Origin of the sequence: Kribbella sp. NPDC023972 (assembly GCF_040639075.1) — a bacterium.
GTDB lineage: Bacteria > Actinomycetota > Actinomycetes > Propionibacteriales > Kribbellaceae > Kribbella.
The window spans coordinates 53,784-166,403 of record NZ_JBEZZH010000012.1 but is presented as its reverse complement, the minus strand read 5'-3'; the positions used below and the strand labels follow the sequence as shown (position 1 = coordinate 166,403).

Here is a 112,620-nt window from a genome sequence, read left to right as displayed (position 1 = left end):
GGGCGGTTCCACGGCGAGGACGACGACGAGGACCACCCGTGGGTCGTCGTACTCCAGGACGTGGATCGTCGCGTGCTGGACGAAGTGCTGACCGAGTACGACGGATGGGTGGAGACGACCCCGGACGAGCAGGCGGTGGCGCCGGCGCCATTGCCGACCGCGCCCAAGCGGTTCAAGAAGTCCTGAGCACACGCCCGGGCCGACGACCGGTCGGTACGCCGTCCGCCAGCACCGGCTCGCCCGCGACGAAAACATGCTCGATCCCGGCCGACAGCTGCCACGGATCGTCGTACGTCGACCGATCGGCAACCTGCCCGGGGTCGAGTACGACCAGGTCGGCGAGCGCACCGGGCTTGACCACACCCCGATCGTCGAAGCCCAGCCGGGACGCGGGCAACGAGGTCATCCGGCGGATCGCCTCGGGCACCGTGAGGACGGCTTGGTCCCGGGCGTACCGGCCGAGGACCCGCGGGAAGGTGCCGAAGTTGCGTGGATGCGGGTGGCCGGATCCACGACCACTGAGGATCCAGCCGTCGCTGGCGACGCTCGTGCAGGGATGCCGCAGGACGGTCACGACATCGTCCTCGCTCATCGCGTGGTTGACCACGCTGACCGCGGCGTCGTGGTGCTCGAGGACGCGAAGCACGGCCTCGGCCGCATCCACGTCGTCGCGGCGGGCGATTTCAGCGAGGCTCAGGCCGCGGCAGTCCTCGTACCGCCCAAGAGGAAGCGACGCGATCACGACGGCGTGCGGGTCGAACAGCTCGGCGGTCCGTAGCTCGGCCGCGATCCGCTCCCGCTCGGCCGGATCCGCGAGCCTTTGGAGCAAGGCTGCTGTGCCCCCGCCGAGAGCCCAGGTCGGAAGTCGGGCCGTGAGGGTCGTGCTGGACGCGGTGTACGGGTAGACATCCCAACCGACGTCCAGGCCGTCGGCCCGGGCCTGGTCGAGACGTTCGAGAGCGGCGGTGACGAGGCCGTGGTTGGGTTCACCGACGGCCTTCAGGTGGGAGACCTCCAGCTTCGCGCCGCCTGCGCGAGCGGCAGCGATGGCTTCGTCCAGTGCTTCGAGGAGCTTGGCACCTTCGTCACGGATGTGAGTCGAGTAGAGCAGCCCGCACTCCCCCGCGGTCGCCACCAAGGCCGCGACCTCGGAAGGCTCGGCGTAGGCACCTGGGGCATAGATCAGCCCGGTGGAGAACCCGACCGCGCCCTGCTCGGCCGCTTCTCGCAGCAGGTCTTGCATCTGCCGCAGCTCGGCCGGCGAGGGCGCTCGTTCAGCCCCGCCCATGACCGCGAGCCGGAGCGACGAGTGGCCCACCTGCAGCGCGACATTCACCGCCGGCTCCACCAAAGCGGCGAACCCAGCAGTGTTGTGCCAGGACCAGTCGTGGTCCGGGTCGAGGAACGCCGTACCGGCCTTCAGGGACTCCAGCTCGGTGATCGGGAACGGCGACCAGCCGCAGTTCCCGGTGACGAGCGTCGTGACGCCCTGATACAGCTGAGTGGTCGCATCCGGCGCCGCGAGCACGGTGAAGTCCGCGTGCGAATGCAGATCGATGAACCCCGGCGCCACTATGTTGCCTGCGGCATCGATCACCTCGACGTCGACCACCGGGGCATCCGGAGGTACGACGTCGACGATCCGCTCGCCGTCGACCAGCACAGTCGCAGGCACGGCGTCCGCTCCGGTGCCGTCCAGGACCAACCCGCCCGTGATGGCGATCACGCCGTGACCTCGACCGTGGCCACGGTGTGCGCGGCGATGAGGTCGGTATCGACGTCGTGACCGAGACCAGTTGCCGTCGGCACCTGTACGACGCCTTGCCGGGCGATGACGGGCGGGGAGATCACGTCCTGGGCGTAGTACTTCTCCGAGGCGGACACGTCCGACGGGAGGCTGAAGCCGGGCAGGCTGGACAGCGCGACGTTGGCGGCGCGCCCGATGCCGAACTCGTGCATACCGCCGCACCAGACCGGGATCCCGGCCTGCTGGGCGCGGTCGTGCGCGGCGCGGGCAGCGGTCAGACCGCCCATCCGTGACACCTTGATGTTCAGCACCCGCAGGGAATCCAACGCCACGGCTGTCTCCAGATCGGCGAGCGTCTCCACGCTCTCGTCCAGGCAGATGGGCGTCACCAGATGCCGTTGCAGGCGAGCGTGGGCGAGGAGGTCCCGGGGCGCGAACGGCTGCTCGATCATGGTCAGCTCGAACTCGTCGAGGGCACGCAGGGCGGTCACGTGCTCGACCGACTCGGTATAGATGCCATTGGCATCGACATGCAGATCCAGGTCGGGGTAGTCGGCCCGGACGGCCCGGACCGGCTCGACGTCCCACCCCGGTGCGATCTTCAGCTTCACCCGTGGATAGCCCGCCGTGACCTGGCGACGTACCTCGGTGAGCAGGTCGTCGATCGTCGGCTCGATCCCCAGTGACACACCGGCGATGACCTCGGACCGCGTCCCGCCGAGTGCTTGCGCGAGCGGGACTCCCCGCGCTGAGGACCACAGCACCCAGGCGGCGACATCCACGCCCGCCTTGGCGAACTGGTTGCCGCGGACCTTGGCCCACAGCTGCGCAACCTGTTCGGGCCGGTCCCAGGACTGACCGGTCACGGCAGGCAGGAGGTAGCGCTCGGCCGTATGCCAGCAGGTCTCGACGGTCTCCGGTGCGTAGTACGGGTGGGACGGCGACGCGATCTCGCCCCAACCGACCGCACCCGACGCGTCCACGAGCTCGACCAGGATGTGGTCCAGCATCGTCTTGCGGTGCGAGCTGGTGCGGAACGCATGCACCAGCGGCAACCGCACTCGGTGCAGCCGGGCCGCGATGACTTTCAGCTCAGTTGACATACAGTCCCAACTCCGTGTTCAACCGGTCGCGTTCACCGAGTCGCCGGCGGGCACCCTTCGCGCTGGCGGTGGTCAGGGTCGCCAGCACGTGCAGCACGGACGCCACCACCGTCGGCGAGTCGACGTACGACGCGCTGCCGGTCGCGACGTAGATGCACTGGTCCGCGATCTTCGCCAGCGGCGCGTCCTCGAAGTCGGTCACCGCCACCAGTTCACCACCGGCCTCGGCGAATCGGCGGGCGAGCTCGACCGTGTCGCGGCGGTAGCGGCGCAGCGAGAAGGCGACCATCAGGTCGCTCGACCGGACGTCGGACAGTACGTCGATGCCGCGCACCACCGTCCCGTCGATCAGCGTGACCTGGGACAGGCCGGCGCTGAGGTCGAAGGCGAGCAACGACGCGTACGAGAACGATTTCGCCGAGCCGACGATGAAGCGCCGGCGGGCCGCGACGATCCGGGCCGCGGCCCGGGCGATCGAGTCGTCGGCCAGGATCTGGTCGAGGGCCGCCTCGATCGAGGCCCGCTCCTGCTCGACCACGCGGCGCTGCAAGAGCGTCGACGACCGGCGCTGCAGGCGGGCGTCGTACCGCTCGTGCGGGCTGGCCAGCTCGCGGTTGCGCACCTCTTCAGCCTCAGACATCGTCGACCGCCCCGAAGAGGTAGACCGCCGTCCCGTTCGGCAGCAGGCGGCACGACTCGGCCGCCAGCCCTTTGTCGAGCAGGTCCATGAAGCCCTGGCGGACCCGCTCGGCGACGTCGGCCGTGACCGCGGCGGGATCGGACGGAAGGGCGAGCCACGGCCGGTCCCCTGCCCCGCCCGGCACTCCCCAGTCCGCCTCGCTCAGCACCAGGTCGACGTCTTCGTGCTCAGACGGATCCTGGCGCAGGTCCCACTCGACGATCACGCGGTCGCCGCCCGGACCGTACATGTCCGGGGCGTACCACCGGCCGCGCGCGCCGAGCACGTCGAGGTTGAAGTGCCCGTTGCGGATCTGGAACGGATCGTAGGTCCAGCGCATCCGGGTCAAGCCGTGGCTGAGGGCCACCTCACGCTGAGTGTGTTTGAGCAGCCGTCCCAGGCCCTGACCTTGGTGATCGGCGGCGACCACGGCAGACTGCGAGTAATGGTAGAAACCGCGCCGATCGGTACCGCAGAAACCGTACGCGAAGGCGACGAGCCGGTCGTCCTCGTCCAGCACGCCGACGACCGAGCCCCCGTTGCTCACCAGTGCGCCGAGCAGCCGCGGGTTCAGCGCGTACTCCGGGTCCTGGTAGCCGAAGACCGCGCGGTACAGCACGGCCGCCTCCGCGAACCGCTCCGGAGTGGTGAGCGTGACGGGCCGGAACCCCACAGCGATCTCCTCAAAGATACGTAACAGATCCTGATGTTGCGTTGAGTAAATCCCTTGTGGATAGAGCCAGTCAATCGATGACCGAATGATGATACGTTGACTATCCATGAGGATGATCGATCGGCTGCGTGAGTACGTCGAGCACGAGACACCCACCGGGGCGACGGACGCGCTCAATTCCTTCGCCGACCGCCTCCTGCTGCGGTACGACGAACTCGGCGGCAGCGCCCGGCGGGTAGCGGCGCCGACCGGCGACCACGTCGTCGCGGACTTCCCCGGCCGAGGTCCGCGCGCCGATGACGCGCCACTGCTCTTCCTCGGGCACCACGACACGGTCTGGCCGATCGGCCAGCTGGAGCAGATGCCGTGGCGCGAGCAGGACGGCGTGATCCACGGCCCCGGCGTCTTCGACATGAAGGGCGGTCTCGTCGTCCTGGAGAACGCTCTCGAGCAGGTGGCCGATCGCGACCATCGACCCGTGCGGGTGATCGTGACGGCCGACGAGGAAGTCGGTTCGCCGTCCGCCCGCGACCTCGTCACCGCCGAGTCGGCCGGTGTGGTCGCCGCGCTCGGCCTCGAACCGCCACATCCGAACGGCGACCTGAAGACCTCCCGCCGCGGCAGCAGCCGGGTCCGGATCGAGGTCACCGGCCGGGAGGCGCACGCGGCGCTCGACCCGGGCCGGGGTGTCTCCGCGATCGACGAGCTCGTCGACCAGCTGATCGCGGTCCGTGCACTCGTCTCGGAGTACGGCGAGGTGCTGTGCAACGTCGGCACGATCACGGGTGGCGGCCGGACGAACGTCGTACCAGGGCAGGCGTCGGCCGAGCTCGGGTTCCGGTTCGTCGATCCGGAGACGGAGCGGGCCGTGCTCGACGCGGTGACCGGACTTCAGCCGGTACGACGAGACGCCGTACTCGAGGTGTCCGTGCTGTCGAACCGGCCGGCCTGGCAGCCGTCTGAGTCCGTCGACGAGTTGCTGGCCAAGGTCGCGGACGCCGGGCGGTCTGTGGGGCAGGACGTCGGGGGTGCGGCGGCGTCAGGCGCCGCGGACACCAATCTGACCGGCTGGCTCGGTGTGCCGACGCTTGATGGGTTGGGTCCGCGTGGAAAGGGTGCGCACGCCGTTCACGAGCAGGTGATCGCGGCGACCCTGGCTGAGCGGGCAGCCCTGGTCGCCGCGATCATCACCACCATCTAGCGCGGGTAGATCTGTTTGACCGTGCCGGCCGATCCGCCACCACGACGGGTCGGCTCGGCGGCCGCCAGGATCGCGCCACCGGGCAGGAACTCCAGCGCCGCGACCGCGCCGATCTCGGCGGCCGAGGTGAAGGCGTCCCCGGACGGCACGAGCACGTGACCGTAGGGCTTGAGGGCGTTCTCGTAGGCGGTGATGAACGGCGGCTCAGCCGTGACGCTGGCGGTGTTGCGCTGGGAAGCGCGCGGTGCGGCGACCGCCTCCGGCAGCGTCATACCGCGGTCGAGCCGGTTCGTCAGCGTCTGCAGGACCGTGGTGATGATGGTCGACCCACCCGGCGAACCGAGCGCCAGGAACGGTTTGCCGCCGCGCAGCACGATCGTCGGCGACATCGACGACCGCGGCCGCTTACCCGCCTCGATCCGGTTCGGGTCGTTCGGGTTGGGTACGGCGGAGAAGTCGGTCAGCTCGTTGTTCAGCAGGAACCCACGACCGGGGACGGTGATACCGCTACCGCCGGTCTGCTCGATCGTCAACGTGTACGAGACGACGTTGCCCCACTTGTCCGCGGCGACCAGGTGCGTCGTCGACATCCCCTCGGTGTCCGGCCGGTCCGCGGTCGTGACTCCGGCTGCGCAGCGTTCGTAGTCGCCATCAGGCGATCCAGCCGCGACCGGCTTCATGGCTGCCTTGTCCGGGTCGATCAGGCAGGACCGCTCGGCGCCGAAGCCGCGCGACAACAGCTCCTTGGTCGGCACGTCGACGTACGCCGGATCACCGACGTACGCGCCGCGATCCGCGAAGGCCAGGGCCGACGCCTCGAGGTAGGTGTGCAGGGCCTGCGGAGTCGACATCTGGCGGAGGTGCTGTGGGGTGAGGATGTTCAGCGCCTCACCGACCGTGGTCCCACCGGATGACGACGGCGCCATCCCGTAGACGTCCAGACCGTCGTACCGGACCTTGGTCGGCGCCTGGTCGAGCACCTTGTACGCCGCCAGATCCTTGGTGGTCAGGTGACCGGGGAAGACCGGCAGCACCGCGTTCGCCGTCTTCGGCGGGTTCTTCACCGTCGCCGCCATCTCGGCCGCGAGCGGGCCGCGGTAGAAGGCGGACGGGCCCTCCTTCGCGATCAGGTCGTAGGTGTCGGCGAGGTCCGGGTTCTTGAACACCGAACCCACCTGCGGCGCGTCACCGTTGGGCAGGAACAGCTCGGCGGTCGGCACGATCTGCGCGAACCGGGCCTTGTTGTCGAGCGTTTGGCCGCGGAACGTCTGGTCCACCACGAATCCGCGATCAGCCAGGTCGGCGGCCGGCTTCAACGCCTTGCCCAAAGACAGCGAACCCCACTGCCGCAGTGCCGAGTCCCACGTCGCCAGCGTCCCCGGTACGCCGACCGACAGGCCGGACGTCACCAGTTGCGCGAACGGGTACGGCTGGCCGGTCTGCGGGTTTACGAACGAGTCGATCTTCATCCCGGCGGGCGCGGTCTCGCGACCGTCGATCGTGAACACCTTGCGCTTCTGCGCGCTGTAGTAGACGAAGTACCCGCCACCGCCGATACCGGCGGAGTACGGCTCGGTCACGCCCAGCGCGGCGGCGGTGGCCACCGCGGCGTCGACCGCGTTGCCGCCACGCCGCAGCACCCCCAACCCGACCTTCGTCGCCTCCGGGTCGACCGAGGAGACGGCTCCGCCGAACCCGATCGACGTCGGCGTCTTGACCGGCGGCTGAGGCGTGTGGGCTTCCGCACCGCTCGCGGTGAGGACGGACAGGACAAGCGCACCAGCAGACAGGGATGCGACCAGCTTCTTCGGTGTCACCGGATACTCCCGCATGCGTCGACGGACAAAGGACAAGGTCGGATCGCACAGGAAGCTGAGCGATACGGCCTAGGCCTTGCCTATCCTGAAGTCGGCGGTAATGCCAGTTCTGGCGCGGCTAGGTCGTGTCTGGTAATTCAGCGCCGTGCCGAGTGCCGCGCAGTAGGCGGGGAATTGCCACACGGCCTACTTGACCGTGCAGGAGGCCATGAAGCGCTGCAGGGTCTGGTCGTTCCAGTCCGCGTTGCCCGCCGGCAGCTCGACCAGCAGCCACCGGTCGGTCAGCTTCACCTGACCGGTGAGGCGACCGTTCAGCGTGCCGATGTGGAAGGTCTTGCCGCCCGATCCGGTGACCCGGACCGCCGTCAGGCTGCGCGCCTGCGGCGCCGCCTGCAGCACCACCTTGGTGGCGACGTCCGCGGTCCGCACCGTCGGCCCGGACAACACCACGCGGTCTGCGGCGATCGGGGTCTCCGGGGTCCAGCCCTTCGGGGCGAGTGAGCAGCCGATCGTGTTCCACGGCTGCCGGTTCGCGACCAGCTCGACCATCGAATCGGCGTACGTCGAGATCGCCTCGCTGCCCTCGGCGAGCATCGGCGTCGGTTTCGCCGTCTCCGAAGCGGTCGCCGCCACGGTCGTATCACTGTCTCCGGTGGCGACCTGGGAGCTGCCGTTGTTCCACCACTTCACCTGGTCGCCGATCGCGAGTACGGCGGCCGACACCGCCGCGGCGCACAGGACGCCGGTCACGCGGCGGCGTCGCTTGATCCGGCGCAGCGCGCGCCGGCCGCGGGCGACATCCGCCTCGATGTCGGCCGATGGGAGTCCGTCGGCCGCACGATCGGCGAACCCCTCCAGCAACTTCTTTACCTCGTCCACTCAGGTACTCCCCGTCGCAGGATCTGCTTCTTCCTCGCTCATCAGATCCTTCAGTCGTTTCAACGCCTTGGCCGTCTGGCTCTTCACCGTGCCCTCGGTGCAGTCCAGGATCCGCGCGCAACTGGCCACGTCGAGATCCTGGAAGTACCGCAGTACCAGGACGGCGCGCTGCCGCGGCGCGAGCTCCAGCAGCGCCCGGCGGACCGCGAGGGTGTCCACCGGGTCCACCTCGTCGGTGAGCCTCGGCTCGAACGTCTCCGCGGTCACCACCTCCGGGTGGCGGCCGGCCCGGCGGCGCTCGTCCAGGAACGCGTTGACCAGGATGCGGTGCGCATACGGCCCCGCGCCCTCGTGCCGGATCCGGTGCCAGTGCACATACACGCGAGTACAGGCGGTCTGGACCAGGTCCTCCGCGGTGTGCACGTCGCCCGCGGTGAGCAGCAGTGCCGTCCTCATCAGTCGGCTCCGGTCCGCGAGCAGGTACTCGCGGAACTCCGCCTCACGGTCACCCCCTCGCATCAACGGCCCCCAGGCCTTCGCCTTCTTCCACCTCGACTACGCCGTCGGTCCCCGGTCGGTTGCCTGTGGCTATCACTTCGAGTGCCTTCTCCAGCAGATCGGGGTCGTCGTACGGCAGCCACGTGATGCGTTGGTCCTTACGGAACCACGAGTCCTGCCGCCGCGCGAACCGGCGGGTGGCCTGCGCGGTTCGCTCCCGCGCCTCCTGCTCACTGATCTCACCGTCGAGCAACGCGATCACCTGCGAGTAGCCGAGCGCGCGATTGGCCGTCTTCCCGTCAAGCAAACCCTTGGTCAGCAGATCTCGCACCTCGGCCACGAACCCCGCGTCGAACATCCGGTCCACCCGGACGCCGATCCGCTCGTCCAGCTCCGGCCGCGGTACGTCGAGACCGATCTGCACCGCACCCGGATAGACGTAGTGGTGCTCGGGCAGCGTCGCGACGTACGGCCCGCCGGTGATCTCGATGACTTCCAGCGCCCGCACGATCCGCCGCCCGTTGCTCGGCAGGATCTGCGCCGCCGCGGCCGGATCCTGCTGAGCGAGCTTGTGGTGCATCGCACCGGAGCCGACCGCCTCGAGCTCGGACTCCAGCCGGCGGCGTACCTCTGCGTCGGTGCCCGGGAAGACGAAGTCGTCGAGGATCGCCCGGACATAGAGAGCCGAACCGCCGGCCAGGACCGGCACCACCTGGCGACTGATGCAGTCGTCGATTGCCTTTCTCGCCAGCTGCTGGAACTCGGCCACGGTGGCGGTCTCGGTCACATCGAGGATGTCCAGCAGATGATGCGGTACGCCGTCGCGCTCCGCCGTACTGATCTTCGCCGTACCGATGTCCATACCGCGGTAAACCTGCATCGCGTCGGCGTTGACCACCTCACCGCGCAGGCGTTTGCACAGGGCAACGGACAGGTCGGACTTGCCGGCCGCGGTGGGACCGACGACCGCGACGACGAGTGGTTCGGCCATCACTCCAGTGTGTCAGTCACTCCTTCTTCCCCGCCCCACCGCCCCGGTCAGAGGCCGCCCCCTTGTGGATGACCCGGGATCTTGGATAGGAACGCTGCAGATCGCAACACTTCATACGGGAGGAAGAACACGTGACGAATCCGATCGAGGAAGGCTCCGAGAAGGCCAAGGAAGCCGTGGACCTTGGGAATGACGAGGATCTCGCGAAGCTCAGTGGGGGCGACGTGGAGTCCGGTGGGGATGTCGAGTCCGGCGGCGACGTGGAGTCCGGCGGCGATGTCGAATCCGGCGGCGACGTCGAGTCCGGCGGCGTTTGATTCAAGACAGCGGAGATCCCACAGTTCCGGCGTACAGGGTGCGAAGATCACCGTTAGCTGTCTGTAAGCATTCAACTACGCAGGAATGGGAGCCCCGGAGATGGGCATCTTCGACAAGTTCAAGGGCAAGGCCGAGGACCTGAAGGGCAAGGCCGGCGACCTGGTCGACCAGCACGGCGACAAGGTGGGCCAAGGTCTGGACAAGGCCGGCGACTTCGTCGATGACAAGACGGGCGGCAAGTACGGGGACAAGATCGACCAGGGCGTCGACAAGGCCAAAGAAGGCCTCGACAACCTCGACGGCCAGAACGACGACATCCCCGACACGAACCGCCCCGCCTGAGCACCACACCCGGAGGGCCGCAAGGACAACCCCTTGCGGCCCTCCGTCGTTCTCCCGCGAAAGCGGCGACCCGCGTTCGCCAGCCCGCGGACACAGCACACCCGCCCACCACGTCAGCCCGCCGCACCAGCACCCGCCGCGCCAAAGGCGCCGATAGAACCGCCGCCGCGAAGCGATGTCCGCTCCCGCCGAAGGCGAAGGCCTCCGCCCGCTGGCACAGCGCAACCGCCGCCCGCTACACCAGCACACGGCACGCCGAAGGCGCTGATAGATCGGCCGGCGCGGAGTGGTGTCCTTTGGCGGTGCCGGGGTGGTCGGTGGGGGTGGTTAGGGTCGGGGCATGGATCGGTTTTGGGTGGTGCCGGCGGCTTATGTGGTGTTGCGGCGGGGGGATGAGGTGTTGATGTTGCTGCGGGCCAACACCGGCTATATGGATGGGTACTGGGCGGTGCCGGCGGGGCATGTGGAGAAGGGTGAATCGGTCTTCGAGGCGGCGATTCGGGAGGCGCGGGAGGAGGTCGGGGTGGAGATCGATCCGGCCGATCTGGTTCCGGTCACCGCGATGCATCGGACTGGCGGGAACGGGGATCCGATCGACGAGCGGGTTGATTTCTTCTTCACGGTGTCGAAGTGGGATGGGGAGCCTCGGCTGATGGAGCCGGGGAAGGCGGATGCGCTGGACTGGTTCGCGCTCGACAAGCTGCCTGACCCAGTCGTGCCGCACGAGGCCCGGGTCCTGGCTGGGCTGTACGGCGGCGGCGTACCGGCTGTCATCGACCACGGCTTCTGATCCGGGCAACCGAAGCCACCACCCATCCCGTCCGGCTCACGTGTCGGGGTCTGAAACACCGACAACGTGATCGAGCAGGCGTTCGCCGGCCACATCGGCGAACTCCGCATCGTCAGCCATGTCCTGAAGCCGTCGCAGTTCCTGAACGCCTGACAGGGTGCCGAACCTCAGAGATAGGAGCGGATCAGCTCTTCCTGAGCGGGCAGGAGGGCCAGCTCCTCCGGTGTGAGGGTGACGTTGCGGCCGCGTACGGCGAGGGCCTCGGCGAGGCCGGGCGTGGGGTCGATGGAGTTGCCGAGGTAGGCGCCGAGGGCTTCGTGCAGGAGCGGAGTCAGAGCTTCGAAGGATGGGTCGAGTGCGACCTGGGCGAAGATGATCGCGGTCATCGCGACGTCGAAGGCAGCGGTGCCTTCGGTCGCGTTGCGCCAGTCGATGACGACCGGGCCGTCGGTGGTCGCGATCACGTTCATCGGGTGCAGATCGCCGTGTACGACGACCAGGCCCGGCGTGCCACTGGGTGGTGGGATCGCCTGCAGGCGACGGTGCAGGTCCGCGTGGATCTCGCCGACCTCGGTCGCGGTCAGGTCGCCGGCGATCGCGGCGTTGGCGAGGGTCGGCCCGTCGAGACGCTGGATGACCATGTCCGGTCCGTCGACCTCGCGGACCGTCGGCACCGGGTAGTCGTACCGAGCGACGTGCCGCATGAAGTCGGCCTCGTCCCGCACCGGGTGTCCGTTGCGGTAGCGCCGCAGCACCCAGGAGTCGTCGAGCGCATAGACGTCGGCGTCCCGCCCAGCCGCGAACGGCTCGGCGTCGGCTGGCAGGAGTGGCTGACCAGACGAGTGGGCCTCGCTGGCGGCGTTGGACTCGTCCGTCACCCGACCTGGCAGCCGCCGACCGCGGGCTCCAACGGCTTCGCACCGATCGTGGGCATGCCGAGCATCACGCCAGGCGACGACGCCGGATGGCCTTGTGCCGCTTCCCACGCGTCGCCGGCGCGGGTGCGTCGTACTGAGCCGAAGACGTCCGCGACCAGGTGGTGTGGAGCGGCGTACGTGACCTCGACCGTTGCCAGGTCGCCCGGTCGTGGGGGCTCGACGCCCTCGGGGAGCGCGAAGTGGACCAGGCGGTTGTCGCGAGCGCGCCCGCTCAGCCGGTGGGTGGCGGCGTCCTTGCGCCCCTCCCCCTCGGCGACCAGCACCTCGAGCGAGCGCCCGACGATCAGCTTGTTCTCGGCCCAGGCCATCTCGTCCTGCAGCGCGACGAGACGCTCGTACCGATCCTGTACGACGTCGCGCGGGACCTGCTCCTCCATCGACTCCGCCGGCGTACCAGGTCGCTTGGAGTACTGGAAGGTGAAGGCCCCCGAGAAGCGTGCCTGCCGGACGACGTCGAGCGTGCCCTGGAAGTCCTCCTCGGTCTCGCCCGGGAAGCCGACGATGATGTCGGTGGTGATCGCCGCGTCCGGCATCGCCGTACGCACGTCCTCAATGATCTTGAGGTAGCGGTCGCGCCGGTACGAGCGGCGCATCGACTTCAGGACCCGGTCGGAGCCGGACTGCAGCGGCATGTGCAGCGAGGGCATCACGTTCGGCGTCTCGGCCATCGCCTCGATCACGTCCGCGGTGAAGTCGCGCGGGTGCGGCGAGGTGAACCGGACCCGCTCCAGCCCGTCGATCGTGCCGCAGGCGCGCAGCAGTTTCCCGAAGGCGTAGCGGTCGCCGAACTCGACGCCGTACGAGTTCACGTTCTGACCCAGCAACGTCACTTCAAGCACGCCTTCGGCAACCAGGGCCTCGACCTCGGCCAGTACGTCACCCGGACGGCGGTCCTTCTCCCGGCCGCGCAGCGACGGGACGATGCAGAACGTGCAGGTGTTGTTGCAGCCGACGCTGATCGACACCCAGGCCGAGTACGGCGACTCGCGCCGGGTCGGCAGCGTGGACGGGAACACCTCGAGCGACTCGAGGATCTCGACCTGCGACTCCTGCTGCACCCGGGCCCGCTCCAGCAGCACCGGCAGCGAGCCGATGTTGTGGGTGCCGAAGACGACGTCCACCCAGGGTGCCTTCTTGGTGATGCTCGCCTTGTCCTTCTGCGCCAGGCAGCCGCCGACGGCGATCTGCATACCGGGCGTCTTGGCCTTTACCGGCGCCAGGTGGCCGAGGTTGCCGTACAGCTTGTTGTCGGCGTTCTCCCGGACCGCGCAGGTGTTGAAGACGACCACATCGGCCTGGTCACCCTCGGGCGCACGGACATAGCCCGCGTCCTCCAGCAGCCCGCGCAGCCGCTCGGAGTCGTGGACGTTCATCTGGCACCCGTAGGTGCGAACCTCATAAGTACGCATGACAGCCACCAAGAGTACGTGCCGCGGTAGACAAAGGTGGAGGCAACGGTGAAAGAGCCGCCCACGGCGGCCACGATCCGTGTGGGTGGTTGCCGCTGAAACCGCACTTCGAGCAGGCTGTGACCAGATGATCACAGGCTGCGTCGCTATATTGCAGATCGTTACCACCGTGGAACCGACCAGCGCTGCGACGGCACCCCAGGCTCCGCTAGGTTCTGGCCATGAGCGATTCCGGGACCTTGACGCCAGCGATCGAAGGAGCGGCCGGCCTGGTCGCCCTCACCGGCGTCAACAAACATTTCGGCGACCTGCACGTCCTGAAGGACATCAACCTGTCCATCGCCAAGGGTGAGGTCGTCGTGGTGATCGGCCCGTCCGGGTCCGGCAAGTCGACGCTCTGCCGCGCGATCAACCGGCTGGAACCGATCGACGAGGGCACCATCACGCTGGACGGACAGCCGCTGCCGAGCGAGGGCCGGGCCCTGGCGCGGCTGCGCGCCGACGTCGGCATGGTGTTCCAGTCGTTCAACCTGTTCGCGCACAAGACGATCCTGCAGAACGTCACACTCGGTCCCTGCAAGGTCCGCAAGACCGACCCGAAGGCGGCCGAGAAGCGGGCGATGGAGCTGCTGGAGCGGGTGGGGGTGGCCAACCAGGCCTCGAAGTACCCGGCTCAGCTGTCCGGCGGCCAGCAACAGCGCGTCGCCATCGCGCGGGCGCTGGCGATGGATCCGAAGGTCATCCTCTTCGACGAGCCCACCTCGGCGCTCGACCCGGAGATGATCCAGGAGGTCCTGGAGGTGATGATCGACCTGGCCAAGCAGGGAATGACGATGGTCGTGGTCACGCACGAGATGGGATTCGCCCGGACCGCGGCGAACCGGGTGGTGTTCATGGCCGACGGCGAGATCGTCGAGGAGGCCACCCCGGAGCAGTTCTTCACCAACCCGACTTCGCGGCGTGCCCAGGACTTCCTCGGCAAGATCCTGAAGCACTGACGTCCGCCCGCGGCCGTACCAGCAATCACACGAAGGGGAACCAGACCATGAGAATGCGCAACCTCGTCGCCAGCATCGGCGTCGCGGCGCTCGCGCTGACCGCTGTCGCCTGCGGCAAGGACGAGCCCACGACCGGTGGTGGCGACACCGGCGCCGCCGCGTCCGACTCCTGCGGCGAACTGCACAAGTTCGATGTCGCGTCCGGCGTGGACGTGGCCGGCAGCGCGACCTTCACCAAGATCAAGTCCCGCGGCAACCCGGTCGTCGGTGTGAAGGCCGACCAGCCGAACCTCGGGTACAAGGACGCGGACGGCAAGCGCTGCGGTTTCGACATCGAGGTCGCCCGGATGGTGGCGGCCAACCTGGGCTTCGACCCGGACAAGATCGAGTACAAGGAGATCCCGTCGGCGAACCGGGAGACCGCGATCGCCGGTGGGGAGATCGACTACTACGTCGGCACCTACTCGATCACCGACAAGCGCAAGAAGCAGGTCGGCTTCGCCGGTCCGTACTTCATCGCCGGCCAGGACCTGCTGGTGCGCAAGGACGACTCCTCGATGGACGCCGGCAAGACCGCGCTGAAGGGCAAGAAGGTGTGCTCGGCGACCGGCTCGACCCCGATCCAGCGGGTCAAGGACGAGCAGCTCACCGAGGCGAGCAACATCTCCGAGTTCAAGACCTACTCCGAGTGCGTCTCGCAGCTGCTGGACAACAAGGTCGACGCCGTCACCACCGACGACGCGATCCTCAAGGGCTACGCGGCGACCGCGCCGGACGAGCTGAAGGTGGTGGGCAAGCCGTTCAGCGAGGAGAAGTACGGCATCGGCGTGCCGCTGGCCGACAAGGCGCTGCGGGAGAAGGTGAACTCCATCCTGGAGACCTCCGCCTCCGACGGCACCTGGAAGAAAATCTACGACGAGACGCTCGGCAAGTCGGGTTCGGACTCGACGCCGCCGCCGCTCGAGAAGTACTGATCTGATCCCGGCCGCGGCGTCTCCATCGGCGCCGCGGCCGGATCGTGTTCCCCCTGGGTTTGCCCTGACTTTGGAAGGTCGCGATGCTCTCGGTCCTCACCGACAACTGGGAACTGTTCCAAGACGGTTTCTGGCTGACGATCAGGCTGTTCCTGGTCGCTGGTGTGCTCAGCCTGGCGCTCGGCACCATCCTGGCCGCGTTCCGCGTCTCGCCGGTACCGGCCCTGCGTGGCACCGGCACCGGCTATGTGAACACCCTGCGGAACACTCCGCTGACGCTGGTGTTCGCGTTCCTGTTCTTCGGCGCCGCCAAGATGGATCTGGCCCTGCCGACCCCGTTCTGGACCGCGGTGGGCGCGCTGACGGTCTACACGTCGGCCTTCGTCTGTGAAGTGGTCCGCTCCGGTATCAACACGATCCCGGCAGGGCAGGCCGAGGCCGCCCGGTCGGTCGGTATGACGTTCCTGCAGGTGCTGACCATCGTCGTACTCCCGCAGGCCTTCCGGGCGATCGTGCCGCCGCTGACCAGCGTGTTCATCGCCCTGCTGAAGAACACCACGATCGCGGCCGGATTCTCGGTGGTGGAGGCCGGCTCGATCCCCGCGGCGATGGCCGAGCGCGGTGAGAACCAGATCCTCACCCTGGTGTGGATCACCATCGGCTTCCTGATCCTGATCATCCCCCTGGTCTTCCTGCAGCGGTGGGCCGAACGACGGACGGCGGTGGCCTGATGAGTGCGGTCCTGTACGACGTTCCCGGCCCGCGGGCGAAGAGGCGCAACCGGATCTCCAACCTCGTCGTCGTGCTGTTGCTGCTGGGTGGCATTGCCTGGCTGATCAACCGGCTGTACGACCATGGCCAGTTCGAGGGACGGCTGTGGCGGCAGTTCCAGTACACGGCGATCCAGAACCAGTTGCTGGAGGGCTTGCTCAACACCCTCCGCGCCGCCGGACTGGCCGCCGTACTCGCTTTGCTGTTCGGAGCGGTGTTCGCGGCGGCGCGGATCAGCGACCACCAGTGGGTCCGGGTCCCTGCCACGCTGGTCGTGGAGCTGTTCCGGGCGATCCCGCTGCTGATCCTGATGTTCTTCTTCTACTACGGCAACATCCAGTTCCAGCTCGGGCTGGATCCGTTCTGGGCGGTCGTCTTCGGCCTCACCCTCTACAACGGCTCAGTGCTGGCGGAGGTCTTCCGGGCCGGTATCACCGCCGTACCCAAGGGCCAGCGTGAGGCGGCGTACGCGACCGGGTTGCGGAAGAACCAGGTGGTCCGGCTGATTCTGTTGCCGCAGGCCATCACGTCGATGCTGCCGGCCATCGTCAGCCAGCTCGTCGTCCTCCTGAAGGACACCGCACTCGGCTTCATCATCACCTACGGCGAGCTGCTGTACGTGGCGCGGCAGATGGGCGGCCGGCTCCAGTACGGCTTCCCGTACATCCCGACGTACATCGTCGTCGCGGTGATCTACATCGGCCTGTGCTCGTTGCTCTCGATGCTGGCCCGCTGGCTGGAGGGCCGCTCGCGCCGCCAGCGCAAGACCAAGGGCACGCCTCCCCCAAGCGCTGCCGAAGCAGCCACCTCCGTGGAAGCTCCGCTCTGACCCCAGTGCCCCCGGTACGCCGTACCGGGGGCACCGTCATGTTCGGGCACCGGCGCGGGTCAGCGCAGAGTGTTGAAAGAGTCCCGGATGATCTCCAGTGCTTCGGTGGTCTCGGCTTCGGTCAGGGTCATCGGCGGGGCCATCCGCAGGACGTTGCCGTACAGGCCGCCCTTGCCGATGAGGAGGCCGCGGTTCTTGGTCTCCTGCTGGAGTTTGGCGGTGGTCGCCGGGTCGGGACTGTTGTCGTCCGGCTTGACGATCTCGGCGGCCAGCATCAGGCCCTTGCCGCGAACATCCCCGAGCTCGGGGAACTCCTCCGAGATCCCGCGTAACCCGTCGGCAAGCTGGGCGCCACGCTTGGCCGCGTTCGCCTGGAGGTCGTGGTCGAGCAGGTAGTCGATAGTCGCCTTCGCCGCGCTGGTGGAGATCGGGTTGCCGCCGAAGGTGGACAGCGAGTTGGCGCTCAGGCTGTCCATCAGGCCGGGCTTGGCCACCACGCCACCGATCGCGAACCCGTTGCCCAGGCCCTTCGCGAACGTCATCGCGTCCGGCACCACGCCGTGCGCCTGGATCCCCCAGAAGTGCTCACCGGTCCGGCCCCACCCGGTCTGCACCTCGTCGGAGATGAGAAGGATCCCGTACTCGTCGAGCACCTCCTTGAAGGCGCCGTACAACCCGTCCGGTGGCGAGGAGAACCCGCCGACGCCCTGGATCGGCTCGGCGATCAGGCAGGCGACGTCGCCGGAGGTGGTGGTCTCGATGACGTTGCGCAGGTCGTCGACGCAGACCTTGATGTAGTCGGCGTCGGGCAGGTCGCGGAACGGGCTGCGGTACCGGTACGCACCCTGCAGGTACTGGACGTTGACCGGCGACAGGCTGCTCGCGGACCAGCCGCGGTTGCCCGTGATCGCGACCGTGCCGAACGCCCGGCCGTGATACGAGTTGCGCATCGCCAGGACCTGGTTGGAGCGGCGGTTCTGGGTGGCGAGCAGGAGGGCCGCCTCGTTCGCCTCGGTGCCGGAGTTGGCGAAGAACACCTTGGCGTCCGGGATACCCGACAGCTCCGCGATCCGCTCGGCCAGCTCGATCTGCTTGCGGATCAGGTACACCGTCGAGGTGTGCGCGATACCGGTGGCCAGCTGCTCGCGCACCGCGTCGGAAATCTCCGCGATGTCGTAGCCGATCGCGTTGGTCAGGATGCCGGCGAAGAAGTCGAGGTAGGTGTTGCCCTCGCCGTCGGTGACCCGGCGGCCGGATCCCTCGACGATCTCGATCGGCTCCTCGTAGTACAACGCGAGCCAGTCCGGCATGACGGCCTTGTGACGCTCCCACAGCTCCGCATGTGTCATGCCCCAAGGATTACCTCATCGCACCGCCTCGTCATAGGGAAGGTCTATGAAAGTGCGTGAAGAATGCAGGCTCGGTTCGGGGTGCGTTCCGGTTCGTTAGGGTGCTGCTCGTGACATTGCCGAGCATTCCGCACGTCGACATCGAGTCGCTGGCGCATTTCGACCGGATCCTGGCCGCCGGGGCCGTGTCGATGGAGGGCTGGCGGGTGCAGTCCGTCGACCTGTCCGGCCGGACTGCCGAGCTCCTCGGCCTCAACCCGATGGGCTCACTGTTCCTCGGCTGCGCCCTGGAGGACAAGGCCGAGGCCTGGATCCGCGACGGAGGCGGCCTCGTCTTCCCGACGATCCCGTCGCTGCCCTTCGACGCCTACCGCGGCACCCTGTACGACGCCGAGGAGCTCTACGCCGGCCTCGAGAACGGGTACGACGCCACTCCGGACGCGCGGATCTACGCCTGGTCCCGGCAGCACGACGAGAAGGGTGACACCAGCCGTACCCTGGCCGCCGCCCTCCACGACCACGCCATCGCCGACGCCCTCACCGAGCTGCCCGACGACCGCCCGTGGATCGGCGTGATGGGCGGCCACGGGGTCGCTCGCGCCAGTACGGCGTACCGCTCGGCCGTGCTCCTGGGCCGGACCCTCGCCCGCGCCGGCCACACCGTCGTCACCGGCGGCGGTCCGGGCGCCATGGAGGCCGCCAACCTCGGTGCCTCACTGTCCGGGTACGACGATTCCGTCGTCGACACGGCTCTCCCGACGCTGGCCGCCGTACCGTCGTTCCAACCCTCGGTGGCGGCGTGGGCCGCGGCGGGTCTCGGCGTACGACGTGAGTTCCCTGGCGATGGTGGAGTGTCCATTCCGACGTGGTTCTACGGGCACGAGCCGCCGAATGTGTTCGCGTCGTCGATCGCGAAGTACTTCTCCAACGCCCAGCGCGAGGACGTCCTGCTCAACCGCGCCCGCGGCGGCATCCTGTACCTCCCCGGCGCCGCCGGCACCGTCCAGGAGATCTTCCAGGCCGTCACGCCCAACTACTACGGCGACCCGGCCACCCAAGTCCCCCTCATCCTGATCGGCATCGAGCACTGGACCATCACCCTCCCGGTCTGGCCCCTACTACAAGCCCTGGCCTCAAAGAGCCCAATGCCCATCCACCTCGTCGACACCATCGAAGAAGCCGCCGCCCTGGTCAGTTGAGAAGCTTGCTGAGCTTCGCCGGTGTATGCCCTCCGAAAAGCCGGGAGAGTTTTGTCGGTGGAGTGTTCTACGGTGCGGGCCATGACGAACTTCGTGTTGGTTCCTGGGGCGTGGCTTGGTGCGTGGGCGTGGGACGAGGTGGCCGGGCTGCTGCGCGCGGAAGGGCATGAGGTGTACGCCGTGACGCTGTCCGGGCTTGCGGAGCGGCATGGGCCGGACTCCGCCCAGGTCGGCCAGTCGCAGCACGTCGAGGACATCGTCTCGGTGGTCGAGGGCAACGACCTGCGCGATGTCGTGCTCGCCGGGCACAGCTACGCCGGCATCCCGGTAGGCCAGGCTGCGACGCGGATCGGCGACCGTCTGCGGCGAGTGGTGTACGTCGACTCGAACATCCCGACCGACGGCAAGTCGTTCATCGACGGCTGGTCTGACGAGGGACGTGCCTGGGTCGAGGACCAGATGGCGGAGTCGGGTGGTTTCTGGCCACCGCTGACCGCCGAGGACTACGTCGACCAGGACCTGTCGGACCAGGCGATCGCTGTGATCGTCAGCCGCAGTACGCCGCACCCCGGGCGGGCCATCTCCGAGCCGGCTCAACTGGTCCGCCCAATCGGCCAGCTGCAGACCACCTACATCAAGTGCCTGATGGACGGCGCCGACCCGTCGCGCGACGTGGCCGAGCAGCTCAGGTCACCCGACTGGGAGCTGGCCGAGCTGCCAACCGGCCACTGGCCGATGTTCTCGCAACCGGCCGCACTGGCGAAGATCTTCAGCGGACTGGCCTGATGGAGGTTGCCCGCGAGCCCAACGATCTGGCCTCGCGCGCCGCCAACCCGACGGCAGCTGGCGCTGGATCCTCGACCGGCCGAACGTGCTGTCCTGACCGTCCCGCTCGCCGGGTTTAGCGTCCCGTGAGCCACTCCTCAGCGCGCTCCAGGAACATGTCGACCTCGGCGACGTCGTAGCCTTCGCGCATCCGCACCGGGGAGAACTGCGCGTTCCGGATCTCGCGCGCTGTGACCGGGCGCTCGACCGGCTGCCCGTTGACGGTCGCCAGCACGCGGTCGACGAATTCATCGACCTCCATCATGTCGTATCCCTCCCGCAGCCGGACCGGCGTGAACCTGGGCGACGGCCACTGCGGGCCGGTAGGCCCTTGTCCGGCGACCGGGCCGGCAGGTGCCTGTCCGGCGACCGGGCGGTCAGGCATCCACTGCTCGGCGGCCGAGAGGAAGTCGTCGACTTCCTCGGCGGAGTAGCCGGCGCCCAGCAGCGGCGTGCGGAACGCGACGGTCCGCAGGTCCGCCGTCGTCAGGGCCGGCGACGACGTCCGGCCCACGGTGGCGAGGATGCGCTCGACGAAGGCGTCCACCTCGGCACGGTCGTAGCGGTCCCCGATCCGGCGGACGGTGAACTCGGGCTTCAGCACGTCACGCCTTGTTCGCCGCGGCGAGCTGCCCGCAGGCGCCGTCGATCTCCTGACCGCGGGTGTCGCGGACAGTCGTCGGAATGCCGCCGGCCTGAAGGCGGCGGACGAACTCGCGCTCGTCAGCCGGGTCCGACGCGGTCCACTTGGAGCCGGGCGTCGGGTTCAGCGGGATCAGGTTGACGTGCACCCAGCCCCAGTCGCCCCGCGCGGCCAGCTTCTCCGCCAGCAGATCCGCACGCCAGGCGTGGTCGTTGATGTCGCGGATCATCGCGTACTCGATCGACACCCGGCGCTTGGTCTGCTGCGCGTACGCCCAGGCCGCGTCGAGCACCTCGTCGACCTTCCAGCGGTTGTTGATCGGCACCAGCTCGTCGCGCAGCTCGTCGTCCGGCGCGTGCAGCGACAGCGCGAGCGTGACCGGTATGCCCTCGGTGGCGAGCTGGTTGATCCGCGGGACCAGGCCGACGGTCGACACCGTGACACCACGGGCGGAGATGCCGAGTCCCTCCGGCGACGGGTCGGTGAATCGCCGTACGGCGCCGATCACGGCCTTGTAGTTGGCCATCGGCTCACCCATGCCCATGAACACGATGTTGCTGACCCGGCCGGGGCCGCCCGCGATCTCGCCGCGGGACAGCGCGCGGGCACCGTCGACGACCTGCTCGACGATCTCCGCCGTGGTCATGTTGCGGGTCAGGCCCGCCTGGCCGGTCGCGCAGAACGGGCATGCCATCCCACAGCCCGCCTGCGAGGACACGCACATCGTGACGCGGTCCGGATACCGCATCAGGACCGACTCGACCAGCGAGCCGTCGAGCAGCTTCCACAGGGTCTTCCGGGTCTGCCCGTTGTCACACTCCAGGTCGCGTACCCGGGTGAGCAGCGGCGGCATCAGCTCCGCGACCAGCTTGTCCCGGGTGGCGGCCGGCAGATCGGTCATCTCGGCCGGGTCGGAGACCAGCCGGGAGAAGTAGTGGTTCGACAACTGCTTGGCCCGGAACGCGGGCTCACCCAGCGCGGCGACCGCCGTACGCCGCTCCTCCCCGGACAGGTCGGCCAGATGCCGCGGCGGCTTCTTGGCACGGCGCGGCTCATCGAAAACAAGCGGAAGGGAGGTAGTCATAACCGACCCATTGTCGCCCGCGGCCGACGTGCTTCACAAATTCACATCCCCCGCGTGCCCAGGATCACACCTGGTCCAGGACCGGGTGGATGATCTCGTCGCGCAGCCAGTGCGCGGCTTTGGCGGGGTACGGGCGGGGCAGCGACAAGACGATGTGGTCGAAGCCGAGGGCGACCGCACGGCGGACCACGGACCGGGTGGCGGCGGTATCGTCGTACGAGACGATCTGCTGGAGTGAGCGGCTGATGTCGAGCGGATCCCGGCCTATCCGGGCGCACTCCGCGTCCAGGCGCCGAATCCGATCGGCGAGGAAGTCGAAGTCGTTGTGTGGCGGGCCGCTGATGTTCCAACTGTCGGCGGTCTCGGCGATCAGGCGCATCATCCGGTTGCCCCAGCCACCGATCAGCAATGGCGGGCCGGCGGGCTGGATCGGTTTCGGCTCGTTCCGGTTCGCCTCGAGGGTGTAGTAGCGGCCGTGGAAGTCGAAGACGTCCTGGGTCCACATGCCGCGCAGGATCTCGACGGCCTCGCGCAGCCGATCCACACCTTCGCGCGGCGGGACCAGGGTCAGCCCGTACGCCGCGTACTCCGCGACGGCGGGGTTGTCGCCTGGAATGCCGCCGGCGCCGGGCGGCTGATGGGTGCCGCCGGCACCGAGACCCATGACCAGGCGACCTCCGGAGATGACGTCGAGCGTGCTGGCGATCTTGCCGAGCACGGCCGGCGGACGGATCCGGTTGCTCGTCACGAGCAGGCCGAGGCGGAGGCGGGTGGTCTGAGCAGCCAGCGCGGCGAGCAGCGTCCACCCCTCCAGGACCGGGCCGTCCTTCGGGCCGGCGAGCGGGAGGAAGTGGTCCCACAGCCAAGCGTCGCGGAACTCGGGGAGCTCGTCCGCCTCCAGCCAGACACGCTGGATGTCGGCGTACGAGACGTGCATCGGGGTGGTCTTCAGTCCGAAGGTCGGTGGCATAATCATCAGTCTAGCTGACGATCAGCTCTCCTGAAGATCAGGTTACCGGTAGATTTGTCCCATGCTGTCCGACCGGCTGGGGTATCTGCTCAAGCACGTGCAGGCGCGGCTGACCGAGGAGCAGGCCAAGGCGCTGGAGCCGTTCGGTATCAATGGCCGCGATCTCGCGGTGCTGTCGACGGTCGCGTCGGAGGAGCCGCTCTCCCAGCTGGAGGTCGCGGCCCGGCTGGGTGTCGACCGGACCTCCATCGGGGACCTGCTCGATGCCCTGGAGGACCGCGGCCTGATCGAACGCCGCCGCAGCCCGGCGGACCGCCGCCGCAACATCGTCGCCCTCACGCCGCACGGCGAGGACACCTTGGAGAAGGCCGAGGAGGTCCGCATCAAGGTCGAGCAGGCCTTCCTCGCCCCACTGACGTCCAGCCGCCGCTTTCGCGAGGACCTTCGCAAACTCCTCGACGCCGACTAGCTGGGCGAGCCTTCGACGAACGCAGCGCCGATTTCTGCCAGCCTCTCAACCACGTAGGCGGGGTCGAGGATCGCCTCGGGTGTGTGGATGCCGGGCGGGACAGGCTCACCACGGAGACCGAGCAGCCGTTCGACGCCGAGGGCGATGCCAAGCGCGGTCAACGGCCGCTGCCCCTCCGGATGGACCAGATAGTGGCTCCGGCTGAGCGGCGTACCCGCTGTGTCTGTTCCGTCGAGATCGATCCGGACCTCGAGCGACGCGCCTTCACCGCGACGCCGGCCGGCCGACTCCCCGACCGCGAAATCGAAGCTCACGTTCGCCGCACGCGTGGCCAGCGCGATGCTCGGTACGTCGAGAATGCCGATGCGCTGCCCGGACATGACAGTGCCGTCGAGCGTCGTCACGGCGGCCTCCGCGTCAGCGCCGTTGACCCAGTGGAAGACGCCGTCGCGGCGTACCAATCCCGCCGGAGTGGCCGCAGACCACCGCTCCAGATCGGCGAGCCCCGCCGGCCCACCGATGTCGGACTCGTCCAGCACCGCGCCGATCCGGATGGTGTCGACGCGGCCGAGGTCCCGGACTAGATCCATGACCGCGAGGACGAGCACACCGGCGCAGAAGTGGCTGGCCACCAAGGTCGGGGCGGGGCTCGAACTCTGAGCGCTCGCCACCACCTCCGGCGCGATCTCCACCAGGCCGCTGGAGATGCTGAAGTACGGCAATCCCCGGTCCTGTGCGTACCGCAGCGCGTGCAGGTGGTCGTCCCAGAGCGTCGCGATCACCGCAGAGTAGCCGTGATCATCCGGGAGACCGAGGTCTTGGCGGCGCAGATCGATGGTCGTCGCTGTGGCCCCTCCCAGTGCGTCGGCCACCCGTCGCGCTCGGTCGATGTCGCGGCCCGCGATGGTCAGTGGCAGCGCCGGATACCAACGGCGCAGCAACGCCGCGGTCCCTGAACCCGCCTGCCCCGAGCCACCCAGCATCAGTACAGATTTCACCGTGAACCCTCCTCGAGTGCTTGGCTACATTTTGTAACCTACACTTTGTAGCTTAGACTGGGTCGCGACGCAAGGAGGCCCATGACGCCAGCACCGATCCGCCTGTCAAAGCAGGCCAGACGGGAACAGTTGCTCGACGCCGCCGTCGGGATCGTGCGCACCCGCGGCTCCGACGGACTGACGCTGGTCACCCTTGCGGAGGCCGCCGGGGTGAGCAGACCGATCGTCTACGACCACTTCGGCACCCGCACCGGCCTCCTGCTCGAGGTCTACAGGCGACTCGACGAGCGGCACCGGGCGGCGTTGATCGAGGCGCTGGAAGCTGCCGAACCAACCGCCGACGCGATCGCTCACGTCATGAGCACCGCGTACTTCGCCTGTGCCACCGACATGCCGGAGTTCGCGGCCGTCTCCGCCGCGCTGAAAGGAAATCCGGAAGCCGAGGCCATGCAGCACGAACTGCTCGAGGAATACGTCAAAGTGATGGCCGCCGCCCTGGCGCCGCACTCCCGCCTGCCGAGGGAGGCGCTTCAGCTGCGCTGCATCGGCGTACTGGGTGCGGCCGAAGCGATCGCGACCGAGCTGAATCTGCAGCGGGCGACCGCCGCCGACGCCATCGCCGCGCTGACCGACCTGATCGTCGGCAACGTCGCGCGGGAATGAGGCTGTGGGGTGCAGCGGTTGGACCGGATATGCCATCGCTGACCGGGGTGCCGCTGTCCGTGCTCGACCGGTCGCGGACACGGCTTGGGGAGTCTGAAGCGGAGACGCTGCGACAGACGGTGGCGTTGGCCCAGCAGGTGGAGGCGCTTGGTTTCAAGCGGTTCTGGGTCTCTGAGCACCACAGCGTTCCCGGAGTGGTCGGCTCCGCGCCGACTGTGCTGGCTGCGGCCGTCGCGGCCGGCACGAGCCGAATCCGAGTGGGCACTGGCGGTGTGATGCTGCCGAACCACCGACCGCTGGTTGTGGCTGAGCAGTTCGGCGTGCTGGAGTCGCTCTTCCCCGGACGCATCGACATGGGTCTGGGCCGCTCAGTAGGCTTCACCAACGGCATCCGGCGCGCACTCGGCGTGGAGAAGGATGCGGCCGAGGACTTCGCCGTACAGGTCCGAGAGCTCCTCGGGTACTTCGACGGCACGCAGCAAAGCCATCCACAGGTCCATGCCCGCCCCGGCGAAGGACTGCGCGTCCCACCCTTCATCCTCGCGGTAGGAGAAGGCGCACTCCTTGCAGCGTCCCTGGGCCTCCCGCTGGTCATTGCCGGCGTCAGAGCCGAGTCAGACCTGCTGCAGCTCCTGGAGCGCTACCGCACCGAGTTCCAGCCGTCCACGTGGGCTCCGAGGCCGTACGTCGTACTGGCAACGACTGCTGTGGTTGCCAGTACGACTGAGGAGGCCAGGCAGCTCTTACTGCCTGAAGCGTGGGCCAGCGCCTACTCGCGCACGCGTGGAGTCTTCCCACCGCTGGAGCCGGTGCAGCAACGGCACATGACCGAGAAGGAGCGCGGGTTCTTCGAGCAGTCTCTCCGCGGTCAGATCTACGGCACTCCGGAGGAGGTCGACGCCGCACTGGGCGGTCTCGTACGCCGTACCGCGGCAGACGAGGTGTTGCTGACGACAAGCACCTACGACCGGGCGGACCTGCTCAACTCGTACGCCGCCCTCGCCGAGCTGGCCGGCACTCGCAGTTCCGTCAGCTGAGCCGGTCCTCGAGCCGCTTGCGGACCTCCGGCCACTCGTCGGCCAGGATCGAGAACACCACGGTGTCGCGGAACGAGCCGTCCGCCATCCGCTTGTGCCGACGCAGTACGCCCTCCCGGGTCGCACCCAGCTTCGCGATCGCCGCTTGCGAGCGGGTGTTCGCCGTACCCGTCTGAATCTTCACCCGGCCGAAGCCACAGTCCTCGAACGCGTGGCGCAGCAGGAGCAACTTGCACTCCGGGTTGACCGCGGTCGCCCACACCGACGGTGCGTAGGCAGTCCAGCCGAGGTGGACCGACTCGTTCGGAAGGTCCACGTCGCCGAGGCTGGTCGTACCGACCACGGTGCCGTCGGCAACCAGCCGGACGACATACGCCACCCGCTGAGCGGACGACTCGACCCACTGCTCGGCCATGTGCGCGGCGTCGGCGGGCATCCCGGCGACACCGCCGGCGAACCCGGACGCATACACCTGCTCGTGCGCGATCGCGTCGTACAACGGTTCGATGTCAGCGGCAACGAGCCGGTCCAGCCGTACGACGTTGCCGACCAGCGGCCGGCCGTCAGGAGCGATGGTCATCGATGTCCCCCAGTCAGACGAGTAGGTGCAACAGGAGCCAGACCGCGGGCGCCGTTGCCAACAGCGAGTCCAGCCGGTCCATCACGCCGCCATGACCGGGCAGCAGGTTGGACATGTCTTTGATACCGAGGTCCCGCTTGATCATCGACTCGCCGAGATCGCCCACGGTCGCCGTGCAGACGGCGACCGCGCCGATGATCGCACCGGCCCACCACTGCCCGTCCAGCAACCAGACGACCGCGCCGATGCCGGCACCGATACAGCCGAGCGCCGAACCCGCGAAACCCTCCCAGGACTTCTTCGGGCTGATCGCCGGCGCCATCGGGTGCTTGCCGAACAGGACACCGGCCGCGTAGCCGCCGACGTCGCTGGCGACCACGACCAGGAAAAACGTCACCACCCGCTGTGGCCCGTCTGCCTCCGGCTGGACCAGCAGGATCGCGAACCCGGCCAGCAGCGGGACATAGCCGATCAGGAACACCCCGGCACTGGCGTCGCGGACGAACCCGACCGAACCTCCCGGCATCCGCCAGAAGATCGTCGCCAGCACCGTGATCGCCAGCGCGACCAGCAGCGCCATCGGCCCACCGAAGTACGCCGCCACCAGCATCGCCGTCGTACCGATGAACAGCGGAATCCGCGGGATCACCGCGCCACCGGTGCGCAGCGCCTTGATCATCTCGTCCACGGCCACCACGACGACAGCCAGCACCAGGACGGTGAACAGGACCTTCTGCCAGAACAGCGATCCGAGGATCAGCGCGCCGAGGCCGACCCCGACCGCGATGGCCGCGGGCAGGTTCCGCCCGGCGCGGCTCGGGCTCGGACTCGGCACGGGCGTGCTCTCGACGCCCATCACACCTCGAGCAGTTCGGCTTCCTTGTGCTTGAGCAGCTCGTCGATCGAGTCGACGTACTTCTTCGTCAACCCGTCGAGCCGCTTCTCAGCACTCTTGCCCTCGTCCTCGCCCGCCTCGCCGCCCTTGACGGTCTTGTGCACCTGGTCCATGGCGTGCCGGCGGATGTTGCGGACCGAGACCCGGGCCTCCTCGGCCTTGGACTTGGCCACCTTGATGTACTCCCTGCGCCGCTCCTCGGTCAGCTGCGGCATCACCACCCGGATCACCGAACCGTCGTTGCCCGGGTTCACGCCCAGGTCGGAGTCACGGATCGCCTTCTCGATCGCCGCCATCGCCCCCTTGTCGTACGGCGAGATCAGCACCGTCCGGGGCTCCGGCACCTGGAAACCGGCCAGCTGCTGCAGCGGCGTCGGGCTACCGTAGTAGTCGGCCAGGATGCCCGCGAACATCTGCGGGTGGGCCCGGCCGGTGCGGATCGCGGCGAAGTCGTCCTTCGCGACCTCCACGGCCTTCGCCATCTTCTGCTCGGCTTCGCGGAGAGCTTCGTCGATCACGACATTCCTCGCTTCCTCAGGGCCGCCTCGGCGCGGCCACTCCAAACCAACGAACACAGGAACCCTACGAACGCAGGTCTACCAGACCACGGACGTCACCGCCCGTGTCGAACGATCCTAGTGCTTGTCCCCCGCCGGGCCGATCCCGGTCCTCCGGTACGGCGTACGCCGTACGCGTCGGCCTAGTGACCGGCCGAGACGACGGTGCCGATCTTCTCGCCCCGGACCACCCGGGCGATGTTGCCCTCCTCGAGGCCGAAGATGACGATCGGCAGCGCGTTGTCCCGGGCCAGGCTGATCGCGGTGGCGTCGGCCACCCGCAGGCCGCGGGCCAGGAAGTCGTCGTACGAGAGCTGGTCGAACTTCACCGCGTCCGGGTTCTGCTTCGGGTCGGAGTCGTACACCCCGTCCACGCCCTGCTTGCCCATCAGCAGCGCCTCGGCGCCGATCTCCAGCGCCCGCTGGGCGGCGACCGTGTCGGTGGAGAAGTACGGCATGCCGGAGCCGGCGCCGAAGATCACCACGCGGCCCTTCTCCAGGTGCCGCTCGGCCTTGCGCGGGATGTACGGCTCGGCGACCTGGCCCATCGTGATCGCGGTCTGCACCCGGGTCTCGATGCCGAGCTTCTCCAGGAAGTCCTGCAGGGCCAGGCAGTTCATCACGGTGCCAAGCATGCCCATGTAGTCGGCCCGGTTCCGCTCCATCCCGCGCTGCTGCAGCTCGGCGCCGCGGAAGAAGTTGCCGCCGCCGACCACCACGGCGACCTGGACACCGGTCCGGGCCACCTCGGCGATCTGCTTGGCGATCGAGTTCACCACGTCGGGGTCGACGCCGAGCTTGCCGCCGCCGAACACCTCACCCGACAGCTTGAGCAGCACCCGGTGGTAGGCCGGATCGAACGGCGAAGAGGCCGGTCTCGTCTCGGTACCCAGGGCTTCCGTCACGATTCCGGCCTCCTCGATCGTTGCTGTCCTGCTGATTCCTTCGGAGCTCAGGCGCCGACCTCGAAGCGGGCGAACCGCTTCACGGTCACGCCGGCCTCGTCGAGAACGGCCTTTACGGTCTTCTTGCTCTCCTGGACCGACGGCTGCTCGAGCAGCACGACCTCCTTGAAGAAGCCGTTCACCCGGCCCTCGACGATCTTCGGCAGGGCCTGCTCCGGCTTGCCCTCCTCGCGGGCGGTCGCCTCGGCGATCCGCTTCTCGTTCTCGACCGTCTCGGCCGGGACCTCGTCGCGCGTGGTGTAGAGCGGGCGCATCGCGGCGGCCTGCATGGCGGCGCCACGGGCGGCCTCCACGTTGTCGCCCTCGAACTCGACCAGCACGCCGACCTGGGCCGGCAGGTCCGCGGCACGCTTGTGCATGTACGCCGCCACCTGGCCGTCGAACACGGCCACCTTGCCGAGCTCGAGCTTCTCGCCGATGACCGCGGCCAGCGCCTCGATGTTCTCGGCGACGCTCTTGCCGTCGGCCAGCTTCTCGTTCAGCAGGCCCTCGACGTCGCCCACCTTGCTCGCGGCGGCGTGCGCGACGATGTCGGCGGCCAGCTGCTGGAACTGCTCGTTCTTGGCGACGAAGTCGGTCTCGCAGTTGAGCTGGACCAGGGCGTTCTCCGCCGCGGCCACCAGGCCGTTGGTGGCGGAGCGCTCGGCGCCCCGCTTGGCGGCCTTGGCCGCGCCCTTGATGCGCAGCTCCTCGATCGCCTTCTCGAAGTCGCCGTCGGTCGCCTCGAGCGCCTTCTTGGCGTCCATCATGCCCGCGCCGGTGGCGTCGCGGAGCTTCTTCACGTCAGCGGCGGTGTAGTTCGCCATTCCTCGTTCTCTCGTCTTGTCGGTGCGGCTGGGTGGGCGGCCTGCTGGTTGATCCCCGCCGGGCTCTCTTCGGTCCGGCCGGGTGGACTCGGCGGGCGTTCCCGCGGCTGCTACTTGGGTGGGTGCCGCCCGGCGTGAGCCGGGCGGCACTCAGGGCTGTCAGGCCTCGTCGGACTTCTCGGACGCCTCGGCCGGGTCGACCGGCACGACCGGGGTGTCGTCGGCCTTGGCGACCGTCTCCGCCACCGCACCGGACTCGGCGACCGGCGGCTGCTCGGCGACCGCGTCGGTCGTGGCGACCGGCGGCTGCTCGGCCACCGCGTCGGTCTTGGCGGTGCCGTTCTGGCTCTCCAGCAGCTCCCGCTCCCAGGCGGCCATCGGCTCCTCGGCGCCCAGCTCCTCACCGGCCGCGGCGGCGCCCTGACCCGAGCGGGCCATCAGGCCGTCGGCGACGGCGTCGGCGACCACGCGGGTCAGCAGGCCGACCGAGCGGATCGCGTCGTCGTTCCCCGGGATCGGGAAGTCGACCTCGTCGGGGTCGCAGTTGGTGTCCAGGATGCCGATGATCGGCAGCTTCAGCTTGCGCGCCTCGTCGACCGCGAGGTGCTCCTTCTTGGTGTCCACGATCCACACGGCGGCCGGAACCCGGGCCATGTCGCGGATACCGCCGAGGGTCTTCAGCAGCTTGTCGTGCTCGCGCCGCTTCTGCAGCAGCTCCTTCTTCGTGACGCCGGAAGCGGCCACGTCGTCGAAGTCGATGAGCTCGAGCTCCTTGAGCCGCTGGAGCCGCTTGTTCACGGTCTGGAAGTTGGTGAGCATGCCGCCCAGCCAGCGCTGGTTCACGTACGGCATGCCGACGCGGGTGGCCTGCTCGGCGATCGCTTCCTGGGCCTGCTTCTTGGTGCCGACGAACAGGATCGCGCCACCGGAGGCGACAGTGCTCCGGACGAACTCGTAGGCGCGGTCGATGTACGACAGCGACTGCTGCAGGTCGATGATGTAGATGCCGTTGCGCTCGGTGAGGATGTAGCGCTTCATCTTCGGGTTCCAGCGCCGGGTCTGGTGCCCGAAGTGCACGCCGCTCTCAAGGAGCTGCTTCATGGTCACGACGGCCATGAGGGTGTTTCCTCCTGTCGACCCGGGTGCTCTTCCGGGTCATGCTCGGTTATCCGCGCCGGACCGGGTGGTCCGCCACTCCTGATGCCCGTCGCGCGGACTCATCCCGGGGTCAGCCGGGACCGAGGAGAACGCGCTCTTGTGCGGGCATGCGTAGTCGTCCCATTCACAGGGGACGCCACCGGAAGTGTACGGGACCAGTGGGGGTGGAGGCGAACCGGGCTGCGGTTGTCCACAGGCCCCGAACTCACCGTCCGTGAGCAGCTCCTGTCACGGCATGTTCCAGGCATGAAGCGAATCCAATTCCTGCTGCCCACCCTGGCCCTCGCCGCCCTGGTCCTCACGACTGCGGCGTCACCACCGACAGCCGCGGCGGCAAGCGCGCCACCGTTCACCCAGCCGCAGGCGGCCACCTGGCCGCTGCAACCTCGACCGCAGGTCGTCCGCGGCTTCGACCTACCCGTCAAGCCCTGGCTGCCCGGCCACCGTGGCGTCGACCTGTCCGGCTCTCCCGGTCAGGGCGTGCTCGCGGCCACCCCCGGCACGATCACGTACGCCGGCCAACTCGCGGGCCGGGGTGTCGTCGTGCTGTCCTCAGGCTCCCGTCGTACCACCTATGAACCGGTCGTCCCATCAGTCACGGTCGGCACCGTGGTCAGCCCAGGCACAGTCATCGGCCGCCTGTCGGCCGCCGGTTCCCACTGTGCACCCGCGACCTGCCTCCACTGGGGCCTGGTCCAGGGCAAGCAGTACCTCAACCCTCTGACCCTGCTTCCCGACCGTCCGGTTCGCCTGCTCCCACTGACCCCGACTCCCGCCAGAGTCGCGCTCGCCCCACCCGATGCGGCACCTACTGCGCACCGTCCTCAACCCAAACCGCTCGCCGGGCCGTCACCTCCGCCCCGAGGCGAACGCACCGCAGCGGCCGTCGTCGCGACCACAGCGGCCCTGACACTCGCCGCCGGCCTGATGATCAGACGGCACTAGGCGGCTGGGTTCAGCTGCCGGGGACGCGGGCTTGCCAGGCGTCTTCGTCGCGGGAACGACGCTCGACGCCGGCCGGGAGTTTGTTCTTGGCCAGGTCGATCAGCGTGGTGTGCTCGAGCACCTCACGCAGGCTCGCGCGGGCGGCGATCCAGACGCGCTGCAGTACGACGGCACGCTCGTTGTACGCGACGCTCTCGGGGCGCACGCCGGAGATGCTCACGATCGGCCCGTCCACCGCGCGCATCACGTCGGCGACGGAGATCTCGTTCGGGTCCACCGCCAGCTTCCAGCCGCCGGACTGCCCGCGCTGACTCGCCAGGATCCCCGCGCGCCGGAGATCGGCCAGGATCCCTTGCAGGAAGCCATGCGGAATCCCCTGTGCGCGACTGAGCTCCTCGGCCGAGACCACCGAGGGGTCGTTGGCCACCCAGCGCTGAGTGATCTCGATCAGCGCCCGCAACGCATAGTCAGACTTCGCCGAAACCCGCATGCCCCGCAGTCTGCCGCATTCCCCCACCGCCGCGCCGTACCCCACCCACGGACACACCTTCGAACGGGCCAGCGGCTGTCAGGCGTCAGGCTCGCGGATGGGCCTGTTCATAGGCCCGACGGAGGCGGTCGGTGGAGATGTGGGTGTAGATCTGCGTGGTCGCCAGCGACGCGTGACCGAGGAGTTCCTGGACGCTGCGCAGGTCCGCGCCACCTTCCAGCAGGTGGGTCGCGGCTGTGTGCCGGAGCCCGTGCGGTGACAGGTCCGGTGCATCGACGACACCGATCCGCTCGTGCACGAGGCGTCGTACCGCACGTTGATCGATCCGGCCGCCGCGTGCCCCGAGGAAGACCGCGGGACCACTCCCGGGCCGGACCAACTGGGGCCGCGCCTCGTCCAGCCAGCGGCGTAGTGCGTCGGAGGCCGGCACGCCGTACGGGACCGAGCGTTCCTTCCGGCCCTTGCCGAACACGCGAACCACCCGCCGCGACGGGTCGATGTCGTCGATGTCGAGTGCGCAGAGCTCGCCGACCCGAACACCGGTCGCGTACAGCAGTTCCATGATCGCCAGGTCGCGCAGCCCGATCGGACTGCCGTCGTCGGCTGCGACGGCCGCAGCATCCAGGACAGCCCGCGTGTCCGCCTGTCCCAGTACGCCGGGCAGGCTCTTGTGCGGCCGTGGACTGGCGAGCAGAGCGCCGGGATCCGTGCTGATCCGCCCGGTCCGCTGCGCCCACGCGGTGAAGACACGTGCGGCGGTCGCCCGGCGCGACATCGTGCTGCGCGACTTCCCGAGACTCTGCTGCTTGGCCAGCCACGACCGCAGCCCGTGAATGTCCAAACCCTCGAGATCATCGTGACCAAGCCGAATCAAATGTTCGAGTAAATCCGCGACGTCTCCGATGTACGCTCTGACCGAATGTTGGCTGAGGTCTCTTTCCGCCGTCAGATGCCGTTCGTAGTCGGTCAGTAACACTCTGAAACCCTCCGGCCAGGAAGGGTTCGTACCGACATCGTCCGGCGTCATGCCTCGACCTTGCGGGAGCGGACCCGGCATCGCAAGCCACCGCGCGGGCGGCGAGGAAAGGAGGTCTGGTCGATATCCCCACGGTCGACTACTGTTCGGCCCGATTGCCCTAGTAGCAACGGAGGCACCCCTGACCATGGCCCCCTCAGCGAACGGACAGACCGTAGGCCGGCGCCTGCCGGTCGAGTCGGCGTTCACTCGAGTCGAGGACGCGCGGCACCGTCTGCCGCGCATGTTCGGTCGTCGCGACCTGGTCGTACTCGGCCTGGGCGTGATGATCGGGTCCGGCATCTTCAGCATCAGCGGCAACCAGGCGGCCAAGGTCGCCGGTCCGGCCGTGATCCTGTCGTTCGTGATCGCGGCGATCGTGTGCGTGCTGGCCGCCGCCTGTTACGCCGAGCTGTCGTCCACGATCCCGGTCTCCGGTAGCGCCTACACGTTCAGTTACGTGACCTTCGGCGAGATGTGGGCCTGGCTGGTCGGCTGGGCACTCGTCCTGGAACTGGTCACCGCCGCCGCGATCGTCGCCCGAGTCTGGTCGGCGTACTTCCTGGCCACCTTGGACGGATTCGGGGTCACCCTGCCCACCGGTGTGGCGCAGTTCTTCGGGCCCGACGCCAAGGTCAACCTGGTCGCACCACTGCTGCTGCTGATCCTGACGGCGATGGTCGTCACCGGGACGAAGCTGTCGGCCCGCGTGCTCACGGTCGTGGTGATCGCGAAGGTCGCCGTCATCCTGCTGGTCGTGGTGGTCGGCGCGATGCACATCAACACCGACAACTACCAGCCGTTCGTGCCGATGGCCCGGGCCGCGCCCGCGACCGCCAGTCCGACGTTGCTCGGCTGGATCCTCGACTCGTCGTTCGGCTCGTTCGGCATGATGGGCATCTTCACGGCGGCCGGCTCGATCGTGTTCGCCTACATCGGCTTCGACCTGATCGCGACCGCGTCGGAGGACGCGCGGAGCCCGCGCAAGACGGTCCCGCAGGGCATGCTGCTCGGCGTCGGCGCCGTCACGATCCTGTACATCGCGATGGCCGTCGTACTGGTCGGCATGCGCCCGTACGGCGACCTGGGCGGCAGCGCACCGGTCTCGGAAGCGCTGGCCGCGGTCGGAGTCGGCTGGGCCGCGAAGGTGGTCAACCTGGGCGCGCTGCTCGCGCTGATGACGGTGATCATGGTCGTGCTCATCGCGCAGAGCCGGGTGCTGTTCAACATGGGCCGCGATGGTCTGCTGCCGAAGAGCCTGGGCCGCGTCAGCCGGGTCTACTCCTCCCCGGCGCGTGCCGCCGCCGCGGCCGGGTTCGCCGCGCTGGCCTTGACGCTGTACCCGCAAGTCCTCGAGCTCGAGGAGCTGCTGGTCATCGGTGCGTTGTTCTGCTTCGCCTTCTGTGCGATCGGCGTGCTCACGCTGCGCCGGTCGGAGCCGAACCTCGAGCGTGGGTTCCGGGTGCCGATGGTGCCGTTGATTCCGCTGCTGTCGCTGGGGTCGACGCTGTGGCTCATGCTCAACCTGAAGACGAGCACCTGGACCAAGTTCGGCATCTGGATGGCCGTCGGGCTGCTGATCTACGGGCTGTACGGGCGCTGGCACAGCCGCCTGGCCAACGAGGACAGCTGGGACTTCGACATCGGCGACACCGACCCCGGTACCGGCGGCATGCAGACGATCCGGCCAGAGGGCGAGCTTCGCGCCGTCCGTACGCCGCCGCAGAAGCCGACCCGCGGTAAGCACATGCGCAGCTGACCTGCCCTCCGCGTTGTCCACAGGCCGAAAGTCGGCCCCGAAATCGGTACCTGATCCCGGCATGTTCTTAGCCGGAGGTGGTCATCGATGCGGACCAGGAAGGCAGTCGGGCAGTACGGCGAAGATCTCGCCGCGAGGTATCTCACGACCGAAGGTTTCGTCATCCTCGAGCGCAACTGGCGCTGCGAGCTGGGCGAGATCGACATCGTCGCGCGGGAGGGCGACGCCCTCGTCGTCTGCGAGGTGAAGACGCGCCGCGGGCTCAACTACGGCAGCCCGTTGGAGTCGATCACCTACCGGAAGCTGACGACACTGCGAAAGCTGGCAGGTCGCTGGCTGCAGACCCACCAGCTCAATCCGGGGACGATCCGGATCGACATCATCGCCGTGCTCTTCGACCACAACATGCCGCCGCGGGTGGATCACGTGAGGGGCGCGGCCTGATGCCTCTCGCACAGACCTGGTCCGTCGCGCTGGTCGGGCTTGAAGGCCACTTGGTCGAGGTCGAGGCCGACATCGCCCAAGGCTTGCCGAAGACGACCCTGATCGGCCTGCCCGACGCGTCGCTGTCCGAGGCGCGCGACCGAGTCCGAGCCGCGGTGGTGAACAGCGGCGAGCGATTCCCCGATCGCAAGGTCACCATCGGGCTCTCACCGGCGACGCTGCCCAAGACCGGTTCGCATTACGACATCGCTATCGCGTGTGCACTCCTGGCTGCCGCCGGGGTCATCGAGGTCGAGTCGCTGCGGACCTGCGCGATGATCGGTGAGCTCGGGCTCGACGGCAGGGTCCGCGAGGTCCGCGGCGCGCTGGCGATGACCCTGGCCGCGTCCCGCTCCGGCTTCGCGCGCATCGTCGTACCCGAGCTGAACGCGGGCGAAGCGCGCCTGGTGCCCGGCATCGACGTGTACGGCGTTCGTTCGCTGCGACAGGTGCTGGCGATGCTGCGCGGGGCTGAGATCCCGGATGAGGAGCCGCCACGCGCCGAGCCGCGACTGTTGTCCGAGTCGCTGACCCGGGTGCCGGAGGTGGACCTGGACGACGTGATCGGCCAACGCGAAGGGAGGCGAGCGATCGAGGCCGCCGCGGCCGGCGGGCATCATCTACTCCTGCACGGCCCGCCTGGATCGGGCAAGACGATGCTGGCCGAGCGGCTCGCGGGGCTGATGCCGGACCTGAGTACGGACGATTCGCTAGAGGTCTCCGCGGTGCATTCGCTGGCTGGATTGCTGACCAGCGACGCCGAGCTGGTCGTCCGTCCGCCGTTCATCGCGCCACACCACACCGCCTCGCTGTCGAGTCTGGTCGGCGGTGGTTCGGGGATGCCACGACCGGGTGCGATCAGCTGCGCGCATCGCGGGATCCTCTTCATCGACGAGGCGCCGGAGATGCATCCGCTGACGCTGGACACATTGCGCCAGCCACTGGAGTCCGGCTACATCGAGGTGCATCGGTCGGCGGCCGTCGCGAAGTTTCCGGCGCGGTTCATGCTGGTGCTCGCCGCAAATCCCTGTCCTTGCGGCCTTTCCGGCACCACGCGCGGGATCTGCACGTGTACGCCGCAGGTGCTCGCGCGTTACCGACAACGGATCAGCGGACCGATCAAGGACCGGCTCGACATCCAGCGCCAGATCCTGCCGGCGGCGCGCACGATCACCGACGGGGAGAAGCCCGAGTCGACAGCGGTCGTGGCCGAGCGGGTGAAGGCGGCGCGCGACCGGCAAGCGTTCCGCTATCGCGAGACCGGCTGGATCCTGAACAGCGAGATCCCCGGGCCAGTCCTTCGCCGCGAGTTCCCGTTGGAAGCCGCCAGCCACAAGATGCTCGAGGACTTGTACGCCGCCGGCCGACTCACCGCCCGCGGTTTCGATCGCGTCGTCCGGCTGGCGTGGACGTTGGCCGACCTCCAGGGCCTCCACAAACCCACGGTCGAGCTCACCCACCAAGCGTTCCAGCTCCGCACTGGCGAACCCCTCACCGACCTGACCGACGCCCGTCCTCTCAAAGGATCCGCCGCATGACCACCAACTGCTCTCACACCGACCTCGGCAACCACACTGCTGCCGCCCGTCCAGCCTCGTCGGAGGCCGCCCAGCCGGCACCGGCTCAGACACTCCCAACCCAGTCCGTCTCGGCCGAGACCGTCTCGGGCCAGGCTGTCCGAGGCCAGATCGTCCCGTCCCAGTCCGTCCCAGCCCAGGCCGTCTCAGCCCAGGCCGTCTCGGCCCGGGTGGACGAAGCCGGGGTCGGAGGCACAGGCGGACCGACGGGTAAGGCGACGGCCGCGGCGGATGACGGGGAGCGGCTGGCTCGGGCGGGGTTGTCTCGGGTAGTCGAACCCGGCGATCTCGCGGCGTTGAAGGCGTTCGAGGGGCTGGAGGCGCGAGAGATCTGGGAGCTGTTGCAGCAAAGGGCTCCTGGCACTGAGCGATGGATCACCCGGCTGGCCGAGGCGGAGCCGGAGCGCGATCTGGAGCGGGCTGCTGCCGCGGGGGCCAGGTTCGTGATCCCAGGAGACGACGAGTGGCCCGAGCAGGTGGAGGTCCTCGCGGAGGCCGGGCAGTTGACGCGCCGGGCCGGGGTGCCGTTCGGGTTGTGGGTGCGAGGGCCGGCGAACCTCCGGCAGGTTCTCACCAAGTCTGTGGCGATGGTCGGTGCGCGCGCGTGTTCGTCGTACGGCGAGCATGTCGCGGCTGAACTCTCGTCCGGCCTGTCCGACAACGGGATCACCGTGGTTTCCGGTGGCGCGTTCGGCATCGACGCTGCGGCTCACCGGGGTGCGCTGGCCGGTGCGGGTGTGACAGTGGCGGTCCTGGCGTGCGGGGTTGATGTCAGCTATCCGAAGACCAACTCCGCGTTGTTCAGCCGGATCGTCGAGGAAGGGCTGGTCATGAGCGAACTGCCGCCGGGATGTTCGCCGACGAGGTTGCGGTTTCTGAGCCGCAACCGGCTGATCGCGGCGGCAACCCTCGGCACCGTTGTGATCGAGGCGGCCGTGCGGAGTGGTGCCCTCAACAGCGCCGGCTGGGCGGAGCAGTGCGGCCGCGCGGTGCTCGCCGTACCAGGTCCGATCACCTCACGGATGTCCGAAGGCGCCCACCTCCTGGTCCGTGAACGCAACGCCGTACTCGTCACCAACGTCGCCGACATCGTCGAGGCCATCTCCCCCTTGGGCACACGCCTCACGCAGTACCCCCACGCCCCCAAGAACTCAACCGACGACCTCCACCACGACCTCCGCCGAACCCTCGACGCAGTCCCGCTCCGCAACCCCGCCCCCGCCACCCGCATAGCCACCACCGCCGGCCTGGACCTGGAAACCACCCACCAATGCCTCGAAACCCTCGCCGACCTAACCCTCATCCACAAAGAAGACTCCGGCTGGCGCCTGACCCCGACAACCCCACCGCCTGCACCCCCAAGCCCTTGAACACACCTGCATCCAGGTACAGGCCGGCCGCCGAGACTCGTGGTCGGCGCCGGCAGGTTCAGGTGGTGAGGGCGTTGGCTTGCAGGAACTGGCGGACGTGGGGGCGCATGAGCTGGGAACCCCAACTGCCCCAGGCGCCGGTGAAGTTGTGTTCGGCCCACGGGATGGTGACGGCGGTGGCCTGGACACCAACGGCCCGCAGTTCCGCGGCCAGGTGCGCGGCTTGGGTGGCAGGGATCATGTGGTCGCGGTCGCCTTGGATGAGCAGGGTTGGCGGGAGGCCCGACCGGACGTGCGTGACCGGGGAGGCTGCCTCGTAGCGGCCGCGGTGAGTCCCGATGTCGCCGCCGAGATAGTCGCCCACGGCGTCGGCTGCCACACCCGGCAGGCTGGTGTCGGCGAGCAGGCGAGGCAGGTCGGTCGGGGCGAACCATCCCATCACGGACTTCACCGGCGCCTCCGGCACTTCGCACGACGGCAGAAAACGCTCGTCGCCAGTCGTGTAGGCGGCGATCAAGGCGAGCTGACCGCCGGCGGAGTCACCGGCGATGGACACGTTCGAGGGCGCGACGCCGTACTCATCGGCTTTGGCACGGATCCAGCCGAGTGCGCACTTGACGTCGCCTACCGCGTCCTGCCAGCGCGGCGGCGGAGCCAACCGGTACTCGATGGAGAAGACGGTGATGCCTCGATCGGACATCCACCGCAGCCAGGGCGCGCTGTCGGCACGGGTCCCGGAGTTCCACGAGCCGCCGTGAACGTAGAGCAGCGCGGGCTTGCTCGGGGCGAGCGTGCCCGGCCGGTACACGTCGACTCTGAGATCCTGGCCCTCGACGACGGCATAGGTCTCGGTCGAGTTCGGAGCCGCAGCGGATGGCGAAGCGAAGTAGTCAGACCAGGAGACCTCGCCCGTCCGGTCGGCCGCGGCCCACGGTATGACGACCATGAGGACGGCGAGCACGCCCGCCAGCGCGGAGGCGACGGAACGGGCGCGGCGACGAGAGCGCCAAGCCATGACCAGGGTCGCTGCGGCGCCGACGATGCAGACCAGCAGGAACCCAGTCAGCCATGGCACGAACAAGGCGATCAGGCCGAGCGCGTCCTGCACTGGGCCGATGGGGAGGCGTGGCGCGAAGAACGCCACACCGAGAACGACAACGAGCACACACATCGCCCACGCCAGCACGGCACCGATCCGCCGGATCAGGCTTCCCTTCGGGGCCTTGTCCGGTGTAAGTGGGCGGGCGGGCGGAGGGCTGGTTGTCACAGTCATGGTGGTTCCTTCGAGTCTTTCGGATAGGGACACGGCGTCCGCCGAGTTCGACGGGCGCACGACGTCGGTTGAGATAGGACCCACGCCGGTTGGACGTCGGCCAGGGGGCTCGCTCGGGCCCCCGCGTCCGGGGCGGTTCAGGCGCCGGCCGGCGCCCGCCACTGCGCAAGGCGGACCACGATTCCGCTGGGATCGGTCAGCTCGAACAGCCGCTCTGCCCACGGCTCCTCTCGCAGCGGTGTGCTGACCGGAGCACCGTCGCGCACGAGGCGCTCGTACTCGGAGGCGACGTCGGTGACGGTGAAGGTCACCACGACGCCGGTCGCCGGCCTTTCGCCGGCGCCGCGCAGTTCGAGCACGATGTCGCTGCCGGCGTCCGGGCGGACGAGACAGGCGAAACCATCGGTCACCAGCGACTCCTGGAAGCCCAGGTGTGTGGTGAAGAAACTGCTGGACGCCGCCACGTCGTCGACGTTCAGCGTCACCGCGGAAGCGATGATGTTCACGCTCTCAGCCTGCCCGGGCGCCGCCGGGGCCGACAACGCCGGATCCGGTACCGTGCCTTAACCTCTCGCTTAACAACGATCGGGACCACGTGGAACTTCGCGATATCGAGATCTTCCTGACCCTCGCCGAGGAACTGCACTTCGGCCGCACCGCGGAGCGCCTGCACGTGACCCCGGCTCGGGTGAGCCAGGCGATCAAGAAGCAGGAGCGCCGCATCGGCACCGCCTTGTTCGAACGCGACAACCGTCGCGTCGCGCTGACCCCGATCGGCCGCCAGCTCTTCGACGACCTCCAGCCGATGTACGACGGACTCCGGGCCGGGATCGAACGCGCCGTGCTGGCTGCGCGCGGGACGACGAACGTACTGCGGCTGGGCCTGGTCAACGAGAACCCGCAGGACCTGCGCCCGCTGTTCGACATGTTCAGGGCCGGCCACGCAGGGTGCGAGCTCCAACTGCGCTATGCCGGCTTCGCCGATCCCTTTCGGCTGCTGCGATCCGGAGAGATCGACCTGCTGATCGCCTGGCTACCGGTCAGAGAGACCGACCTCACCGTGGGGCCGGTCGTGTTCACCGAGCCTCTCGTGCTCGCGGTCGGCTCCGAGCACCCGCTGGCCGGGCGGGACTCGGTGTCACTCGAGGATCTCGGCGACGAGGTCGTGTTCGGCGGCGCGAAGCCGGACTACTGGCGCAACTGGCTAGTGCCCACCCACACGCCGTCCGGACGCCCGGTTCGCATCGGCCCGACCGTCAGCACCTCGGCCGAGATGATCCCACTGCTCGCGAACGGCGAGGCGGTCTCACCCGCGTTCGCGCATTCGATTCGCTACTTCGCCCGGCCAGACCTCGCCTACGTGCCGATCCACGACGCTCCTCTCGGCCGCTGGGCCTTGGTCTGGCGGACCGCCACTGAGACCGAACTGATCCGCACCTTCGCCGAAACCGCCCGCACCCTGGGCCCCCTCAGCCTCTGACCTCACCGCGATCGGTTCGGAGGGGCGTACGTCACGATCGGTGCGTGCCGGCGTGTGGGCGCAGGCGGCGACTGCGTCGGACGAAAGCGGCTCTCGGGTGGTGTGGGTTCAGCGGCCGAAGTCGGAGTCCTTGGGGACTTCGAGGTCGGACTTGGCGAGTTCTTCGATGTTGACGTCGCGGAAGGTGACGACCTTGGCGTTCTTGACGAACCGGGCCGAACGGTAGACGTCCCAGACCCACGCGTCGGCCATCGTCACCTCGAAGTACACGTCGCCACCTTCGGTGCGGACCTTCAGGTCGACCGCGTTGCACAGGTAGAAGCGCCGTTCGGTCTCCACGACGTACTTGAAGATTCCGACGACGTCCTTGTACTCCCGATAGAGCTGCAGCTCCATATCGGTCTCGTACTTCTCGAGGTCGTCAGCGCTCACGCCTTCACCTCGCTAGCGCTCGGTTCCGGCCTGAGCGCCAAGGCGGCTGTGTTGTGTGTTCGCTCGCTGCGCACGCTCATCGGCTCTCCACTCCGGTGGGACTGGTCACATTCTGTCCCATATCGGGCCGCAGACTGCGGCGGACATTCTCGAACCGCCGTCTGTGTTGCGGGCACGGGCCGTACTCGTCCAATGCCGCCTGGTGTTCAGGCGTGCAGTAGCCCTTGTGAATCCCGAAACCGTACTGCGGGTACACCTGGTCCCAGTGCTCCATCACCCGATCGCGGGTGACCTTCGCGATCACAGATGCCGCGGCGATACAAGCCGCCACGCGGTCACCCTTCCAGATCGCCAGGCCTGGTACGCCGAGTCCGTCGACGCCGAAGCCGTCCGTCAGCACGTACGACGGGCGTACGTCGAGCCGGAACAGGGCGCGGCGGAGCGCTTCCACGTTGGCGACGTGCATGCCGAGACGGTCGCATTCGGTCGCCTCGATGGAGACCACCGACCAGGCGAGGGCGCGCTTGCGGATCTCGTCGTAGCAGCGTTCGCGGGCTTTCGCGGTCAGGAGCTTGGAGTCGGCAAGCTCCGGGATCTGGCCGCGCTTGCCGTCAGGCAGGATCACCGCGGCGGCGACCAGCGGTCCGGCGCAGGGTCCACGGCCGGCCTCGTCGACACCGGCGATCGGGTCCAGGCCGACGCGGCGCAGCGCCCGCTCGTACCCGTACAACCCGGCATCCCGCCGCACCGTGCTCCCCCGAGGCAACACACTCATGCAGCCCTCCACGTTCCACCCACAAATCCCACCCTAGGCACCACGACGGACACCTGTTGCAGCCGGGGTGAGCCGCCCACGACGGACGCCACCAACGCACGCTCAACAGACCCCTCAGGAGCCTCTACACCTTCGGACAGCAGACCGAGGCCCAAGAGCCGCGCTGCCGGGGCGACAGCGCTGGGCCGCGTTGCTGAGGCGAGGGCGGTGAGGTCGGGGCGTGGCGTCGGGGTGGGCGGGGTTGCCGGGGTGGGCGGGGTTGCCGGGCCCGGGGGGTGGGGAGGGGGTGGGGGCACCGGGGGCTGCCTCACTTGGGGGGTGGGGTGAGGGAGATCGAGGGTTTGGCGGGGGGTGGTTCGGCGGCGGCGGGGACGGATTTGAACGTGTCGGGGACGCCGAGTTTGCTCCAGCGGCCGGCCGGCCAGACGACCACGACGGCGCGGCCGGTGATCTTGTCCATCGGGACGAAGGCGGCGTCACCGGTGCTGCCGCCGTCGGCGCTGGTGTCGCCCAGGTGGACGCGGGAGTCGCCGGAGGCGGACCGGTGGTCACCCAGTACGAAGACCCGTCCGGCCGGGACGGTCACCTGGAACTCCATCTGTGACGGCGCGTCGCCCGGGTACAGGTAGCTGGTCTCGTCGAGCGGCTGGCCGTTGACCAGCAGGCGCCCCTTCGCGTCGCAGCAGGCGACCTTGTCGCCCGGCATGCCGACGAGCCGCTTGATCAGGTGACCGTGGCTGGAGTCCGGCAGCAGGCCGACCACCTCGAAGAACCGGCCGACCGAGCCGCGCTTCTGGCCGCTCTCCTCCGGGCCGAGCCAGCCGCCCGGGTCCTCGAACACGACCACGTCGCCGCGTTCGACGTCGGTGAGCTTCTCCACCACGACCCGGTCGCCGACCAGCAGGGTGTTCTCCATCGACTCGCTCGGGATGATAAACATCTGCCCGACGAACGCGCGCAGGATCGACGAGACGATGAGTGCCCCGACCACGATCAGGATGAACTCACGGGCGGCCGCGGCGAACCCCGAGCGGTGAGCGGGTTTTTCCGGCGTCTTCGTCGGTGTATCGGTCACTTCTTCAGCCCCGGCTTCTTGAAGGTTTCCGGAGGACGCAGCATGGTCATCCGGTCAGACGGCCAGATTACGCAACAGGCCCGGCCAACCACGTTCTCGACCGGCACGAACCCGCCGCCGGGGCCGCCCATGTGGGCACGGGAGTCGGCGGATTCGGCGCGGTTGTCTCCCATCACCCACAGGTGGCCGGTCGGCACCTGCACGTTGAAGGTTTGTAATGATGGCCTGGCGTCCTGGAGCAGGTACTCCTGCTCGTCCAGCGGGATGCCGTTCACGGTGATCCGACCGGCCCGGTCACAGCAGATGACCCGGTCGCCGCCGATGCCGATGACGCGCTTGACCAGGTGGCCCTCACCGCTGCGCGGCAGGATGCCGACGAACTCCCCCAGCCGCCGGAACGGGCCTGGCTCGGCCTGCTCCTCGTGCAGCCAGTCGCCGGGGTCCTTGAAGACGATGATGTCGCCGCGATCCACGTCGCGGTGCATGTAGCTGATCTTCTCAGCCAGGATCCGGTCGTTCGTGGTCAGCGTGTCGTACATCGACTCCGACGGCACGTAGAACGCCTCGGCGACGAACAGCCGCAGCACGACCGTGATGACGAGCGCGAGCACCGTCACGGTGCTCATCTCGGTGAGCAGGCTGAGCAGCGGATTCCGCTGCTTCAGCCTGCGGTGACGTCCCTTACTGCGACGTGCCCTCCTGGCAACCGGGCGAGGGCGAGCGCGAGTCGCGGTGCTCGGCGCCATAGGTGACCGTCGTCGTTAGACGCTCAGGAGGCCGGGACGTCCCGCTTCTCCTTGATCTTGGCTGCCTTGCCGCGCAGCTCGCGCAGGTAGTAGAGCTTGGCCCGGCGGACGTCGCCGCGGGTCACGACCTCAACCTTGTCGACGATCGGGGTGTGCAGCGGGAAGGTCCGCTCCACGCCGACGCCGAAGCTGACCTTGCGGACCGTGAAGGTCTCCTGCAGGCCACCACCCTGGCGCCGGATCACGACACCCTGGAACACCTGGACGCGGGACCGGTTGCCCTCGACGACCTTGACGTGCACCTTGACGGTGTCACCGGGACGGAAGGCGGGGATGTCGTCGCGCTTGCTCGCGTTGTCGAGCTCGTTCAGGACGTTGCTCATCAGGTGTCTCTTCCTCGCGCGTGCCACAGGTCACCCACGATTCTCGGTGGTGATGAAGTCATCGAAAGGCTGCCGGTCGGTGGTCACCCCCTGTGGCAGGAGCACCGAAGGGCAGCAGCGAACAATCTTGCCACACCGCCCTAGCCGGGACGAAATCAGCGCCGCTTGCGACGCTTGGTGAGCACCACCAGCTCCACCTTGTCGGTTTGCCGCTCCCGCCGTACCTCTCGGTAACCGGCTTTCTGATACAGACCAAGGTTGCGGTCACTCTCCGCACCGGTGAAGAGCTCGTACGACGTGACGCCGGCGGGCGCGAGCTGTTCGGCCACCCGCAGCAGCCGGCTGCCCAGGCCGCGGCCCTGCCAGTCGGGCGCGACGATGAGCCGCCCGATGCGGGCGACGGAGCCGTCCGCGGTCACCTGCACCGAGCCGACAATCCTGGTGCCCGCGACGGCCTTCAGTACGCCGCCCTGCTTCAACCGCTGGACACTCGCCTCCACGTCCTCCACGAGCGGCGGGATGGACAGGTCGCCGTATGCCCGTCCCTCGGACAGGAAAGCCGCCAACTGCAGTGTGTGGATCTCCCCCGCGTCAGCCTCGGTGGCGGGCAGTACACGGACCTGTGAGGTCGCGTCGTCCTTCCCCGCCACCGCATCGCCCCACGCTGCGAGCAGATCCGGCCGGCGCTCCGCAGTACGACGTACCGACTCCTCGTGCCGCCAGGTCGCGATCAGGCCGTGGTTACCGGAAAGCAGCACCTCCGGTACGTCGTAGCCGCGCCAGCTCGGCGGTTTCGTGTAGACCGGGTACTCCAGCAGGCCGTCACCCGAGTGCGACTCCTCGGACAGCGACTCCGGGTTGCCGATGACACCGGGCAGCAGGCGGGCGATCGCCTCGACCATGACCAGTACAGCGACCTCACCGCCGTTCAGCACGTAGTCGCCGATGGAGACCTCGTCGACCCGCATCCGCTCCCCTGCGTACGACGAGACGCGTGCGTCGATGCCCTCGTAGCGGCCGCACGCGAAGGCGAGCCATCGCTCGGCTGCAAGCTCGTACGCGAGCTCCTGCGTGAAGAGGCGGCCAGCCGGGGTCGGAACGATCAGTCTGGGCTGTTCAGGGCCGTCTGGGGGTGCGATGGCGTCGAGAGCCTCACCCCAGGGCTCTGGCTTCATCACCATGCCCGCGCCGCCGCCGTACGGGGTGTCGTCGACAGTCCGGTGGCGGTCATGCGTCCACTCGCGCAGGTCGTGCAGGTGGATGTCCAGCAGGCCGCTCTGCGCTGCCTTGCCGACCAGAGACACGTCCAGCGCGGCGAGGTACTCCGGGAAGATCGTGACGACGTCCAGCCTCATCAGTCCGCGCCTGGCTCGGTCGGAACCACCTCGGCGCCCTCCGGGTCGAGCAGGCCGGGCCGGTCCGCGACGACGACGTACCCCTTGTCGACGTTGAGCTCCGGGACCAGCTCCTCGACCAGTGGCACCAGTACGGCGTTGCCGGCCGGGCGACGGATCTCCAGCAGGTCCTGGGACGGAAGGTGGACCACATCGATCACCTCGCCGGCGTCCACGCCGTCGGTGGTCCGGACCGCCAGGCCGATCAGTTCGCGGTCGTAGAACTCGTCCGGGTCCTCGGGGCGCTCGTCTTCGTCCACCTCGGACTGCACGACCAGGTTGCGCAGCTGCTCGGCCGCGGTCCGGTCCGGCACTTCGGCGAACTTCACCAGCAGCCGCCCGCTGTGCCAGCGGCTGGACTCGACGGTCAGGGCGCGGGGCACCTTGGACGACGTGACGACTGTCGCGCCGTCGGCGAACCGCCGGTCCGGCTCGTCCGTCCGGACGTCCACGCCGACTTCGCCCTTGATTCCATGCGCCCGGCCGATTTGCCCGACTGTCACCAGCACCTGCACAAACCTCTCTGCTCGAACACCTGCTGGACTGAGGATATGGCGAAGGGCCGCACCCGCGACGGGTGCGGCCCTCCAGGAAGTACTACGACTTAGCGGCGTCCGCGGCGGTTGACCTCGTCGACGAAGTCGATCCGCAGCGACGACTCGGAGCTGAGCGCGCCGACGACGGTCCGGAGCGCGGTCGCGGTCCGGCCGTTGCGGCCGATCACCTTGCCGATGTCGTCCGGGTGCACGTGCACCTCCAGCGTGCGACCACGCCGCAGGTTGCGGGCCCGGACGCTGACATCGTCAGGGTTGTCCACGATGCCTCGGACCAGGTGCTCGAGCGCCTCGGTCTCCATCATGGTCAGGCCTTGGCGTCGTCGGCCGGAGCAGCCTCGGCGGCGGCCTCGGCCGGGGCCTCAGCAGCCTCGGCCTTGGGCTCCTCGGCAGCCTTCGGCGCGTCGTCCTTCGCGGTGTCGTCGGACTTCGGGGCGGTCTTCTTGGCCGCGGTCTTCTTCGCGGTGACGGCCTCGGTCTTCAGCGTGCCGTGCGCCTCGGCCAGGGCCTCGTTGAAGATCTCCTGCTTGTCCCGCTTCGGCTCCTTGACCCGCAGCGGCGCCGGAGCGGCCTCACCCTTGAACTTCTGCCAGTCGCCGGAGGCCTTGAAGATCGCCTCGACGGCCTCGGTCGGCTGCGCGCCGACGCTCAGCCAGTACTGCGCCCGGTCCGACTCGACGTGGATGAACGACGGCTCGGCCTTCGGGTTGTACTTGCCGATCTCCTCGATGGCCCGGCCGTCCCGCTTGGTCCGGGCGTCCATCACGACGATGCGGTAGTGCGGCGCACGCTTCTTGCCGATGCGCTTCAAACGGATCTTGACTGCCACGTTTGTGGAGACTCCCTTGGATACATGTCTGGGTGAGCAGCACAGCGTCGTGGGGACAACGGGTGACCACTCGAATGGGCCGGCCAGGCAGTGGAGTTAGAGGGCTGCACGAACCTGGACGGACTCAGCAGGCCATTGTGCCAGATGGTGGGCACCGCGACCAACCCGGCGTCAGCCGAAGTCAACCGCGGAACCGCGCCAGCTCCGGCAACCGCAGAGCATAGGCCTCGAGCAGCTTCCCGGCGGCCGTGACCGAGTCGATCAACGGATGCCAGGCGAAGGCTCGCAGAGCGGTGTCGCGGGAACCGGAGGCGGCGGCCTCGATGGTGGCGCGTTCGACCGCCTTGACCGAGCAGACCAGGCCGGCCTGGTGGTCGGTGAGCTGCGACACACTCACCGGTACGGCGCCGTTCGCGTCGACCGTGCAGGGGATCTCGACCACCGCGTCGTCGTCCAGGTGGCGCAGTACGCCGCGGTTGCGCACGTTCAGGATCAGCGACGCCCGCTCGTTGTGGGCGATCGCCCGCATCAGCGACAGCGCGACCTGCTCGTACCCACCGGCCGCCATGTCCCGCTCGTCCCGCTCCCCCGCGTCGGCGACCTCACGGCTCTCCACCATGTACGTCGACTCACGCTCGGCGCGGGTCTTCTGCCACAGCTCCAGCGCCTGCTCCGGGTGCCGAGCTGTCTCCGCGTAGAAGGCGGACTGCTGCTCCAGCAGGAACGTCCCCCGCGTCTGCCGCACAGCCTGTACGGCGGCCAGCGTCTCGCGCGCGAAGTAGTAGTAATGCAGGTACTCGTTGGGGATCGACCCCAGCGACCGCAGCCAGTCCGCGCCGAACAGCCGCCCCTCCTCGAACGAGGCCAGCGCATCACCGGATGCCAGCAACGACGGCAGGTGATCGACCCCACCCGACCGCAGCCCGCGCAGCCACCCCAGGTGATTGAGCCCTGCGTAGTCATAGAACGCCGTCGCCGGATCAACCCCGAGCGCCAGCGCCGCTCGCCGCCCCAGCCCCGAGGGCGAGTCGCAGATCCCGATCACCCGGTCGCCCAGGTACGGGATCATCGCCTCGGTCACCATCCCGGCCGGGTTGGTGAAGTTGATGACCCACGCCTCCGGCGCCAGGGCCGCGATCCGCTGCGCGATCCGCACGGCGACAGGCAGCGTCCGCAGCCCGTAAGCGATCCCGCCGGCGCCGACCGTCTCCTGCCCGAGTACGCCGAGGTCCAACGCGACCCGCTCGTCGACAGTCCGCCCTTCCAGTCCACCCACTCGGATGGCCGAGAACACGAAGTCCGCACCCCGCAGCGCCTCGTCCAAGTCGGTCGTCTCGGTCACGACCGGAGCATCCACGACCGCAGCCGCCTGCTGCCGCAGTACCGCACCGATCGAGGCCAGCCGGCCACGGTCGGTGTCGAACAGCACCACCGAAGTGATCCGCCCGTCGCCACGGTCGCCGAGCAACGCCTGATACACCAGCGGCACCCGAAACCCACCACCACCGAGGATCGTCAGTCTCACGTAGATTGTCGCGGGGAATCTCCGCCCGTGAGAACGAAGCGGACCCGCGACTCCCTCCCTTCGGGAATCAGGGACTGTCGGTCCCGACTGATTGAGTAGGCCGCATGTCGCGATACCGGCTTTACCCGACTCCCGCGCAACATGTTGCGTTGCTGGAACAGTGCAGGCATGCCCGGTACATGTGGAATCTGGCGCTTGAGCAGTGGTCGATGTGGACCCGCGAGAAAGGCCCGGTTCCGGGCTTTGCCGACCAATGCCGGCAGTTGACCCAGGCACGGGCAGCGTTCAGATGGTTGCGGGCCGGGTCGCAAACCGTGCAGCAGCAGGCCCTGCGCGATTTCGCCCAAGCCGTGAAGAACTTCTACGCAGGTACCCACCGGCGGCCGACCTGGCGCAAAGCCGGACTGCACGAGGGAGTCCGGATCGTCGGTGGCCAAGCTTCCCGCGTGGTCAAGCTGAACCGGAGATGGGCCAAGGTCAATGTGCCCAAGGTCGGCTGGGTGCGGCTCCGGCTCTCCCGCGCCATCCCCGCGGCGAAGTCGTACCGCATCACCCGTGACCGGGCGGGTCGCTGGCACCTCGCGTTCGCCGCGATACCGCCGCCGATCCCCGCACCGAACACAGGCGAAGTCGTCGGCATGGACCGCGGCGTCACCGTCTCGGCCGCACTGTCCACCGGGGAGCTTCTGACCTGCCCCGGCCTGTCGGTGTGTGAGCAGGCACGCCTGAAGCAGCTGCAGCGCCGCCTGGCCCGGTGCCGTCCCGGCTCCAACCGGCGTCAGCAGACCAAGGCTGCGATCGCCAAGCTGCTGGCCCGTGCCGCCGATCGCCGCAAGGACTGGATCGAGAAGACCAGCACCGACGTCGCACGCCGGTTTGACCTTGTCCGGGTGGAAGACCTGCGAATCCTCCAGATGACCCGGCGAGCCAAGGCCAAACCCGACCCCGAACGCCCAGGCGCTTATCTGCCGAACCGTCGCCGCGCCAAAGCCGGTCTCAACCGCGGCATCCTGGCCAACGGCTGGGGACTGCTCGTCCAACGGCTGGAGCACAAGGCGCCGGGACGCGTCGAGAAAGTCAGCTCCATGTACACGTCGCAGACCTGCGGCGTCTGCGGGCACTGCGCACCGGAGAACCGTGAGAGCCAAGCGGTCTTCCGGTGCACAGCCCGCGGACACCAGGCCAACGCGGACGTGAACGCGGCAGTCAACATCGCGGCCGGACGGGCCGTCAGCGCACGCCGAGAGACGCCACCGCGGGTCTCGTCGAAGCGTGAACCTCAACTCGCTACCTCCGCGTAGTAGTTGGAATCCCCAGCCCTCCGGGCAGGGGAGGACGTCAAGCCAGCACCACCTCTACGCCTGCCTCCGCTAGTTGGGCCCGGGTTGCCTCGTCGGCGGCGGGCTCGGTGACGACCATGGTCAGCTCGGCGGGCTCGCACACCCGTGCGACGCCGTGGCCGGGGAACTTCGTCGCGTCCGCCAGCAGCACCACCCGGTCGGCGGACTGGATCATCGCGCGCTTCACCGGTACTTCGATCATCGTGCTGTCCATCACCCGTCCGTCCGGGCGGACTCCGCTGGTGCCGAGGAACAGCCAGTCGACGTGGATCTGCCGCAGGCTCTCCTCGGTCAGATACCCCACCAGCGACCGGTAACTGCGCCGCACGAACCCGCCGAGCACGATCAGCTCGATCTGCTCGTCGTGCTGCAGCTCCTCGAGTACGGCGAGGTTGCTCGTGACAACCGTCAACGACCGACCGTGCAGGTGCTGCGCGACCCGCAGCGCGGTGGTGCCGATGTCGAGCAGCACCGACTCGCCGTCTTCCACCAGCTCCGCGGCTCGGCGCGCGATCCGGTCCTTCTCCTCGGCGTGTACGGCGTTCACGTCGGCGAAGGGCTCGTCACCACCATCGACCGCGAGGGCACCGCCGTACACCCGGGTGAGCCGGCCCTCGGCGTGCAGGGCCTCGAGATCGCGGCGAATCGTCGCCTCACTCACGCCCAGCCGGGCGGCCAGCACTTTCACGCCCCCGGCACCGTCGGCCCGGAGCGCGCGAACGATCTGGTCCTGTCGCTGCTTTGGCAACACAGAGAGACCGTATCACGCAAACTCCGTCATTTTCACTCAAATTTCTGATTAGGTATTGCGGATGCTGGAGCACCGGCACACAATCCCTGCAACAGTTTGATCGAGGGTGCAGGAGTGTGGGAGCAAGTGAAGGAGCGGAGCGAGTTCACCATCCAATACGGCGTGACTCGTGCCTCATCCGCGCCCGGAGCGAAGCGAGGACGTGGATGAGTCAGGCCATGGACGTGGTTGTGTCCGGCCTGGTCTTCCAGGACCTGGTGCTCGGCCTTCCCTCCGCCCCGCGCCCCGGCACCGAGGTCTGGGCCACCGACTCGGTCGAGAGCCCGGGCGGTATCGCCAACTTCGCCGTCGCGCTGGCTCGGCTGGGGCTGCGCACCGCGCTGGCCGCCTGCTTCGGCGCGGACGACCTCGGCGACCGCCTCTGGGACCGGCTCACCGACGGTGAAGGCATCGATCTGACCCTCTCCCGCAAGCTCGCCGGCTGGCAGACCCCGCTGACCGTGGCCCTTGCCTACGACAACGACAGGGCACTGGTCACCCGGGGCACCCCTCCCCTGCTGTCGGCCGACGAGCTGATCACCGCGCCGCCGGCTGCCCGAGCAGTCGCCGCCCACGTCGGCCCCTGGCCGAACGAATGGCTGGCGAAAGCGAGGGCGGCCGGCTGCGTGGTGTTCGCCGACGTCGGCTGGGACCCGTCGCACCAGTGGGACCCGCAGGTGCTCGACCAGCTGGAACACTGCGACGTGTTCCTGCCGAATGCCGGTGAGGCGATGAGCTACACCCGGACGGACACTCCCGAGCAGGCGCTCGAACGACTCGCCACCAAGGTCCCGGTGGTCGTCGTGTCCAATGGTGCCGACGGTGCGCTGGCGCTCGACGCCGCCACCGGTGAGCGCGTCGTCGTACCGGCGTACCCAGTGCAGGCGGCGGACACCACCGGGGCGGGTGATGTGTTCGCCGCCGGCTTCATCGCCGCCACCCTGTGGGACCTGCCGCTGGAGCAGCGGGTCCGGTTCGCCGCCCTCGTGGCCGCGCTGTCGGTCACCCGGCTCGGCGGCGCCGACGCGGCGCCGCGATGGGACGACCTGGCCGCGTGGCAGGCCGCCCACCCCGAAGACCACCATCTCCAAGCGCTGATCAGCGCCCACTCAGGAAGGTAGAACCATGGAGCTCTCACGTCGGACGCTGCTCGCTGGGGGCTTCGCAGCCGTGCTCGGCGGAACCGTCGTCGGCTGCTCGTCCGGGATGGACGCCGGTACGACGACGAAGACGAACGCCGCCACCGAACTCGCGCTCTGGTGCTGGCCCGGCGGCCTGGGCAAGTCGGTGGTGGACGAGACCATCACGCACTTCCCGGACCCGAAGATCAAGTACTCCGAGATCGGCGGCGACTTCAAGCAGAAGCTGATCACCACCTTCAACGGCGGCACCGGCATCCCCGACATCACCGGGCTCAAGGGCGAGGACATCGCCTCGATGCTGCCGCAGGCCGAACGGTTCGTGGACCTGAAGACGGTCGGCGCGGACTCGATCCTCGGTGACTACGTCGAGTGGAAGGTCAAGCAGGCCACCACCTTGGACGGCAAGGTGATCGGCCTGCCGATCGACATCGGGCCGACCGCGCTGTACTACCGCGAGGACGTGTTCACCAAGGGCGGTCTGCCGGGTGACCCGGCCAAGGTGGCCGAGCAGCTGAAGACCTGGGACGACTTCTTCGCCGCGGGTGTCGAGCTGAAGAAGTCGAACCCGAAGGCGCTGATCGTCTGGGACGCCACCGACCTGTACGACATCGTCGTCGGTCAGGGCACCGAGCGGTACATCTCCAAGGACAACACGTTCATCGGCGACCAGGACCACATCCGCAAGGCCTGGGACACCGTGGTCAAGGCGATGAGCCTGAAGATCGACGGCAAGACCGCAAGCGGTTCGCCGGACTGGAACGCCGGGCTGGACCAGGGCACGGTGCCGGCGCACGTCGGTGCCGCGTGGGTGGCGCTCGACATCAAGTCCGCGGTCAAGACCAGTGTCGGCAAGTGGCGGCTGGCCCCGACGCCGAGCGGACCGGCGAACTTCGGCGGGTCGTTCCTGACCATCACCAAGAACGCGGCCGACCCGGCCAAGGCGTTCGAGGTGATCAAGTACATGCTCAACCCGGACAATCAGGCCAAGGCGTTCGCCGACGCGCAGATCTTCCCGGCCACGCCGGCCGCCTACGACAAGCCGCAGCTCAAGGTCGCGGACCCGTTCTTCGGCGGCCAGGTGCCGATCGACGTGTTCGGCCCGGCGGCCAAGGCCATCCCGGTCGCGTACGAGGCGCCGGCCGACGGAGCGGTCGCTCAGCCGTTCAAGGACGAACTGAAGACCGTGCAGTCCGGCGCCAAGACCTCCGACGCCGCCTGGGCCTCCGCGGTGTCGAAGGCGAAGGCGATCGCCAAGCGACAGGGAGTGCAGTGACCGAAACTGCGACAGTACCGACCGAACCCCCGAAGCTGTCGGTGACCGGACGCGGAGCGTCCACCGGTCAGTGGCGGGGACGGCGGGTTTGGTCGTACTGGCGGTTCTACCTGGCCCTGTCACCGTTCTACATCCTGTTCGCGGTGTTCGGGCTGTACCCGATGCTGTCCACGATCGTGCTGGCGTTCCAGCGCTGGGACGGCCTGAGCGCGCGCCGGTTCACCGGCCTGGACAACTTCCGGTTCCTGGTCGAGGACCCGACGTTCTGGCTGGCGCTGAAGAACACCGTCGTCCTGTTCCTGATGTCGACGGTGCCGACGCTGGCCATCGCGCTGGTGCTCGCGGTGATGCTGCAGTCCGCCGTACGGTTCACGAACGTCTACCGGATCGCGTACTTCATCCCGAACGTCACCTCGCTGGTGGCGATGGCGATCTTCTTCGGCTCCGTGTTCAGCACCAACTTCGGCCTGGTCAACGCGGCGCTGCGGTCGCTCGGGATCGCCGAGCAGGACTGGCTCGGCCAGCCGTGGGGCATCAAGATCGCGATCTCGACGATGATCGTGTGGCAGTGGGTCGGGTACAACACGCTGATCTACCTGGCCGGCCTGCAGGCGATCCCGAAGGACCAGTACGAGGCGGCCAAGGTGGACGGCGCCGGTCCGGTCCGGACGTTCTTCTCGATCACGCTGCCGCAACTGCGCCCGGTCGTGCTGTTCACCGTGGTCATCTCGACGATCGGCGGACTGCAGACGTTCACCGAGCCGCAGGTGATGGTCGGCAACAGCGGCGGTACCGGGCAGAGCGGTATGACGGTCGTCCTGTTCTTCTACCGCGCCGCGTTCCTGGACAACGACTACGGTTACGCGGCCGCCATCGCGCTCAGCATCTTCCTGCTCGTGTTGTTGTTCACGGCAATCAACTGGCGAATCTTCCGGGGCAGGAGTGAGGCGAGATGATGCGCTACCGGCTGCGTGGGCTGGCGCTGCACGCCGTACTGGTCGTGGCCCTGCTGGTGTTCATGTTCCCGTTCGTGTGGACCATCATCATGGCGTCGAACAGCACCGCGGACATCTATCGGTTCCCGCCGAAGTTCACCTTCGGCTCGCAGTTCGACGACAACGTCCGGCATGTGCTGGAGAACGTCGCGTTCTTCCAGTCGATGGCCAACACGGCGGTCGTGGCGGTGTCGACCACGCTGCTGGTGCTGTTCTTCGACTCGCTGGCCGCGTTCACGTTCGCGAAGTTCCGGTTCCCGGGCCGGAACGCGTTGTTCGTCGTACTGCTGGCGACGATGCTGCTGCCGGCGCAACTGGCCGCCGTACCGCAGTTCCAGACGATGGCCCTACTCGGCTGGGTCGGTTCGCTCAAGGCACTCATTATCCCCGGGGCGGCGAACGCGTTCGGCATCTTCTGGATGCGGCAGTACTTCCAGAACTCGATCCACGACGAACTGGTCGAGGCCGCGACGCTGGACGGTTGCGGGTTCCTCCGCGTCTACTGGCATGTCGCGCTGCCGTCGGCCCGGCCCGCCTTGGCGTTCCTGGGCATCTTCACCTTCGTGGCGTCCTGGAACGACTATATGTGGCCGCTGATCGTGCTCACCAACCCCGACCACCTCACCCTGCAGGTCGCGCTGTCCACGCTGAACCGCAGCCACGGCGTCGACTACAGCATGGTGATGACCGGTGCGCTGATGGCAATGGTTCCGTTGGTGGTCGTGTTCGGGATCTTCGCCCGCCAGTTCATCAAGGGCGCGACTGAAGGCGCAATACGCGGCTGAGAACGCCGGTCGCGATCAACGCGTTGCCGAAGAGTGCGGTCAGGAAAGCAGGCGGCGAGTCCCCCTCGGTCAGAGCCGGGACCGCCGCGACAATGCTGATCAGTGCGTACGTCGCCGCGGCCGCAGTGAGCCACGTCCGCGTCCGCGGATCTGTTGCTGCCAGCGCGAGCAACGCGAGCGCGACGGTGACCGGTGGCTCGAGCAGGGCCAGGAAGGTGACATCGCGGAACGCGACACCATCGGGGTGATCGACCAGTGCGCTCACCAGCAACAAGATGCCGCCGGCAACGACCAGGATCACGAACACGGGTGGGATCGACCCTAGTAGGCCCTTCGGCCTGAGCACGAACAGGAGTACGACGGCCATTGCGGCGGCCACCGCGGTCGCGATGGTCCACGTGGTGGTCTCGTCGTCCGAGATCCCACCGCCGAGGATCAGCAGTCCGTCCTCGAGCACGGACGCGGCACAGCCGGCCACGATCCCCAAGGCGACCGGCCCCACCCACCGGGCGGCAAGGGTCGCCACCAGCGCGACGAACGACGAGAGGATGATCGGATCGGTCCAGCTCCGAGTCACGGACCACCCGGTGTCCTCGTCGTCCCAGAGCTCGCGGGAGTCAGCCGCCCCCGGCCAGTTCAGGTAGACCAGGACCGCCGTGCCGACGATCAGTACGGCGACCGCCCACCAAGGGACCGTCGTCGCCGGATCGGCTGGTGGGGCTGGTGTTTGGACCCGCGGGGGCTCTGGTTGTGGGGGCGGGGCGGGTTCCGGCTCGGGTTCAGGCGGCGGTGGGGGCGGCTCGGACTCGGTGTCGGGCATCGTCGCATGGACCGGGATCGTCCGTTCGCCGGTCGGCCCACTGAGAATCACCGAAGCCTCGCCTGCGTGCTCGGCGCGGACCCGGATGGCTGGCCCGTCCTGCTCGACTCTGAGCCACTCGGCGCTCGACGAGGCCACTGCGGTCAGTGCGATCGGCGGCCCCTCCAGCCGTATCTCACCGGCATCCGCCGTACCAAGCTCGAGCTCCACAGGTGTCACCCGCGGAACGGCTTCCTCCCGAGCCTCCGCGGCGGCGAGGGCGACGCGACGGCTGTCGTCGTTCACCATCGGCTCCAGCGCCTGCCAGGCGGCGTACGCCTGGCTCAGATCGTTGCCGACCAGGCGCTCACGCAGGTAGTCGACCACGCCGAATCTCGCTGCTGGCAACGGACTCTCCATCGCCTCGAGCAGTTCGGGCGCGAGCGGGGCCGGGGTGATCCGGCGGACGCGACTGCGGGCCAGCAGCAGTTCGCCCTGGGAGCCGAACGTCCACATCTGCGGGTTCTGGTTCGGCGTGACGCGGCGGACGCGATCGGTGACGTACCCGACCAGTTCCGTCAGCCCGACCCAGCCGTCGCCGTCACGATCGGCCTCGCCGGTGCTCAGCCCGTCCACGACCGCGCTCGTGAACACCGACGGCACGGACGCATCCGTCGCAAGCTGGCCGCCCTCGAAGGCGTACTCCATCGCGCTGGAGGCCGTCACCACCACGCGGCCGCGGCCGCCACCGACCTCCTCCTGGCCCGCGAAGGCGTCGCGTACCTGTGCCTCACCGGCCGCGCGGACGACCATGCCGCGCGGGAAGGCACCGCCGTAGCAGCAGTCCAGGAACAAGGCGATCCGCTGGGCCCGGCTGTCCGCCATCTGCCGGTTGACGAAGTCCGCGGCTACGGCCGTCGACGCCAGCCGGGTGGGCTTGGTATCGGCAACCGCGAGGAACAGCTCACCGGCCGCGTTCTTCAGCCCGTGGCAGGAGAAATGGAGCATCAGCAGGTCCTCGGGTGCCCGGTCGGCGAAGAAGTCCTCGACGGCGAACCTGATCTCCTGGGCCGATGCGTTGTGCAACACCTGCACGTCGAAGCCGCCCACCGACGGATCCGCGAGCACCTCTGCCAACGCGGCCGCGTCCTGGGCCGGCGCGACCAGGCGTCGCAGGCCGGGGTCGTCGTACTGGTCGTTCGCGATCACGAGCGCGACGCGTGAGCCGTCCATCTCAACCAGCCGCGTGCTTGCTGACCCAGGCGTCGACCAGTTGCTGCTGGATCGCGTCACTGGCGCCGCTCAGCTCGAGCGTGTCCCCGTCGATCGTGATCTTCACCGTCCGCCCGCTACCGGACCGGCGCAGCCAATCGCGCACCACGGACACGACTCCGCCGAGCGCTTGCAGACCGGGCGCCAGTGACACGCTCAGCACTCCCGCGATGGCGGCCAGGCCGGCCCGCGAACCCTCCGGCGCCTCCCCCTCGCGATACGGCTCGACCGCGCGTACGTCGAGTGCCAGCAACTCCTGCCGCAACAGCAGCGCCAGCTCCTCCAGCCGCGCGTCGTCGGACCCCTGCTCGACAACCCCGACCCGGACTTCCGCGACCATCAGGCCCTCCCCCAACACCCCCAAGCCGACATCTCCAACGATGCGCCTGTACCGGCGCGGCCACAAGCGGTGATGGCGATGTGGAGGCACTAGGCTTCGGGAACTGTTGTCGGCTGAGTTGCGTCGGAGGGGCGTCATGGTGGGGAAGCGGGGACGCGTGATCGGCCGGATCGCACCGGGGATCGTCGGCGAGGTGATGCTGCCGGTCCGGGGTGCCACCGAGGCCTTCTACGCTTACCCGGCGACCGACGAGGTGATCGAGGTGGGCACGCCGGTGGTGGTGGTCGACTTCGACCCGCCCCGCACGGTCTACGTCGCTCGGGCCTTCTGAATCATTCTGTTCCCTTGGAGGGGAAATGCTCTGGACGTACCTGATCATCGGCGCCGTCGCGCTGCTGGTCCTGCTGATCCTGTTCCGGATGGTCTGGCGGGTGGCCGAACCGAACGAGGCCCTGATCATCTCCGGTCTCGGCGCGCACTCGAGCTCCGAGCAGGTGAACGAGACGCTCGGTTTCAAGATCGTCGTCGGCCGCGGCACCGCGGTGCTGCCCGGTTTCCAGACCGTACGGCGCTTGCCGCTGGACATCCGGGCCACGCCGCTGACGGTGACGTGCGTGTCCAGCCAGGGCATCCCGCTGCACATCAAGGGCGTCACCGCGTACAAGGTCGGTGACGACTACGGTTCGATCGCGAACGCGGCCCGGCGGTTCCTGGAGCAGAGCGACGAGCAGGTGATGAGCACCATCCACGAGCTGTTCGCCGGTCACCTGCGGGCGATCGTCGGTTCGACCACGGTCGAGGAGATGCTGCACGACCGGGAGACGCTGACCACGAACATCCGCGGCTCGCTGGCCGGTGACATGGAGAAGCTCGGCCTGGTGGTCGACTCGCTGCAGATCCAGGAGATCGACGACGAGTCCGGCTACATCAAGAACCTGGGCCGCCCGCAGGCCGCGGCGGTCGAGGCGGCGGCCCGGATCGCGCAGGCCGAGCGGGACCGGGAGGCGACCGAGCGCGAGCAGGTGGCGGCAGCCGCCAAGGCGGCCGCGGTCCGGGAGAGCTCGATCGCCCAGGCCGGTTACCAGGCCGAGGTCGACCAGGCGAAGTCCAAGGCCTCGCAGTCCGGTCCGCTGGCCGAGGCGCTGGCCCGGCAGGAGGTCGTCGTCGCCGAGACCGAGACCGCGAAGCTGAACGCGTCGCTGGCCGAGAAGCAGCTGGAGTCGACGGTGCTGAAGCCGGCCGACGCCGAGGCGTACCGCCAGCGCACCCTGGCCCAGGCGGCGCGTGACGCCCAGATCGCGGCCGCGGAGGCGCAGGCCCGTGAGGTCGCGCTGCGCGGTGAGGCCGAGGCGAAGGCGACCGAGCTGACCGGTAAGGCCGAGGCGGCCGCCGTCCAGGCGAAGGCGATGGCCGAGGCGGCCGGTATCAAGGCCCGCGCCGAGGCGCTGGCCACCAACACCGACGCGGTCGTCGCCCAGCAGCTGGCCGAGGCGTACCCGCAGATCGTCGCCGCGGCGGCCGGATCGTTCGAGAAGGTCGGCAACATGGTGGTCCTGAACGGTGCCCAGGGCATCGAGGACACCCTGGTGAAGACCATCACGATGGGCGGCTCCGGCTTCGCCCTGGCCAAGCAGCTGATCGACTCGCTCTCGGCCAAGAAGGACGACGCGAAGCCCACCCTCGAGCCGGTCCCGAACGAGACGGCCTGATCCGACCCCGATGTCCCGGATCCCCGCGAGCGGGGGTCCGGGACGTCGTGCTGTCAGGCGGTGTGGAGAGTCAGAGGCCGAGATGCGCGAGTACGGCGAGGACGCGGCGGTGACCTGAGTCGGTCGGGGGCAGATCGAGTTTCAGGAAGACGTTGCCGACGTGCTTGTGCACAGCGCCTTCGGAGATGACCAGCTTCTCCGCGATCGCGGTGTTGCCCAGGCCCTCCGCCATCAGCGCGAGCACCTCGCGTTCGCGCGGGGTCAGCCGGTCCAGCGGACTGCTCTTCTTCACCATCAGCTGGCTGACCACTTCCGGGTCCAGCACGGTCCCCCCGGCAGCCACTCGCCGTACCGCCTCGAGGAACTCGTCCACCCGGGAGACGCGGTCCTTCAGGAGGTAGCCGACACCCTCACTCCCGGCGGCCAGCAGTTCGGCGGCGTACACTTCCTCGACGTACTGCGAGAACACCAGCACCGGGAGGCCCGGACGGACCCGGCGGGCCTCGATCGCGGCGCGAAGCCCCTCGTCGGTGAACGTCGGTGGCAGCCGTACGTCGACGATCGCGATTTCGGGCTCGTCGGCGGCGACCACCTTGGCGAACTCGTCCGCGTCACCGGCGACCGCGACCACCTCGAAGCCGGAGTTGCCGAGCAGCAGGCCGAGCCCCTCGGCCAGGATCGGGTTGTCCTCCAGGATCACGACCCGCACGGCAGCACCACCTCGACCGTGGTCGGCCCGCCGATCGGGCTCTGCAGCTCCAGTCGTCCGTCGATCGCCTCCACCCGGTGGAGCATGCCATGCAGACCGCTCCCCCGGCCCAGCAGGTCGGACTGCTCGCTGATCCGTGCTCCACCGATCCCGTCGTCGGTGATTGCCAGGTACAGGTCCGGACCACGCCGTTCCATCAGTACGTCGACATGCCCGGCCGCGGAGTGCTTGGTGATGTTGGTCAGCGACTCGGCGACGACGAAGTAGGCGGCAGCCTCGACAGCGGCCGGGACCTGCCCGAGCTCGCCCAGTCTTAGCTCCACCGGGAGCGGGCAACGGGCGCACAGTGCGGAGACCGCACCGGCCAGACCGCGGTCGGCCAGGATCGGCGGGTACATGGTCCGCAGTACGCCGCGCAGCTCGTTCATCGCCTGCTCGGCACCGTCACGGGCGTCGTCGAGCAGCTTGGCGGCCTTCTCGGGGTCGTCGGCCATCATCTGCTTGGCGACGCCGATCCGCATGGCCAGAGAGACCAGCTGGGCTTGCGTGCCGTCGTGCAGGTCGCGCTCGATCCGGCGCAGCTCGGCCCCGTACGAGTCAACGGCACCAGCCCGGCTTCTGGTGAGCTCCTCCACCCGCTGCGTGAGCAGCTCGGCTTCACCGGGTGCGAGGGCATTGCGGACCGCTTGAGCATGCCTACGCGCTACTGCGGGTGCTCCCCAACCCAGCACGCCCAGACTGACCAGAACCTGTAGCGGGCCGAGGGTGAGCGCCTCGAACCAACTGTCGATGCCGATGCCCAGCAGCGTGAAGTTGCCCGGGTCAAGCTTCCACAACACCATGCCGGCGAGTGCGGCCGGTGCGCCGATCACCGCGAAGACCGCAACGAACAGCTCGGGCACCATCAGGAGCGGCATCCACAGGAGCCACCGGCTGCGCTTGAAGGACTTGCCACCGGGTTCAGCCGGCAGGTCCAGATACCGGGAAGCTTGGGACCATTCGCTGTTCGCCAGCCGCACCAGGCCGGCACGTACAGGCTGGAGCCAGCAGAACAGCAGGCCGAGCGGGAGCGCCGCGAGAATGCCCAGGCCGGTCAGAAATCGAACCGCCAGGTACCCGCTTGCCCTGCCACCCCGGGACAGGATCTTCGTCAACATGCCCCAATCCTCCGGCAACCGAAGGCCCCGGTCGGTACAGCAGGCTCTACCTTTCTCCCTGCAGCGGCCAGGACCTGGAGCCGATGGAGTTCGGCTCCAGGTCCTGGTCGGGCTGGGTTCGTCAGCTGGTTGGAGCTAGCACTCGGGTACGCCGGGCAGCTTTGGGTCGGGGTGGTCGATGTAGATGTTGGTCATGTAGCCGCGCTGGTCGCGCAGCTTGGACCACCAGTTGTTCGTGGTTCCCTCGGCGGTGACCGGGTCGCCCTGGACCTGGCACTCGACGTGCACCTGGGTGGGGCCGGGCAGCGTGGTCACGACGGACGCCGACAGGCTCGGCGCGGACCGGACCCGGACGCCGGTGCCGTAGGTGGTGAAGTTGTACTGCGGCGGGTTCCCGTCGTTCACCAGCTGCATGTAGTAGTTCCAGTTCCAGTGCGGACCTGGGTCGGTGTGGTCGTTCCCGGGGATCTCGTTGTGGCCCTTGATGTGGGCCCGGTCCTTCGGGATGCCACGCCGGTCGGCGATGTTCCTGGTCAGCGCGGCCGACGCCCGGTACATCGCGTCGGTGAACCACGACGGCTGGTCCACCCAGCCCTCGTGCTCGATACCGATCGTGTACGGGTTGGCGCTGCGGACGTGCCAGGCGGTGTCCTTCTCGGCCACCATCTGGGTGATCTGCCCGTCGCTGGACCGGACCACATAGTGCGCGCTCACCTGGGACGACGGGTTCTTGAACCAGCTGATCGTGCCGGCGTACGAGCCCTGGGTCACGTGGATGACGATCGTGGAGACGGCCGCGGTCCGGCCGACCCGGTAGTTGCTCGAGCTGGCCGGGTTCCAGATCGCGCCGGGGTAGTCGACGGCCGCGACCGAGGCCGGCGTCCGGGTACCCAGCGGCGCGACCTTCGCGTAGGCGCCGCGATCCGGGCTGACGCGCTTCGGCGCGGTGCTGACGCCGGCGACGTTCACGCCCCGGCCGATGATCTTGTAGACCTCGTCGGCGTAGAGCCGCGCGGTCGGGCCGTCGGCGGAGTGCGAGTACTTCGCGATCACCTCGTACCACTTGCCGACGTCCGACCGATCGGTCAGCTTCGCGGCGTCGGCGTACGAGTCGAGGACGGCGGCGGCGCCGAGGATGTTGGCTGCGGGATCCTTGGCGAGCTTCTCGACCGGCAAGCCGGTGAGTTTGGTTGCCTGCGACATCGTCGGGTTCTGGTTGTTGCTGACCAGGTGCATCACGCCGTACCCTCCTGCCTGGCTGGGCAGGCCGTTGTGGCCGTCGAGGTGCGACTCGGCGTAGCCGACGCCGACGAGCACTTCGCGGGGTACGTCGTACTTGACCGCCGCGGTCTCGAAGGCGGTGGCGAGCTCACTCTTCGCCGGGTCGACCGGCTCGGCAGCGTTGCTCGGCAGGGCACTCAGTGCGAGGGCGCCGGCGGCCGCGGTGGCGAGCAGAGCGGAGAGTCGGGACATGGGTACTCGGGCGGATTTCCCCATCGGGCAGTTCCTTCCCTGATTCGGTCCGCCGAGGGGCGTCGGCGGTCCCGGAAGTCACGCTAGGGCAAGATCTTCCGCCGGGACTAGCGCTTCGGTGAAGATCTTCCGGTCAAGTCATCACCCTGCCACGCAGCACGATCAGCCGCGGATGACTGAGTACGGCGGGATTCGCGCGCGGGTCCTCGTCGTACACGACCAGATCGGCCGGATCGCCCGGCTGGAGGTTGCTCGGGGCACCCAGCCACTCGCGGGCCGCCCACGACCCGGCGGCGAGCGCCTGCTCGCCCGACAGGCCGATACTCGTCAGCGCCTGGATCTCCTGGGCGACCAGGCCGTGCCCGAGCACACCGCCCGCGTCGGTCCCGGCGTACACGGGTACGCCGGCCTCGTAGGCATCCCGGAGGCGGACCAGGCGCTGGTCGTACAGGTCGCGCATGTGGGCCGAGTACTGCGGGAACTTGGCGGCCGCCTGGTCGGCGTACTGCGGGAAGTTCTCCAGCTGGACGAGGGTCGGGACCACCGCGACACCATGCTCGGCCATCTGGTCGAGCATATCCGGCAGCAGACCGGTGCCATGCTCGATGCAGTCGATGCCGGCGGCAAGCAGGTCCGGCAGGGCGTGCTCGCCGAAGACGTGGGCGGTGACGCGGGCACCCAGCTCGTGGGCCCGGGCAATCGCGGCAGTGAGAGCCTCGGCCGGCCAGCAGGCGGTCAGGTCACCGGCGTCACGGTCGATCCAGTCTCCGACCAGCTTGACCCAGCCGTCACCACGCCGGGCCTCCTGCTCGACGTACGCGACCAGCTCGTCCGGCTCGATCTCCCAGCCGTAGTTGCGGATGTAGCGCTTGGACCGGGCGATGTGCCGGCCGGCCCGGATGATCTTGGGCAGATCCTCGCGCTCGTCGATCCACCGGGTGTCCGCGGCCGAGCCCGCGTCCCGGACCAGCAGCGCACCGGCCTCCCGGTCGGTGATCGCCTGCTGCTCCTGGGCGTCCCGGTCGACGGCGCCGTGCTGGTCCAGCCCGATGTGACAGTGCGCGTCGACCAGGCCGGGCACGATCCAGCCGCCGGTGTGCACGGTACTGACCTCGGCAGCGGTGGGCCGGTCGACGACCAGCCCACCGCTGAGGTGGAGCTCCTGCCGCTCGCCGCCCGGCAACACCGTGCCGACCAGCCTGAGTACGCCGGTTTCCGTCATACGGCGACGTTAACCGGGTTGGTGTCAGCCGTGCGAGCCGCCGCCCGGTGTACAGGTGGGCGTGGTCGGATCAGTGGTGGAGCACGGCGAACTGGTCGGGGTGTCCGACGGGGTCGGCGTGGGCGTGAGAGTCGGCGTCGGCGTGGGAGTCGGGGTCGGCGTCGGGGTGGGCGTCTGCGACGGGGTCGGCGTCGGCCGGGGCGTCGGCTTGGACGGCTTGTGCGTCGGCTCCTTGGTCGGCCTGTCCGCAGGCTCCGGCAGCGTCGGCTCGTCGGTCGTCGTCGGCGCGGTCGGCTGCGGCTTCGGCGTGGTGGATGTCGCGGTGGTCGGCTTGCTGTCGTCCGGGACCTCCGGCACCTGGCGCGGGTCCACCTTGCGCTCGGCGTTGCCGTTCGCCTTGGGCACCGACAGGCTGCCCTTCTCGTTCGGGATCAGCACCGCGTTCTTGCTGTAGACCCGCATCCACCTCAGCACGGTGGCGACGAAGTCCTTGGAGTGCTGGTACCGCAGCAGGGACGCGACCAGGTCGCGCGGCTGCTTCAGGTCACTTCCCTGCGAGCACAGGTACACCGCGACCGTGGTGACCGCGTCGTACACGTTGTTCGGGTTGCGGAACCCGTCGCCGTTGCCGTCGGCGCCGAAGTCGTTCCACACCTGCGGAATGATCTGCATCGGGCCGACCGCGCGATCCCAGGTCAGGTCACCGTCGTACCGGCCCTTGTCGGTGTCGGTGATCCGGCCGTTCCCGCGGCGGCCGTTCAGCACCGGGCCGAGGATCTTGCCCCGGGTGGTGCCGGCCACGTCGACCCGGCCGCCACTGGCATGGTCGGACTCGACCTTGCCGATGCCGGCCAGCAACGGCCAGGTGAGCCCACAGTTCGGCCGGACCACGGCGAGGTTCGCGGTGGCGCGGCGGTAGGCGGGGAACACCCCGCGCGGGATGCCGTTGACGGCATCGGGCCGCCCCGGCCGGACCACGGACCGGCCGTCGGTCGCACCCTGGACGGGTACGTCGGCACGGGCGGGCAGGTCGGAACCGAGCCGGCCGTCCACCCCGGGACGCTGCGGAACGATCATCGTCAGTTCGTCGAACTCACCGCTGTTCAGACCGGCCCCAGGCGATGGAGCGACCGGGCTGTCCGCCGCGAGCTGACCGGAGGCACCGGCCCCGCCCGAGGCGACTGTCACGATGGCCCCGACCAGGAGCGGGGCTGTGCACAGTGAAGCGATGATTATTTTGACCCGACGGTTACCACTACGGGTTAGGCGCATAGTCCCCTCAACGATCCATGCGCCAGAAAGTTACATCAAGTCGACGCAAAGTTACCGGACCCGCCAGCACCGAAAAATCGGCACCACGAAGGGGGTACGACGAACCCGAAAACAACGGCGGAGGGACGCCGCGGCCGCAGGTGGTTTCCCCGTTGCCCCGGGCGTGAAACCCGGTTTCCCGAGGATCAGTTGCCGGGCTGCGGAGCCTGGTCCGGGGTGGGAGCGGAGGTCGCCTCGCCCTGCGGGTTCGTCGTCTCCGCGCACGGCTCCGGGGTCGGGGTCACCGTCGGCGTGCCGGTCGGGGTCCCGGTCGGCGTCGGCGTACAGGTCGGCGTCGGCGTGGGCGTCGTGGTGGGCGTCGTAGTGGGCGTCGTGGTGGGCGTCTGCGACGGCGTACCCGGGGTCTTCGTCGGCGTGTTCGACGGCGTGTTCGACGGCGTGTTCGACGGCGTCCGCGTCGGGGTCGCCGTCATCGGCGGCTTCGACGGCGTCGGCGGCTTGCTGGTCGACGGCGGCGGTGTGGACGTGGCCGGCCTCGAGGTGGTCTGCGACGGGACCGGCGTACTGCGCTGCGACGTCGGGGCCGGCGTGGGAGTCGGAGTCGGAGTCGGCGTCGGCGTCGTCGGCGGGTTGGTGTCCGTCCGGCCCGGATCGTTGGTCTGGTCGACGTTGCCGTTGTCGTCGGCCGGCGGGGTGATCACGCCCTCGGTGTCCGGGATCGTCACGGTCTGGTTGGCGTACGACTGCATCCACCGCAGCACGGTCGACACGTAGTCCATCGAGTGGTTGTAGCGCAGCACCGCCTGGACCAGGCCCTGCGGGTCGGACAGGTTCGCCCCGCCCGAGCACAGGTAGTCGCCGGCCGCCCGGGCCGCGTCGAACATGTTGTGCGGGTCCTTGACCCCGTCACCGTTGCCGTCCGCGCCGAACGCCTTCCACGTGCCCGGGATGAACTGCATCGGCCCGACCGCGCGGTCCCAGGCCGTGTTCCCGTCGTACAGGCCCTGGTCGGTGTCGGTGATCGCGGCCATCCCCGGGCCGCCGTCGAGGACCGGGCCGAGGATCTTGCCACGGGTGTTCCCGTTCGCCTCGACCTTGCCGCCGCTGGCGTGCGCGGACTCGACCTTGCCGATGCCGGCCAGCAGCGGCCAGGTGATGCGGCAGCCCGGCATCGCCACAGCCAGCTCGTTGGCAGCCTTCTGGTACGCCGCCAGCACGGTGCCCGGGATCCCCGACGGGTTGCCGGTGATCCCCGGGATCGGCTGCACCGGACCGTCGACCGCGCCGGTCACCGGCACCTGGACCCGCGACTTCTCCTGGGTCGGCATGCTGCCGTCGGCCCCGGGCTGCGTCGGCACTTCGTTCGCCAGCTCGTCGAACTGGGCGTCGTGGCGCGGCTGGGCCAGCGCGTGCGCGTCCACGATGAACGTGTTCGAGGTGACGCCGCCGGCCACGAACACGGCGACCATGGCGGTAGGCGGAGCCAAGATGACCCAGGTGGCGGTCAGCTTCCCCCGCCACGTGCCCAGGTTCTTGAACTGCTGCCTCATCCGAACCGTCCTTCGACGTCTCCACAGTCACTTCGGGCGTAGGCACGATCTTAGTCGCCACGGGGTCGTGGACAACCGGCAACGGTGTGCCACTTCATGCGGTCACCGACCGCCGATCGGGCACCCCGCCCGCGGGCAACCCGCCTTAGGCCGGACCTGTCCACCGCCCCGTCGGGCGAACGGCGGACAAGATTCACCTACTGGCCGCCGCCGAGCATCTTCTTCAGGTCGTCCGGAAGCTCGAAGTCGCCGCCGTTCTGGTTGCCGCCGCCGAACGCGGCCGGCAGCTGGCCCGGCTGCGGCTCGGACGGCTGCTGGTTGCCCTGGTTCGCCCGCTTGGCCGGGTTGCCCGAGCCGCGCTTCTTCCCCTTCTTGGCCTGCTGCTTCGCCTTCCGGGCGCCGCCGCCACCGGCCATCCCCGGCATGCCGGGCATCCCAGGCATCCCCGGCAGGCCTTTGCCGGTCGCCATCGCGTTCATCATCTTGCGCGCCTCGAAGAACCGCTCGACCAGCCCGCTGACAGTGGCGACCTCGGTGCCGGAACCCTTCGCGATCCGGGCCCGGCGGGAGCCGTTGATGATGTTCGGGTCGGCCCGCTCGGCCGGCGTCATCGAGTGGATGACCGCCTCGATCCGGTCGATCTCGCGCTCGTCGAAGTTCTCCAGCTGGTCCTTGAACTGGGACGCGCCCGGCAGCATGCCGAAGATCTTGGTCAGCGGCCCCATCTTGCGCACCGACTGCATCTGGGCGAGGAAGTCGTCCAGGGTGAAGTCCTTGCCGCCCTTCTTCTGCAGCTTGGCCGCGGTCTTGGCGGCCTCCTCGGCGTCGAAGGTGCGCTCGGCCTGCTCGATCAGGCTCATCACGTCACCCATGCCGAGGATGCGCGACGCCATCCGGTCGGGGTGGAAGACGTCGAAGTCCTCGAGCTTCTCGCCGTTCGAGGCGAACATCACCTGGCGGCCGGTCACCTGCGCGATCGACAGCGCGGCACCACCGCGGGCGTCACCGTCCAGCTTGGACAGTACGACGCCGTCGAACCCGACCCCGTCCAGGAACGCCTGGGCCGTGGTGACCGCGTCCTGACCGATCATCGCGTCGACCACGAAGAGGATCTCGTCCGGCGAGACCGCGTCGCGGATGTCGGCGGCCTGCTTCATCAGCACCTCGTCGACACCCAGCCGGCCGGCCGTGTCGACGATCACCACGCTGTGCTGCTTGGTCCGCGCCTCGTCCATCGCCTTGCGGGCGACGTCCACCGGGTCGCCGACGCCGTTCCCGGGCTCGGGAGCGAACACCGGTACGCCGGCCCGCTCGCCGACCACCTGCAGCTGGGTCACCGCGTTCGGCCGCTGGAGGTCGGCCGCGACCAGCATCGGCGTCTGGTGCCTGGTCTCCTTCAGCCACTTGGCCAGCTTCCCGGCCAGGGTGGTCTTACCGGCACCCTGCAGACCGGCCAGCATGATCACGGTCGGCGGCCGCTTCGCCATCCGCAGCTCACGGGTCTCGCCACCGAGGATCGTGACCAGTTCCTCGTTGACGATCTTGATCACCTGCTGCGCCGGGTTCAGCCCGCCGCGCACCTCGGCCCCACTGGCCCGCTCCCGGACCGCCCTGATGAACTCCTTCACCACCGGCAGCGCGACATCCGCCTCCAGCAGCGCGATCCGGATCTCCCGCGTCGTCGCCTCGATATCGGCATCAGTCAACTTGCCCTTGCCACGCAAGTTCTTGAACGTGGCGGACAGACGATCAGAAAGCGTATCGAACACGAAACAGTCCGTTTCTCCAGAGACAACCCAGGTACAACCCCACCGAGTCTACCCACCAGTCCTGTGGATAACTTCCGCTGGCCGTCACCGGATCTCGCTACGGTGATCGCACCCCCGAGCACACGTCAGGAGAGCCACGGATGCCACTCGACGTTCCGACGTTCACCAAGGAGTTCAACCGTGCCCGGGATCGCATCCGCGGGGGGCAGCCGGTCGACATCGCGGCCGAGCAGGAGCGGCTGCGGGCCATGGTGCCCGCGGACGCGTCGGAGCACGACCGCTCCTGGACGGCCCGTGTCATCGCGAGCCTCTCCGAGCCGCCGCCACCCGCCCGGGAGTGGAGCGAGCTGTACCACGAGGCCGGCCGGATCCATGCCGCCGCCTATCCCGTCGATGGCACGGTCGAGGAGCAGATCACCGCGCTGCAGCAGGCCCGCCGGAGAATCTGGGAGATCGCCGATCGCGCGCCGGCCGACGAGGAAGCCGACATCCGGGCGATGACGCGAGCGCTCGAGCACCTCGAGAACGAGCTTCGCGACCCGTCCTGCCCCGAGCAGGACGAATGACCCAGGACGCGACGCGGGTCCCAGATGCGCCCGCCGAGCCCAATGCTGTCCGGACGAACCATTCGCTCGGTCTCACCGAAGGTGTTGCCGAGCTCCGAGCTGCTCAGGATTTCCAGATCTTCGCCGAGCTCGCCGGCTATCCGCGGCTGGTCTTCAGCGAGCCGCAGTACGCAGGCGCTTTCATCGCGACCGAGAGCCTCGTGACGCAGACATCCGGTTTCCGGGTGGACGCGCAACTGCTGATCGATCGACTCGTCCAGGGCCCAGGCGTGATGCACTTCGACCAGCTCGCCGAGGCCGTCCTGCAGAACCGCCTGGCGGAGGTCGTACCGTTCCGCGCCGAGGATCGGAGCGCCGTACGCGCGGTCTTGATCGAGACCATGCTTCATCCACAGTGGGCGACGCTCATTCACCGCCCGGCCCAATCCGGCCGATCGGTGGTGAACGACATCGGCCAGGCGCTCAACTCGAAGGTCGACGAGCTCCGGCGGCACTTCCGATCGACTCCTAGAGTCCCGTTGCCGGCGACACCACCCAACACGCGGGCCGACCGGGCACCGCTGCCGGTGAATGAGGCGCCCGACAGCAAGCAGTTGCCCGCCGAGCTCCGATTCCTTGCCGGGCTGGCGCCGGCCGCGCTGGCGGCTCGCCGGCGTCCGGATCTCGCTGATGGGCGCCGAGGGGGTGGAACGCTTCGACACCGACGCGGGGTTGGACGGACGGGAGGTGGATAAAGTGACTGGGACGGCGAGCGAGGGGTTCGTGGGATGAACGCTGAGGGTGGGCGGTCGGGGGAGATGGTTGAGGCTTTGCGGGTGTTGGAGGAGGGGGATTTCGAGAGCGGCAGTGTCGAGGAGCGGCTGGCGGCGTTGCGGGAGGCCCGGCGGCGGATCTGGGCTATCGCAGATCGGGCCGGGGACGACAGTGTGACGATTCGGGGGCTGACGCGGGGGCTGGAGCGGTCGGAGGAGATCCTGACGGAGGGTCTGCCCTGGTCGGATCCGCCGGCTGACGGCCGTACGGGCGGCTAGGCATGGCGGGCGACGAGCTGCTCGGGGGCATGGTTCGGATCGAGCCGTCGTCGCCGGTGTACCAAGAGGTCGCTCGGCTGTACCGGATCGCCCACCAGCTGCAGCCAGGCGGCAAGGACCTCTGGAACGGGCAGCTCTACGCGCGGACGGATGACAAGTGGGGCGGCCTCGGCCGGGACGGCACGCTGCGGCTCAACCAGCAGCTGGTGCTGGACCACCTGACCGGCGGCAGGCTCAGCCACGAGCCGCGACTGCAGCGCCAGGCCCTGGTCACCGTCCTGCACGAATCACTGCATGCCCGCGCCGAGCTCGACGCGCTGCACGAGCCGAACGCCGTCCGCGGGATGCAAAGCATCGGACTCGACGAGGGCCTGACCGAGCTCGCGAGCATGGAGGCGTACGACGAGTTCACCCAACAGGCCGGCTACGACGGAGCGCCAAGACCGGATCCCGAGTACGCCGGAGCCGTCCACGCGGCCGATGCACTCTTGAGACGCGCCACCAACTCCCCCGCCGAGCGCAAGGAACTCCTGCACAAAGCGCTGAACCAGCCGGTGGTGATGCGCTGGGACACCATCGCAGACCACATTGTGCGCAACCAGCTCGGCGACGTGGTCCCGCCGACCGCCGAGCATCAGGCCGCTGCCCGCGCCCATCTCGTCAACCAGATGGCGGTGGCCGAGTGGTCCGTCGTACAGAACCGTCCGCAGGCCGGCCAACTGACGGCCGACCGGACGATCGCCGGGCTGGACCAAGCCGTCGCGGATCTGCAAGCGCACTACCAGCGGCAGGCTGGCGAGCTGTTCCAGGTGAAGGCACCCAACCCGTCGGCGGCCGTGGCCGCACCGGAGCTGGGCGAGCACCAGCGGGCTGTCAGCCGGACCGACCGGTCGGATCGATTCGGCCCCGAGGCCATGCGCAGGATGCTCGCCGCATCAGCGCCGGCGGCCGGCGCCACGAGCGAGCGGCCGACGCTCGGGGACGGCCGGCGCGGTGCGGGGAGCCCAGGGATCAAGCGCCCGGCGAAAGAAGGGGACCGAGCTCGTTGACACGGTGCGGAGCTGACGCCAGGATCTAACCTTTAGGTGGACGACCATCGGTTAGGGAGGTGCCGTGGGGAAGTCGCGGGCCGTAGTGGATGGGCCTTCCAATCTGGGCTTGCGGCCGCCGGTGGCCGGCGCGGTGCCGGGGTGTTACAAGCTGGCCGGCGCGATCAGAGATCAGGGATTTCTCCAGCGGATCGGGGCGGCCGACGCCGGGTACGTGACGCCACCTCGCTACGACCGCGAAGGCTGGAAGCCGGGCGACGGTGTGTTCAACGCCGAGGCGATCGCGGCGTACACGGTGAAGCTGGCGGATCGTTTGGCGAAGTTGTTCGACGAGGACCGGTTCGTCGTGCTGCTCGGGGGTGAGTGCAGCAACCTGCTCGGCCCGGCGTTGGCATTGAAGCGGCGCGGGCGGTACGGCGTCGCCTACCTGGACGGCCACTCGGACTTCCGGACCGTCGACAACTCGCCGTACGTCGGGGCCGCCGGCGGTGAGGCCCTCGCGCTGATCACCGGCCGCGGACAGGCGGATCTCACCGACCTCGAACACCAAGGCCCCTACACCAGAGCCACCGATGCCGCGCTGCTCGGCATCCGGGAGGACGACGAGTACGTCGGGGACGTGCGCAACGCCGGGATCCCGGTCTGGCCGGCCCGCGTGATCGCCGAGGATCCGGCCAAAGCCGCAAGCGGCGTGCTCGAACACCTGAAGCACCTCGACGGCTTCTGGGTGCATCTCGACGTGGACATCCTGGACGCCGCGGTCATGCCGGCGGTCGACAGTCCCGACCCGGGCGGCATCGATCACGCCCAGCTCGCCGAGCTCCTCCAACCGTTGCTCTCGGCACCGAAATGCGCCGGCCTCGACATCGGCATCTTCGACCCCGACCTGGACCCGGACGGCCGCTACGCCGCCGAGCTCACCGACACCCTGGTGGCGGCCCTTACCTGACCTCGGTGGGAGGTTCCCAGACCAAGCCCTGACCATGGGGCTCCGCTCGGCCGAGAATCCGTCGTACGCCGCCCGGCCACACCTGCAGGTCCACCAGGAAGTCGTACGGTTCACCGGCCGTGCGTGGAAGCGGCTCGAGTCTGAGTCGGGCCAGCGGCGACGACTCGCTCGCCGCGGCTCCGAGCTCTGCCAGCCGCTCCTCGACAGCGGCCCGGTCGGACCGGGTCAAGTACTGCCACACGATCGAGTGCCACACGACTGTCACGTGTCCCACCGACAACTCCAGCCCGCGCAGGAACGAGACCGCGTCCTCCCGCCGTACGTCGGCCGGCACCTGGCGAGCGATCTCCAGGGCACCGCGCAATCGGGCCAGCCGTACAGGCATGTCCGGCCACACGTACGACGTCAGTGTCCGCGCACCCTCCTCGGTCAGCGGGTTGACCGGCGCTATGTCGCTGCCCACGCGCTCGGCGATCCGCAGCGGCACGTGCTTCAGCGGCCGGCCCGACCACGCCTCGTCGAACACCACCGGGCTCTCGGCTGCGCCGAACCACGTCCCGTCGGCCAGGTTGTACCGGAAGTGGTCCGCCCGCAGGTTGAGCCCACCACTGGCGCCGATCTCGAACAGTCGCACCGGTAGCGGCACACCCTCGACCAGTTGCAGCAGACCGCCGTACAGAGCGGTGGCCCGGCCCACCTCGTTGGTCTGCGGTGGCTGGGTCAGCAGGGACCGCAGCTCGGCCGACCGGGATTGCAGCACCTGCTCGAAGGCCTCCCACCCCAGCACCGGGTCCCACGTACCGCCGACGCTCGGGTAGAACGCTGCAAGCTCCGGCACCTCCCCCGCCAGCACCAGCCGATGCATGGAGCCCAGCAATCGCAGTGCGATCGCATCACCGAACGGACGGTCCTCGTAGCCGGCCAGTACGCCGGTAGACACGCCACCGACCTCGTAGTCCTCCACAAGCAGCCGGCACAGCTCGGCGTACATCGGGGACCCGAGTTCCTCGCAGGCAACTGCTTGACGCTGGAGAGTATCTACGACGTGCACACTGCCGACACTAGTGTTCTCAGCCCGCAGGGTACGTCGGGTACGGCTGCTGCGGCGGGTACGGCTGCTGTGGCGGGTACGGCTGCTGTGGCGGGTACGGCGGCGTAGCGGCCCGGCTGCTCCCCACGACGCCCGCGATCAGATAACCGATACCGACGCAGTAGAGGATCGTGTGCAGCAGTCCGTACAGCCCGAAAGCCAGGGGCAGGTCTTGGATACCGGTCCCGCGGAGGAACGACGATCCGCCCGTCCGCCACACCAGGCTCCAGCCCGCAGCGAGCAGAAGGTTTACCAGCAGGACGGCACAGCCGACCATGGCTTTGGCGGCAGCGGGACCGGTGGTTCGGCGCGCTCTGGCGGTCAGCACCAGCCCGGGGATGAGAACGCCCAGGGTGAGCAGCCAGTTGAGGATCGAGAGGAGAAAAGACAAGGAAGCCACGGTCGGGGACAGTACCTTTCACAAAGGGCCAACCGTCTCGCGTAGACCCGGCGCGGACTAGAACGTCAGCCGATCGAGAACCGTCTTTGCCGTCGTGCGCGCGTCTTCCTCGTCCAAAGGTGAGCCGTGGCTGTCGGTGAGGTAGAAGACGTCCACACACTCGGCTCCCAGCGTGCTCACGTGTGCCGAACGGATGTCAGCACCAGTGGATGCGATAGCCGAGGTGACGTCGTACAGCAGGCCCGGACGGTCGTGTGCTCGCACCTGCAGCACGGTGGCCGTCTCCGATGCACCAGGCAGCAGGTCCACCCGGCTGGCAACCCGTGCCTTCACCGCCGATGAGTCGCGCGAGGCCAGGCGTCGTACCAGGTCGGTGTCGTCGCGCAGTGCCACCGCCAGCCGGTCACGCAACCGCACTGGGTCGGGTGGCGAGCCGGCCACGGTCCACTGCGAGATCCCCAGCCCTTCGACAGAAGTGATGACGGCAGACCGTACGGCGAGCCGCTCAACGGCCAACACGGCCGCGACAGTCGACAGCGTGCCCACCTGATCGGGTACGGCGACATTGATGCGCAGGTCGCCGTGATGCTCGGACATGGTCACGCCGAGCCGTCCCACTCCGACGACCTGGTGCAGGGTGGGTACGGGGATCGGCGGAGCCTCGGTCCACATGCTCTGGCCTCCCCCGGACAGCTCACTGCGCACACGTCGGCACAGCTCCCCGACTAGCCGCATCCGCCACGGCGAGGAGGCCGCGGGGCCGGCAGCACGCGCGTCGGCGTACGTGAGGGCTTCCAGCAGGTCCAGCGTCTCTGTGTCGTGGACGATCCCAGCCACCAGGTCAACGGTCATCGGGTCGTCCAAGTCTCGCCGGGTGGCGACCTGCGCCAGCATGAGGTGCTGCCGGACCAGCAGGGCGATCGTGTCCGAGTCCGGCTCATTGAAGCCGAGCCGACGAGCCACAGTCCCCGCGATCACCGCGCCCGTGACGCTGTGGTCGCCTTCGACCGCCTTACCGAGGTCGTGCAGCAGTGCAGACACCAGCAGCAAGTCAGGCCGACGTACGTCGCGGACCATCTTGGCGGCCTCGACACACGTCTCCAGCAGGTGCCGATCGACGGTGAATCGGTGGATCGCCGACTGCGGCGGCCGAAATCGCACTGTGTCCCACTCGGGCAGGATCCGCGAGATGTAGCCGGACTGGTCCAGCGCCTCCCACACTTCGAGCAGACCGTTGCCCGCACCAAGCAGAGCGCACAGCAGTCGCCGCGCCTCGCCCGGCCAGGGCTCAGGCAGCGCCAGAGCACGGTTGGCCAGCCGCCCGCACACTGCAGGCGACAACACCAGCTCTCGGTCCGCGGCCACAGCTGCAGCACGCAGGCCCAGTACGGCGTCGCGCTCCGGCCGGGCGTCCGGCATCAGCACGACTTCACCCTCGTGCTGGCCGACTCCCTCATCGAGTGCCAGCAGCAACGGTCCCCCGGTCCGGTGACGACGCCGGGACCGAGGCGGACGGGTCATCAGACTCTCGACCCGTCGCCAGGACACGTCACACACATGTGCGAGCGTCCGACCGGTCGAGTACACGTGTCGCAGAAGCTCCTCGCGGCCATCCATGCCAAGGCCCGCAGCGACCTCACCGGCTACGTCGGCGACCAGCCGGTCGGTGGAACGCCCGGCAACCGTGTGCAGCTCGTCCCGGACGTCCAGCAGGTCCAGTCGCGCCCGCTCGACCACAGGGTGCGGTACGTCGACCAGCCACGACGCCACCAAGGCACGCAGTACGACGGCATCCCGCAGACCGCCGTACGCCTCCTTGAGGTCGGGCTCTGCAAGGTGTGCGAGCTCACCGACGGTCGAGGCACGGTCCTTGCACGCCTGAGCGAGTGCGGGCAGCCGAGTCTTGGCGGTACGGCGCCAGTCCGCCATCAGCACGGACCGCAGCTGCAGAGTGAGGTGTGAGTCCCCCGCGACGTGCCGTGCGTCCAGCAGGCCGAGGGCGACCCGGATGTCGTCCGCAGCCGCCTTCCGGGCCTCCTCGACGGTCCGGACACTGTGGTCCAGCCTGGTGCGGGAGTCCCACAGCGGATACCAGATCTGTGCGGCCAGCTCGTCCACCCGTGGGTACCCCTCGGCGTGCACGAGCATCACGTCGAGATCGCTGTACGGCGACAGCTCCTCCCGGCCGTAGCCGCCGACAGCGACCAGCGCGACGCCCTCGGTGGGCACACCGAGGGCGTCACAAGCCTTGGAGAGGAGCAGGTACAGCAGCGCGTCGGCCTCCTCGGCACGCACGCGCCGCTGTTCTGCTCGATCGACCATCTAGAGAGCGTCTCCGTCGAGTTCGCCGGTGCGGACCCGGACGATCGTCTCGACCGGGGTCACCCAGACCTTGCCGTCACCGATCTTGCCGGTCTGCGCGGCCTTGACGATCACGTCCACCACGTCCGCGCTGTCACCGTCCTCGACGACGACCTCGACCCGGACCTTCGGGACCAGGTCCACCTCGTACTCCGCGCCGCGGTAGACCTCGGTGTGGCCCTTCTGCCGGCCGTAGCCGGAGGCCTCGGTCACCGTCATGCCGGTGACGCCGAACGTCTCCAGGGCGGCCCGGACGTCCTCCAGCTTGTGCGGCTTGACCACCGCGGTGATCAGCTTCATGCGTTGGCACCTTCCTTCTCGGACGCCTCGGTGGTGTCAGTCTCGACCGCGGTGTGCGGCCGGGCCAGCGGGGAGTGACCGCGCAGGCCGGACGCGCCGAGGAAGTCGTACGCCGTCTCGGCGTGCTCGGCCTGGTCGACACCTGCGACCTCGTCCTCCTCCTTGAGCCGGAAGCCGATGGTCAGGTCGATGACCTTACCCAGGATGAAGGCGACCACGAAGGAGTACAGCGCGACCACCACGTTGGCCAGCGCCTGCTTGCCCAGCTGCGAGGCGCCACCGCCGTAGAACAGGCCGTCCACCGCCGACGGGGCGGCCGCCGTACCGAGGAAGCCGATCGCCAGCGAGCCGACCAGACCGCCGACCAGGTGCACGCCGACCACGTCGAGGGAGTCGTCGAAGCCGAGCTTGAACTTCAGCGAGACCGCGAAGGCGCAGATTCCACCGGCCACGACGCCGAGGATGAGCGAGCCGACCGGGGTGAGCGCGCCACAGGCCGGGGTGATCGCGACCAGACCGGCGACGGCACCGGACGCCATGCCGAGCGTGGTGGCCTTGCCGTGCCGGATCCGCTCGACGATCAGCCAGCCGATCACCGCGGCGGCGGTGGCGACCTGGGTGTTCACGAAGGTGACCGCGGCGGTGGTGCCGGCGCTCAGCGCGGAGCCCGCGTTGAAGCCGAACCAGCCGAACCACAGCAGCGCGGCGCCGAGGACGACCAGCGGCAGGCTGTGCGGCCGCATCGGGTCCTTCTTCCAGCCGACCCGCTTGCCCAGCACGATCGCCAGGGCGAGCGCGGCGGCACCGGCGTTCACGTGCACCGCCGTACCGCCGGCGAAGTCGATCGCGCCCAGCTTGTCGCCGATCCAGCCGCCGTTGCCCTCGTCCAGGAACCAGACCGAGTGGGCGACCGGGAAGTACACCAGCAGCGTCCAGCCGACCACGAACGCGATCCAGCCACGGAAGGTGGCCCGGTCGGCGATGGCACCCGAGATCAGCGCCGGGGTGATGATCGCGAACATCAACTGGAAGGCGACGAAGGCCAGCGTCGGGATCGTCCCGGTCACCGCCTCCGGCGCGATCAGGCCGGACAGGCCGACCTCGGAGAGGTTGCCGATCACGTGCCCGGTGTCACCGCCGAAGGTCAGCGAGTAACCGACGAGCACCCACAGTACTGTGACGACGGCGATGGTGATGGCGCTCATCATCATCATGTTCAGCACGCTCTTGACGCGCACCATGCCGCCGTAGAAGAAAGCCAGGCCCGGTGTCATCAAGAGCACCAGGGCGGCGCTTACCAAGACCCAGGCGGTATCGCCGGCGTTGATCTCCATCAACGTCATCCCTTCCATCGATCTGGGGGGTGACCGGCGTCCTCAATCGGGAAGAACTCCACAACGCCGGGGAGCCCGCGCACAGTCACACCGCACACGGTGTCGGCGCGCCGTTTCAGCCGATCGGTCCGTTTGTTTCAGGCATGTGACAAACCGGGCGTTCAGGTGACATCGACGTGACATCGGCGAAGTTGTGGCACTCTGGCCTGGACCACACGGGCCCGCAGCCGCGCCACTGCACCCGTCCGACCTGGGGAACGCGAATGGGGATCAACCACGGGGTGCGGCCGCGCCGCGGGAGGCCACGCGACCCGGACGCGGAGCCGAGGATCCGCCGGCACGCCGTGCGGCTGCTGCTGGAGCGAGGATTCGACGGAATGACGGTGGACGACGTCGCCGAGGCCGCGGGGGTCGGCAAAGCGACGATCTACCGGCGCTGGGCGAGTAAGGAACTGCTGGCCAGCGACGCCCTGGCGGAGCTGTTCGACATCGAGATCCCGGATGCAGACACCGGGTCGATCGAGGGCGACCTGCGTCAGGTCTACACCGATGCGCTGACGTTCGTGAACAGCACAGAGGGACTGGCCCTGATCCGCCTGGCGGTGTCGGAGGCGAACCGCGACGAGGGGTCCGCCGCGATCTACCGGCTGTTCCTGGATCGGCGGATCCAGCTGACGCAGGCCGCGTTGGACCGGGCCCGCGCCCGGGGTGAACCGGTCCGGAGCACGGTGGACCCGGTGCTGATGGTGCAGTGGCTGGCCGGTGTGTTCGTCATCCGTGCGCTGACCGGTGAGCCGATGCCTACGCCCGAGGACGCCGACAAGCTGCTGATGTTCACCATGCGCAGCATCCTGGACGAGAACTCAGGGCCGGATCCCCGGGCCTAGGGCGAGGCCGTCCACGTCCAGCTCGGCGACTCGCCGGACCTTGCCGATGCGGACGTCCCAGGCGAGCACCCAGCCGTCGACCTGGATCAGTGGCTGGTTGTCGTCGTACCAGCCCAGTACGGCGCAGCAGCCCGGCTCCCGGAGATGCTGCGGGTCCATCGCGGGCGTGGACTGGTCGGTCTCCGCCAGCACCAGCAGTTGGCTGGGCAGGGCCCGCAGGGTGGAGATAGCCGCGACCACCTGCGGCTGAGAGGCCTTGGTCGGCACCTGCTGGAGATCCTCCGAGACGAAGAGCCGCGCCGCCATGCTGTACGTCGAGAAGGTCTGGCCTACCCAGGTCCGCACCGGCAGGTTCAGCTCACTGTCCAGCGACCACTCGCCGTTGGCCAGGTGCCGGAGCACGGAGTTGGATTCGATCCGGAACGGCGCCGTGATCGACGCGGGGTTCCTGGACGGGGGAATCGCGACCACCGGCTTCTCTCCGTAGTCGCCCTCGCGTACCAGCACGCGGTAAGCCGTGCCCGGCCCGCTCACCAGTACATGCTGAGCGTCCGGCGTCCAGGCCACACTGCGGAGGTCCTGGGTCGGGAGCTGGTAGCGGGCTACCGCCGCGGTCACTGCGTCGAGCGTGACCAGTTCACCCGGCTGTGGGAAGGCGGCGGTCCGGCCGTCCGGTGACACCGCTCCCGAGCTCAGTGGCGATCCGATGCTGATCGGGGCCAGCTGCAGGTCGGCGCGTGCCCAGGTCGAGTCGGCACCGAGCAGAAGCGCGTCATACCGGCCGCCACGCTCTTCGAGCACCACGGCGGCGAGGTTCTCGATCGGGTTCTCGCTGAGCGGGCCCGGGTCGTCCGGGCGGCTCAGTCGATCGCCCAGCGGTGTGTAGATCCGGTCGAGGAATCGTTCGCTGCCGGCCGGTGGCGCGATCCAGAAGTCGATGCCGGCAATCTGCCCAGCCGGCGGGACGTAGCCCGGCGGGAACGTCGGTGTGGTCGGCGGCGGGACGAGTTCCGCGTTCCTGCCCCCGCTGACTCCGGCTCCGATCGCCGCGACCACAGCCACGATCAGGACGATCAGCAGGCCGACCAGGAGGTTGCGGCGCTTGCGACGCCGGGTGGCCAGACCGCCGGCCCAAGCGGTGTCGGCCAGGTCCGGCTCGGGCAACCGGTCCGCCGCCTGGTACAGCAGAGGCTGGACGTCCTCCCGCCTCATCGCGGTTCTCCCGCGTCACGCCAGTCACCGGCGCCGAGCACCGTACGGAAGCGGCTGAAAGCGGTCAGGCCGTGTCCGTGCACGGCTGTGTTGGACATCCCGAGTACGTCGGCCACCTCGAACTCGGTGAGCTCCTCCAGATGCAGCAGCACGAACACAGCACGCTGAGCGGGAGTCAGCTCCGCCAGTGCGAGCTTGACCGGGTGGTCCTCGTCCGGGAACGCCTTCACCCGGTTCCACCGCACCAGGGCCGGTTGGTAGAGCAACCGCTGGACGAAAGCGTCCGGGTCATCCACCTTGTCCCAGCGCATCGACAACCGGGTGAAGGCGTGCAGCAGTGCTTCCTCTGCTCGCTCCAGGTCGCCGTACACGAGGTACGCCGTGCGGAGCCATCTGCCCTGCCGCGCGTCGACATACGAGGCGAAGTCCGGGTCGACCGATTCCTGCATCCACCCTCCCGCCTCTATTCAACGCCTCAACTACTGCGGGCGGCCACAGCCAGCCGTGTCTCCTCTGCGATCAGGTCCGCGTTGACACCTCCGGCCGCCATCAAACCGGCCGCAGCGGCGGGCATGACGGTGGCTCGCGCATCGGTCACGTTGCCGGCCACGAAGACGCCTGGCACGGCCGTGGTACCCAGCGGGTCGGCCGCCACGACGGTGCCCATCACCAGGCCGTTGACCTCTTGCTCCACGGTCTCCAGACCCAGGTCGACCAGGAAGCCTGCACGGGCTCGCATGCTCGTCTGCACAGCCAGCGCCTGGCGTGGGATGACTCGGCCGCCCTCCAGCCGGACTCCGGTGAGCTTGTCGTTCTCCACTTCGAGCTGCTCGACTTTCCCTTGTACTACGGAGATTCCGCGGGCTGCGAGCTGCTCCCATTGCTCATCGGTCGGCTCCGGCGCGGTGTGCAGGAACAGCGTGACGTCATCGCTCAACTGCCGGAACAGCAAAGCCTGGTGCGTAGCCATCCCACTGGTCGCCAGAATGCCGATCGCCTGGTCACGCACCTCCCACCCGTGGCAGTACGGGCAGTGCAGCACGTCACGCCCCCACCGCTCGGCCAGTCCTTGTACGTCGGGCAGCACGTCGGTCAGCCCGGTCGTCACCAGCAGCCGCCGGCCCTGGTACGTCGTACCGTCCGCAAGCTCGACGGTGAACAGCTCGTCCCGGCGGACCGCTGTCACCGTGCCGGTCGCGAATTCACCGCCGTACCCGGCGACCTCCTGGCGGCCGATCGCGTACAGCTCGGCCGGCGGGACCCCGTCGCGGGTCAGGTAGTTGTGCACGCCCTCCGCCGGGGCGTTCCGCGGCGTACCGTCGTCGACGACCAGCACCGTCCGGCGCGACCGCACCAGCGCCAGCGCACCACTCAGCCCGGCGGCTCCCCCGCCGACCACGATCACGTCGTACTTCTTCATCCCGTACTCCTCTCTCGGTATGGCGAGGATCCGTGATGATTCTCGTTTTCGACAACTTTCTTTGCCACAATGGCAACATGGAGGCATTCGACGAGGTTCTCGAGGCGGTCGGGCCGCGGCTGCGGAGCCTGCGGGTCGAGCGGGGTACGACGCTGGCCCAGCTGTCCGAGTCCACCGGGATCTCGGTGAGCACGCTGTCCCGGCTGGAGTCCGGCCAGCGCAAGCCGACGCTCGAGCTGCTGCTGCCGCTGGCCCGTGCGCACCAGGTGCAGCTGGACGAGCTGGTGGACGCGCCACCGACGGGCGACCCGCGGATCCACGCGAAGCCGATCAAGCGCCATGGCACGGTGCACATCCCGCTGTCGAAGCGGCCCGGTGGCCTGCAGGCGTTCAAGCAGATCCTGCCGGCAGGGTGGCCGGGCGGCGACGTGAGCCAGCGGACACACGAGGGCTACGACTGGGTCTACGTACTGTCCGGACGGATCCGCCTGGTGCTCGGCGATCAGGACTTCGTGCTGGCCGAGGGCGAGGTGGCGGAGTTCGACTGCCGGGTGCCGCATTGGTTCGGCAACCCGGGTCCCGGGCCGGCCGAGGTGCTCTGCCTGTACGGCCCCCAGGGCGAACGGATGCACGTCCGCGCCCGCACCCGGTAGGTGTTACTGGGCAGGCTTTCGCGTGATCACAGCCGCCTTGGTGGTCAGGTAGTCCCGCTCCGGCTTGCTCGTCGTACGGCGGGCCGCCTCGCGAAAGTAGTGCGCGGCCGCCTCGGTGTCGCCGCGCATCTCGTACAGGTGCCCGCGTACGGCGTCCAGGCGGTAATGCCCGGCCAACTCCTTGTCCAGCGGCATCAGGAGCTTCAAGCCTTCGTCAGGGCCTTGCACCATGGCCGCTGCGATGGCTCTGTTGAGCTTCACCATCGGATTGCCGGACAGGCTCTCCAGCAGGCCGTACAGCGCGAGGATCTGCGGCCAGTCGGTGTCTTCCGGGCGATCCACCTCGTCGTGCAGCGCGGCAATCGCTGCTTGCAGCTGATACTCCCCCAGTGGCGGCGTACCGAAGGCTTGCACCGCAAGGGCGACGCCTTCGGCGATGTAGTCCTTGTTCCACAGGCTCCGATCCTGCTCTGCCAGTGGGATCAGCTCACCCGCACTACCGGTGCGTGCCGCGCGGCGGGCGTCGCTGAGCAGCATCAAGGCGAGCAGTCCGGTCACCTGACCGTTCTCAGGCAACAATGCGTGCACAGTGCGGGTCAGACGGATTGCCTCACCGGACAGGTCGCTGCGGTGCAGCTCTGGACCGCTGCTGGCCGCATAGCCCTCGTTGAACATCAGGTAGAGCACGTGCAGCACGTTGTTCAACCGCTCCTCGCTGGTGTCCAGCTCGAACGTCGCTCCCCTGAGCTTCTGCTTCGCCCGGCTGATCCGCTGCGCCATCGTTGCCTCAGGCACCAAGTAGGCGGTGGCGATCTCGGCTGTGGTGAGACCGCCGACGGCCCGCAGCGTCAACGCGATCGCGGAGGCCGGCGTGAGCGCCGGATGGCAGCACAGGAACAGCAGGCGCAACGTGTCGTCCCGCTCCTCCACGTCCTCGGGCGGTACCTCGCGCAGCGCGGCCCGCTCCTCGCGATGTCGCCGGGCCTGCTCCTGCCGGACCTCGTCGATCAGGCGACGCGACGCGGTCTGGATCAGCCACGCTTTCGGGTTGTCCGGCGTACCGTCTCTCGACCACGTCGTCGCGGCGGCCAGCAGCGCCTCTTGTACGGCGTCCTCGGCCGCGGCGAAGTCACCGGCCCAGCGGACGACCGCGCCGAGGACCTGCGGCGTCAGCTCACGCAGCAGGTCCTCGATGTGCTGACTGGTCACACGTCGTAGAGGTCGGCGTCGGAGTCCATCACCCGGCGGACCTCGATCGGCTGTTCGGTCGGCACACCACCCGGCCCGGGGACCGTGGACAGCTCCGCGGCGATCTCCAGGGCCCGCTCCTCCGACTCGACGTCGATCATCTCGTAACCGGCCAGGATCTCCTTGGACTCGGCGTACGGACCGTCGGTCACCACGGGCGCGTTCACGCTGGCCGCACGGACCACCTTGGCGTGTGCGGGCCACGTCAGCGCCTGCGCCTCCACCAGCTCGCCGCTCTGCCGCAGCCGCTCCAGGTGGTCGTTCAGGAACTGCATGTGGGCCTTCATATCCGCCTCGTCCCACTCCAGCATCGGGGTGTCGACGTTCCCGCCGTCCAAGTTGACGAGCAGTAAAAACCTGGTCATGTCATCTCCTCCTCCGGCCCATCTTGGGCCCTTGTCACCCAGAGGACGAGACCGGCATGCAGTTCTCTACATTCCTCGTCAGTGTCTTCTGATGCGCTCCGGGCTCGCAGTCTCCAGTGGTACGTCGGCCGCGGGGATGACTCCGAGTTGGGTGGTCTGGCGGCGCAGGACCGCGTCGTACAGCCAGTCGGTGGCCGTCCGGACCCGGTTCCCGGGCATGGAAAGCAGATGGTAGCCGCGCGTCACCGCCTTCGCCGGGAGACCGGACAGCGGGACATGCAGGGGGTTGGCGGCTGCCTGGGTACCACCGAGGTCCACGACGAACCCGAGGTCCCTGTGCACATATGGCTGCCGCACACCGGTCCCGAAGCCGGCCGCCACATTCTTGGCCGCGCGCTTGCCCTGGCGCTCCGCGTGCTGCGCTGTCATGGGCGTGAGCTCGCCCGGTCGCGTCAGGTCCGGCACGGCGGCCGCATCACCGCAGGCGTACACCTCAGGGTGATCCGGCACGTTGAGGTACTCATCGACGACCAGCCGGCCCTTCTCCGTCTTCAGGCCCAGCCCGTCGACCATCGGGTCCGGCCGTACGCCGACACACCAGATGAGCGACTGCGTCGGTACGAACGACTTGTCGGTGAGCTGTACGCCCTCACGCTTGGCCTCCTCGACCGACGTGCCCATCAGTACCTCGACACCACGCTCACGCAGCACCTTGTCCGCCGTACGCGACAGCCGCTCGTCCAGCTCGGGCAGAACCCGGTCAGCGATGTCCAGCAGCATCCAGCGCATCCGCTGGTGGCGTAGGCGCGGCCGGCGCTTCTTGAGCAGCTCTGTGTAGAGAACACCATGTGCGGCGACCTCTGTACCGGTGTAGCCGGCGCCGACGACCACGAACGTGCAGAGCGCGTTCCGCTCGGCCGGGTTGTCGCTGGCGTCGGCCAACTCGACCTGCTGGGTCAGGTGGTCACGCAGGAACACGGCCTCGGGGATGCCGCGGAAACCATGCGCGTACTCCGTCACGCCTGGGACGGGGAGCAGCTTGTTCACACTCCCCGCGGCGATGATCAGCCGGTCGTAGCGGAGCTCCTCGCGTCGGTCGGCCGGATCGGCGTAGCGGACCTTGCGGTGCTCCAAATCGAGGCCGTCCACCTCACCGAGCACCAGGCGTACGTCGGGCAGCGTGTCGGCGATCGACACGGTCAGCCGGCGTGGCTCGATGATCCCGGTCGCCACCTCGGGCAGCAGCGGCAGGTACAGGAAGTAGTCCGTCGGGTTGACCAGCACGATGTCGGCCCGGCCGCGCGCCAGCCGGCACAGCGTCCTGGCCGCGTGGTACCCGGCGAACCCGGCCCCGACGATGACGATCCTCGGTCGGTTCATTCCCCCTGGGTACCAGATTCGGCCCAGGCCAAACGAGATCCCGAAAGATATCTCAGTCGAGCAGCGCGTCGACGAACTGCTCGGGGTCGAACGGGGCCAGGTCGTCCGGGCCCTCGCCGAGGCCGACCAGCTTGACCGGGACGCCGAGCTCGCGCTGGACCGCGATCACGATGCCGCCCTTCGCCGTACCGTCGAGCTTGGTCAGCACCAGGCCGGTGACGTTGATGACCTCGGCGAACACGCGGGCCTGGGTGAGACCGTTCTGGCCGGTGGTGGCGTCGATGACGAGCAGCACCTCGTCCACCTCGGCGGACTTCTCGATCACCCGCTTCACCTTGCCGAGCTCGTCCATCAGGCCCGTCTTGGTGTGCAGCCGGCCGGCGGTGTCGACGATGACGACGTCCGCCTCCTCCTCGATGCCCTGCTTGACCGAGTCGAACGCGATGCTGGCCGGGTCACCGCCTTCTGGTCCGCGGACCGTCCGCACGCCGACCCGCTCGCCCCAGGTCTGCAGCTGGTCCGCGGCCGCCGCACGGAACGTGTCGGCCGCACCCAGGACGACGTGCTTTTCCTCGGCGACGAGGACGCGTGCCAGCTTGCCCACCGTGGTGGTCTTGCCGGTGCCGTTCACCCCGACGACCATGACGACGGCCGGCTGGGCCCCCTTCCGGCTGACGTTGAGCGACCGGTCCAGCGACGGGTTGACCAGCTCGATCAGCTCGGCGCGCAGGATGTCCCGGGCCTGCTCGGCACCGACGCCCTCGACGCGCATCCGGGTCCGCAGGCGCTCGACCAGCTCCTGCGTGGGGGTCACGCCGACGTCGGCGGTGATGAGGGTGGTCTCGATGTCCTCCCACGTCTCTTCGTCCAGCTTGTCCCGCGACAGCAGCGCGAGCAGCCCCTTGCCCAGCGAGCCCTGCGACCGCGCCAGCTTGGCCCGCAGCCGGACCAGCCGGCCCTGCGCCGACTCCGGCTTCTCGATCGTCGCCACCGGCTCCTCGGGGAGCTCGGTGTCCTCCAGCGTTCGCGTCGGCGTGTCGCGCGGCTCCTCCGCGTCGTCGCCGACCTTCGGCTCCGCGGTCTCCAGCGGCGCCGGCGGGGTGGTGGACGGCAGCTGAGCCTTGCGGCGCCGCGTCACGACCAGTCCGGTCGTGCCGGCGACCAGGATCACAGCGGCCACGATGATGGCGATCAGAACCGAGTCGGCGAGCAGTGGAGTCAACACGGTTCCCCATCTTGACAGACGCGGAGCGCGTCACCCGCATCCGTCACGTCAGGCACACCAGCTGTCGCGGTACGTGAACAGGAACCAGCTCGGGCCGGTGAGTCAGGAGGACCACAGTACGGTGACCCGCCGCGGCGAACAGGTCCTCGAGCAGGGCCCGGCCGGTCTCCTCGTCCAGGTGCTCCGTCGGCTCATCGAGCACGAGTACGTCTCGATCGGCCAGCAGGAGCCGGGCGAACGCGAGCCGCTGACGCTCACCTCCCGACAAGCGCGCGCCATGCTCGCCCACCATCGTGTCGAGCCCGTCCGGCAGCTTCTCGACGAACACCCCGAGCCGAGCCCGGTATAGCGCCTTCCACAGCTGCAGATCGCTTGCACCGGGCTTGGCGAGCAGCAGGTTCTCCCGGATGGTCGTGTCGAACACATGGCTCTCCTGCGTCAGCAGCCCGACCACCGACCGCACCTGATCGCCGTCGAGCCTGGCGAGGTCCACCCCATCCAGCCGAACCTCACCAGCCCGCGGCTCCAGGAACCGCAGCAGCACCGCGGCCAACGTGCTCTTACCCGAGCCACTCGGTCCAGTGATCACCACTCGACTCCCAGCCGGCACGTCCAGGCTCAAGCCATCCAGTACGTCGTGATCGCCGTACCCAACCCGTAGGAGTCTCACCTCCAGGTCGCGCCCGTCCGGCAGCGGCTGCGGCGTCGCGGGCTCGGTCACCGGCTCCGGGCTGTCCAGGAGCTCTTGCACGCGGCCGAGTGAGGCGCGCACGCGGATGGCGAGCTGCGCGGCGGCGGGGATGCCTCCGAGTACGTCGGCGAGCGCGAGCGGCGTGAGGACGAGGACGGCGAACACCGCGCCGGTTATGTTCGCCGTACTGCCGAGCACAAGCCCGGCCACGCTCGCGCCGCCGACGCACAGCATGAGCAGCGCGCTACCGAGCCCTGCGCTCCAGGCCGATCGGCGCTCCGCTGCGGCAAGCCTTGCATCGCTGGCGCTGAAGTCGGCGAGTACGTCGTCGACCGCGTTGAACGCGACTACGTCACCTGCGGTGAGCAGGGTCTCGGTCGCGGCGGCCGCCACTTCGCCTCGTGAGCCCGCGATCTTCCGCTCCGCTCGGGCTGCGGTCGTGGCTGTCAGCCACGGTACGACGGTGCACGCGACGAGGACCGCGAGTGCCACGGCTGTGCCTGCTGCAGGTAGTAGAACGGCGAGAAGGGCGACGGTTGCTGTCGCGGTTACTGCTGCGACTGCGACCGGGAGCACGACGCGCAGCCAGAGGTCGAGTACTGCGTCGACGTCGAGGACCAGTCGCGCCAGCAGGTCACCCTTGCGGCGCGAGGTCAGTCCACCCGGCGCCAGCTTCTCAAGCCGTCCAGTGATACGCGCCCGGGTCTCCCCCAACACCCGGTACGCCGCGTCGTGCCCCACCAACCGCTCGACGTACCGGAAGACACCCCGGCCGACACCGAACGCCCGGACGGCAACAATCGCCACCATCAGGATCAGCACCGGAGGCTGAGCAGCCGCGGTGGTGATCAACCAGGCCGAGGTCGCCAACAGCGCGACCGCCGACCCGGCTGCAGCTACGCCTGCTACCAGCGCCAGCAGCAGCCGCCACCACACGCGCCCGTCCGGTTTCACCAGCCGCCAGAGCCCTGCCCCTCCGACCTGCGCGCTCATGCGTTCACCAGCTCTCTCGCGCCTACTGTGACTGTTCGGTCTGCGGCGGCGATCAACGCCGGCCGATGGGCGATCATCAGGACTGTCCGGCCGCTGGCCCGCAGTCCCGCGACAACGGCTGCCTCGGCGTCGGCGTCCAGCCCGGCGGTCGGCTCGTCCAGCAACAGCACCGGCGCGTCCGTGATCAACGCCCGCGCCAGCGCCACCCGGCGTTGCTGACCGCCGGACAGGAGTTGGCCTTGCTCGCCCACTGGCTTGTCGAGGTCGAGTTCGCTTGCCCCGGCGCCGATCAGCGCCAGTCGTACTTCGTCGTCGGTCGCCTCCGGTCGGCCGAGCCGCACGTTGTCCGCGATCGTGCCCGCACGCAAGCCCGGCCGCTGCGGCACCCAGGCGAACTGGCGTCGCCACGCGGTCGACTCGAACTCATCGGCCGCACTGCCTCCAGCGATCACCACGCCGCGTTCTGGCTCGACGAAGCCGAGCAGCACGGCCAGCACAGTCGACTTGCCGGCACCACTCGGCCCGGTCAGTGCGACCACCTCACCGGGCCGGATGTCCAGGTCGAAGCCGTCAAGCGCCGGCTCGTCGCGGCCCGGGTAGCGCACTGTCACGTCGTACAGATGGAGTGAACTCTCCCGCAGGTCGGGTACGTCGGTGCGGTCGCCTCGCTCGGGCAGTGGCGTCTCCAGGACACGGAACACCTCTTCGCTGGCGGCAACGCCGTCGGCGCTGGCGTGGAAGTGCAGGCCGACCTGCCGCAGCGGCAGGTAGGCCTCCGGGGCGAGGATCAGGACCATCAAGGCGGTCTCGAGTCCGAGCTTGCCTTCGACCAGCCGCAGCCCGATGCCGACAGCGACCAGCGCCACCGAGATGCTGGCCAGCAGTTCCAGTGCCAGCGACGACAGGAACGCCAGCCGCAGACTGCTCATCGACGCCACCCGGTGCTTGTCCGTCACCCGACGTACGGCGGCCTCCTGGGCCTTGGCCCGGCCGAACAGCTTGAGCGTGGGCAGGCCGCCGACGACATCCGCGAAGTGATGCGCGAGGACGGCCAGCGCACGTTGACGACGCCTGCTGTGTGCCTGGGTCGCCCAGCCGATCAACGCCATGAAGATCGGGATCAGCGGCAGCGTGATCACCACGGTCCCCGCAGCGATCAGGTCACCGGTCGCCATCCAGCCGACCACTCCAGCCGGCACGGTCGCCGCCAGCACCAACTGCGGGAGATAGCGAGCAAAGTACGGGTCCAGGTCGTCGAGGCCCTTGGTCAGCAGCGTCGTCAGCGCACTGCTGCGCTCGCCGCTCAGCCAGACCGGTCCCAGCTTCAGCGAGTGCTCCAGCACCTGCCGCCGCAACGTCGACTTCACCGCAGCCGCCGCCCGCTGCGCCACCACCTCCTGCGCCCACACCAGCAGCGCCCGGCCCACCACGACGGCGCCCAGGCCCCAGGCGATCGCCGCAACTGCGTCACCATGCAGGACGACGCCGGCAATGCCCCTGGCCAGCAAGACGGCCTGCACGATGATCAACAGTCCACTGGCGACGCCGATGACCACCGACGCGGCCAGGAAGGTCCGGGCAGGCCGGGCCCTCTTCAGCAGCCGCGGATCGAGCGGTTTCATCCGACCGCGACCGGCTCGACCGTGACGCGCTTGCGGAACACCCAGTAGGTCCAGCCCTGGTACAGCAGCACCAGCGGCGTGAAGATCGCGGCAATGATGGTCAAGATCTTCAACGTGTACGGCGTTGATGCGGCATCAACTGTTGTCAATGTTGATCCGGGATCAAGTGTTGACGGCATCACGGCCGGGAACATCGCCGCGAACAGCGACGTCACGGCCAGCCCGACCGCGAGCGTCGTACCGACGAAGGCCCAGCCCTCACGGCGGACCCGGTTCGCGAGCAGGCCACCGGCGAAGGCGACCACCGCACCGACCGAGACGATCACCGACGCGGTGTCGCCGCGGATCGCCTGCGCCCACCACAGGAAGCCGATCACCACGACGGCGGCGGCAACGCCCGCCCGGGACGCCAGGCGGTTGGCGCGCAGGCGCAGGTCGTCGGTCGTGCGCAGCGCCAGGAAGATCGCGCCGTGGGCGACGAACACCGCGGTGAAGGCGACCGCGCCCAGCAGCGCGAACGGGCTGAACAGGTCGCCGAGGGTGCCGACGTACTCGTACGAGGCGTCCAGCGGGACGCCGCGGACCAGGTTCGCGAAGGTCAGCCCCCACAGGAACGCGGGCACCACCGACCCGACCGTGATCAAGCTGTCCATCCGCCCGCGCCAGGCCAGGTCGTCCCGCTTGCCGCGGTACTCCAACGCCACCCCGCGCAGGATCAGCGACACCAAGATCGCGAACAGCGGCAGGTAGAACCCGCTGAACAGCGTCGCGTACCACTCCGGGAACGCCGCGAACGTCGCCCCGCCGGCCACGATCAGCCACACCTCGTTGCCGTCCCAGACCGGCCCGATCGTGGTGACCACCGCGCGCCGCTCGGGCTCGTCCCGGCCGAGCACCCGCAACAGCATGCCGACCCCGAAATCGAACCCCTCGAGCACGAAGTACCCGATCCACAACCCCGCGATGGCGAGGAACCACACCGTCGTGAGCTCCATCAACACTCCCTCAGTAGGCGAACGACAACGGCTTGTCGGCGTCGTCCGGCGACTCGTCCGGCGCGTCGTGCCCGGACACCCCGTCCGTCCCGGCCAGCCCGCCCCGGATGGTGCGGAACATCAGCTTCACCTCGACCACGGCCAGCACGCCGTACAGCACCGTGAACCCCGCCAGCGACGTGAGCACCTCGCCGCTGGTCGTCCCCGGCGACACACCCGATGCCGTCGGCAACAATCCGAACACCAGCCACGGCTGCCGCCCGGTCTCGGTGAAGATCCAGCCGAAGCAGTTCGCCGCCAGCGGCAGCAGCGGCAACGGCAGCGCCAGCCAGACCAGCCGCCGGTCCGGCGCCCGGCCCCGGCGTGTTGCCCACAGCAACCACACCGCGATCGCCGCGGACGCCATCCCCACCCCGATCATCAACCGGAAGGTCCAGTACGTCAGCGGGATGTTCGGCTTGTACGACCCCGGCCCATACAGCTGCTCGTAGGCCTCCTGCAGCGAGTTGATCCCCTTCACCTCGCCGTCGAAGTGCCCGGTGGCCAGGAACGACAACAGATACGGCACCTTGACCGAAAAGATCTCCCGCGACCCATCCAGGGTGCCGACAGTGAAGACCGAGAACGACGCCGGCTTCTCCGTCTCGTACAAAGCCTCCGCCGCGGCCATCTTCATCGGCTGCACCTCGGTCATCACCTTGCCCTGCTGATCCCCAGTCAGCGCGACCCCGGCGCCGGCCGCGATCACGATCACCGCGCCCAGCCGAAGCGCGGTACGAAACACATCCCGGTCGACATCAGGACGCCGAACCAGATGCCACACAGCCACACCGGCCACGAACGCGCCGCCGACCATGAACGCGGCGAAAACCGTGTGCGGATAGGTGACCAGCACGACCTTGTTGGTCAGCACCGCCCACAGATCGGTCAACTCCGCCCGGCCACGCTCGGCGTTGTAACGGAAACCGACCGGGTTCTGCATCCAGGAGTTGGCCGCCAAGATGAAGTACGCCGACAACTGCGTGCCGAGCACCACCATCCAGATGCAGGCCAGGTGCACGCGCTTGGGCAGCCGATCCCAGCCGAAGATCCACAACCCGATGAACGTCGACTCCAAGAAGAACGCCAGCAGCCCCTCCAGCGCCAGCGGGGCGCCGAACACGTCACCGACGAACCGTGAATAGTCACTCCAGTTCATCCCGAACTGGAACTCCTGCACGATGCCGGTCACCACGCCCATCGCGATGTTGATCAAGAACAGCTTCCCGTAGAACTTGGTCAACCGCAGATACTTGTCCTTCCCGGTCCGGTACCACGCGGTCTGCAACCCGGCCGTGATCGCGACCAGCGAGATCGTCACCGGGACGAAGAAGAAGTGGTACACGGTGGTGACAGCGAACTGCCACCGAGCCAGATCCAGGGTGTCCACGCGGTCCTCCGCAACCATCTACGACGTTACGTAGTAGATGCTAGCGCGGATCTACTACAACGCGTAGTTATACTGGTCACGTGGCGAGTGACGAGAAGGCACCGAGGCCGCTGGGCGACCTGGAGCGGCTGGTGATGGAGCAGCTCTGGGCAGCACCGGCGGCGTTGACCGTGCGCGAGGTGCACGAGCAGCTGGCGACCACCCGCGAGCTCGCCTACACGACCGTGATGACGGTGCTGGACCGGCTGGCCAAGAAGAGGCTGACCGAGCGGGAGCGCGACGGGAAGGCCTGGCGCTACCGGGCCGCGGCGCCCCGCGAGGAGCTGGCCGCCGACCTCATGCGCGACGCCCTCGATCGGGCGGGCGACCGGCGCGAGGCGCTGGTCCGGTTCGTCGGCCAGGTCAGCGAGGAGGAAGCAGCCCTGCTCCGGGAGGCGCTGTCTCGGCTGGAGGCGCGAGAGGGGTGATCACCCCCGTCCTCCTCGCCGCACTGGCCCTGGTGCTGACCGGACCGGCACCGGCGCTACTGGCTCGCTCATCCTGGCCCTACCGGATCCCCCGGGCCGCTGTGGCGCTCTGGCAAGCGATAGCGATCGCAGCAGTCCTGGCAGCGCTGGGCGCGGGTATAGCGCTCTCCTACTCCACCGCGGGCCAGCCAGGTGAGCCCAGCTTCGACCCGTCCTCCATCAGGGATCTCCTGGCGGCAGCCATCCTCGCGATGACCGCACTGGTCCTGGTGAAGCTCCTCTGGGTTGCCGGACGGGTAGCGGTCGGTACGAGGGCTCGCCGCAAACGGCACCGCGATCTGGTCGACGTACTGGCCACACCGGACGGGTTGGTCCCGGGCCTGCGGGTGCTGTCCGAGGAGACGCCGCTTGCCTACTGTCTGCCTTCCCTCCGCGGCTCCCGGGTGGTCGTGTCGGTCGGAGCCCTCGAAAGACTCGACGAGAGCGAGCTCCGCGCCGTACTCGCGCATGAGCAAGCGCACCTCCGCGCACGGCACGACCTGGTGCTGGAGGCGTTCACCGCACTGCACCAGGCCTTCCCGCGCTGGGTGCGCAGTGAGGTGGCGTTGGAGCAGGCACGCACGTTGGTAGAGCTGCTGGCCGACGATGACGCCCGCCGCCGCAGCGGTCCTCGCCCACTCGCCCGTGCCCTGGTCGCACTGGCCGGCGCACCCGCCCCAGAGGCAGGACTGGCCGCCTCGAAGTCGGCCACCGTACTGCGTGTCCAGCGGCTGGCCGACCCCGAGCCGCGCTACCCGCTACTCGCAGCCGGGACGTACGCCGTAGCCGTCGGGCTGCTCGTCCTGCCGACGGTCACCGTCGCGGCCCCGATCGTGAAAGCGATCGTCGACGCGGTCAGCTAGCCGGCTGATAGCGCAGCAGTACGCCGCCCGTCGACCAGGGCCTGGCCTCGATCAGCTCGAGGTCGACCGGCGACCCACCACTGGGGAACGCAGGCTTACCCGCGCCCAGCAGCACCGGGCAGACCCGCAGCTGCACCTCGTCGACGAGCCCGACCTTCAGCAGCGAGTGGAAAAGCGTGATGCTGCCCCACAAGATGATGTCCTTGCCGTCCTCGGCCTTGAGCTCCCGCACCCCGTCGAGGTCGCGGATCACCTGGCCAGGTTCGTAGGCACCCCAGGGCGCGCTGTCGAGGGTGGTCGACACGACCACCAGGCGCAGCGCGTTGAGCTTCGGCGCGATCGCCTCCTCGGCCGCGGCCTCCGTCGGCCAGAAGGCGGCGAACAACCGGTAGGTCTCGGCGCCGAGCAGCATGGTGTCGACGTCCTCGAGCAACGCGAGGTTGTCGACGTCCGCCTGCTCGGCGATCGTGTCGAAGAACTCCAGCCCACCGTCCGGTCCGGCGGCGTACCCGTCGAGGGTCACGTACTCCTGGAAGATCAGCCGTCTCATCCAGGCACGGTACACATTTTTGTCCCGCCCCGGTCGTTTACAGGAAGTGCTTCCCTTCCCCCCGCGCAACCGCCAGCAGCACCAGCCCGGACAGAACCAGCAGAACAACCATGGTGATGACGAACGTCAGCACATCTCTCCCCGTATCCCCACACCAACTCTCACAGCAGGTGTTACGAGCTCATTGTCCCAGAAGTTCCCCATAGGCTTTGACCACTTCGTCCACTTGCCAGGCCAACGTGTTCGGAGTCACCACCAGCTCCACCCACGACCAGCCCGGTACGTCGGCCTGCTGCCACGGAGCGCAGATCGCCTCCCGCGTCGCCTCCATCCGCTCCACCGCCGCCCGCTCGATCGCCTCTGCCGGACGGGGTGCGTAGACGCGGAACGAGTTGGTGTGCGGCGGCTCCGGGAACACCCGGAATCCCTCGCTCTGCAAGGCCATCGAGAGCTCCACGGCCCGCTGGTGCAAGTCCGCCATCTGCGGCAGCACCGTCCGGAGTCCTTCGCGCGCGGACACGGCGTACGGCATCAGCGTGTAGAGGTTGCCGCCCAGCCGGCGCTGCCAACGCCGTACCTCGGCGATCACGTCCTCCGGCCCGGCCAGCGCCGCACCACTCAGCCCGCCCAGCACCTTGTAGAACGACACGTACACGCTTGAAGCCAGTGCAGCCACCTCAGCAAGGCTGTGCTCCAGGTAGGGCGTGCTCTCCCACAACCGAGCCCCGTCCAGATGCAGTGGGACGCCGCGCTCCGCACAGCACTCGGCGAACACGACCAGCTCGTCCCAGGTCGGCAGGACGAATCCGGCCTCCCGTAGCGGAAGCTCCAGCGTCACAGCGGCCAGCTTCCCCGGGATGGCGGCCAACTCGTCCGGTCGCGGCTGCCGTGGCTCCGACGTCAGCCGTTCGATCCGCAGGCCGTGCACTTCCTCCAATGCGTTCAGCTCGTGCTGCAAAAGGTGAGCAAGCCCATGCACCGCTACCCGGCTGGTCGCCGCGCGGTCGGCGTACACCCTCAGGACGCTCTGCTGGGCCATGATGCCGGTCGGCATGAACACAGCCGCCGGTTTGCCCAGCAGTTCGGCCACCTCCTGCTCCAGCGCGGCCACGTCACCGCCGTCGCCGTACGTGTCGACCTTCTCGTCGCCGGCAGCCTCAGCGAGCCGCTTCAGGCTGTCCGCGGCCGGCACCCTGCGCATGGACAGCCAGCGATCGCAGTTGTCGGCCGCAGCTCTACGGCGGGAACGGAGGTCGTCGGAGCTAGTAGCCACGCCCTCATCCTCTCGTGCGCTGCAAGCGACTTAGATCGTGGTGGTCACCACATGCTGGCCCTGGATCGTCCTGATCTGCACCGACTTCACCTGATCAAGCGGGACGAGTACACCGCCGCCGAAGCGACTGCCTTCGCGTGCTGCCTTCTCAGACACCAGCCACGTCCCTGCTACCCAGGTCTTGCCGGCTTTGTCGGTCACGAGCATCTCGCACTCGGCTCCGGCCTTCAGACCGGTGATCTGCACCTGAATCCAGCTCCACCCGGCCCGTGGCTCCACCGTGGTGGCCATCGTCGTACCGGTGCGGGTGTCAGTCGCCGTCACCTGTTTGGACCCGGCCACTGGCTCGTCTGTCTGATCCACCGTCTGCCGGCCGATCAGCACGCCACCACCCAGCGCACCGGCCACGACGACAACCGCGGCGGCCACCATCAGCCAGCGGGAGCGCTTCGGTTTGACCGGAGTACGCACCTCACGCAGGGTGCGCTGCAGCAAGAGGTCACCGTCAGGTGGCGGACCGTCCAGGAACGCTTCCGCAGGTACCTCGCCGAGGAATTCCTTCAGCTCCTCGAGCTCTGCCAGCTCCGCACGGCACTCCGCACACGTGGCCAGGTGCTCGTCCACCTCCCGGACCTCGTCAGGGTCCAGGGCGCCGAGGGCGTAGGCGCCGAGCTGCGAGCGGTCATGCTCACTCATCGCGCCACCTCCCCCTTTCCTGGAGCCAACTCAGCCTGTCCGGCCATCACCGCGCGCAGAGCCCGCAGGGCGTAATACGATCTCGATTTCACGGTACCGGGCGGGACTCCCAGCACCTTCGCGGCTTCCGCGACCGACCGGCCCCGGTAGTACAGCTCCACCAGCACCTCGCGGTGCTCCGGAGACACCTGGTCCAGCGCGGCCAGCAGCACCATGGCGTTCACCACCGACTCCGAGTGGTCACCCTCCACCGGTGGCCGGTCAACCACATCCGCCACCTCGGTAGGCCGGACCGCACGCGCTCTGGCCCGGTCGGTGACGATGTTGCGTGCCACAGTGAGTAGCCACCCGCGGACGGAACCCTGCCCCCCGGTCAGGTCGTCCGCATGTTTCCACGCCCGCACGAGAGTTTCCTGTACGACGTCCTCGGCGGCGGCACGGTCTCCGGTGAGCCGGGTCGCGTACGCGAGCAGGCTCCGGCCGTGTTCGGCGTACAAGGACCGGACAAGCGCCTCGGCAGCCTCCGGACCCCGGTTGTCACCCACTGTCCGCACGATACCGGGAACGGTGGGTGCCCACACGGGCAAGCACTCAGTAGCCGTAGCCATTGCCATCGTCGGACGACGGCTGCTTGGTGATCTTCTTCCCGTCCGCGCCCACGACCCACCAGACTCCGCCGACCGCCTGGCCCTTGGCCTCGCCGGCCTTGGTGTCCTGGGCGAACAGGTACACAGGTAGTCCGCCGATCGACAGCTGCTTGCTGCCGTCGCTGCGGGTCACCGTGCCGACCAGGGAAGCGTCGATGCCCTCGAGCTTCGGAGTGCCCTCGCCGGCCGGCACAACCGGCCACTTGGCCAGGCAGTCACCCTCACAGTTCGACTTGCCGGAGGTGTCCTTGTCGAACACGTAGACGGTCCGCCCGTTGCCATCGACAACGATCTTGCCCAGTCCGGCCACCTCCGCGGTCGCCAGCTTCGCCCCACTGCTCGCCGCGGTGGCACCGCTCGCCGGCGCGTCGCTCTCGTCGCCGCAGGCCGTCAGCCCGGCCAGACCGAGCACCAACACCGCGCAGACACTGCCCAGACGCTTCATGATGGTTCCCCTCGAGGATCGGTGATGCACACCTCCCACACGTCCGGAAGCGCCGACCGGTTCAACCACCAGGGCTATCGTCGTGCGCATGAGCCAAGAGATCCCCGGCGCGGTCCAGCGAGCACTCACCGCGATCGACGAGCAGGACAACGACGCCTTCGTCGCGGCGTTCGCCGCGGACGGTTATGTCGACGACTGGGGCCGCCAGTTCCGCGGCCCGGACCGAATCCGCGCCTGGAGCGAGAACGAGCTGATCGGCAAGCGCGCCACCTTCACCGGCACCAAGGTGTCGACACCGGGCAACCCGCTCACCATCGTCACCCAGGTCGGCGGGGACGGCTACAACGGCCCGTCCCACTTCACCTTCGACGTCCAGAACGACCAGATCGCCTCGATGACGATCACTGCCTAGGCGGGCTCGGGTTCGCGGATTCGCTGGGAGATGACCGACGACACACCGTCGCCGCGCATGGTCACGCCGTACAGGGCATCAGCGACCTCCATGGTGCGTTTCTGGTGGGTGATGACGAGCAGCTGGCTGTTCTCGCGCAGCTCCTCGTAGATCTCCAGCAGCCGGCCGAGGTTGGTGTCGTCCAGCGCCGCCTCGACCTCGTCGAGGATGTAGAACGGCGACGGCCGCGCCTTGAACAGGGCGACCAGGAAGGCGACCGCGACCAGCGACCGCTCACCACCGGACAGCAGCGACAGCCGCTTCACCTTCTTGCCCGGCGGCCGCGCCTCGACATCGATGCCGGTGGCAAGCATGTCGTCGGGGTCGGTGAGCACCAGCCGGCCCTCACCGCCGGGGAACAGCCGGCTGAACACGTGCTCGAAGGCCACCTCGACGTCGCGGTAGGCCTCGGTGAAGACCTGCTCGACCCGCTCGTCGACCTCCTTGACGATGTCCATCAGGTCGCGCCGGGACTTCTTCAGGTCGTCGAGCTGCTCGGACAGGAAGCGGTGCCGCTCCTCCATCGCCTCGAACTCCTCCAGCGCGAGCGGGTTGATCCGCCCGAGCTGGTTCAGCGCCCGCTCGGCCTGCTTGAGCCGCTTCTCCACCTTCGCCCGGTTGAACGGCTCGCCCTCGAGCTCGAGGGTGTTCTCCTCGCCGTCCTTCGGCAGCGGCGGCACCAGCTGGTCCGGGCCGTACTCCGCGACCAGCGCGTCGACCTCGATCCCGAGCTCGCCGAGCGCCTTCTCGTACAGCTGCTCCAGCCGCATCTTCTGCTCGGCCCGGGCCAGCGCGTCCCGGTGCACGGTGTTGGTCAGTTGCTCCAGCTCGGAGCTCAGGTTTCGCGTCGCCGACCGGGCCTGCGCCAAGGCCTGCTCGCGGTCGGCCCGCTGGGCCTGGATCGCGGCCCGCTCAGCGGCGGCCTGCTGCAGCGAGGACTCCAGCCGGGCCAGCACGTGACCGGCCGCCAGGTGCACGGCCTGCGCCGCCTCCGCCTGCCGGGCCCGCCGTGCGGCCCGCGCGATCGCGCGTGCCCGTGCCTCGCGCTCCTGCCGCGCCGCGCGCTCCAGCGAGTCCGCACGCCCGGACAGTGCCCGCGCCCGCTCCTCGGTGGTCCGCAGCGCCAGCCGCGCCTCCATCTCGGCCGCCCGGCCCGCCTTGGCGGCTTCGGCCAGCCGGTCCCGATCGGTGGTGTCCGGCTCGTCGCCGTCTTCGTCGAACTGCTCGGCGTCGGTGAGGCGTTCCTCCAGCTCTGCCAGGCCGGACAGGTTCCGGTCGCGCTCCTCCTCGGCCGCCGCGATCGCCTCGGCCATCCGCTGCGCCTCGCCTCGGGACGCCTTCGCCAGCGACCCGAAGTGCGCCAACTGCTCGGCCACCGCGGCCATCGCCGCGTCCGACTCGTGCAGCCGGGCGAGTGTGATCTCGGCCTTGTCCTTCTGCCGGGTCCGCTCGTCCTCGAGTGCCTGGAGCTCGAACCGCAGCCGCTCGCTGCGCGCCGTCGCCTCGGTCAGCTTCTCCGCCGCCTCGTCGACCGCGGACTGCACCTCGATCAGGCTCGGCGCCGCGTCCGAACCGCCGTACGCGAAATGAGCGCCCAGTACGTCGCCGTTCCGCGTGGTGCAGGTGACATCGGGCAGGTGTCGCACCAGCGACTGAGCCGCCGGTACGTCGTCCACGACGGCGACCTTGCGCAGCAACCGCCGTAGCGCGGGCCGCAGGCTCTCCGGGCAGTCCACGACATCAACGGCGTACGACGCTCCGTACGGCAGCCGCGGCCAGGTCGCGTAGTCGTCGGCGGGGGCATCCCCGAGCAGCATCCCGGCCCGGCCGAGATCGTGCTGCTTCAGGTGACCCACCGCCTCGAGAGCGGCATCGGCGTGGGTGACCGCGACGGCGTCGGCGGCCTCACCGAGGGCGGCCGCGATCGCGGTCTCGTAGCCGGACCGCACGCTCAGCAGCGCCGCTACCGAGCCCATCAGGCCATTGACCTGCTCGGAGGCCGCCAGCAGGGCGCCGGCGCCGTCCTTGCGGTTCAGACCGAGCTCGAGTGCTTCCTTGCGAGCCGCCAGGCCGGTGCGCTCACGCTCGGCGTCCCGCTCCTCGGCGCGCAGCTTGGCCAGCCGCTCGTCCATCTCGTCGAGGACGGCCTGGGCCGCCTCGTACTCCTCGTCCAGGCCTCTCTCACCGGCGTCGAGGCCGGCCACCTGGGTCTCCAGCGCGGTGAAGTCGTGCTGGGCCTTGGCCGCCCGGGCCTCCGCCTCACGCATGTTGCTGGCGAGTCGGCCGATCTCGGACTCAGCCGCGGCCGCGCGGCTCTTCAGCGCGTTCACCTGGCCGGTCAGCCGGGCCAGGCCTTCGCGGCGGTCCGCCGCGGCCCGGATCAGTGCGGCGATCCGGCGCTCCTCCTCGGCCTCCTGCGCCTCCAACTGCCGGCGCCGCTCGACCGCCTCGGCGAGCAGCTCCGAGTGCGCCTCGACCTCCGCCTCGATCTGCGCCTCGGTCTCGCGGACCCGGGCCGCTTCCAGCTCGAGCTCATCCGGGTCCCGCCCGGCGCGTGGCTCCTCGGCCTCGTCGTTCAGCGACCGGATCCGGTCCGCCGCGATCCGCGCCGTACCCTTGATCCTCTCGCTGAAGCCGGACAGCTGGTACCAGGTGTCCTGGGCCGCCTGTAGGGCCGGAGCGTCCTCGCGGAGCGCGTCCTCCAGCTCGGCCTCGAGTTCGCGGGCCTCACGCAGCTTGGCCTCGGTCTCGGCGCGGCGCTGGGTCAGCAGTGCCTCGTCCTTGAGCTCGGCCTCGAGCGCGGACTGGGCCTGGACGATGTCGTCGGCCAGCAGCCGGGCCCGGCCGTCGCGGACCTCCGCCTGGATCGTCACCGCCCGCCGTGCGACTTCTGCCTGCCGCCCGAGCGGCTTGAGCTGGCGGCGGATCTCGGTGATCAGGTCCCCGAGCCGGTTGAGGTTGCCCTCGGTGGCCTCCAGCTTCCGGATCGCCTTTTCCTTGCGCTTGCGGTGTTTGAGGACACCCGCGGCCTCCTCGACGAACCCGCGCCGGCCCTCCGGGGTGGCGCGCAGGATCGAGTCGAGCTGGCCCTGGCCGACGATGACGTGCATCTCGCGGCCGATACCGGAATCGCTGAGCAGTTCCTGGACGTCGAGCAGCCGGCAGTTCTGGCCGTTGATCTGGTAGTCGGAGCCACCGTTGCGGAACATGGTCCGCGAGATCGTCACCTCGGCGTACTCGATCGGCAGCGCGCCGTCGGTGTTGTCGATGGTCAGCACCACCTCGGCGCGGCCCAGCGGGGCGCGGCCGGAGGTGCCGGCGAAGATGACGTCCTCCATCTTGCCGCCGCGCAGCGACTTCGCGCCCTGCTCACCCATCACCCAGGCGAGGGCGTCGACGACGTTGGACTTCCCGGAGCCGTTCGGGCCGACGATGCAGGTGATGCCCGGTTCGAAGTTCATCGTCGTGGCCGACGCGAACGACTTGAAGCCTCGGAGCGTCATGCTCTTCAGGTACAAGGCGAAGCTCTCCAACCCGTGAAAGGACAGACGATACCGAAGGAACCGTCGTAACTGCTTGTGACGCTGCCGCTACCCGGGGGAAGTAGTTCCGCTTCGCAGTCTACCGAGGCATCGACGCGAACCGGTGGAGGCCGACCGATCAGAGTGGCCGGCGAGGTGGGGGAGCTCAACATTCAGTGGCAAACAGTGCTGCTTCAGCCAAAAAAGGGCGGCGGAGGCCCGGACGGGGGCCACCGCCGTGGTTGTGCGGACGGTAGAGATGGAACTCTGTTGTCGCGGCTCGGGTCCTCAGACCGAAGCGGGGGTGCGCAGAGCCTCGTCAACGGTGAGCAGCCGGCCCTCGTGGACCTGTGCGACGAGGTGGTCGTTCTCTGCCTGCAGGCGCATCACGTGCGCCTCCAGATCGGCGACACGCCGGTTGAGCAGACGAACCTGCTCGAGCATGCGCGGGTCAGTGCCTCCAAGGTGCCCTAGAAGAGCCTTGGCCATTGTGCTGTCCTCCGGAAGGGTTCTGGCCTGTGAGCGCCCCTGATCCACGGAGCGCTTCTAAAATGTGTGCCGTCTTTCAGGGTGACACTGGCGGGCCCGACGGTCAACCTAGGCCCACACTCTTTAACGATACCTCTGTCACCACCGGACCTGGCGAGGGACCGGCTGACATCTCGGACACCGATACGACGAACGGTTCATGAACGGCTCGCGACGGATCGGCCGGCCGTCACGCGGACACGGCGAACCCTCTTGTCCATAGACGTTCAGGCCGCGTTCGAAGTAGCCGGACTCCCCGTTCACGTTGACGTACAGCGCGTCGAAGCTGGTGCCGCCGACGTCCAGCGCCTCGGCCATCACCTCGTGCGCGTGCCGTAGGATCTCCCTTATCTGCAAGGGTTTCAGCGTCTCGGTCGCCCGCGCGTAGTGCAGCTTGGCCCGCCACAACGCTTCGTCCGCGTAGATATTGCCGACTCCGCTGATCAGCGACTGGTCCAGCAGCGCCCGTTTCAGGCCGGTCTTGCGGCGCCGCACCGCGGCCACGAAAGCGTCCGGATCGAACAGAGGATCGAACGGGTCGCGGGCGATGTGAGCGATCTCGGCCGGCAGTTGCGCGCCGCCGTCGGAGTACGACAGACCACCGAACATCCGCTGGTCCACAAAACGGACCTCTCCGCCGTCGTCGGCGAACCGGAACCGGACCCGCAGGTGCGGCTCGTCCGGCGCGCCGACCGGCTGGACCCGGAACTGCCCGCTCATCCCGAGATGGGTCAGCACCGCGTCCCCGGACTCCAGCGGCAGCCACAGGTACTTCCCGCGCCGGGCCGGTTCGGCGAACACCTGGCCCTTGAGCCGGGCGACGAAATCGTCCGGCCCGGCGGCGTGGCGCCGTACCGGACGGGGATGCAGGACCTCGACGGCGTCGATCGTCCGGCCGGTGGTGAATTCCGCCAGGCCGCGGCGTACGACCTCTACCTCCGGAAGCTCGGGCACCTCAGGACTGCGAGGGGTCCGTGCTGTCCGGATGGGCCGCCCGCAAGGCCTTCCAGGCGGTTTCCGCGGCCTGTTGCTCGGCTTCCTTCTTGCTCCGGCCGATGCCGTGGCCGTAGGTGTCGGAGCCGATCCGGACCCGCGCCTCGAACGTCTTGGCGTGGTCCGGGCCGGACTCGGCGATCACGTACTCCGGGACGCCGACGCCGAGCTGGGCGACCAGCTCCTGCAGCGACGTCTTCCAGTCCAGGCCGGCGCCGAGCCGGGCCGAGGACTCCATCAGGTCGTCGAACAGCTTGTGCACGACCTGCCCGGCGGTCTCGAAGCCGCGGTCCAGGTAGACGGCGCCGATCAGCGCCTCGACGCAGTCGGCCAGGATGGACGACTTGTCCCGCCCGCCGGTCGCTTCCTCACCCCGGCCGAGCCGCAGGTACTTGCCCAGCTTGAGCTCGCGGGCGACACCTGCCAGCGCGCGCATGTTGACCACGGCAGCACGCAGCTTGGCCAGCCGGCCCTCGGACAGGTCCGGATGATTGCGGAACAGCGACTCCGTGACGATGACGCCGAGGACGGAGTCCCCGAGGAACTCCAGTCGCTCGTTCGTCGGCAACCCGCCGTTCTCGTACGCGTACGACCGGTGGGTGAAGGCGTGCTCCAGTAAATTGTCAGCCAGCGATACGCCGAGCCGCTGGTTCAGCTCGGCGTAGAGGCCCCCGTTCCCCGAGATCAACTCAGGGTTGACCGAATTCACTGGCTGATGCCTCTTAGCTCTCGACGACCTGGCGACGCTCGCCCTTGGCGCCGTACTGGCCGCAGTTGGGGCAAACGGTGTGCTGCAGGTGCTTCGCGCGGCAGGCGGGGTTCACGCAGGTGACCAGCGACGGGGCAGTGGTCTTCCACTGGGCCCGGCGGCTGCGGGTGTTGCTGCGCGACATCTTCCGCTTCGGAACGGCCACGGTTATGACTCCTCGGTTCGGCCGGGGGCTGATGGACCCGGCCGGCTGGCTGACGTGTGTGCTCGGTCTTCAGTTGTCTTGCGGTCGTTCGTCCTGCTGGAGCAGGCCGCCGAGGGCGGCCCAGCGTGGGTCGACGCCGTCCTCGTGCTTGTGGCCGGGCTCGTCCGCCAGGCGCACCCCGCACTCGGGGCACAGACCCGGACAGTCGTCCGTACACAAGGGCTGGAACGGCAGCGCGAGCACCACCTGGTCCCTCAGCACCGGCTCGAGGTCGATCAGATCGCCCTCCATCCGGCTGGCCTCGTCCGGTTCGGCATCGCTTTCCGGGTAGACGTACAGCTCCTGGACGTCAGCGAGGAACTCGTCCTCGATATCGACCAGGCACCGCGCGCACTCCCCGACCAGACGACCACTGGCCGTACCGGTGACGAGAACCCCTTCGACGACCGACTCCAGCCGTAGATCGAACTGGATCGGGTCGCCCTCGGGGACGCCGATCACGTCGATTCCGAGATCCTCCGGAGCCGGTGCCGTGAAGGTGACTTCGCGCTGGGACCCGGCGCGGCGTGACAGCTCGTGCGTGTCGATCACGAGTGGGGACCGCGGGTCCAAGACGCTCAGGACATCCCTTTCCAAGGCGTGGGCAGGCAAGATCTCGGTCTCGTCGAGACCGGTGCTCAACATTACCAACTCCGCGGCCAGTCGCCCAATTCGGGGCAATCCTAGAGTTTTTTCAGTAACCGTGCGTGAACGGACGGCGGCACGAAGGCGACGACATCGCCGCCCAGCTTGGCGATCTCCTTGACCCAGCTGGAGGAGATGAAAGCGTTCTCCGACCGGGTCGGCAGGAACATCGTGTCGACCCCGGTCATCGCGTGGTTGAGCTGGGCCATCTGCAGCTCGTAGTCGTAGTCGGCGGCTGAGCGCAGCCCCTTGACGATCACCCCGGCGCCCTCGGCCCGGCAGTAGTCGACCAGCAGCCCCTCGAAGGTGGCGATCCGGACATTCGGGTACGGCGCGGCGATCTCGGTGAGCATCTCGATCCGCTCGGCCACGTCGAACAGCCGCTGCTTGGACTGGTTCACCCCGGCCGCGACGATCACCTCGGCGAAGGCGGCCGACGCCCGGGCGATGACGTCGAGATGCCCGTTCGTGGGCGGGTCGAAGGTGCCTGGAAAGACCGCCTTACTCATGGCGGTGACCGTACCAAAGCCGGGCCTCGCCGTACTTGCGGTCCCGCAGCGCGGCGAACCCCTCCGGCCACTCCCACGGCTCCCGCTTCCCGCGTTCGACCACGACCACCGCATCGTCGGCCAGCCAGCCACCCTGGGCCAGCGCGATCAGCACGTCCTGGAGCTCGACCGTGTCCAGCTTGTACGGCGGATCGGCGTACACCAGATCGAACGCCGCCGAGCCCTCCCCGGCGGCCACCTTCTCCACCGGCCGCGTCAGCACGGTCGCCCCGGGCAACCCGACAGCGCGGATGTTCGCGGAGATCACCTCGGCCGCCCGACGGTCCGACTCGACCAGCACCACCCGCGCGGCCCCGCGGGACAGCGCCTCGAGCCCGATCGCCCCGGAACCGGCGTACAGGTCGAGCACCGCCAGCCCGTCGAAGCTGCCGAACTCCGACTCCAGCGACGAGAACAGCGCCTCCCGGACCCGGTCCGCGGTCGGCCGGGTCCCGCTTCCCGGAGGTACCGCGATCCGCCGCCCGCCGGCCGCTCCCCCGATGATTCGGGTCACGGGGCCTCCCGGTCTGGACTGAGGAGCGGAGGGAGCGAAGCGACCGGAGTGACGAGGGAAGAACGGGAGCAAAAGCCCCGTGACCCCCGCGCCGGAGGCGCGGCATTCAACACAGTCATGTCTTCTCCAGGTACGCGGTGGTCTCGGACTCCAGCGCGCTCCGCACGAACGACCGCAGCGTCGGGTACTCGGCCAGCTCCGCATCCACCGAGACGATCGAGTTGGCCACGTGCCGCGCGGTGAAGATGATCTCCTCGTCGCGCAGCACGCTGAGCAGCTTCAGACTGCTCCGCTTGCCTGATTGCGCGACGCCGAGCACATCACCCTCGCGCCGGGTCTCCAGGTCGATCCGGGACAGCTCGAACCCGTCCGTGGTCGACGCGACCGCGTCCAGCCGCCCGTACGACTTCGACCCCGGCCAGAGGTCGGTCACCAGCAGGCACAACCCCGGCACCCGTCCCCGGCCGACCCGCCCGCGCAGCTGGTGCAGCTGGGAGATGCCGAACCGGTCCGCGTCCATGATCACCATCGTCGAGGCGTTCGGTACGTCGACACCGACCTCGATCACCGTGGTCGCGATCAGTACGTCGACCTCGCCGGCCGCGAACCGCGACATCACCGTGTCCTTCTCCTCGGCCGGCAGCCGGCCGTGCAGGATCTCCACCCGCAGGTCGTGCAGGATCTCCGCCAGTGCCTCGGCGACCTGCAGCACCGAGATCGGCGGCCGGGCGGGTTTCTTCGCGCCGGAGTTGTCCTCCTCACCGAGAACGAACTCGCCTTCCTCGTCGGCCGCGTTCTTGACCTCGTCGCCGATCCGCGGGCAGACGACGTACGCCTGGTGCCCCTTGCCGACCTCCTCGCGGACCCGCTGCCAGGCCCGTTGCAGCCAGTCCGGCTTCTCCTTCGCCGGGACCACCGACGACTGAATCGGCGAGCGCCCGGCGGGCAGCTCGGTCAGCGTCGACACCGCGAGGTCCCCGAACACGGTCATCGCCACGGTCCGCGGGATCGGGGTCGCGGTCATCACCAGCACGTGCGGGGTGTTGTCACCCGACTTCTGGCTCAGCGCCGCCCGCTGCTCGACGCCGAACCGGTGCTGCTCGTCCACCACCACGAGCCCGAGGTCGGCGAACTGCACCTTGTCCTCGAGCAACGCGTGCGTGCCGACCACGATCCCGGCGGCTCCACTGGCCGCGTCCAGCATCGCCGTACGACGGGCTGCCGCGCCGAGCGAGCCGGTCAGCAGGCCGACCCGGGTCGCCCGCTCCGCGCCGCCGAGCATGCCGCCCTCGGCCAGATCGCCGAGCATCTTGGTCAACGTCTTGTGGTGCTGGGTGGCGAGCACTTCGGTCGGCGCCAGCAGGACGGCCTGGCCGCCGGCGTCCACCACGGACAGCATCGCCCGCAGCGCGACCACGGTCTTGCCGGAGCCGACCTCACCCTGCAGCAGCCGGTGCATCGGGTGCGGACGGGCCAGGTCGGCGAAGATCTCCTCGCACACCTCGGCCTGGCCCTCGGTGAGCTTGAACGGCAGCCGCTGGTCGAACTCGTCCAGCAGACCACCCTCGGTCCGCGGCCGCGGCACCGCGTTCAGCGCGTCGGTGACGGCTCGGCGCTGGGCCAGGATCGTCTGCATCACCAGCGCTTCCTCGAACCGGAACCGCTGCTGGGCGTCGCGGATGTCCTTCTCGGTGTCCGGCAGGTGCACCTTCTGCAGGGCCTCACGCAGCCCGAGCAGCTTCTCCTTGCGCAGGATCAGCTCCGGGATCGGGTCGTCGAGGTGCTCGTCCAGGCTGTCCAGGACGATCTTGACACTCCGCTCGATCGTTGCGGTGGGCAACTTCGCGGTGGCCGGGTAGAGCGGCCGGAACGGCCTGGCCCGGCGCTCGATCTCGGCCTCGGACAGATCCTCCTCGTCGAGGATCTCGGTGCCGGGGCTCTTCAGCTGCATGATGTCGCGGAACATCGTCACCTCGCCCCAGAACAGGGCCGCGGTGCCGGGTTGCAGCTTGGCCGCCAGCCAGGGCTGGTTGAAGAAGGCCAGCTCCAGGTCGCGCCGGCCGTCGGTGACGACCACCTTGGTCAGCGTCTTGCGCCGGGCCCACTTCTGTACGTCGGCGATCGGGATCTCGGCCTTGGTGTCGAGCGACCGGACGGTGACCTTCTTGACCCGGCCGTTCACGGTCGCCTGGTCGCCGACCTCGAGCTCGTCGAACGGGGTCAGCTCGCCCTTCTTGAGGTACCGCCGCGGGTAGTGCCGCAGCAGCTCCCCGACGGTCTCCAGGCCGAGCACGTCCGCGAAGGTCTTGGCCGTCCTGGCACCGAGGAAGTCGCGGAGCTTGCGGTCCATATCCGTCTTCATTCCACCCCGATCAGCAGCGGGTACCTGTCCTGTCCTCCGTCGTACACCACGACATCGACATCTTTGCGATTCCGGCGTACGTGCCGCTCCACGGCTTCGACCAGGCCGGGCTCCGCGTCCCGCCCGGTGACGATCGTGAGCAGCTCACCGCCACCGCCGAGCAACCGGTCGACCACGCCGATCGCCGCGTCCGCCAGATCCTCGGTGATCAGCGTGAAGTCGCCGTCCACCACGCCCAGCGCGTCGCCCACGCGGCACATCCCGGCCATCGTCCAGGCGTCCTTCACCGCGATCGTGACCGCGCCGTGCCGGGTCTGACCGGCCGCCGCGGACTGGTGTACGACGTCGTCGTCGAAGCTGCGGCCGGGATCGTGGACGGCGATCGCCGCCAGCCCCTGGACCTGCGCCCGGGTCGGGATGACGGCGACCCGGATGCCGTCCTGCCGGGCCGCGGTCGCGGCGGCCTCGGCGACCGCGATGGAGTCCTTGTCGTTCGGCAGCAGCACGATCTCGGGCGCCTTCGACCGCTCGATCGCGGCCAGCAGCTCACCGGTCGAGCACCTCCGGCCCGGACCGCCGCGGATCACCTGCGCGCCGGCCTCGGTGAACAGGTCCGCCAGCCCCTCACCGGCCACGACCGCGATCACCGCGCGGCCCGGGATCGGCTCGTGGTGGTGGGCCTGGTCGGCGAGGTGGGTGACCCGGATCCGGTGCGGCCGGCCGATGTCGATGCCCTGCTCGATCGCGGCGCCGACGTCGTCTGTGTGGACGTGCACGTTCCACAGTCCGTCACCGCCGACGACCACCACGGAATCGCCCAGGCCGGCCAGGTTCTGCCGGAAGTCGCCGATCTTGTCGTCCGGCGCGTCCAGCAGGTACATCACCTCGTACGCCGGTCCGTCCTGACTTTCGGCGTCCTCGCCCTGGGGCTCGACCCGGGCCGGTACGTCGACCCGTACGGTCTGTCCGGTCAGCACCGACTCCATCGCCCCCAGGATCACCACCAGGCCCGCTCCCCCGGCATCCACGACCCCCGCACGCCGCAGTACGTCGAGCTGCTCGGTCGTCTTGGTGAGCGCCTGCCGGGCGGACGCGACGGCAGCCAGGCAGACGTCGGCCAGGCTCTTCCCGTCGTTGGCGGCCGTCATCGCCCCGGTCGCGGCCGCGCGGGCGACGGTCAGCATGGTCCCCTCGACCGGCTGCGCGACCGCGCCGTACGCGGCGTCAGCGGCGTACCGCAGCGCATCCGCGAAAGCGGCGGGCTCGCTCATCCTGGGATCGGCCAGTACGGCGTGCTCGTCGGCCTCCTGGTGAGGCGGGAGGTTCTCGGCGAGGCGGAGGCCGCAGGCGCGGACGAGCTGGGAGGTGATGACGCCGGAGTTCCCGCGGGCACCGAGGAGGGCGCCGCGGCCGAACGCCTGGACCGCCTCGGCGAAGGTCAGCTCGCCCTCGGGCAGCGCTTCGCAGGCGGCCTCCCAGGTGAGGTACAGGTTCGTCCCGGTGTCGCCGTCGGGCACCGGGTACACGTTCAGCTCGTCGATCTCGGTGCGCGCCCGGCCCAGCTCGGCCAGCGCGGTCCGAGCCCAGGCCCGCAACACGTCGACGGTCAGTTCCTCCACGCCCGGAAGGCTAACCGGTCCGTCTACCATGTGCTGTGCTCTCCCCGATCCTGTTCTCGGTCGCTGCCGACAGTTACGAGTGGGCGGTGCGGGAGATCCGGGCCGTGTTCGGCCGCGAGGTGCGGATCGAGCGGGTCAGCGGGGACCTTGGGCGTGTCACCGGTCCGTCCGTCGAGGACCTGGCGCGAGCGTGCGACGCGGGGCGGATCATCTTCGTGCGGCACCTGACCACTGAGATCGCGAGCTTCACAGAGCTGCCGCCCGGCTACGAGCTCGCCGACCTGGTGCTGGGCGAACTGCCGGACTATCCGAAGGCGCTCGCTGTCCAGGCCTGGACCGATGGCGCCGGCACCGGAGGGTCTTACTACCACCGGCTGGAGGAAGCACTCACCGACCGAGGGGTCGCCGTGACGCGCTCCGGTCAGGAGGTCGTCGTCTCCTGTTTCGCCGGCCGCCGGGCCGTGCTGCTGGGCCTGAACCGGCTCGAGTTCAGCCTGTCGGACTGGCCGGGTGGGCGGATGCGGCTGGCTCGGTCGGAGGATCGGGTGTCGCGGTCGGAGTTCAAGCTGGAGGAGGCGATCGCGACCTTCGGGCTGGAGTTGCCGCCGGGCGGGAAGGCGCTGGACCTGGGCGCCTCGCCGGGCGGCTGGACCCGGATCCTGCGGCAGCACGGGCAGGAGGTGTGGTCGGTCGACCCGGGCTCGCTGGACCCGCGGCTGCGCGGCGACCGCCGGATTCACCACGCGGCGACGACGGCCGGGCGGTTCTTCGCGGAGAACCGGGTGCGGTTCGACGTGGTGGTGAACGACATGCGGATGGACCAGGTGATGAGCGCCCGGATGATGCTCGACGCGGCCGCGCACCTGCGCCGCGGCGGGCTGGCGATCGTCACGCTGAAGGGCGGCGGCAAGAACCCGCTCGACGGCGCCCGGCGCGGGATGGACGTGCTGCGGCAGGAGTACGGCGTACTGCACGCGCGGCAACTGCATCACAACCGCAACGAGATCACCGTGATCGCCGAACGCAACTAGGCGCCCGGGTGAACCCGGGCGCCTAGTTGAAGGCCCTACACGGAGGAAAGCTGGTGATCAGCCGACGACGCGCTGAACCTTGCCGGCCTTGATGCAGGACGTGCAGACCTTCAGGCGGGTCGGGGTGCCTTTGATGAGCGCCCGGACCGGCTGGATGTTGGGGTTGAACCGCCGAGGCGTGCGAGCCTTGACCCGGCGGATCATCGCGCCCTTACCCAGGCGGGCAACGTTGTTGCCGAACGTCGGCTGCTTGCCGCAGACATCGCACTTCTTAGACATGATTCTCCGTGTTCAGGGTCGTGACACCGACAGACCATGTTACATGGGCTCCGACGCACGACCAATTCGGCTCAGACACCTGGACTACTCCGTGAGCCAGGCCACTTCCTCGTCGCTCAGTTCCACCGACAAGCCCGGCATCGACGTCCGGGTCTCGCTGATGTGGCGGGGGCCGATCAGCGGGAACACCGGGTACGGCTGGTGCAGCAGCCAGGCCAGTGCGATCGCGGTCGGCTCGACCCCCTTGGCGGCGGCCAGTTCACGGGCCCGGTCCAGGCGGCGGAAGTTCTCGTCGGAGTAGAAGCAGCGGACCAGCTCCTCGTCCGAGCGGTCCTCCGGCTTGGCCCGTCCGGTGAAGAACCCGCGCGCCTGGCTCGACCACGGGAACAGGGCGACCTGCCGGTCCCGCAACCACGCCTGCGACTCGTCGTCGGCGACATGCCGGCACCCTGCCCACGGTACGTCGTACGCCCGGGCCAGGCTGAGGTGGTTGCTCAGCAGCGTGAACGGCTGCTTGCCGTTCGCCTCGGCGTACGCGTTGGCCTCGTCGAACCGCGTGGTGGACCAGTTGGAGCCGCCGTACGCCTTGATCCGGCCGGCCTTGAAGTGCTCGTCGAGTACGTCGACGAACTCGCCGACCGGGATGTCCTCGTTGTCCCGGTGCATCAGGTACAGGTCGACGTGGTCGGTCTGCAGCCGCTCGAGGCTCTCGGTGAGCTGCCGGGTGATCGACTCGGGGTTGCAGTGCGGGGTGTGCGCACCCTTGCCGATGACAACGACCTCGTCCCGGTTGCCGCGCGAGGTGATCCACTGGCCGAGCAGCTTCTCACCGCGCCCGCCGCCGTAGATGTAGGCGGTGTCGAACGCCGTACCGCCGCGCTCGACGAAGTCGTCGAACATCGCTGCCGCGTGCGTCAGCGTCTCCTGGTTGTCGACGCCCATCACGAGTCTGGACACGTCCTTGTCCAGACCCGGCACCCGGCCGTACTTCATCGGTGCGTCGTCGCGGCGCTTCAGTGGGCGACCGGTGGCGGTCGGGATGACCACGTCGTCCCGCTCGCTCGCGTACTGCTGCCCGATCGCCTTGCGCCAGGCGTCCTGGACGGTCAGGTTGCCGAGCGTGTCGGCCCAGCTCATCTCGGGCGCCTGCCGCTGCTCGATCGCGGCCGCGACCGCGTCGGCCTCGGCGGCGTAGATGAGGGCCGGCTCCGCGGAGATGTCCCGCGGCTCCTCCCCTACCTTGTGCAGGGTGACGTGGGTCGGCTTGCCGTCGCCGCCGAACCACGGGTCCTCGACGACGAGATAGCCCTCGCTGCCGTAGATGCGGACCTGGTTGTCGTCACCGAGCCGAACGCCGGTGCTGACCTGGGCGGTCACGCCCCCGTCGAAGAACAACGTCGCGACCGACCATTCGTCGGCGCCGGTCTCGCCGACGTGTCCGACCGCGGTGACAGCGGCCGGGTCGGCGAACGGCTGCCCGGTGGCGGCGCCGACGATCAGCCGCGCCATCGAGACCGGGTAGCCGCCGACGTCGAGGATGCCGCCGCCGGCCAGCTCGTCGGCGAAGATCCGGCTTTCCGGCCGGTACGACGAGGCGAACGCGAAGGTGGCCTGGATCTGGTGGACGGTGCCGAGCTCGCCGTCGCGGACCAGCTGGGCGATCAGCTTGGTCTGCGGCAGGCAGCGGTACATGTACGCCTCCATCAGGAAGACGTCGTTGGCGACCGCGGCCTCGATCATCGCCTCGGCCCAGGCCTTGTTGATCGCCAGTGGTTTCTCGCACAGCACGTGTTTGCCGGCTTCGGCGGTCTTGATCGCCCACTCGACGTGCATCGGGTGCGGGGTGGCGATGTAGACCGCGTCCACCTCCGGGTCGGCGAGCAGGTCGTCGTACGAGCCGTGCCGGTTGGCGATGTCCCACTTGTCGGCGAAGGCGTTGGCCGAGTCGATCGACCGGCTGCCGACGGCGACGACCGTGTTGGCCGCCGACGTCGGCACCTGGCTGGCGAACCGGGAGGCGATGTTCCCGGTGCCGATGATTCCCCAGCGAAGCTTGTTGTCAGGCGCAGTCAAAGGAGTCCCGTTCGGTTGTGGGTGGGTCAGAACTTCATCGCGCCGGCGGCGATGTCGGCGATGAAG

General features: G+C 68.9%; 117 protein-coding genes (2 of these 117 running past the window's edge). 38 read left to right on the top strand and 79 right to left on the bottom strand.

Features of this window, described 5'->3' with window-relative positions; translation table 11 throughout:
- On the top strand, positions 1-186 hold the 3' portion of the coding sequence (locus AB0F43_RS34175; RefSeq protein ID WP_360486559.1) for a hypothetical protein. 78 nt of this gene lie to the left of the window's left edge; only the last 186 of its 264 coding nucleotides appear in the window; the start codon falls outside the window, past its left edge; it ends in the stop codon at positions 184-186.
- Here AB0F43_RS34175 and AB0F43_RS34170 read toward each other — a convergent pair.
- Genes AB0F43_RS34170 through AB0F43_RS34155 form a run of 4 tightly spaced genes read right to left on the bottom strand, consistent with a single transcriptional unit; the run spans position 173 to position 4,202 of the window.
- Positions 173-1,726: a D-aminoacylase gene (locus AB0F43_RS34170; protein WP_360486556.1), complete on the bottom strand. Its 1,554-nt coding sequence runs from the start codon at positions 1,724-1,726 to the stop codon at positions 173-175. The two genes, AB0F43_RS34175 and AB0F43_RS34170, sit on opposite strands and share 14 nt — an antisense overlap.
- Positions 1,723-2,850, bottom strand: a complete 1,128-nt coding sequence (menC, locus tag AB0F43_RS34165; protein WP_360486553.1) for an o-succinylbenzoate synthase — start codon at positions 2,848-2,850, stop codon at positions 1,723-1,725. The genes AB0F43_RS34170 and menC overlap by 4 nt, the downstream gene beginning before the upstream one ends.
- Positions 2,840-3,490 carry an SIS domain-containing protein gene (locus tag AB0F43_RS34160; RefSeq protein ID WP_360486550.1) on the bottom strand — a complete coding sequence of 217 codons (651 nt, stop codon included), beginning with the start codon at positions 3,488-3,490 and terminating at the stop codon, positions 2,840-2,842. Before AB0F43_RS34160 ends, menC begins: the two co-directional genes overlap by 11 nt.
- Entirely contained in the window at positions 3,483-4,202 is a 720-nt protein-coding gene (locus AB0F43_RS34155) for a GNAT family N-acetyltransferase (RefSeq protein ID WP_360486547.1), read from the bottom strand. Before AB0F43_RS34155 ends, AB0F43_RS34160 begins: the two co-directional genes overlap by 8 nt.
- Before the next feature lie 106 nt (positions 4,203-4,308).
- Between AB0F43_RS34155 and AB0F43_RS34150 the strand changes: the two genes are divergently transcribed.
- On the top strand, positions 4,309-5,403 hold the full coding sequence (locus AB0F43_RS34150; protein WP_360486544.1) for a M20/M25/M40 family metallo-hydrolase: 1,095 nt from the start codon (positions 4,309-4,311) through the stop codon (positions 5,401-5,403).
- On the opposite strand, the gene ggt is transcribed toward AB0F43_RS34150, so the two are convergent.
- The 4 genes from ggt to miaA form a co-directional block, all read right to left on the bottom strand.
- A complete protein-coding gene (gene ggt / locus AB0F43_RS34145; protein ID WP_360486540.1) occupies positions 5,400-7,220 on the bottom strand; it encodes a gamma-glutamyltransferase in 1,821 nt (606 codons plus the stop codon). The genes AB0F43_RS34150 and ggt overlap by 4 nt on opposite strands.
- A 186-nt stretch (positions 7,221-7,406) precedes the next feature.
- Positions 7,407-8,099, bottom strand: a complete 693-nt coding sequence (locus tag AB0F43_RS34140; protein WP_360486537.1) for a hypothetical protein — start codon at positions 8,097-8,099, stop codon at positions 7,407-7,409.
- A complete protein-coding gene (locus tag AB0F43_RS34135) occupies positions 8,100-8,555 on the bottom strand; it encodes a sigma-70 family RNA polymerase sigma factor (protein WP_360486534.1) in 456 nt (151 codons plus the stop codon). It lies immediately after the preceding gene.
- Between the two features lie 49 nt (positions 8,556-8,604).
- Positions 8,605-9,588, bottom strand: a complete 984-nt coding sequence (gene miaA, locus AB0F43_RS34130; RefSeq protein ID WP_360486531.1) for a tRNA (adenosine(37)-N6)-dimethylallyltransferase MiaA — start codon at positions 9,586-9,588, stop codon at positions 8,605-8,607.
- A 131-nt stretch (positions 9,589-9,719) separates the two neighbouring features.
- Between miaA and AB0F43_RS34125 the strand changes: the two genes are divergently transcribed.
- The 3 genes from AB0F43_RS34125 (at position 9,720) to AB0F43_RS34115 (ending at position 11,038) form a co-directional block, all read left to right on the top strand.
- Positions 9,720-9,905 (top strand): hypothetical protein, encoded by a 186-nt coding sequence (locus tag AB0F43_RS34125; protein WP_360486528.1) that lies wholly within the window; start codon positions 9,720-9,722, stop codon positions 9,903-9,905.
- Positions 9,906-10,005: 100 nt separating this feature from the next.
- Positions 10,006-10,248, top strand: a complete 243-nt coding sequence (locus AB0F43_RS34120) for an antitoxin (protein WP_360486525.1) — start codon at positions 10,006-10,008, stop codon at positions 10,246-10,248.
- Positions 10,249-10,588: 340 nt separating this feature from the next.
- The gene (locus tag AB0F43_RS34115) at positions 10,589-11,038 is read left to right on the top strand and encodes an NUDIX domain-containing protein (protein ID WP_360486522.1); all 450 of its coding nucleotides are present in this window, start codon (positions 10,589-10,591) and stop codon (positions 11,036-11,038) included.
- A gap of 167 nt (positions 11,039-11,205) precedes the next feature.
- On the opposite strand, the gene AB0F43_RS34110 is transcribed toward AB0F43_RS34115, so the two are convergent.
- Together AB0F43_RS34110 and miaB are read right to left on the bottom strand one after the other, a co-directional pair.
- Positions 11,206-11,916 carry a phosphotransferase gene (locus AB0F43_RS34110; protein ID WP_360486519.1) on the bottom strand — a complete coding sequence of 237 codons (711 nt, stop codon included), beginning with the start codon at positions 11,914-11,916 and terminating at the stop codon, positions 11,206-11,208.
- On the bottom strand, positions 11,913-13,385 hold the full coding sequence (miaB, locus tag AB0F43_RS34105; protein WP_360486516.1) for a tRNA (N6-isopentenyl adenosine(37)-C2)-methylthiotransferase MiaB: 1,473 nt from the start codon (positions 13,383-13,385) through the stop codon (positions 11,913-11,915). Before miaB ends, AB0F43_RS34110 begins: the two co-directional genes overlap by 4 nt.
- A 269-nt stretch (positions 13,386-13,654) precedes the next feature.
- On the opposite strand from miaB, the gene AB0F43_RS34100 reads away from it, so the two are divergent.
- The 4 genes from AB0F43_RS34100 to AB0F43_RS34085 all read left to right on the top strand — a co-directional run bounded on the left by AB0F43_RS34100 (position 13,655) and on the right by AB0F43_RS34085 (position 16,957).
- Positions 13,655-14,383 carry an amino acid ABC transporter ATP-binding protein gene (locus AB0F43_RS34100; protein ID WP_360486666.1) on the top strand — a complete coding sequence of 243 codons (729 nt, stop codon included), beginning with the start codon at positions 13,655-13,657 and terminating at the stop codon, positions 14,381-14,383.
- 47 nt (positions 14,384-14,430) lie between these two features.
- Positions 14,431-15,357 (top strand): glutamate ABC transporter substrate-binding protein, encoded by a 927-nt coding sequence (locus tag AB0F43_RS34095; protein WP_360486513.1) that lies wholly within the window; start codon positions 14,431-14,433, stop codon positions 15,355-15,357.
- A gap of 83 nt (positions 15,358-15,440) precedes the next feature.
- Positions 15,441-16,088 carry an amino acid ABC transporter permease gene (locus AB0F43_RS34090; protein ID WP_360486510.1) on the top strand — a complete coding sequence of 216 codons (648 nt, stop codon included), beginning with the start codon at positions 15,441-15,443 and terminating at the stop codon, positions 16,086-16,088.
- Positions 16,088-16,957, top strand: coding sequence for an amino acid ABC transporter permease (locus tag AB0F43_RS34085; RefSeq protein WP_360486507.1), 870 nt, complete (start codon positions 16,088-16,090; stop codon positions 16,955-16,957). The genes AB0F43_RS34090 and AB0F43_RS34085 overlap by 1 nt, the downstream gene beginning before the upstream one ends.
- A gap of 59 nt (positions 16,958-17,016) precedes the next feature.
- Here the strand turns inward: AB0F43_RS34085 and AB0F43_RS34080 are convergent, their stop codons facing one another.
- Complete coding sequence (locus AB0F43_RS34080) at positions 17,017-18,306, bottom strand: aspartate aminotransferase family protein (protein ID WP_360486504.1); 1,290 nt, start codon at positions 18,304-18,306, stop codon at positions 17,017-17,019.
- Positions 18,307-18,416: 110 nt separating this feature from the next.
- Between AB0F43_RS34080 and AB0F43_RS34075 the strand changes: the two genes are divergently transcribed.
- Both AB0F43_RS34075 and AB0F43_RS34070 read left to right on the top strand, forming a co-directional pair.
- Positions 18,417-19,505: a Rossmann fold nucleotide-binding protein gene (locus tag AB0F43_RS34075; protein WP_360486501.1), complete on the top strand. Its 1,089-nt coding sequence runs from the start codon at positions 18,417-18,419 to the stop codon at positions 19,503-19,505.
- Between the two features lie 81 nt (positions 19,506-19,586).
- Positions 19,587-20,291 carry an alpha/beta fold hydrolase gene (locus AB0F43_RS34070; RefSeq protein WP_360486499.1) on the top strand — a complete coding sequence of 235 codons (705 nt, stop codon included), beginning with the start codon at positions 19,587-19,589 and terminating at the stop codon, positions 20,289-20,291.
- A 115-nt stretch (positions 20,292-20,406) separates the two neighbouring features.
- Here AB0F43_RS34070 and AB0F43_RS34065 read toward each other — a convergent pair whose 3' ends face one another.
- From AB0F43_RS34065 to AB0F43_RS34055, 3 genes are all read right to left on the bottom strand, one after another.
- Positions 20,407-20,934 carry a DivIVA domain-containing protein gene (locus AB0F43_RS34065; RefSeq protein WP_360486496.1) on the bottom strand — a complete coding sequence of 176 codons (528 nt, stop codon included), beginning with the start codon at positions 20,932-20,934 and terminating at the stop codon, positions 20,407-20,409.
- A gap of 1 nt (position 20,935) precedes the next feature.
- A complete protein-coding gene (rlmN, locus tag AB0F43_RS34060) occupies positions 20,936-22,057 on the bottom strand; it encodes a 23S rRNA (adenine(2503)-C(2))-methyltransferase RlmN (protein ID WP_360486493.1) in 1,122 nt (373 codons plus the stop codon).
- 64 nt (positions 22,058-22,121) lie between these two features.
- The gene (locus tag AB0F43_RS34055) at positions 22,122-23,027 is read right to left on the bottom strand and encodes an LLM class flavin-dependent oxidoreductase (protein WP_360486490.1); all 906 of its coding nucleotides are present in this window, start codon (positions 23,025-23,027) and stop codon (positions 22,122-22,124) included.
- 61 nt (positions 23,028-23,088) lie between these two features.
- Here AB0F43_RS34055 and AB0F43_RS34050 point away from each other — a divergent pair, with 61 nt between their 5' ends.
- On the top strand, positions 23,089-23,496 hold the full coding sequence (locus AB0F43_RS34050) for a MarR family transcriptional regulator (protein ID WP_360486487.1): 408 nt from the start codon (positions 23,089-23,091) through the stop codon (positions 23,494-23,496).
- Here AB0F43_RS34050 and AB0F43_RS34045 read toward each other — a convergent pair.
- On the bottom strand, positions 23,493-24,494 hold the full coding sequence (locus tag AB0F43_RS34045; protein WP_360486484.1) for a saccharopine dehydrogenase: 1,002 nt from the start codon (positions 24,492-24,494) through the stop codon (positions 23,493-23,495). The genes AB0F43_RS34050 and AB0F43_RS34045 overlap by 4 nt on opposite strands.
- A gap of 81 nt (positions 24,495-24,575) precedes the next feature.
- On the opposite strand from AB0F43_RS34045, the gene AB0F43_RS34040 reads away from it, so the two are divergent.
- Together AB0F43_RS34040 and AB0F43_RS34035 are read left to right on the top strand one after the other, a co-directional pair.
- Positions 24,576-25,157, top strand: coding sequence for a TetR/AcrR family transcriptional regulator (locus AB0F43_RS34040; RefSeq protein WP_360486481.1), 582 nt, complete (start codon positions 24,576-24,578; stop codon positions 25,155-25,157).
- 29 nt (positions 25,158-25,186) lie between these two features.
- Positions 25,187-26,194 (top strand): LLM class flavin-dependent oxidoreductase, encoded by a 1,008-nt coding sequence (locus tag AB0F43_RS34035; protein ID WP_360486478.1) that lies wholly within the window; start codon positions 25,187-25,189, stop codon positions 26,192-26,194.
- On the opposite strand, the gene AB0F43_RS34030 is transcribed toward AB0F43_RS34035, so the two are convergent.
- The 6 genes from AB0F43_RS34030 to rpsB form a co-directional block, all read right to left on the bottom strand.
- On the bottom strand, positions 26,187-26,774 hold the full coding sequence (locus AB0F43_RS34030; protein ID WP_360486475.1) for a GNAT family protein: 588 nt from the start codon (positions 26,772-26,774) through the stop codon (positions 26,187-26,189). The genes AB0F43_RS34035 and AB0F43_RS34030 overlap by 8 nt on opposite strands.
- A 13-nt stretch (positions 26,775-26,787) precedes the next feature.
- The gene (locus AB0F43_RS34025) at positions 26,788-27,630 is read right to left on the bottom strand and encodes a phosphatidate cytidylyltransferase (RefSeq protein ID WP_360486471.1); all 843 of its coding nucleotides are present in this window, start codon (positions 27,628-27,630) and stop codon (positions 26,788-26,790) included.
- On the bottom strand, positions 27,630-28,187 hold the full coding sequence (gene frr / locus AB0F43_RS34020; RefSeq protein WP_360486468.1) for a ribosome recycling factor: 558 nt from the start codon (positions 28,185-28,187) through the stop codon (positions 27,630-27,632). Before frr ends, AB0F43_RS34025 begins: the two co-directional genes overlap by 1 nt.
- Before the next feature lie 182 nt (positions 28,188-28,369).
- A complete protein-coding gene (gene pyrH, locus AB0F43_RS34015; RefSeq protein ID WP_360486465.1) occupies positions 28,370-29,131 on the bottom strand; it encodes a UMP kinase in 762 nt (253 codons plus the stop codon).
- Positions 29,132-29,178: 47 nt separating this feature from the next.
- Positions 29,179-29,997 (bottom strand): translation elongation factor Ts, encoded by an 819-nt coding sequence (gene tsf, locus AB0F43_RS34010; RefSeq protein WP_360486462.1) that lies wholly within the window; start codon positions 29,995-29,997, stop codon positions 29,179-29,181.
- 159 nt (positions 29,998-30,156) lie between these two features.
- A complete protein-coding gene (gene rpsB / locus AB0F43_RS34005) occupies positions 30,157-31,113 on the bottom strand; it encodes a 30S ribosomal protein S2 (RefSeq protein ID WP_360486459.1) in 957 nt (318 codons plus the stop codon).
- Between the two features lie 288 nt (positions 31,114-31,401).
- Between rpsB and AB0F43_RS34000 the strand changes: the two genes are divergently transcribed.
- Positions 31,402-32,100 carry a M23 family metallopeptidase gene (locus AB0F43_RS34000; protein WP_360486456.1) on the top strand — a complete coding sequence of 233 codons (699 nt, stop codon included), beginning with the start codon at positions 31,402-31,404 and terminating at the stop codon, positions 32,098-32,100.
- Positions 32,101-32,110: 10 nt separating this feature from the next.
- Here the strand turns inward: AB0F43_RS34000 and AB0F43_RS33995 are convergent, their stop codons facing one another.
- Both AB0F43_RS33995 and AB0F43_RS33990 read right to left on the bottom strand, forming a co-directional pair.
- Entirely contained in the window at positions 32,111-32,590 is a 480-nt protein-coding gene (locus tag AB0F43_RS33995; RefSeq protein WP_360486453.1) for an Rrf2 family transcriptional regulator, read from the bottom strand.
- Between the two features lie 85 nt (positions 32,591-32,675).
- Positions 32,676-33,617, bottom strand: a complete 942-nt coding sequence (locus tag AB0F43_RS33990) for a tyrosine recombinase XerC (RefSeq protein ID WP_360486451.1) — start codon at positions 33,615-33,617, stop codon at positions 32,676-32,678.
- Positions 33,618-33,849: 232 nt separating this feature from the next.
- Between AB0F43_RS33990 and AB0F43_RS33985 the strand changes: the two genes are divergently transcribed.
- The 4 genes from AB0F43_RS33985 to dprA all read left to right on the top strand — a co-directional run bounded on the left by AB0F43_RS33985 (position 33,850) and on the right by dprA (position 38,794).
- Complete coding sequence (locus tag AB0F43_RS33985) at positions 33,850-35,364, top strand: amino acid permease (protein WP_360486449.1); 1,515 nt, start codon at positions 33,850-33,852, stop codon at positions 35,362-35,364.
- An 87-nt stretch (positions 35,365-35,451) separates the two neighbouring features.
- Complete coding sequence (locus AB0F43_RS33980; protein WP_360486445.1) at positions 35,452-35,808, top strand: YraN family protein; 357 nt, start codon at positions 35,452-35,454, stop codon at positions 35,806-35,808.
- A complete protein-coding gene (locus AB0F43_RS33975; RefSeq protein ID WP_360486442.1) occupies positions 35,808-37,385 on the top strand; it encodes a YifB family Mg chelatase-like AAA ATPase in 1,578 nt (525 codons plus the stop codon). Before AB0F43_RS33980 ends, AB0F43_RS33975 begins: the two co-directional genes overlap by 1 nt.
- The gene (gene dprA, locus AB0F43_RS33970) at positions 37,382-38,794 is read left to right on the top strand and encodes a DNA-processing protein DprA (protein WP_360486439.1); all 1,413 of its coding nucleotides are present in this window, start codon (positions 37,382-37,384) and stop codon (positions 38,792-38,794) included. Before AB0F43_RS33975 ends, dprA begins: the two co-directional genes overlap by 4 nt.
- A 58-nt stretch (positions 38,795-38,852) precedes the next feature.
- On the opposite strand, the gene AB0F43_RS33965 is transcribed toward dprA, so the two are convergent.
- A complete protein-coding gene (locus AB0F43_RS33965) occupies positions 38,853-40,067 on the bottom strand; it encodes an alpha/beta hydrolase (protein ID WP_360486436.1) in 1,215 nt (404 codons plus the stop codon).
- A 137-nt stretch (positions 40,068-40,204) separates the two neighbouring features.
- Entirely contained in the window at positions 40,205-40,573 is a 369-nt protein-coding gene (locus tag AB0F43_RS33960; protein ID WP_360486433.1) for a VOC family protein, read from the bottom strand.
- Between the two features lie 89 nt (positions 40,574-40,662).
- Between AB0F43_RS33960 and AB0F43_RS33955 the strand changes: the two genes are divergently transcribed.
- Entirely contained in the window at positions 40,663-41,547 is an 885-nt protein-coding gene (locus tag AB0F43_RS33955) for a LysR family transcriptional regulator (RefSeq protein WP_360486430.1), read from the top strand.
- A gap of 108 nt (positions 41,548-41,655) precedes the next feature.
- On the opposite strand, the gene AB0F43_RS33950 is transcribed toward AB0F43_RS33955, so the two are convergent.
- The 10 genes from AB0F43_RS33950 to AB0F43_RS33905 all read right to left on the bottom strand — a co-directional run bounded on the left by AB0F43_RS33950 (position 41,656) and on the right by AB0F43_RS33905 (position 49,260).
- On the bottom strand, positions 41,656-41,979 hold the full coding sequence (locus AB0F43_RS33950; RefSeq protein ID WP_012922325.1) for a DUF2469 domain-containing protein: 324 nt from the start codon (positions 41,977-41,979) through the stop codon (positions 41,656-41,658).
- 76 nt (positions 41,980-42,055) lie between these two features.
- Positions 42,056-42,754 (bottom strand): ribonuclease HII, encoded by a 699-nt coding sequence (locus AB0F43_RS33945; RefSeq protein ID WP_360486427.1) that lies wholly within the window; start codon positions 42,752-42,754, stop codon positions 42,056-42,058.
- 307 nt (positions 42,755-43,061) lie between these two features.
- Positions 43,062-43,829, bottom strand: a complete 768-nt coding sequence (lepB, locus tag AB0F43_RS33940) for a signal peptidase I (RefSeq protein WP_360486424.1) — start codon at positions 43,827-43,829, stop codon at positions 43,062-43,064.
- Positions 43,826-44,455, bottom strand: coding sequence for a signal peptidase I (gene lepB, locus AB0F43_RS33935; protein WP_360486421.1), 630 nt, complete (start codon positions 44,453-44,455; stop codon positions 43,826-43,828). Before lepB (AB0F43_RS33935) ends, lepB (AB0F43_RS33940) begins: the two co-directional genes overlap by 4 nt.
- A 143-nt stretch (positions 44,456-44,598) precedes the next feature.
- Positions 44,599-44,958, bottom strand: coding sequence for a 50S ribosomal protein L19 (rplS, locus tag AB0F43_RS33930; RefSeq protein ID WP_360486418.1), 360 nt, complete (start codon positions 44,956-44,958; stop codon positions 44,599-44,601).
- Between the two features lie 155 nt (positions 44,959-45,113).
- Positions 45,114-46,313, bottom strand: coding sequence for a tRNA (guanosine(37)-N1)-methyltransferase TrmD (trmD, locus tag AB0F43_RS33925; RefSeq protein ID WP_360486415.1), 1,200 nt, complete (start codon positions 46,311-46,313; stop codon positions 45,114-45,116).
- Entirely contained in the window at positions 46,313-46,861 is a 549-nt protein-coding gene (gene rimM, locus AB0F43_RS33920) for a ribosome maturation factor RimM (protein WP_360486412.1), read from the bottom strand. The genes trmD and rimM overlap by 1 nt, the downstream gene beginning before the upstream one ends.
- A gap of 95 nt (positions 46,862-46,956) precedes the next feature.
- Entirely contained in the window at positions 46,957-47,208 is a 252-nt protein-coding gene (locus tag AB0F43_RS33915; protein ID WP_360486663.1) for an RNA-binding protein, read from the bottom strand.
- Positions 47,209-47,213: 5 nt separating this feature from the next.
- Positions 47,214-47,735, bottom strand: a complete 522-nt coding sequence (rpsP, locus tag AB0F43_RS33910) for a 30S ribosomal protein S16 (RefSeq protein WP_360486409.1) — start codon at positions 47,733-47,735, stop codon at positions 47,214-47,216.
- 181 nt (positions 47,736-47,916) lie between these two features.
- Positions 47,917-49,260, bottom strand: coding sequence for a 6-phospho-beta-glucosidase (locus AB0F43_RS33905; protein WP_360486406.1), 1,344 nt, complete (start codon positions 49,258-49,260; stop codon positions 47,917-47,919).
- A 104-nt stretch (positions 49,261-49,364) separates the two neighbouring features.
- Between AB0F43_RS33905 and AB0F43_RS33900 the strand changes: the two genes are divergently transcribed.
- The gene (locus AB0F43_RS33900; RefSeq protein ID WP_360486403.1) at positions 49,365-50,561 is read left to right on the top strand and encodes a transposase; all 1,197 of its coding nucleotides are present in this window, start codon (positions 49,365-49,367) and stop codon (positions 50,559-50,561) included.
- A 37-nt stretch (positions 50,562-50,598) separates the two neighbouring features.
- On the opposite strand, the gene AB0F43_RS33895 is transcribed toward AB0F43_RS33900, so the two are convergent.
- Positions 50,599-51,351, bottom strand: a complete 753-nt coding sequence (locus tag AB0F43_RS33895; RefSeq protein ID WP_360486400.1) for a DeoR/GlpR family DNA-binding transcription regulator — start codon at positions 51,349-51,351, stop codon at positions 50,599-50,601.
- A gap of 206 nt (positions 51,352-51,557) precedes the next feature.
- Here AB0F43_RS33895 and AB0F43_RS33890 point away from each other — a divergent pair, with 206 nt between their 5' ends.
- From AB0F43_RS33890 to AB0F43_RS33875, 4 genes are read left to right on the top strand one after another with little or no spacing between them, the layout of a single operon-like run.
- Positions 51,558-52,511: a PfkB family carbohydrate kinase gene (locus AB0F43_RS33890; protein ID WP_360486397.1), complete on the top strand. Its 954-nt coding sequence runs from the start codon at positions 51,558-51,560 to the stop codon at positions 52,509-52,511.
- Positions 52,512-52,515: 4 nt separating this feature from the next.
- Entirely contained in the window at positions 52,516-53,805 is a 1,290-nt protein-coding gene (locus tag AB0F43_RS33885; protein WP_360486394.1) for an extracellular solute-binding protein, read from the top strand.
- The gene (locus AB0F43_RS33880; RefSeq protein WP_360486391.1) at positions 53,802-54,761 is read left to right on the top strand and encodes a sugar ABC transporter permease; all 960 of its coding nucleotides are present in this window, start codon (positions 53,802-53,804) and stop codon (positions 54,759-54,761) included. Before AB0F43_RS33885 ends, AB0F43_RS33880 begins: the two co-directional genes overlap by 4 nt.
- Positions 54,761-55,585, top strand: a complete 825-nt coding sequence (locus AB0F43_RS33875; protein WP_360486660.1) for a carbohydrate ABC transporter permease — start codon at positions 54,761-54,763, stop codon at positions 55,583-55,585. The genes AB0F43_RS33880 and AB0F43_RS33875 overlap by 1 nt, the downstream gene beginning before the upstream one ends.
- Here AB0F43_RS33875 and AB0F43_RS33870 read toward each other — a convergent pair.
- Positions 55,551-57,617, bottom strand: coding sequence for a caspase family protein (locus AB0F43_RS33870; protein ID WP_360486388.1), 2,067 nt, complete (start codon positions 57,615-57,617; stop codon positions 55,551-55,553). The two genes, AB0F43_RS33875 and AB0F43_RS33870, sit on opposite strands and share 35 nt — an antisense overlap.
- Position 57,618: 1 nt before the next feature.
- Positions 57,619-57,996, bottom strand: a complete 378-nt coding sequence (locus AB0F43_RS33865) for a hypothetical protein (RefSeq protein ID WP_360486385.1) — start codon at positions 57,994-57,996, stop codon at positions 57,619-57,621.
- Between the two features lie 136 nt (positions 57,997-58,132).
- Between AB0F43_RS33865 and AB0F43_RS33860 the strand changes: the two genes are divergently transcribed.
- Both AB0F43_RS33860 and AB0F43_RS33855 read left to right on the top strand, forming a co-directional pair.
- The gene (locus tag AB0F43_RS33860; RefSeq protein WP_132212569.1) at positions 58,133-58,327 is read left to right on the top strand and encodes a hypothetical protein; all 195 of its coding nucleotides are present in this window, start codon (positions 58,133-58,135) and stop codon (positions 58,325-58,327) included.
- A gap of 25 nt (positions 58,328-58,352) precedes the next feature.
- Positions 58,353-59,705 (top strand): SPFH domain-containing protein, encoded by a 1,353-nt coding sequence (locus AB0F43_RS33855; RefSeq protein WP_360486381.1) that lies wholly within the window; start codon positions 58,353-58,355, stop codon positions 59,703-59,705.
- A gap of 70 nt (positions 59,706-59,775) precedes the next feature.
- Here AB0F43_RS33855 and AB0F43_RS33850 read toward each other — a convergent pair whose 3' ends face one another.
- The 7 genes from AB0F43_RS33850 to ffh all read right to left on the bottom strand — a co-directional run bounded on the left by AB0F43_RS33850 (position 59,776) and on the right by ffh (position 68,857).
- Positions 59,776-60,414: a response regulator transcription factor gene (locus AB0F43_RS33850; RefSeq protein WP_360486378.1), complete on the bottom strand. Its 639-nt coding sequence runs from the start codon at positions 60,412-60,414 to the stop codon at positions 59,776-59,778.
- Positions 60,402-61,571: a histidine kinase gene (locus tag AB0F43_RS33845; RefSeq protein WP_360486375.1), complete on the bottom strand. Its 1,170-nt coding sequence runs from the start codon at positions 61,569-61,571 to the stop codon at positions 60,402-60,404. Before AB0F43_RS33845 ends, AB0F43_RS33850 begins: the two co-directional genes overlap by 13 nt.
- A gap of 135 nt (positions 61,572-61,706) precedes the next feature.
- Positions 61,707-63,068 (bottom strand): N-acetylmuramoyl-L-alanine amidase, encoded by a 1,362-nt coding sequence (locus AB0F43_RS33840; RefSeq protein ID WP_360486372.1) that lies wholly within the window; start codon positions 63,066-63,068, stop codon positions 61,707-61,709.
- A 109-nt stretch (positions 63,069-63,177) separates the two neighbouring features.
- Positions 63,178-64,266 (bottom strand): amidohydrolase family protein, encoded by a 1,089-nt coding sequence (locus AB0F43_RS33835; RefSeq protein WP_360486368.1) that lies wholly within the window; start codon positions 64,264-64,266, stop codon positions 63,178-63,180.
- A gap of 24 nt (positions 64,267-64,290) precedes the next feature.
- Positions 64,291-65,454, bottom strand: coding sequence for a lytic murein transglycosylase (locus tag AB0F43_RS33830; protein WP_360486365.1), 1,164 nt, complete (start codon positions 65,452-65,454; stop codon positions 64,291-64,293).
- Positions 65,455-65,723: 269 nt separating this feature from the next.
- Positions 65,724-67,088 carry a lytic transglycosylase domain-containing protein gene (locus tag AB0F43_RS33825; protein ID WP_360486362.1) on the bottom strand — a complete coding sequence of 455 codons (1,365 nt, stop codon included), beginning with the start codon at positions 67,086-67,088 and terminating at the stop codon, positions 65,724-65,726.
- Positions 67,089-67,285: 197 nt separating this feature from the next.
- Positions 67,286-68,857, bottom strand: a complete 1,572-nt coding sequence (ffh, locus tag AB0F43_RS33820) for a signal recognition particle protein (protein ID WP_360486359.1) — start codon at positions 68,855-68,857, stop codon at positions 67,286-67,288.
- A gap of 140 nt (positions 68,858-68,997) precedes the next feature.
- On the opposite strand from ffh, the gene AB0F43_RS33815 reads away from it, so the two are divergent.
- From AB0F43_RS33815 to AB0F43_RS33795, 5 genes are all read left to right on the top strand, one after another.
- The gene (locus AB0F43_RS33815; protein ID WP_360486356.1) at positions 68,998-69,423 is read left to right on the top strand and encodes a hypothetical protein; all 426 of its coding nucleotides are present in this window, start codon (positions 68,998-69,000) and stop codon (positions 69,421-69,423) included.
- Positions 69,420-70,157 (top strand): hypothetical protein, encoded by a 738-nt coding sequence (locus AB0F43_RS33810; protein ID WP_360486353.1) that lies wholly within the window; start codon positions 69,420-69,422, stop codon positions 70,155-70,157. The genes AB0F43_RS33815 and AB0F43_RS33810 overlap by 4 nt, the downstream gene beginning before the upstream one ends.
- Before the next feature lie 33 nt (positions 70,158-70,190).
- Positions 70,191-70,454, top strand: a complete 264-nt coding sequence (locus AB0F43_RS33805; RefSeq protein WP_360486350.1) for a hypothetical protein — start codon at positions 70,191-70,193, stop codon at positions 70,452-70,454.
- Positions 70,455-70,456: 2 nt separating this feature from the next.
- The gene (locus AB0F43_RS33800) at positions 70,457-71,503 is read left to right on the top strand and encodes a hypothetical protein (RefSeq protein ID WP_360486347.1); all 1,047 of its coding nucleotides are present in this window, start codon (positions 70,457-70,459) and stop codon (positions 71,501-71,503) included.
- 64 nt (positions 71,504-71,567) lie between these two features.
- A complete protein-coding gene (locus AB0F43_RS33795) occupies positions 71,568-72,452 on the top strand; it encodes an arginase family protein (RefSeq protein WP_360486344.1) in 885 nt (294 codons plus the stop codon).
- Here the strand turns inward: AB0F43_RS33795 and AB0F43_RS33790 are convergent.
- From AB0F43_RS33790 to AB0F43_RS33770, 5 genes are read right to left on the bottom strand one after another with little or no spacing between them, the layout of a single operon-like run.
- Entirely contained in the window at positions 72,445-73,503 is a 1,059-nt protein-coding gene (locus tag AB0F43_RS33790) for a DUF2332 domain-containing protein (RefSeq protein WP_360486341.1), read from the bottom strand. The two genes, AB0F43_RS33795 and AB0F43_RS33790, sit on opposite strands and share 8 nt — an antisense overlap.
- A 19-nt stretch (positions 73,504-73,522) precedes the next feature.
- A complete protein-coding gene (locus tag AB0F43_RS33785) occupies positions 73,523-73,942 on the bottom strand; it encodes a hypothetical protein (protein WP_360486338.1) in 420 nt (139 codons plus the stop codon).
- Positions 73,943-73,999: 57 nt separating this feature from the next.
- Complete coding sequence (locus tag AB0F43_RS33780; protein ID WP_360486335.1) at positions 74,000-76,264, bottom strand: [protein-PII] uridylyltransferase; 2,265 nt, start codon at positions 76,262-76,264, stop codon at positions 74,000-74,002.
- A complete protein-coding gene (locus AB0F43_RS33775; protein ID WP_360486332.1) occupies positions 76,265-76,603 on the bottom strand; it encodes a P-II family nitrogen regulator in 339 nt (112 codons plus the stop codon). It abuts the gene before it with no gap.
- Positions 76,600-77,937: an ammonium transporter gene (locus AB0F43_RS33770; protein WP_360486329.1), complete on the bottom strand. Its 1,338-nt coding sequence runs from the start codon at positions 77,935-77,937 to the stop codon at positions 76,600-76,602. The genes AB0F43_RS33775 and AB0F43_RS33770 overlap by 4 nt, the downstream gene beginning before the upstream one ends.
- A gap of 263 nt (positions 77,938-78,200) precedes the next feature.
- On the opposite strand from AB0F43_RS33770, the gene AB0F43_RS33765 reads away from it, so the two are divergent.
- Positions 78,201-78,824: a TetR/AcrR family transcriptional regulator gene (locus AB0F43_RS33765; RefSeq protein ID WP_360486326.1), complete on the top strand. Its 624-nt coding sequence runs from the start codon at positions 78,201-78,203 to the stop codon at positions 78,822-78,824.
- Here the strand turns inward: AB0F43_RS33765 and AB0F43_RS33760 are convergent.
- Genes AB0F43_RS33760 through AB0F43_RS33750 form a run of 3 tightly spaced genes read right to left on the bottom strand, consistent with a single transcriptional unit; the run spans position 78,801 to position 81,456 of the window.
- On the bottom strand, positions 78,801-80,036 hold the full coding sequence (locus AB0F43_RS33760; RefSeq protein WP_360486323.1) for a hypothetical protein: 1,236 nt from the start codon (positions 80,034-80,036) through the stop codon (positions 78,801-78,803). The two genes, AB0F43_RS33765 and AB0F43_RS33760, sit on opposite strands and share 24 nt — an antisense overlap.
- Complete coding sequence (locus AB0F43_RS33755) at positions 80,033-80,485, bottom strand: sigma factor-like helix-turn-helix DNA-binding protein (protein ID WP_360486320.1); 453 nt, start codon at positions 80,483-80,485, stop codon at positions 80,033-80,035. Before AB0F43_RS33755 ends, AB0F43_RS33760 begins: the two co-directional genes overlap by 4 nt.
- Positions 80,486-80,511: 26 nt before the next feature.
- Positions 80,512-81,456, bottom strand: a complete 945-nt coding sequence (locus AB0F43_RS33750; RefSeq protein ID WP_360486317.1) for an NAD(P)/FAD-dependent oxidoreductase — start codon at positions 81,454-81,456, stop codon at positions 80,512-80,514.
- Positions 81,457-81,533: 77 nt separating this feature from the next.
- Here AB0F43_RS33750 and AB0F43_RS33745 point away from each other — a divergent pair, with 77 nt between their 5' ends.
- Entirely contained in the window at positions 81,534-82,109 is a 576-nt protein-coding gene (locus tag AB0F43_RS33745) for an XRE family transcriptional regulator (protein WP_360486314.1), read from the top strand.
- A 3-nt stretch (positions 82,110-82,112) separates the two neighbouring features.
- On the opposite strand, the gene AB0F43_RS33740 is transcribed toward AB0F43_RS33745, so the two are convergent.
- The 8 genes from AB0F43_RS33740 to AB0F43_RS33705 form a co-directional block, all read right to left on the bottom strand.
- Positions 82,113-83,318 carry a sigma-70 family RNA polymerase sigma factor gene (locus AB0F43_RS33740; RefSeq protein ID WP_360486311.1) on the bottom strand — a complete coding sequence of 402 codons (1,206 nt, stop codon included), beginning with the start codon at positions 83,316-83,318 and terminating at the stop codon, positions 82,113-82,115.
- Positions 83,315-83,722, bottom strand: a complete 408-nt coding sequence (locus tag AB0F43_RS33735) for a YciI family protein (protein WP_360486308.1) — start codon at positions 83,720-83,722, stop codon at positions 83,315-83,317. The genes AB0F43_RS33740 and AB0F43_RS33735 overlap by 4 nt, the downstream gene beginning before the upstream one ends.
- Positions 83,723-83,800: 78 nt before the next feature.
- On the bottom strand, positions 83,801-85,102 hold the full coding sequence (locus tag AB0F43_RS33730; protein ID WP_360486305.1) for an NAD(P)/FAD-dependent oxidoreductase: 1,302 nt from the start codon (positions 85,100-85,102) through the stop codon (positions 83,801-83,803).
- A 52-nt stretch (positions 85,103-85,154) separates the two neighbouring features.
- Entirely contained in the window at positions 85,155-86,327 is a 1,173-nt protein-coding gene (gene ftsY / locus AB0F43_RS33725) for a signal recognition particle-docking protein FtsY (protein ID WP_360486302.1), read from the bottom strand.
- A 43-nt stretch (positions 86,328-86,370) separates the two neighbouring features.
- Entirely contained in the window at positions 86,371-88,011 is a 1,641-nt protein-coding gene (cydC, locus tag AB0F43_RS33720; RefSeq protein ID WP_360486299.1) for a thiol reductant ABC exporter subunit CydC, read from the bottom strand.
- Positions 88,008-89,633, bottom strand: coding sequence for a thiol reductant ABC exporter subunit CydD (gene cydD, locus AB0F43_RS33715; RefSeq protein ID WP_360486296.1), 1,626 nt, complete (start codon positions 89,631-89,633; stop codon positions 88,008-88,010). Before cydD ends, cydC begins: the two co-directional genes overlap by 4 nt.
- Complete coding sequence (gene cydB, locus AB0F43_RS33710; protein ID WP_360486293.1) at positions 89,630-90,628, bottom strand: cytochrome d ubiquinol oxidase subunit II; 999 nt, start codon at positions 90,626-90,628, stop codon at positions 89,630-89,632. Before cydB ends, cydD begins: the two co-directional genes overlap by 4 nt.
- 10 nt (positions 90,629-90,638) lie before the next feature.
- A complete protein-coding gene (locus AB0F43_RS33705) occupies positions 90,639-92,057 on the bottom strand; it encodes a cytochrome ubiquinol oxidase subunit I (RefSeq protein WP_360486290.1) in 1,419 nt (472 codons plus the stop codon).
- An 80-nt stretch (positions 92,058-92,137) separates the two neighbouring features.
- On the opposite strand from AB0F43_RS33705, the gene AB0F43_RS33700 reads away from it, so the two are divergent.
- Together AB0F43_RS33700 and AB0F43_RS33695 are read left to right on the top strand one after the other, a co-directional pair.
- Positions 92,138-92,524: a BlaI/MecI/CopY family transcriptional regulator gene (locus tag AB0F43_RS33700; RefSeq protein WP_360486287.1), complete on the top strand. Its 387-nt coding sequence runs from the start codon at positions 92,138-92,140 to the stop codon at positions 92,522-92,524.
- Positions 92,521-93,426, top strand: coding sequence for a M56 family metallopeptidase (locus AB0F43_RS33695; protein WP_360486284.1), 906 nt, complete (start codon positions 92,521-92,523; stop codon positions 93,424-93,426). Before AB0F43_RS33700 ends, AB0F43_RS33695 begins: the two co-directional genes overlap by 4 nt.
- On the opposite strand, the gene AB0F43_RS33690 is transcribed toward AB0F43_RS33695, so the two are convergent.
- The 5 genes from AB0F43_RS33690 to AB0F43_RS33670 form a co-directional block, all read right to left on the bottom strand.
- Positions 93,419-93,976: a dihydrofolate reductase family protein gene (locus AB0F43_RS33690; protein ID WP_360486281.1), complete on the bottom strand. Its 558-nt coding sequence runs from the start codon at positions 93,974-93,976 to the stop codon at positions 93,419-93,421. The genes AB0F43_RS33695 and AB0F43_RS33690 overlap by 8 nt on opposite strands.
- A gap of 181 nt (positions 93,977-94,157) precedes the next feature.
- The gene (locus tag AB0F43_RS33685; RefSeq protein WP_360486278.1) at positions 94,158-95,249 is read right to left on the bottom strand and encodes a beta-eliminating lyase-related protein; all 1,092 of its coding nucleotides are present in this window, start codon (positions 95,247-95,249) and stop codon (positions 94,158-94,160) included.
- Between the two features lie 30 nt (positions 95,250-95,279).
- Positions 95,280-95,945 carry a zf-HC2 domain-containing protein gene (locus tag AB0F43_RS33680; RefSeq protein WP_360486275.1) on the bottom strand — a complete coding sequence of 222 codons (666 nt, stop codon included), beginning with the start codon at positions 95,943-95,945 and terminating at the stop codon, positions 95,280-95,282.
- On the bottom strand, positions 95,942-96,490 hold the full coding sequence (locus AB0F43_RS33675; RefSeq protein ID WP_360486272.1) for a sigma-70 family RNA polymerase sigma factor: 549 nt from the start codon (positions 96,488-96,490) through the stop codon (positions 95,942-95,944). Before AB0F43_RS33675 ends, AB0F43_RS33680 begins: the two co-directional genes overlap by 4 nt.
- Positions 96,491-96,536: 46 nt before the next feature.
- Entirely contained in the window at positions 96,537-97,037 is a 501-nt protein-coding gene (locus AB0F43_RS33670) for a hypothetical protein (protein WP_360486269.1), read from the bottom strand.
- Positions 97,038-97,125: 88 nt separating this feature from the next.
- Between AB0F43_RS33670 and AB0F43_RS33665 the strand changes: the two genes are divergently transcribed.
- On the top strand, positions 97,126-97,449 hold the full coding sequence (locus AB0F43_RS33665; RefSeq protein WP_360486266.1) for a nuclear transport factor 2 family protein: 324 nt from the start codon (positions 97,126-97,128) through the stop codon (positions 97,447-97,449).
- On the opposite strand, the gene smc is transcribed toward AB0F43_RS33665, so the two are convergent.
- The 10 genes from smc to AB0F43_RS33615 all read right to left on the bottom strand — a co-directional run bounded on the left by smc (position 97,446) and on the right by AB0F43_RS33615 (position 109,171).
- Positions 97,446-101,006, bottom strand: coding sequence for a chromosome segregation protein SMC (gene smc / locus AB0F43_RS33660; RefSeq protein WP_360486657.1), 3,561 nt, complete (start codon positions 101,004-101,006; stop codon positions 97,446-97,448). The genes AB0F43_RS33665 and smc overlap by 4 nt on opposite strands.
- Before the next feature lie 291 nt (positions 101,007-101,297).
- Complete coding sequence (locus tag AB0F43_RS33655) at positions 101,298-101,453, bottom strand: hypothetical protein (protein ID WP_360152740.1); 156 nt, start codon at positions 101,451-101,453, stop codon at positions 101,298-101,300.
- Between the two features lie 183 nt (positions 101,454-101,636).
- Positions 101,637-102,491, bottom strand: a complete 855-nt coding sequence (mutM, locus tag AB0F43_RS33650) for a bifunctional DNA-formamidopyrimidine glycosylase/DNA-(apurinic or apyrimidinic site) lyase (protein ID WP_360486263.1) — start codon at positions 102,489-102,491, stop codon at positions 101,637-101,639.
- Between the two features lies 1 nt (position 102,492).
- On the bottom strand, positions 102,493-103,185 hold the full coding sequence (rnc, locus tag AB0F43_RS33645) for a ribonuclease III (RefSeq protein WP_360486654.1): 693 nt from the start codon (positions 103,183-103,185) through the stop codon (positions 102,493-102,495).
- 67 nt (positions 103,186-103,252) lie between these two features.
- Positions 103,253-103,444 (bottom strand): 50S ribosomal protein L32, encoded by a 192-nt coding sequence (rpmF, locus tag AB0F43_RS33640; protein ID WP_130387616.1) that lies wholly within the window; start codon positions 103,442-103,444, stop codon positions 103,253-103,255.
- A 69-nt stretch (positions 103,445-103,513) separates the two neighbouring features.
- On the bottom strand, positions 103,514-104,035 hold the full coding sequence (locus tag AB0F43_RS33635; protein ID WP_360486651.1) for a YceD family protein: 522 nt from the start codon (positions 104,033-104,035) through the stop codon (positions 103,514-103,516).
- Between the two features lie 131 nt (positions 104,036-104,166).
- On the bottom strand, positions 104,167-104,637 hold the full coding sequence (coaD, locus tag AB0F43_RS33630) for a pantetheine-phosphate adenylyltransferase (RefSeq protein ID WP_360486260.1): 471 nt from the start codon (positions 104,635-104,637) through the stop codon (positions 104,167-104,169).
- Complete coding sequence (gene rsmD / locus AB0F43_RS33625; protein WP_360486257.1) at positions 104,630-105,190, bottom strand: 16S rRNA (guanine(966)-N(2))-methyltransferase RsmD; 561 nt, start codon at positions 105,188-105,190, stop codon at positions 104,630-104,632. Before rsmD ends, coaD begins: the two co-directional genes overlap by 8 nt.
- Positions 105,191-105,305: 115 nt before the next feature.
- Positions 105,306-107,552: an ATP-dependent DNA helicase RecG gene (recG, locus tag AB0F43_RS33620; protein WP_360486254.1), complete on the bottom strand. Its 2,247-nt coding sequence runs from the start codon at positions 107,550-107,552 to the stop codon at positions 105,306-105,308.
- A complete protein-coding gene (locus AB0F43_RS33615; protein ID WP_360486251.1) occupies positions 107,549-109,171 on the bottom strand; it encodes a DAK2 domain-containing protein in 1,623 nt (540 codons plus the stop codon). The genes recG and AB0F43_RS33615 overlap by 4 nt, the downstream gene beginning before the upstream one ends.
- Before the next feature lie 35 nt (positions 109,172-109,206).
- Between AB0F43_RS33615 and AB0F43_RS33610 the strand changes: the two genes are divergently transcribed.
- Positions 109,207-110,202 carry an SAM-dependent methyltransferase gene (locus AB0F43_RS33610; RefSeq protein WP_360486248.1) on the top strand — a complete coding sequence of 332 codons (996 nt, stop codon included), beginning with the start codon at positions 109,207-109,209 and terminating at the stop codon, positions 110,200-110,202.
- Between the two features lie 57 nt (positions 110,203-110,259).
- On the opposite strand, the gene rpmB is transcribed toward AB0F43_RS33610, so the two are convergent.
- The 3 genes from rpmB to AB0F43_RS33595 form a co-directional block, all read right to left on the bottom strand.
- Positions 110,260-110,481 carry a 50S ribosomal protein L28 gene (gene rpmB / locus AB0F43_RS33605; protein WP_131355194.1) on the bottom strand — a complete coding sequence of 74 codons (222 nt, stop codon included), beginning with the start codon at positions 110,479-110,481 and terminating at the stop codon, positions 110,260-110,262.
- Between the two features lie 84 nt (positions 110,482-110,565).
- Positions 110,566-112,554, bottom strand: coding sequence for an aldo/keto reductase (locus AB0F43_RS33600; RefSeq protein ID WP_360486245.1), 1,989 nt, complete (start codon positions 112,552-112,554; stop codon positions 110,566-110,568).
- 26 nt (positions 112,555-112,580) lie between these two features.
- Positions 112,581-112,620 carry the final stretch of a carbohydrate ABC transporter permease gene (locus tag AB0F43_RS33595; protein WP_360486242.1) on the bottom strand. The gene runs 788 nt beyond the window's last position, so only the last 40 of its 828 coding nucleotides appear in the window; its start codon lies beyond the right edge, outside the window; its stop codon occupies positions 112,581-112,583.

Coding starts and splice junctions, on each gene's coding strand:
- menC (WP_360486553.1), bottom strand. CDS start 2,850: ATGTCAACTGAGCTGAAAGTCATCGCGGCCCGGCTGCACCGAGTGCGG.
- AB0F43_RS34160 (WP_360486550.1), bottom strand. CDS start 3,490: ATGTCTGAGGCTGAAGAGGTGCGCAACCGCGAGCTGGCCAGCCCGCAC.
- AB0F43_RS34150 (WP_360486544.1), top strand. CDS start 4,309: ATGAGGATGATCGATCGGCTGCGTGAGTACGTCGAGCACGAGACACCC.
- AB0F43_RS34135 (WP_360486534.1), bottom strand. CDS start 8,555: ATGAGGACGGCACTGCTGCTCACCGCGGGCGACGTGCACACCGCGGAG.
- miaA (WP_360486531.1), bottom strand. CDS start 9,588: ATGGCCGAACCACTCGTCGTCGCGGTCGTCGGTCCCACCGCGGCCGGC.
- AB0F43_RS34120 (WP_360486525.1), top strand. CDS start 10,006: ATGGGCATCTTCGACAAGTTCAAGGGCAAGGCCGAGGACCTGAAGGGC.
- AB0F43_RS34115 (WP_360486522.1), top strand. CDS start 10,589: ATGGATCGGTTTTGGGTGGTGCCGGCGGCTTATGTGGTGTTGCGGCGG.
- miaB (WP_360486516.1), bottom strand. CDS start 13,385: ATGCGTACTTATGAGGTTCGCACCTACGGGTGCCAGATGAACGTCCAC.
- AB0F43_RS34095 (WP_360486513.1), top strand. CDS start 14,431: ATGAGAATGCGCAACCTCGTCGCCAGCATCGGCGTCGCGGCGCTCGCG.
- AB0F43_RS34090 (WP_360486510.1), top strand. CDS start 15,441: ATGCTCTCGGTCCTCACCGACAACTGGGAACTGTTCCAAGACGGTTTC.
- AB0F43_RS34085 (WP_360486507.1), top strand. CDS start 16,088: ATGAGTGCGGTCCTGTACGACGTTCCCGGCCCGCGGGCGAAGAGGCGC.
- AB0F43_RS34080 (WP_360486504.1), bottom strand. CDS start 18,306: ATGACACATGCGGAGCTGTGGGAGCGTCACAAGGCCGTCATGCCGGAC.
- AB0F43_RS34070 (WP_360486499.1), top strand. CDS start 19,587: ATGACGAACTTCGTGTTGGTTCCTGGGGCGTGGCTTGGTGCGTGGGCG.
- rlmN (WP_360486493.1), bottom strand. CDS start 22,057: ATGACTACCTCCCTTCCGCTTGTTTTCGATGAGCCGCGCCGTGCCAAG.
- AB0F43_RS34055 (WP_360486490.1), bottom strand. CDS start 23,027: ATGCCACCGACCTTCGGACTGAAGACCACCCCGATGCACGTCTCGTAC.
- AB0F43_RS34050 (WP_360486487.1), top strand. CDS start 23,089: ATGCTGTCCGACCGGCTGGGGTATCTGCTCAAGCACGTGCAGGCGCGG.
- AB0F43_RS34040 (WP_360486481.1), top strand. CDS start 24,576: ATGACGCCAGCACCGATCCGCCTGTCAAAGCAGGCCAGACGGGAACAG.
- AB0F43_RS34035 (WP_360486478.1), top strand. CDS start 25,187: ATGCCATCGCTGACCGGGGTGCCGCTGTCCGTGCTCGACCGGTCGCGG.
- AB0F43_RS34030 (WP_360486475.1), bottom strand. CDS start 26,774: ATGACCATCGCTCCTGACGGCCGGCCGCTGGTCGGCAACGTCGTACGG.
- AB0F43_RS34025 (WP_360486471.1), bottom strand. CDS start 27,630: ATGGGCGTCGAGAGCACGCCCGTGCCGAGTCCGAGCCCGAGCCGCGCC.
- tsf (WP_360486462.1), bottom strand. CDS start 29,997: ATGGCGAACTACACCGCCGCTGACGTGAAGAAGCTCCGCGACGCCACC.
- rpsB (WP_360486459.1), bottom strand. CDS start 31,113: ATGGCCGTCGTGACCATGAAGCAGCTCCTTGAGAGCGGCGTGCACTTC.
- AB0F43_RS34000 (WP_360486456.1), top strand. CDS start 31,402: ATGAAGCGAATCCAATTCCTGCTGCCCACCCTGGCCCTCGCCGCCCTG.
- AB0F43_RS33995 (WP_360486453.1), bottom strand. CDS start 32,590: ATGCGGGTTTCGGCGAAGTCTGACTATGCGTTGCGGGCGCTGATCGAG.
- AB0F43_RS33990 (WP_360486451.1), bottom strand. CDS start 33,617: ATGACGCCGGACGATGTCGGTACGAACCCTTCCTGGCCGGAGGGTTTC.
- AB0F43_RS33985 (WP_360486449.1), top strand. CDS start 33,850: ATGTTCGGTCGTCGCGACCTGGTCGTACTCGGCCTGGGCGTGATGATC.
- AB0F43_RS33980 (WP_360486445.1), top strand. CDS start 35,452: ATGCGGACCAGGAAGGCAGTCGGGCAGTACGGCGAAGATCTCGCCGCG.
- AB0F43_RS33975 (WP_360486442.1), top strand. CDS start 35,808: ATGCCTCTCGCACAGACCTGGTCCGTCGCGCTGGTCGGGCTTGAAGGC.
- dprA (WP_360486439.1), top strand. CDS start 37,382: ATGACCACCAACTGCTCTCACACCGACCTCGGCAACCACACTGCTGCC.
- AB0F43_RS33965 (WP_360486436.1), bottom strand. CDS start 40,067: ATGACTGTGACAACCAGCCCTCCGCCCGCCCGCCCACTTACACCGGAC.
- AB0F43_RS33945 (WP_360486427.1), bottom strand. CDS start 42,754: ATGAGTGTGTTGCCTCGGGGGAGCACGGTGCGGCGGGATGCCGGGTTG.
- lepB (WP_360486421.1), bottom strand. CDS start 44,455: ATGAGCACCGTGACGGTGCTCGCGCTCGTCATCACGGTCGTGCTGCGG.
- rplS (WP_360486418.1), bottom strand. CDS start 44,958: ATGAGCAACGTCCTGAACGAGCTCGACAACGCGAGCAAGCGCGACGAC.
- trmD (WP_360486415.1), bottom strand. CDS start 46,313: ATGAGGCTGGACGTCGTCACGATCTTCCCGGAGTACCTCGCCGCGCTG.
- AB0F43_RS33915 (WP_360486663.1), bottom strand. CDS start 47,208: ATGGAGACCGAGGCGCTCGAGCACCTGGTCCGAGGCATCGTGGACAAC.
- AB0F43_RS33900 (WP_360486403.1), top strand. CDS start 49,365: ATGTCGCGATACCGGCTTTACCCGACTCCCGCGCAACATGTTGCGTTG.
- AB0F43_RS33890 (WP_360486397.1), top strand. CDS start 51,558: ATGAGTCAGGCCATGGACGTGGTTGTGTCCGGCCTGGTCTTCCAGGAC.
- AB0F43_RS33885 (WP_360486394.1), top strand. CDS start 52,516: ATGGAGCTCTCACGTCGGACGCTGCTCGCTGGGGGCTTCGCAGCCGTG.
- AB0F43_RS33875 (WP_360486660.1), top strand. CDS start 54,761: ATGCGCTACCGGCTGCGTGGGCTGGCGCTGCACGCCGTACTGGTCGTG.
- AB0F43_RS33870 (WP_360486388.1), bottom strand. CDS start 57,617: ATGGACGGCTCACGCGTCGCGCTCGTGATCGCGAACGACCAGTACGAC.
- AB0F43_RS33865 (WP_360486385.1), bottom strand. CDS start 57,996: ATGGTCGCGGAAGTCCGGGTCGGGGTTGTCGAGCAGGGGTCCGACGAC.
- AB0F43_RS33860 (WP_132212569.1), top strand. CDS start 58,133: ATGGTGGGGAAGCGGGGACGCGTGATCGGCCGGATCGCACCGGGGATC.
- AB0F43_RS33855 (WP_360486381.1), top strand. CDS start 58,353: ATGCTCTGGACGTACCTGATCATCGGCGCCGTCGCGCTGCTGGTCCTG.
- AB0F43_RS33845 (WP_360486375.1), bottom strand. CDS start 61,571: ATGTTGACGAAGATCCTGTCCCGGGGTGGCAGGGCAAGCGGGTACCTG.
- AB0F43_RS33840 (WP_360486372.1), bottom strand. CDS start 63,068: ATGGGGAAATCCGCCCGAGTACCCATGTCCCGACTCTCCGCTCTGCTC.
- AB0F43_RS33835 (WP_360486368.1), bottom strand. CDS start 64,266: ATGACGGAAACCGGCGTACTCAGGCTGGTCGGCACGGTGTTGCCGGGC.
- AB0F43_RS33825 (WP_360486362.1), bottom strand. CDS start 67,088: ATGAGGCAGCAGTTCAAGAACCTGGGCACGTGGCGGGGGAAGCTGACC.
- AB0F43_RS33815 (WP_360486356.1), top strand. CDS start 68,998: ATGCCACTCGACGTTCCGACGTTCACCAAGGAGTTCAACCGTGCCCGG.
- AB0F43_RS33810 (WP_360486353.1), top strand. CDS start 69,420: ATGACCCAGGACGCGACGCGGGTCCCAGATGCGCCCGCCGAGCCCAAT.
- AB0F43_RS33805 (WP_360486350.1), top strand. CDS start 70,191: ATGAACGCTGAGGGTGGGCGGTCGGGGGAGATGGTTGAGGCTTTGCGG.
- AB0F43_RS33800 (WP_360486347.1), top strand. CDS start 70,457: ATGGCGGGCGACGAGCTGCTCGGGGGCATGGTTCGGATCGAGCCGTCG.
- AB0F43_RS33780 (WP_360486335.1), bottom strand. CDS start 76,264: ATGGTCGATCGAGCAGAACAGCGGCGCGTGCGTGCCGAGGAGGCCGAC.
- AB0F43_RS33775 (WP_360486332.1), bottom strand. CDS start 76,603: ATGAAGCTGATCACCGCGGTGGTCAAGCCGCACAAGCTGGAGGACGTC.
- AB0F43_RS33770 (WP_360486329.1), bottom strand. CDS start 77,937: ATGGAGATCAACGCCGGCGATACCGCCTGGGTCTTGGTAAGCGCCGCC.
- AB0F43_RS33765 (WP_360486326.1), top strand. CDS start 78,201: ATGGGGATCAACCACGGGGTGCGGCCGCGCCGCGGGAGGCCACGCGAC.
- AB0F43_RS33760 (WP_360486323.1), bottom strand. CDS start 80,036: ATGAGGCGGGAGGACGTCCAGCCTCTGCTGTACCAGGCGGCGGACCGG.
- AB0F43_RS33755 (WP_360486320.1), bottom strand. CDS start 80,485: ATGCAGGAATCGGTCGACCCGGACTTCGCCTCGTATGTCGACGCGCGG.
- AB0F43_RS33750 (WP_360486317.1), bottom strand. CDS start 81,456: ATGAAGAAGTACGACGTGATCGTGGTCGGCGGGGGAGCCGCCGGGCTG.
- AB0F43_RS33745 (WP_360486314.1), top strand. CDS start 81,534: ATGGAGGCATTCGACGAGGTTCTCGAGGCGGTCGGGCCGCGGCTGCGG.
- AB0F43_RS33735 (WP_360486308.1), bottom strand. CDS start 83,722: ATGACCAGGTTTTTACTGCTCGTCAACTTGGACGGCGGGAACGTCGAC.
- AB0F43_RS33730 (WP_360486305.1), bottom strand. CDS start 85,102: ATGAACCGACCGAGGATCGTCATCGTCGGGGCCGGGTTCGCCGGGTAC.
- cydC (WP_360486299.1), bottom strand. CDS start 88,011: ATGAGCGCGCAGGTCGGAGGGGCAGGGCTCTGGCGGCTGGTGAAACCG.
- cydD (WP_360486296.1), bottom strand. CDS start 89,633: ATGAAACCGCTCGATCCGCGGCTGCTGAAGAGGGCCCGGCCTGCCCGG.
- cydB (WP_360486293.1), bottom strand. CDS start 90,628: ATGGAGCTCACGACGGTGTGGTTCCTCGCCATCGCGGGGTTGTGGATC.
- AB0F43_RS33690 (WP_360486281.1), bottom strand. CDS start 93,976: ATGAGACGGCTGATCTTCCAGGAGTACGTGACCCTCGACGGGTACGCC.
- AB0F43_RS33680 (WP_360486275.1), bottom strand. CDS start 95,945: ATGAGTGAGCATGACCGCTCGCAGCTCGGCGCCTACGCCCTCGGCGCC.
- AB0F43_RS33670 (WP_360486269.1), bottom strand. CDS start 97,037: ATGAAGCGTCTGGGCAGTGTCTGCGCGGTGTTGGTGCTCGGTCTGGCC.
- AB0F43_RS33665 (WP_360486266.1), top strand. CDS start 97,126: ATGAGCCAAGAGATCCCCGGCGCGGTCCAGCGAGCACTCACCGCGATC.
- AB0F43_RS33655 (WP_360152740.1), bottom strand. CDS start 101,453: ATGCTCGAGCAGGTTCGTCTGCTCAACCGGCGTGTCGCCGATCTGGAG.
- coaD (WP_360486260.1), bottom strand. CDS start 104,637: ATGAGTAAGGCGGTCTTTCCAGGCACCTTCGACCCGCCCACGAACGGG.
- recG (WP_360486254.1), bottom strand. CDS start 107,552: ATGAAGACGGATATGGACCGCAAGCTCCGCGACTTCCTCGGTGCCAGG.
- rpmB (WP_131355194.1), bottom strand. CDS start 110,481: ATGTCTAAGAAGTGCGATGTCTGCGGCAAGCAGCCGACGTTCGGCAAC.